The sequence below is a fragment of the Corynebacterium ciconiae DSM 44920 genome (assembly GCF_030440575.1).
Lineage (GTDB): Bacteria > Actinomycetota > Actinomycetes > Mycobacteriales > Mycobacteriaceae > Corynebacterium > Corynebacterium ciconiae.
The window spans coordinates 1-115343 of record NZ_CP047189.1; the positions used below are offsets into that span (position 1 = coordinate 1).

The following is a 115343-nucleotide window of genomic DNA, read 5'->3' on the forward strand; positions in this document are numbered from 1 at the left end:
GTGACAGAGCATTCTGGATCTCTCGCTCAGACCTGGCAGAACGTGATTAACGATCTGCTGGCTCTGTCTGAGCAACCCTCCTCTGGGATCGGACCAATCAGCGCCCGCCAGCGCGGGTTCCTCAGCCTCGTCACCCCAGTTGCCCTGGTGCCTGGCTATGCGGTTCTCGCCGCCCCTCACGCCATGGCCAAAAGCGTGATTGAGCAGGATCTGGGCACCGCGCTCACCTCTGTTCTCAGCGCCCACATGGGCCGCCCGACCGGTTTGGCTGTGAGCGTGAATCCCGAAGCCGTCATGCCTGAGGCCGCTGCGGACGCCCATCTTGAGCAGCCACAGGACCACACCGAGCATCCCGCTACCAGTGCCCAGCATGAGTCCAGTGGGATGCCGACGAGCCCCAGCTCAGAGCTCCTAGGCGGCGATAACGCGGCAGTGGTCCCGCCGCCAAGCACCCCGCAGCAGCTTCCCGGCACCACCTCCACTGAGAGCGAGAGCTCAGCGCCGCAGCAGTGGAAGGAGCAGGGCTGGAAGGATAAAAACTCGCAGGATAAGAGCTGGCAGGAAAGCCACGCCACCTACTCGGAGCAGCCGCATTATTCCGAGCAGCCCTACTCTGAGCGTCCACATCCTCAGCAGCAGCACCCTCAGCAGCAGCACCACGGACAGCGCCCTCAGCCTGGCCATTCCCCAGCGCAGCATCGCGATTCTCTGCCGCAGCACGGCCACGATGCCTCGGTGGGCTTTGGTCACCCGGCAAGTAACCAACAGGCTGCCGCCCCGCAGCGCTACACCAGGGAACAGCCAGCACCTAAGGCATCGTCGGAAGGTTCACTCAACCCGAAGTACACCTTCGATTCCTTTGTGATTGGCTCCTCCAATCGCTTCGCCCACGCCGCGGCCGTGGCGGTAGCGGAAACCCCAGCCAAGGCCTTCAATCCGCTTTTCATTTGGGGTGGATCAGGACTAGGTAAAACCCACCTGCTGCACGCAGCTGGGCTCTACTCCCAGGTTCTCCAACCCGGCCTGCGCGTGAAGTATGTCTCGAGTGAGGAATTCACCAATGATTACATCAACTCCGTGCGCGATGACCGCCAAGAGGCCTTTAAGCGGCGCTATCGCAACCTAGACATTCTTATGGTTGATGACATCCAGTTCCTCGAGGGCAAGGAAGGCACCCAGGAGGAGTTCTTCCACACTTTCAACGCCCTACACCAGGCGGACAAGCAGATCATTTTGTCCTCCGACCGGCCCCCAAAGGAGCTCACCACCCTCGAGGATCGGCTCCGCACCCGTTTTGCCGCGGGTCTGATCACCGATATTCAGCCCCCAGACCTGGAGACCCGCATCGCGATTTTGATGAAGAAGGCGCAGGATGATGGCACCCAGGTGCCGCGGGATGTGCTCGAACTTATTGCCAGCCGCTTCGAATCCTCCATCCGTGAGCTCGAGGGCGCGTTGATCAGGGTGGCAGCCTTTTCTTCACTGACCAACCAGCCGATCACCATCGATCACGCCGAGGTGGCGCTGCGTGACATCATGCCGGAGAACAAGCATGTAGAGATCACCAGCCACACCATCATCACCGCCACGGCTAACTACTTCGACATCTCGGTGGACGCCATCACCGGAACGAGCAAAACCCACGCGGTGGTGCACGCCCGCCAGTTGGCCATGTATCTCTGCCGCGAGCTCACTGCCCTGTCTCTGCCCAAGATCGGCGAGAAATTCGGCGGAAAGAACCACACCACCGTGATGTATGCCGAGCGCAAGATCAAAGATGAGATGCAGGAAAACCGCGATACCTATGATCAGATTCAGGAACTGACCCAGCTGATCAAAAACGGCTCCGCCTAGCGCGCACTCCTAGCAGCCGCGGATGCTTCGCCGGCGCAGCGCACTAGCGCCACTCGCGTGCCGCCGAGCCGTACCGACTCGCTCCCACCACACCTCTCACACGCCCGTGTCCACAGCGTTCATTGCTGTGCGCCACGGGCGTGTTCTCTATCTGCGGTGCTGGATAGAGCGTTGAGGTGGCGTCGAGAAGCGGGCGTAGGCCGAGCTATCCACAGAGTTATTCACAGTTGTGTAATTACAGTTTTGTAATTTATAGTCCCATCTCTAAAACCGCAGGTCGCAACCTGTGCATAAGTGGCACTTTTCTGTTGTTCGCGGCCGGCGGCACGGTGCATGGAGTGTGCACAACGAGCAGGGGTCGAAAGTTGTGCACAACCCCCTCTAGTTATGCACCGTTTATGCACAGGCGCGGACACATGGGCCAACGCCGGAGTGAGCTGGGCGGATAATGGAATTACACAGATTGCACAGCACTTACTGCTACTACCAAAGAAAGTTAGGGATTGATCTAAGAAGAAATAGGGGGTGTGGACGAGCGCCGCGATTCGTGTCATTCGCCTCCGCCACCGGGCCGCTGCATCCGGCCCGCCACGAGCGCTTCGCGAGTTGATGTTCCTGGGGAGGTGTCACACTCTGTGCGTACGGTGAGGCTGAGGATGAATCACATGATCTAAGGCGAGCCTGTCCCGGTTTATAGCGCGCAGTGATTCTTGTAGTCTGGGAGGGAAGAACAATTGTTACGCCGCCGATGAGCCTGTACCGCCTGTGCTCAGCGGCTGCTTGTGCTTGAAGGAGCCTCAGCTAAGCATGGAATCGCAGCCTGTGTCTTTCCGAGTGTCGAAAGATGACTTTTCCGCAGCCGTGGGCTGGGTCGCTCGTAGTTTGCCCACCAAGCCCACCCAGCCGGTACTGCGCGGCATGGTCATCACCGCCGATGATGATGGCCTCACCCTCGCCGGATTTGATTACGAAGTCTCTACCAAGGTCAGCATCTCTGCGGAGATCGACGAGCCCGGGCGCATCGCCGTTCCCGGCAAGCTGGTCGCCGATATTGTTAGTTCGCTGCCCAATAAGCCGATCGAGGTGCGCACCGATGAATCCAAGGCATATTTCCGCTGCGGTTCGTCCAGCTTCGAGCTTCCTTTGATCCCCTTGGATGATTATCCGGCGCTGCCGACGCTGCCGGAGGTCACCGGTCGGCTTAACCCTAGCCTGTTCAACGAGGCTGTCTCCCAGGTAGCCATCGCCGCTGGTAAAGATGACACTCTGCCGATGCTCACCGGCGTGCACATGAAGGTCGAGGGCAATCAGGTGGTGATGGCCGCAACCGACCGTTTCCGTCTTGCGGTGCGCCGCTTCGAGTGGGAGCCGGTGGCAGAGGATGTGGAAGCCGCCCTGCTGATCCCGGCAAAGACTCTGCAGGAAAACGCCCGCTCTATTGACCCCTCACTGAACGAGAACGTAGAAATCGCCGCTGGCACCGGGGACAAGGTGGGCGCCGATGGTCTCTTTGGCGTGCACACCCGCAATCGCCAAACCACCACCCGCATGCTCGACGCAGAGTTCCCGAACTACGATCCGCTGCTGCCGAAGGTGCACACCTCTTTGGCCACCGTCGCTATCGGCCCGCTTTTGGACGCGATCAAGCGCGTCTCCCTCGTGGCCGAGCGCAACGCCCAGATCCGCATGCACTTCTCGGAAGGACAGGTGGTTCTGGCTGCAGGCGCCACCGACTCCGGCCACGCCGAGGAGTCCCTGCCCTGTGACTACCAGGTGGCCGAGGGCTCGGAGGGGCAGGATTCCCTGCTGATTGCCTTTAACCCCTCGTATCTCAAGGAGGGGCTCAACGCGATGTCGGGCCAGCGCGTGGTCTTCGGATTCACCGCCCCGTCCCGCCCGGCGATTCTCATCCCCGAGCCGGAAGAGCCGGTCTCGGCCAATTCCGCCGGTGAGTTCCCCACCCCGGGGTCGGAATTCACCTATCTGCTTATGCCGGTCCGCCTGCCGGGCTAGTTTCTTCGCGTTGTACATTCGGCATCTCAGCCTGCGCGATTTTCGCTCCTGGCCGAGCCTTGAGATCGATCTCACCCCCGGGATCACGGTGTTTACCGGCCGCAATGGCCACGGAAAAACAAACATCGTGGAGGCGGCCGGCTATGTGGCGCATCTTGGATCGCACCGGGTGTCCTCGGACGCGCCGTTGGTGCGGGAGGGCGCGGCCGCCGCGAGGGCATCGGCCACGGTGGTCAATGACGGCCGCGAGCTGGCGGGGCATGTGTTGATCAAGGCCCGCGGTGGCAATCAGGCGGGCATTAATCGCACCAAGCTGAAGAGCACCCGCGAGCTGCTGGGGCTGCTCAAGACCGTGATGTTTGGCCCGGAGGATCTCGCATTGGTGCGCGGGGAACCGGCTGAGCGCCGCCAGTATCTGGATGCGATTATCGCCTCCCGTAAACCGCGGATCGCGGGCGTGAAGGCGGATTATGACAAGATCGTGCGGCAGCGCAATGCGCTGTTGAAGTCCCATTACGCCACGCTGCGCCGTGGTTATTCTTCCGATGAGGGGGCGGCTATTCTCGCCACGCTCGATTCTTGGGACATGCAGTTGGCGAGCTGCGGCGCGATCGTGTTGGAGGAGCGGTTGCGCACGATTGAGCAGCTTCAACCCTTGGTTACCGGCGCTTATAGCGGCTTGGCCCCGGAGTCGCGTCCGGCGTCGATTGCCTATGATTCCTCGCTCAATGACACTCTCGCAGACGTAGACGGTCCGCCGGATCGCGGGGTGCTGGAGGCTGCCCTCATGGCGCGGCTGGCCGCGGTGCGTAGCAGCGAGATCGAGCGCGGTATCACCCTCGCGGGTCCGCATCGCGATGACATCTCGCTCATGTTGGGCGGGCAACCTGCGAAGGGTTTTGCCTCGCACGGCGAGACGTGGTCGATGGCCTTGGCGCTGCGCTTGGCTGAGTTTCACCTGCACCGCGGCGATGGCACCGATCCGGTGCTGATCCTGGATGATGTGTTTGCCGAGCTCGATGCGCGCCGCCGCGCCCAGTTGGTGGGCCTGGCCCGCGATGCCGAGCAGGTGTTAATCACTGCGGCGGTGGGCGATGACCTGCCCGATAATCTCAATGAGCATATTGCTGCCCGCTACTTTGTGGAGGCCGTGAGCGATCCGGATGGTGCAGAGCACGCTCGCTTATCGACGCTCACCTCCATGCCGCTGGAGACCAGCGCCGCAAAGGAGGAGCCCACCACATGAGCGAACAACCACCAGCAACGGGCGAGGGGCCGGAGTCACAGCCTGAGGCGGACCTGGTTACCCGTTCTTTCAAGGCAGTACGTGCTGAGGCGAAGAAGCGGCGCTACTTTGTTCCGGATCTCTCGCGGCAGCGCCGCGATACCACCCGACGGTTGGATTCTGACCGGCTGGATTCCTCGGCGATGTTGCAGCGCATGGGGCTGGATAAATCCTCCTCCACTCCACGGTCGTGGCGTTTGCGGCGCGGTTCCACCACAGTGCTGCGTGCCACCGGCCCGGATGGTCGGGCATTGCGCACGGCGCGGAGTTTTTCCACCGTAGGTGAGGTGTTGTCGGAGGAGATCAAGGCCCGCGGTTGGGGCAAGGATCTCGCACACGGCTGGGTGCAGACGAATTGGCCCGAACTGGTCGGTCCGGTCATCGCCGGATACACCATGGTGGAGCGGGTAAAAGGCACGGTGGTGTATGTGCGGTGCAGCTCCACGCCGCAGGCGGTGAATCTACGCTCAATGCAGCGCATTATCTTGGCCAAAATCGCAGAGAAGGTAGGCACGAACGTGGTGACCGCCTTGAAGATCTACGGCCCAGAGGCACCGAGTTGGCGGCATGGCCGCTTGCATGTGAAGGGCCGTGGGCCTCGGGATACCTACGGATAGCGCCTCGGTGCACACGCCCCGCGGGCGTCTCGAGGAGGGGTAGAGCGCCCAGCCCGCTCTGTTTCTGCCTGAGAGCGAGTGAGGCGGCGGGCAAGTAGGGGGATAGCTCATCGGGGTGTGAAGGCGGTGATTGGGCCTGTAGGGGTGTAATATGGAGTGGTCTAATTCATCTGTTTCAAGGAGTTTGAGCAACTACCGTGGCTAGCACCGAACACAATTATGATGCCTCCTCGATTACCATCCTCGAAGGTCTTGAGGCAGTGCGTAAGCGCCCCGGCATGTACATCGGTTCCACCGGTGAACGCGGCCTCCACCACTTGGTGTGGGAGGTCGTAGATAACTCGGTCGATGAGGCCATGGCCGGCTATGCCACCAAGGTGAAGGTGACTCTCTTGGAGGACGGCGGCGTGGAGGTTGTCGACGACGGCCGTGGCATCCCCGTGGAGATGCACCCCTCGGGCGCACCGACCGTGCAGGTGGTCATGACCCAGCTGCACGCCGGCGGTAAGTTCGACTCGGAATCCTATGCGGTCTCCGGCGGTCTTCACGGTGTGGGTATCTCCGTGGTCAACGCGCTGTCTACCCGCGTTGAGGCGGACATTAAGCGTGACGGCAAGCACTGGTTGCAGAACTTCACCAACGCGATCCCAGAGGATCTGGTGGAGGGCGGCAACGCCCGCGGCAGCGGCACCACGGTGCGTTTCTGGCCGGATCCCGAGATCTTCGAAACCACCGAGTTCAAGTTCGACACCATTGCCCGCCGTCTGCAGGAAATGGCGTTTTTGAACAAGGGCCTGATGATCGAGCTGATCGATAAGCGCGTCTCTGAAGCGGAAGCTGAGCTGGATGCGCTTGCTGAGGCGGGCGAGGATGCCGCCGCTATCGACACCCCCTCCCTTGATGCTATCGATGAGCAGGAGGAGAACCTCGACGCGCTCGCTGAGGGCAGCGAAGAGAAGACCGGAAAGAAGAAGGATAAGGTCCGCGAGTTCTTCTATCCCGAGGGGTTGATCAACTACGTTGAGTACCTCAACGAGACCAAAACCCCGATCCACCCCACCATTATCGGCTTCGATGCGAAAACCGATGAGCACGAGGTGGAGATCGCGATGCAGTGGAACAAGGGCTTCAAGCAGTCCGTTCACACCTTCGCCAACACCATCAACACCATTGAGGGCGGCACCCACGAGGAGGGTTTCCGCGCCGCTTTGACGAGCTTGATGAATCGCTATGCGCAGTCGCATAAGCTGCTCAAGGAAAAAGACGGCAAGCTTACGGGTGAAGATTGCCGTGAGGGCCTCGCTGCCGTGATCTCTGTGCGGGTGGCCGATCCGCAATTCGAGGGACAGACCAAGACCAAGCTCGGTAATACCGAGGTGCGCTCCTTTGTGCAGAAGATGGTCAATGAGCATATCGCCGACTGGTTGGAGGCCAACCCCGCCGAGGCGAAGGTGATCATCAACAAGGCTTTGGCCTCGGCGCACGCCCGCCAGGCTGCCCGCCGTGCCCGCGATCTGGTGCGCCGGAAGTCCGCCACTGATCTGGGCGGTTTGCCCGGCAAGTTGGCTGATTGCCGTTCCAAGGATCCGGTGCGTTCCGAGCTCTACATTGTGGAGGGTGACTCCGCAGGTGGTTCCGCCAAGTCCGGCCGCGATTCGATGTTCCAGGCCATTTTGCCGCTGCGCGGCAAGATCCTGAACGTGGAGAAGGCCCGGCTGGATCGCGTGCTGAAGTCCAATGAGGTGCAGGCGATCATCACTGCGCTGGGCACGGGTATTCACGATGAATTCGACATCACCAAGCTGCGTTATCACAAGATCGTGCTCATGGCCGATGCCGATGTGGATGGTCAGCACATCGCCACGCTGTTGCTCACCTTGCTGTACCGCTTCATGCCGCAGCTGATCGAGGAGGGCCACGTATTCTTGGCCCAGCCGCCGCTGTACAAGCTGAAGTGGGGCAAGGGCCGGCCTGGATTCGCGTTTTCGGATGCTGAGCGCGATGAGCAGCTCGCCGAGGGCCTGGCTGAGGGCCGCAAGATCAACAAGGATGACGGCATTCAGCGCTATAAGGGCTTGGGCGAGATGAGCGCTAAGGAGCTGTGGGAGACCACCATGGATCCCGAAACTCGAATCCTGCGCCGCGTGGACGTGGGCGATGCCCAGGCCGCCGATGAGCTCTTCTCTGTGTTGATGGGCGACGATGTGCGTGCTCGCCGCAGCTTCATCACCCGTAACGCGAAGGACGTGCGCTTCCTGGATATCTAAATCCACCGGATATTACGCAACCACCCGCCCCTGCAGGATGCAGGCTGGCGGGTGGTTGTGTGTATTCTGCGCGAAGCTGGGATCAGGTGTGCAGTGTTTAGCTGGCGTGCTTGTGGATGATCTCGCCGGCGTCGAAGAGCGACTCGGTGATGAGTTTCTCGCTCTTGCCGCGCACGGAGGAGTAGACCTTCTTCAACGGTGCAGCCGAGGCCTTATCGGCGTTACGGTCCGCAACCGTCATGATGGAGGCAACAACCTCGTCGGAGTTCTCTTCCAGGTAGGCGCCGAAGCTGTGGCCCGCTCCAGGTTCTTGGAACTTCTGCCAGTAGGGGTCCAGCTCGTCGGCCATCTCGGGGAGCAGGCGGCGGGAGGCCTTGTTCACGATGTCGGAATCCACCTTCTTAGCGGTGGACAGGGCACCCTTGATGAGTTTGCCGGAGATGCCGCTTTGCTCCTCCACCTTCTTTTCCACCAGGGCGCTGAAGTCGGATACGACCGCAGCGGCGGTGGCATCGTCCTTGGTGAGCAGTTCGCGTAAATGTTGCATAACCCTCATCGTACGGGCTCTGAGCTGCAGATAAAGCAAAGTCCTTGTAGTTCCACATTTTTCGGCGCACCTGAGAAACGTGGAACTACAAGGACTGAGTTCGGCTGTTGTGACTCTTCCGCCACAGCGAAACAGACCACCTCAGCAGTCACATGCTTTCACTGCAATCACAACTGCAACAAAGCTTACATGAGCGTATGGCTGAGGCCAAGAGCGTCAAGGGGGCAGGTAGAACCGCGGCGCGTTGCTGAGAGCGCGTGAGAGGCGTTGGGGATAGGTGTGAGGCGGATCATAGTGGCGTCGATAAGCGCAAAAATGCCCCTCAATGGCGCTCAGTGCCACTCTGCGGGGTTGAGGAGAGTAGACTGGCGGGGATTGGATTCCTAGAACCCTAAGCCATAAGAGGTGACGCGCGTGAGCGACGACAATCAGGGCGGCGAGAGCTTATTCGACCGCATCGAACCCATCGATATCAATGAGGAGATGCAGTCGAGCTATATCGACTACGCCATGTCTGTCATTGTTGGTCGAGCGCTGCCGGAGGTGCGCGACGGTCTCAAGCCGGTGCACCGCCGTATTTTGTACTCGATGTTTGACTCGGGCTATCGCCCAGAGCGCGGCTATGTGAAGTCCGCGCGCCCGGTGGCCGACACCATGGGTCACTATCACCCCCACGGCGACTCCGCGATTTATGACACCCTGGTGCGTATGGCGCAGCCGTGGTCTATGCGCTATCCGCTGGTCGACGGCCAGGGTAACTTCGGTTCTCGCGGCAATGACGGCCCGGCCGCCATGCGTTATACCGAGTGTCGCCTGACTCCGCTGGCGATGGAGATGGTGCGTGATATCCGCGAAAACACCGTGGATTTCTCCCCGAACTATGACGGCAAGACGCTCGAGCCGGACATTCTGCCCTCGCGTGTGCCGAACCTGTTGATGAACGGCTCCGGCGGTATCGCCGTGGGTATGGCCACCAATATCCCGCCGCACAATCTCAACGAGCTCGCCGAGGCCATCTACTGGATCCTGGAAAACCCCGAGGCAGACGAGAAGTCTGCCCTCGAGGCCTGCATGGCGCGCGTGAAGGGACCCGATTTCCCGACCGCCGGGTTGATTGTGGGCGACGAAGGCATCAAGGATGCCTACACCACCGGCCGCGGCTCGATCCGCATGCGCGGTGTCACCAGCATCGAGGAACTGGGCAATCGCCAGATCATCGTGATCACCGAACTGCCCTATATGGTCAACCCGGACAACCTGGTCTCCTCCATTGCCGAGCAGGTCAAGCACGGCAAGCTCGCCGGCATTTCCAGCGTGGATGATGAGTCCTCGGATCGTGTGGGTCTGCGTATCGTGGTTACTCTCAAGCGCGATGCCGTGCCGCGAGTGGTGCTGAACAACCTCTTTAAGCACTCCCAGCTGCAAACCAGCTTCGGTGCGAACATGCTCTCCATCGTTGATGGCGTGCCGCGTACCCTGCGTCTGGACCAGATGCTCAAGCAGTATGTGAAGCACCAGATCGACGTGATCGTGCGCCGCACCCAGTACCGCCTCGACGAAGCCGAGAAGCGCGCCCACATTCTGCGTGGTCTGGTCAAGGCACTGGACATGCTCGACGAGGTCATTGCGCTCATTCGTCGTTCGCCCACCGTGGACGATGCCCGTTCCGGCCTGATGGCCCTGCTTGAGGTGGACGAGATCCAGGCCGATGCCATTTTGGCCATGCAGCTGCGCCGCCTGGCCGCCCTAGAGCGCCAGAAGATCGTGGACGAATTGGCAGAACTGCAGGCCCTCATCGAGGATCTGCAGGACATTCTCGCCTCGCCTGAGCGTCAGCGCAGCATCGTGCGCGAAGAGCTCGAAGAGATCGTGCGCAAGTATGGCGATGAGCGTCGTACCCAGATCGTGGCTGCCTCCGGTGACGTCACCGAAGAAGACCTCATCGCCCGGGAGAACGTGGTGGTCACCATCACCTCGACCGGCTACGCCAAGCGCACCAAGGTGGATGCCTATAAGTCGCAGCGCCGCGGCGGCAAGGGTGTGCGGGGTGCCGAGCTGAAGCAAGAGGACATTGTGCGTCACTTCTTCGTCTGCTCGACCCACGACTGGATCCTCTTCTTCACCAACTTCGGCCGTGTCTATCGCCTCAAGGCCTATGAGCTTCCCGAGGCCTCCCGTACCGCGCGCGGCCAGCACGTGGCCAACCTGCTGGAATTCCAGCCAGAGGAGACGATCGCGCAGATCATCCAGATCCAGACCTACGACGACGCCGATTATCTGGTGCTCGCCACCCAGCAGGGTCGGGTGAAGAAATCCAAGCTGCACGATTATGAGTCCAACCGTTCCGGCGGCCTGATCGCCATCAACCTCAACGATGATGACAAGCTCATCGGGGCCACGCTCTCTAATGGCGATGATGACATCTTGCTGGTCTCCGAGAAGGGCCAGTCCATCCGCTTCACCGCCGATGACGATGCCTTGCGCCCCATGGGTCGCGCCACCGCCGGTGTGAAGGGCATGCGCTTCCGCGATGATGACCAGCTGCTGTCTATGACCCGCGTGGACGACGGGCAGTTCCTGCTGGTGGCCACCTCGGGCGGCTATGGCAAGCGCACCCCCATGGAGGAATACCCCACTCAAAACCGTGGTGGTATCGGTGTGGTCACGCTCAAGCACACCCCGAAGCGCGGCAAGCTGATCAGCGCCCTGGCGGTGGACGAAGACGACCAGATCTTCGCCATCACCTCCGCCGGTGGTGTGATTCGCACCGAGGTGAACCAGATCCGACCGAGCTCTCGCTCTACTATGGGCGTACGCCTTGTGGATTTGGCTAAGGATGTGGAGGTGCTCGCCATCGACCGCAACGTGGAAGACGAGGGCGAGGAGAACGCCACCGCCGTGGCCACCGGCCAAGCTGAATCCCCCACCGCGGCACGGGCCCGCAAAACCGGCGAGAATGATGCCAGTGCGGATCCCATCCCTGGGGTGGAAGGCCTCAGTGGAAACGATGAGTCCGAGGAGAACTAATGAGTAGCCAGAGAGTCGCCGTGCGGCATATTTCTCCGCTGTCTGCTTTTAAGACAGCGCTGGCCCTATCGCTCACGGCACTGGCTGCCTGGATCATCTGCGTGATCGTGCTCTACATGGGACTCGACGCCGCAGGGGTGTGGGATAAGGCCAACGAAGTGATCGCCGGTGTGGGCGGCGAGCAGGTGTTGACCTTCGGCATCACCGTCTCGCTCGCGACATTGGTGGGGGCGATTATCGCCCTGATCGCTACCTTCCTCGCACCACTCGTCGCCATCATCTACAACGCGGTGGTGGACCTCTTCGGCGGCATCGTCATCACCGTCGACGACGCCGAGGACTAGACGCCGAGGACTGGAGTCCCAAGGATCCACACCGAGTTCCGGATTGCTCTGGCACCCTGAGGATTGACCCCATGACCCCATTGCCCGAGGCTGGCTGTGGCTAGCGTCGGGCGATGGCCACGTCTAGAGGGGCTGGGGTTGCTAGTACTCGGGTGGTGCTAGGTCGTGCTGAGTGGGTCTTGATGGCCCTAGGCGTGCTGTGCGCGCAGAGAATGCGGAGAGTGCAGGAGGCACTGGGCGCAGAGGGAGTGCAGCGTGTGGTTCTCGGCCCCTGAAAGCCACCATTTTTGAGTTCTCACCAGCGGATTTGGTGTTATATATCTTTCTGGGTAAAGTTCTTACTCGTTCCAAGGGCCTATAGCTCAGTCGGTTAGAGCGCATCGCTGATAACGATGAGGTCGCAAGTTCGATTCTTGCTAGGCCCACTACGAAACCCTAAGGTTTCGTCACTTTTGGGGCATTAGCTCAATTGGTAGAGCACCTGCTTTGCAAGCAGGAGGTCAGGAGTTCGATTCTCCTATGCTCCACAGTATTAATCCCAATCCGGTTCACGGGTTGGGATTTTTCTTATTCCCAGTTTAAGCGAAGACAAGATCCAGGCGAGGACAATCTGTCGAACCCGCGGTGTTTGCCCACCGCTGGCTCACCGGAGTCTGGTGTCGCCGCGAGTGTGCCCTCGCTGGGCCGCAGCTAGTGGCATAAGGGCCACTGCGCTGGGGTATTCTTAGGGCCATCGCGGTGAGGAGTGTGAGACTTGCGGCGATCGTTATTGTGACCCGCCGCGGCTCGGGGTAGCCGCTGAAGAACTCTCAAATGAAAGAGGATTGCCATGTCCCTGCATGAAATCTCCGAGCTGAATGAGGCCACCGCATACGATAGCGCCGGCGAGAAGCTGGGAGCGGTGGAGGAAGTCTTCGTCTGCGATGCCACCGGCCAGCCGAAGTTTGTGGAGGTCTCCCACGGCCTATTCGGCGTGAAGTCCGGAGTGGTGCCGCTGCTGGGCCACCGGCTCGAGGATGGCGATCTGCATGTGGCGTTTCCGAAGGAGCGCATCAATGGCGCCCCGGAATTCGATGGCGCCCACATCAGCCCCGAGCAGGAGGAGCGTCTGTACCGTCACTATGGTATCGAGGATGCCGAGACCAGCGAGACCTACTCCTAGCGAGGTCGAGCGGGATTATCCTTGGGGGCTATGAGCTTTCCCGCATGCGATGTTCTTGGCCAACCCACCCGCGTTTCGAGCCGCCCGGCCTCAGTGGCTGAGATTCGCGCCGCCGAACAGCCCCTCCTTGATGCCCAAAGCAGCCGAGATGAGCTAATGCGTAGCGCTGCATCGGCGGTAGCAGGTGTTGCGCAGTCGATGCTCGGCGGCCCTGAGGCGCTTATCGACGCCACCTCCCACCCCCACATCCTTGTGCTCGCGGGCGGTGGCGGCAATGGTGGTGATGGCCTTTACGCGGCCGCAATGCTGTTAGAGCAGGGCTGGACGCGGGTGAGTGTATATCGCCTGAGTTCCTCGGTGCACGAACCGGCGTGGCAGCGTTGTGTGGCCGCTGGGGGTGTGGTGGTGGACAACCTAGACGAGCTCGAGGCCGTGGATCTCGTGATCGATGCCATCACGGGCATCGGCGCACGCCCTGGACTTCGCCCCGATGCTGCCGAGGCAATGCGTCGCGTGCGTGGGGCGCAGGTGCTGGCGGTAGATATTCCCTCTGGTGTGGCCGCTGATAGTGGCCAGGAGGGCGAGGAGCATGTGCGTGCTGATGTGACGGTGAGCTTTGGGGCTCCGCGTATGGCGCATGCGCTTTCTGCGGCATGTGGGAGGGTACTCATTGCCGATATCGGGCTGGATTCTCCCGCCCAGCCTTCTCTGTCTGAGCTGATGACACACCACCAGCAGGGCCGTCGAGGTCGGCGAGTAGTGCGGGCGGTGCACGATCCTGAAGGTCTGTATCTCGAGGGATTCAAGGTGGTGGGCGAGCATTCAGGCATTGCGGATATTACCCCTGGGGCCGGAGATGATAAGTACTCCGGCGGGGTGGTGGGCATTGTTGCGGGATCCGAGCGCTATCTCGGCGCGGGCTTGTTGAGCACTACTGCGGCGGTGCGAGCTAGCAGCTCCATGGTGCGCTATGTGGGCGATGCCCGCCAGGCTGTGGTCGAGCGCCTGCCTGAGGTGGTGTGCCATCCTTCGTTGAGTGAGTGTGGGCGGGTGCAATGTGTGGTGGTGGGGCCTGGCCGCGGTACCGATGAAGCCGCCCTCCAAGAATTACTGACCGTACTATCAATGGATGTGCCGGTGGTGGTGGACGCTGATGCGATCACCCTGCTAGCCGGCTCGCAGCGAGCGCGGGAGATGCTGCAGCAACGCAGTGCGTACACGCTGCTTACCCCGCATGCAGGAGAGTTTCGTCGGCTGGCTGCGGCGCTCGAATCCGAGATCACCGACCTGGATGAGGATCGGGTGCACGCCTGCGAGGATATGGCAGCAGCCTTGGGGGTTGCGGTGCTGTGTAAGGGGCGAAGCACAATTATCGCCGATGCCAGCGCTACCACCATTGTGGATGCCGGATGCTCGTGGGCGGCCACGGCCGGCTCGGGAGATGTCTTGGCGGGAATAATCGGTGCTCACTTGGCGTGGGCGCATGCCACTCAAAGGGTGGCTGCCAGCGATGCGGTGGTTGCTGCCGTGCTGGTGCACGCGGTGGCGGCGGAGTTGGCGGCACAGACGCCCTATGGCACAGCGCCGACGAGCGCCACCATGATCGCCGAGGCTATCCCGGCGGCCACGGCGGCGCTCATTGCCCATGGGAGCAGCATCTAGCGGCTAGAGGCCTTCGAGCACACCCCGCTCATAGTGCAAGGGGGTGGTATCGAGATCGCTATCGCAGTCCTCGACACGAATGGTGAGAATGCGGTGATCGCCGCCGTCCAGCCACGCCTCCACGGTGCCGGAGAGATAGGAGGCCGCGCCTTCTACGAAGGGAATGCCATCGATGCGGCGGTGCTCAACCTCCTCGAATCGATCGGCGCCGTAGCGGGCGAAATGCAAGGCCACGTGGCTGTGTTCCGTGGCTAGAACGGAGATCCCTACCCGTGATCCGGGTGCTACGTGCTGGAGGGTCCGGGAGTTGTTGTCCACACACACCAGCACCATGGGCGGATCGAGTGACAGCGAGCAGAAGGCGGAGATGGTCATGGCATAGTCCGCGCCCTCATCGTGGGTGCTCAATACTGTCACCCCGGACGGGAAACTTCCCACGGCATCCTTCAAGGCGGCGATGGAGACACTGGTGGTCACACTCATGCTGCTCCTTCTTCCTTTTCGGCCTGGGCCAACTCCCAGCGCAGCTGCGCCTCGGAGGGGCTTTGGACGGGGATGAATGCAGCCTCCCGGAATCGCCTGGAGGCGGGTGAGCTCTTGGCATAGCCCGCGCCCCCGGCGACGCGCACTTCGATGCCGGCGGCGGTGGTGGCCACCTCTGCGGCGTCGAGGCGCAGCTGCAGCAGCTCAGTAGGTGCGATTGCTTTCCGGCCCACTCGCGCCGCAAGCTCCTCCTGGATGCGGATGAGCTCGTCGATCCGGCGGGCGGTTGCTTCCTGCTCGTATTCGAAGGTGGCGTGCACCCCGTGGAGGCGGGAGGTGGCCGCGGTGATGGAGGCTTGCGCCAGCCCTAAGCACTCGGAGATCTGCAGCAGCGCAAAGGTGGGGCGAATCCGGCGGGCAAAGCCCAGCAGATCGGTGGAGATCACAGCTTCGGAAGGGATGAACACATCGTTGAGGCTCAGGCCTGCCGAGGCGGTGGAATTGAGCCCGAGGAGTTCGAAGGGCTGGGCCAGTTCCACGCCGGGATCGGAGGCGCGGAGAGCGAAGATGAGGGCGGCGTCGTCAAGCGCAGCGCCGGTGACGATGATGGAGTCCTCGGCCAAGTTGGAGGCCCAAGCGATGCGGCCGGAGACGCTGTAGCCGCCGTCGACGGCCGTGGCGGACAGGTCAAGGTGACCACAGCCGGCGGCGGTTTTCATCACACTCGCCATGCCCGTTACCCCCGGGTTGGTGCCGCTGCGCAGTGCCTCGGCGAGCTCGCTCAAGTACGGCGTGGCCGTATCAGCCACAGAGATGTACTCGGCTGCCATGCGATGGGCCCAGCTGGCGAATGCCACGGACAGATCGCGTTCAGCAAGCGCGCGGATCACGCGGACCTGTTCCACATAGTTTCCGTCGGCATTGGTGGCCAGCCCGAGGCTTAGGGCGCCCTCTTCGGCGAGCAGGGGCAGAGCGTAGCGGGCCTGAGTGGCGCCGGTGTCTACGTCCTTGGCATTGGCGGCGATCGTCTCCAGCAGTTGCTCAGAGACTGCGGTGGTGGGGGTGGGGGCCAGTGCGATGCTCATGGTGTTAGACCAACTCCGAGGTCAGCTTGGCGGGACGGGTGTAGGTATTGACGACCGGCGACCAGGTAATGGCGTCCTTCTGGATCTGGTCGAGGGTCTCGCGATCGGCGTCGCCTTCGAGGTCCACCTTCACGCGCACATCGGATACGCCGGGGCGCTTGTCCTCGGAGAGATCGCCAACGCCCCAGGTGGGGGAGATGTCGATATCGCTGTCGATATCGATGGCGATCTTGGTCAGGGTCACGCCACGGTGGGTGGCAATGGCCTGAATACCCACAGAAATGCAGGCCGCAAGAGCCGCCTGAGCCACCTCGGTGGGGTTGGGGGCGGAGTTATCGCCGAGCAGCTGCGGCGGCTCCGAGACCAGTACCGGCTCGAGATCGCGCACCTGGGTGTAATTACGGAATTGCCCGTCTGCCTCGGTGTGGGTGCGGATCACCTTGCGGCCGCCCTCGGGATTATCAATATTCTTCTGTGCCAGCGACTCCAGCTTCTCCTTATCGATGGGCTGAATCGGCTCGCCAGCGGTGTGGTTCGGGGTGAGATCGGACATGATGAGTATCTCTTTCTTCTTTTTCTAGGGGACAACGGCGGGCACAGATCGTGCCCCTCGCTGCAGTGCGTTGTCCACCGTAGCAAAACATAGACCATTTAGTCTACGGATAAGGACTACTTAGTCTATAAATCTGCATACATGCAGGTAAATGACTCTTGTGTTGCGTCCTTTTAGGCTTATCGACGCCACCTCACACCGCAGTCACTGTCGTTTTTCGCGCGACTTAGGAGGGGTGGCCGGACGCTGACTAGACCGCTAGGTCTATCGCGCGGGCCGGAGATGAGCGGGGGAGGGCATGAAAAAACCGCCTCCCTGGAGGGGGAGGCGGTGAGTGCTCAAGCGGCGGATTAACCGCGGCTCGCTGCGCGCTACTTCTTGTCGGTGTCGCCGTACTTGGCTTCTACCTCGGCGGCGAGAATATCGTGCGCCTGGGTGGAGCTGGAGCGCTCATCGGCCCAGCTGTCCATCTCGGCGTCATTGTCGAACTCGCCAACACCGGGGGTATCCACGGTGGGATCGAGGGAATCGGCGACCTTTTCATCGAAGGGCTTCTCCGTGCCGCCGAGGTCCGCATCCTGGGGAGTCTCGGTGGAGTACACCAGCTTCGGTTCATCGCTGCTGTCGGTGGTGGCGAAATCCTCGACGCGCGGCGGGACGGTGCTGACCTTCTCATCCTCGCGGAAAAGGAAGTAGTACACGGCTGCGGCCACGGCGCTGAGCAGGGCAAGGACGGTGGCAATAATGCCGAACTTCTTAGAGCCGGAGGACTTCTTGTCCTTCTTGAACTTCTTTTTGGCGTCCTTAGCGGCCTTCTTGGCGTCCTTTTCGCGCTGCTTCGCCATCTTGCGCAGCTGCTTGCCGGACTTCTTGGCATTCTTCTCCGCTTCCTTGCGGAGATCACCGGTCTGAGCCTTGGCCTTCTCCAAACGCTTGGCGGCCTGCTTGCTAATAGCGGAGCCACGCTTGTTTAGATCCTTCACGCGGCCATCCACATCGGCATTATCCACGGCGTCAGCGGCGGAGTCATAGAGCTCTTGGCCCTTGTCTAACGCCGCCTGCGCTGCGTCTTGGAGGGCGTCATAAGCCTCGTCGGCCTTTTTCGCGCGATACTCATTCAACGCAATAAGGCCCTTTTTAGCGGTTTGCACTCCGCGCACGAGCAACATGGGATTCATCGTGGTGGTACACCTTCCTGTCTTAACTTTCTTTAATAGATAGTCCCATCCTAGGTGCAGTGACGGTGCACATGCCACGTTTTTTCTCTACGATGAGGGCTATGACTCAGAAGACCGCAACTGCCACGATGCACACTAATTACGGTGATATCGTTTTGGAACTCTTTGGCAACCACGCACCGGTCACCGTCGACAACTTCGTCGGCTTGGCCCAGGGCACCAAGGACTACCGCGCTAACAATGCCAATGGCACCTCCGAGGGCCCCTTCTACGATGGCGCCATCTTCCACCGTGTGATCGATGGCTTCATGATCCAGGGCGGTGACCCCACCGGTACCGGCCGTGGCGGCCCCGGCTACACCTTCGAAGACGAGTTCCACCCCGAGCTGCAGTTCGATCGCCCCTATCTGCTGGCTATGGCCAATGCAGGCCCCGGCACCAACGGCTCTCAGTTCTTCATCACTGTGGCGCCTACCCCGCACCTGAACAACCACCACACCATCTTCGGTGAGGTCACCGATGAGGACTCCAAGGCCGTGGTGGACAAGATCGCTAAGGTGCCTGCCTCCCGCTTCGATAACCGCCCGCACGATCCGGTGGTTATCGAATCGATCGAGATCCAGTAGCAGAGAACTCACTCGTACACAGCCCGAGGCGGCGGAGTGGCGCAGGTCAGCCATCCGCGGCTCGGGCGTGGAGATGTTCACTCTTTACTTATGACCCATCGCATCACGCGTGCGCGCACGGATGCGATGGGTCTTTTGCGTGTGAAAGAAATAATCCTATGAATTCCTCTACTCTCGCCCGCTGGTACCGCGAGGCGCCGGTCACTGTCATCCTCGTCGCGGTGAACTGTGCGTTCTACCTCATAACAGCCATCGAATCCCGCTCCCTGCAACACAATCTCGAAGGCTCCTCTTTAGGCGAAGCGCTCGTGTTCTTCCCGCCGCACGCGGCCTATATGGGGTTCACGGGCGTGTTCCCCGCAGTGGGGCACGCCTTTTTGCATGTGGGATTCGCCCATCTGCTCATGAACATGTTTCTGCTCTTTCTCATCGGACGCGAGATTGAGAGCTATGTGGGCAGCCGCCTGATGCTAGCCGCCTATATGTGCTCGGTGGTGGGCACCGCCGCGTGCCTAACCTGGGCGGCCCCGCTGGATTCCACTGCAGGCGCTTCAGGGGCGGTGTACGCGCTGATGGTGATCTTCATCGTGCTCTGCCACCGGACAGGCCGTGATGTGCGCGGTCCGGCCGTGCTGCTGGCGGTGAATGTGGTCTACACATTCATTGCAGTCAATGTATCGCTGTGGGGACACATCGGCGGCATCATCATGGGCTGTCTGCTCGCCTGGCCCTTGGTGTATGGCAGCGCGCGGCAACGTACCCCCATTGTGGGTCTTGTGTTGGGGGCCAGCCTGTGTGCTCTGCTTGTAGGCTTCGCCAAGATATCCACAAGCATCTTATGACAGGCTGAAGGATGACAGCGAGGACGCTATCCCCACCGACAGGCGGTTTATACCCAGTCGGTGGGGATAAGTGTTTTGGGCACTAAAGCATGTGGACTGTGCACACCAGCTGTGGACGTTGTGCATAATCTTCAGCGTGTAATTCACCTGTTTTCGAACGCATACGTGTTCGAAGTGATCACGTCTGACCTGTGTTTCGGCAGGTCGTTAGAAAATCATGTCCCTGTGTGCACAGCGTGTTCACGTAGTGCACAAAGTTATGCACAGGCTGTGGACAGCCAGTGAATTACAAGAATGTAACCAGATTCCACAGAGTTGTCCACAGTCTGTGCATAACTCCGCTGGTTTTTACACACACCTTTTATGCACAGCCGAACCTGTGCATAACCCTGTGCAATTGTGCATAACTGGGTGTCCACACGGGGGCAGTCCACAACGCGTGGTGCGTTCTTTCTTGGCCCGAGTACGTCAACGCCTCCCCCTGCTAGGTAGATGGGACGCGCCCTCGGCGCAGCGACTGGCTGCAGCGGCTGGCTGCAGCGGCTTGCTAAGGAAGTCCTGCTGCGCCCCTGAGTAGTTCGTGGGCATGAAAAAACCCGACTCCGGTGGGAGTCGGGTAGGTAGGTGAGCGGGCTGGGGGTAGCTAACGCCAGCCCATCGTCATCAGCAGGCCAATGATGAGCAGGCCGAAGCCAATGGCGAAGTTGATAGGGCCGAGATCGCGCATGAGGGCGATCTGAGGACCAGCCAGATAGTTCACCACCAGCCATGCCAGGCCGAGCAGGATCAGGCCAAACATCAAGATCTTGTACCACAGCGGGGTGCCGGAGGAGTTGATCTTGACGGGGGTGCGGCTAGCCGTCGACGTCGACACCGTGGTCGAGCTCTGCGTAACCTTTGCCTTCGGCATATCTAGCCTTTCTTCTCATTCACAGTTCTCGGGCTTGGGCCCGTGCACATCTCCTGCTCACCCTACCAGCGTGGATGGAGTTTCTGAACACCGCACTGGCTGAGATGCGCCGCCCGCCTCGCCTAGGACGAGCCGTGGGTCAGCGTGTGGCCTGAACCCCCGCCGTAGCCAATCACCGGCGGGGCGGATAGAGAAAACCCGCCCCAGCTGGCGGCTAGGGCGGGTTGGAGTGCTGGCGGTTAGGGCGCGAACTCCAGCAGGGAGAAGCGATAGATCCTTAGGACCACATCATCCTGGTCCCCAATGCTTTCCCCGGCGGCGGGCACCTGGGAGGCCACGGTGTTCTGCTTGGTCAGATCATCGGTGGGTTCCTGCTCCTGGCGCACCTGGGCTTGGGTGCCCTTCCAGCCGGCGGCGCGCAGGGCGGCCACAGCCTGGTTGACGTTCTTGCCGCGCAGATCCGGCACAGTCACCTGCTTTTTACCATTGGACACCCGCACGACTACCGTGGAGCCCTTGGGCGCCTCGGTGCCCTCACCGGCGATGGAAAGCACGGTTCCTTCGGGCTCTTCCGAGTCCACGAATTCCGGTTGCGGAATGAAACCAGCGGACTCAAGATTGCCCACAGCCTGGTCATACTTCATGCCCGTGAGCGAGGGGATGCGCACATTCTCCACACCGGTGGAGATGGTGATGCTCACCTCCGAGCCCTTGGACACAGCAGTGCCGGCGGGCGGCGACTGCTCAATGATCTCCCCGGCAGGGGCGGTGTCAGAGGCCTGCTCCCGCGGGGTGGAGTTGAGCTTCAGACCGGCTTTCTCCAGCTCCTTGTTAGCGGCCTCGGTGGTCTTGCCGGTGATTTGCGGTACCTCCACGATCTCCTTGCCGGAGGAGACCACCAGAGTCACAGTCGAGCCCTTGGGCAGGGTGGAGTCCGCGGAAGGATTGGTGCGCAGCGCCAAGCCACGGGCAACGTCCGGGCTGGGTTCCTCAGAACGAATCACCTCAAAACCGGCAGAGCGCAGCCGCTGGGTGGCGGCCTGCTCTTCGAGCCCGGCGATATTAGGAATGGACACTGAGCTCTCGGCAACGCGATCTTCGCGATTGCCAAAATAATCCACGGCAAAGGCCACACCGATACCCACCACCACGACGGCGAGAATAGAGGTCAGCCACACGCCCCAGCGGGAGGACTTCTTCGCGCGGCGCCCCTCCTGCTGACTTGGCGCGGCCGCCTGCTGGTGGGACGCGTACTGAGAGGTTGCTGGGTACTCGCCATCCGGCTGGTACTGCTGGGCACCCGCGGCGCCGGCTACGGCGGCGGAAATATCGCCAGCGGTGCCAATAACCGCGGTGTGGGCAGGGCCTTCGCCCTGCGGCTGGGAGTTTTCCAGCTTGGCTCCCACGGGACCCGAAAGGTGCATCTTGGCGGCGTGAGTGACAGCGTTACGCGCCACCAGCTCCAAGTCGGAGGAGAACTCCGCGGCCGACTGATAGCGATCACCCGGGTGCTTCGCCATGGCGGTAAGGATCACCGCATCAATATTGGTGGCGGTTGTAGGGGTGAGATCACCTGCGAACTCCGAGGGCGGAGTGGGTGTTTCATGCACATGTTGGTAGGCCACATCGAAGGGCGATTCGCCTTCAAAGGGCGGCCGGCCCGTGATGGCCTCGTAGAGAACACACCCTAAGGCGTAGACATCCGAACGCGCATCGGCATTGCGGCCGCGCGCCTGCTCAGGGGAGAGATACTGGGCGGTGCCTATGACGGCAGACGTTTGGGTCATCGCCGAGGTGGCGTCGTCAAGCGCCCGCGCAATACCGAAATCCATCACCTTCACCTGGCCAGTATTGGTGACCATGATGTTGGCGGGTTTGATATCGCGGTGAATGATGCCGGCGTCGTGGGAGGCCTGCAGCGCAGAGCACACCGGGATCATCACCCGGGCTGCCTCGGCTGGCGAGTAGGGCCCGCGGTCGCGGACGATACCGCGCAGCGTCGAGCCGTGCACCAATTCCATCACGATATACGGCACCGACACGCCATCAATCACCTGCTCGCCGGTGTCATACACCGCCACGATATTGGGGTGATTGAGCCGGGAGGAGTTTTGGGCCTCGCGGCGGAAACGCTCGCGGAAGTTCTCGTCCCGCGCCAGTTCCATGCGCAGCACCTTCAGCGCCACTTGGCGTCCCAAGAGCGTGTCGGTGGCGGAATACACGTCAGACATGCCGCCGTGCCCAATATTTTCTTTGGGTTCATAGCGGCCACCGAAACTGGTGTGCATCATTATTGTTCGCCTCCTTCGTCGTTCTCGGGGGTGCCGGCCGGCGGTGCGGGCTGCTCGGGGGCAGGCTCCTCCTGCGTCTCGCGGGGAGCGGGCTCGGTCGGCTCGGTGGTTTCTTCCTCAAAGCTTAGCGTTGGGCGCTCAGGGCGCTCGGAGCGCTCGGGGCGCTCTGGGGTGATCGTTTCAATCACCGTCTCCGTCACAGGAGGCAGTTCGCTTGTCGACGTCTCCTCGCTGCTCATGCTCGTCTCCGTCGGTTCGGGCGACCCCGTTGGCTGGGAAGTGAGATAGTACAGCAGGGCGGCCATTCCTCCGAGCAGCAGCACAAGCACAAACAGCCATGGCAAGAAGCTTTTCTTCTTGGCCGGCCGGCGGGCCTGCGGTTGCTGCGAGGTACGTGGCGCAGCCGGCAGCACCTGCGGGCGCGGCGGGGTCACCGCCGGGTTGACCGTGGTGGGCACGGTCGCGTTACCCAGTGCCGTCGTGGAGGAGCCCGGGTGATGCTGCGGGGCGCGACCAGCCACCGCCGCGGAGCGCGGCTGGGGCGGACGATTATGGAAGCGCACCGCGGAAATGGCGTGGGAAAGCTCATCGCCATCGGCGTAGCGGCGCTGCGGATCCTTGCGCAGGCAGATCCCGATCAGCTCGCGGATCTCGGGGGCGATGTCGCGCGGGAGTACCGGCGGGGCCTCATTGATGTGGGCGATGGCCACCGAAACCGTCGAATCGCCATTGAAGGGCCGGCGCCCAGCGAGCACCTCGTATCCGACCACGCCGAGGGAGTACACATCCGAGCAGGCGGTGACCTTGTGGCCTTGGGCCTGCTCCGGGGAGACATACTGGGCGGTGCCCACCACCATGCCGGTGCGGGTCAGCGGCACAGCCTCGGCGGCCTTGGCGATGCCGAAGTCGGTGATCTTCACCTGCCCGGACTCGGTGATGAGGATGTTGCCCGGCTTGATATCACGGTGCACCAGACCCATGCGGTGGATTACGGCCAGACCGTGGGCGGCCTGCTCCAGTACATCGAGGGCCTGTTCCTGATCGAGGGTGCCGCGGCGGCGAATCATATCGGCCAGCGACTCGCCGCGGACATATTCCATGACGATGAAGCAGAACACATTGCCCGCGGGGTCATCGGCCTCGCGGTAGTCGTAGGTGGCGACCACGTTGTCGGAGGCGATGTTCTCCGCTGCCTCTGCCTCGTTGCGGAAACGGGTGAGGAATTCCTCATTGTCCGAAAACTCGGGGCGCAGCACCTTGACGGCTACGTCGCGGCCGGTGTGGCTTTCGGTTGCTAGCCACACCGTGGACATGCCGCCGTGGCCGATGATGAACTGCAGCTGGTAATCATCGCCGATCAGCGCCTGCACACGGTCTAATCCGGTGGAGTCGTTACTCATAGTTACTTTCTCACTTCCGATCCGCGGCTAGGACTGTGTCCTGAGAACGGCATCGATCACGGCACGCCCGATGGGGGCAGATACCGATCCGCCGGTGGCGCCGGCGCCTTGGTTACCGCCGTTTTTCACCACCACGGCCACCGCTACGTCGGCGTCCTTGTCGGGGGCGAAAGCCACATACCAGGTGTGCGGGAAACTGGAGCGGGAATCCTCGCCGTGCTCGGCGGTACCCGTCTTGGAGGCGATCGTGCCGCGGCCACCCTTGGTGTTCTTCTCCGACTGGCGCATCAGTTCCTGCAACTTGGCAGCCACATCCTCGTCTAGGCCATCCTTGGCCTGCTTCGGCTTGTGCTTCGACAGTGTGGACAGATCCGAGCGCAGCACCTCATCCACCACATAGGGCTCCATGCGCTTACCGTTATTGGCCACGGTGGCGGCCATCACGGCGGCATCGAGCACTGTCATGGACACATCGGCCTGGCCGATGGAGGATACGCCGCGTCGAGCGGGATCGCTGAGATCACCGATGGAGCTGGGGGTCTCCGGCAACCCGAGATCGTAGGTCTCGCCGATACCGAAGGACTTGGCCGCATCGTTGAGGGCCTTATCGCCCACGTCCACACCCATCTGCACAAAGGCAGTGTTGCAGGACAGGGAGAAGGCCGTGGTCAACGACACCTGGCCGCCGCCGGCGCAGGGGCGCCCGCCATAGTTTTCCAAGGTGGAGGTGGAATTGGGCAGGGTGATCTGCGCCTCGCCGGTAAGCTGAGAGCCCGGCTCATAACCATTGCGCAGGCCCGCGGTGGAGGTGATGATCTTGAAGATCGACCCGGGCGGGAGAGTCTCTTGGGTGGCGTGGTTGAGCAGCGGGGCCGCCGGATCCGAGGTGAGCTGCTCCCAGGATTGTTCGGCGGAGTCGTTGGTGACTATCGAGTTGGGGTCGAAGCTGGGGGTCTGGGCCATGGCCAGCACCTCACCGGTGGAGGGCTTGAGGGCCACTACCGCGCCTTCGTAGCCATTGTTCAACAGCTGCTGATAGGCCACCTCTTGGGCCTCGGGGAGCAGGGTGAGCTTCAGCGAGGCGCCATCATGCTCCTTGCCGGTGAGGGTGTCCCACGTATTGGACACCAGCATGGAGGGGTCGGTGCCGTTGAGGACATCGTTGTAGCCCTGCTCCAGCCCAGCTGCACCGTACATATCCGAGAGATAGCCGCTCACTGGGGCGTAGGCCAACGGGTTGGTGGAAGGGTAGGAGCGATAGTAGAAGTCATCCTCGCCCTTGCTGGATTTGGCCAGCACCACACCGCCGGCGGAAATTTGGCCGCGCGGGGTGCTCTTCATTTCATAAAACTGGCGTTTGTTCAGCGGGTTTTGGGCGTATTCTTCCTCACGGAATCCCTGTACCACGGTGAGGTTGATGAGCAGCACCAACACCATCAGCAGCGCGATCATGGTGGTCGAGCGAATAGCTTTATTCATGGTGTCTCACCTACCTCCAATTCTTGTTGGTCGAATGCGTGGATGGGGACCGCCCGGGCGAGTGCTCGGTGCCGGCGATGGAAAAGTGCGAGGTCTGCTCCATGGCGGAGGGCTCCGCGGGGGCAGCGCTGCGCGCCTGCGGAGCGGGGTTCGTGCTCTGCTCCTCGGGCACCCGGGCCTGGTGAGAGATGCGGAGCAGGATGCCCAGCAGAATATAATTCGCCATGAGTGAAGACCCACCCTGGGACATAAACGGGGTGGTCAGACCCGTCATGGGCAGCATGGCGGAGATGCCGCCGACCACCACGAACAGCTGGATCAGGATGGTCATCGACAGCCCCGAGGCCACCAGTTTGCCGTAGGAGGACTTGGCCAGCATGGCGGTGTGCATGCCGCGCACCACGAAGAGGGTGAACAACACAAGCACTGCGGCGAGGCCGATGAAACCGAGTTCCTCGCCGATTCCGGCCAGAATAAAGTCCGACTCCGCCACCGGCACGGCTTGGGGATAGCCTTCGCCTAGCCCGGTGCCGGTAATGCCGCCCCAGGACATGCCGAAGAGCGCCTGGGAGAGCTGGAAGCCGGTGGTGTCATAGTTCGCCAGCGGATCCATGAAGTTGGCGACACGAGACTGGATCTTGTCGGAGATCTGGTAAATGCCCACTCCGCCGACTGCCACGAGGATCACACCGATCAGCAGCCACGAGATGCGGCCGCTGGCGAGATACATCATGAGCAACACGGTGGAGAAGAGCAGCAGCGCCGGGCCGAAATCGTTTTCGCCTGCCATGATCACCAGCGCGAGCGCCCAGACGAAGAAGATGGGCCCGAGATCACGCAGACGGGGCAGCTCGAGTCCGAGCACCCGGTAGCCGGCCACGTTGAACAGGGCGCGCTTATCCGCCAAGAGTTTGGCGAAGAACAGCAACAGCAAAATTTTGGAGAACTCGCCGGGCTGGAGAGTAAAAGGCCCAAGCGAGATCCAGATGCGGGCATCGGACTGGATGCCGGAGCCCTGCGGCCACACCATGGGTAGTGCCAGCAGGATGATGCCCACCACGCCCAAGAGATAGGAGTAGCGGGTAAGCACCATGTAGTCCTCCATGAGCACCAGCACGATGATCATGAGTACGACGGCGACCAGTGACCACATCACCTGGCGGGTGGCCATGTTGGTGTCCTTGGCCGCGTCGAGGCGAGAAATCATCACAAGACCCAGGCCGTTGAGGGCTGCCGCGACGGGCAGCAGAATCTGATCGGCGTGCGGGGCCTTCCACACGAGAGCTAGGTGGGCGATCATGAACACGCCAATGAATCCACCGCCCACCCAAAGCAGCTGGCTGCCGAGCTCATTGCCCAGCGAGATCTCGAGGCTGACCACAGCGGCCATCACAATGGCGGCGGCCACGATGAGCAGCCACATTTCGGTTCTTCGGATGGTGATTCTTTGCCACACAGACATCAGTTACTTCACCTCCCGGCAATTAGTTCCGGGCTTAGTGAGATCGCCGGCCTCGCCCTTCAGGCACACCGGCAGGGCATCATTGGCGAGACGCTGCAGCTGCTGCACCACCTCGTCATAGCTTCCCGACGGCAATCCCTCGACCGAGTTACGCGCGGCCTCGGGAAGAGCGTCCAAGGTGAACAACGAGCAGGTACGCGAAGGCTTCTCGGGATCAGTGAGCAGCAGATTGCCGGACTTGTCCAAGCAGGCCGCCTGGTGCGGCTCGTGGAAGGACTTTCCGAAGACATCAAGATTGACACCGTGCTGGATCTCGAGCCGATCGTTCTCGCCCGTGGTGAGGTAGTACTGCGAGTCCACGCTGCGCATGAACGCCCAGCCGCCCAAGATCACCGCGAGGATGAGAATAAGGGCGATGCTGATGGGGATCCAGCGAAACTTAGAAGAGGAGGACTCCTCGTTGTCCTCGTCGTGCTCGGCGGCGGTGTCCGAGGCTGGGGGGATATATTCCGGCTCGCTCTTGGCGGGCGGGGCTTCGTCCTTGTCCAGCAGCGAGGCTCGGGCCGCGGAGGTATCGACCCGCGGTTCCTCGGCGTTGGTGCTATTAAGGGCGCCAGCCACCATAGGGGTGACAGCCAGTTGCGAGGTGTCGGCCTCTTCGGCGTCCACCACATCGGCCACCACCACGGTGACGTTGTCGGGGCCGCCGCCCCGCAGCGCAAGATCGATGAGCTTGCGGGCGGCCTCGGCGGGGGAGCCGTGGCGCAGGGTGTCCTCGATGGTGTCGAAGGACACCGGATCGGACAGGCCGTCAGAGCACAGCAGGAGGCGGTCCTGGGGCTGGGCGTCGACAAGCTGCAAAGAAGGCTCCACCGGATGTCCAGTGTAGGCCTTGAGGATCAGGGAACGCTGCGGGTGAGTAGAGACGTCTTCCGGGGCGAGTTTACCCTCTTCTACCAGCGTTTGCACGAAGGTGTCGTCCACCGTGATCTGTTCCAACTGGCCGTCGCGGAGACGGTAACCGCGGGAATCGCCCACGTGCAGCATGGCGAAGGTGGCGCCATCGAACATCAGCGCAGTCAGCGTGGTGCCCATGCCCTCGGTCTGGGGGTTGGCGCGCACCTCGGCCGCGATGGAGCGGTTACCATCATCGGCCACCCCGCCCAGCAGCGCAAGCATGTCATTATCGCCCGGATCGGCGTCGAGCTTCTCCAGGTGAGTGATCATCAACTGCGAGGCGATCTCGCCGGCGGCATGGCCACCCATGCCATCAGCCAGGGCCAGCAGGTGAGGGCCGGCGTAGGCAGAGTCCTCATTGTTCTTACGCACGTGGCCGCGATCAGAGGCGGCCGCGAAATGTAGTCTCAGCATCAGGGCATCAGCCTCACGGTCGTGCGCCCGATCATCACTTCACTGTCGGTGGTGATCTTCTCGGGCTGGTCGATACGGTAGCCGCCCACGTGGGTGCCGTTACGGGAATCGAGATCCTCCACAAACCAATCATCGCCGCGGCGGAACAGCCGAGCGTGGCGGGAGGAGGCGAAGTCATCCTGGATCACAAAGGTGCAATCCTGGGAGCGGCCGACGGTAATCTCCTGCACCCCCATGAGGTCCATGCGGGAGCCGCGCATCGCGCCATCGACCACCACCAGCTGTGCCGGTGGCTGGGGACGCTTCCGCGGCGCGCCAGCGGGGGCAGCGGGGGAGGAAGAACGCTTGGACCAGAACCGGCCCGAGGACTGAGTGCCCGAGAGACGGTTGGTATCGCGGCGCATGGCGCGCAGCGCGAAGAAGATACACAGCCAGAGCAGCACAAGCAGGCCGATACGGAACACAAGTAAGATAACGGAGCTCATTGTTGTTCTTCAGGCCTCCTTTAAAGGCATTGTCAGTGTGCTGCGGAAACGGGTACTCATACCCGCCCGGCGTGCACGGGCGCCGGGTGTGCTTGTCCGGCTGATCGGGCCACGGGGCACAATCGGCAGCGGCCGGTGCTGCGAGGAGTGCGGCCGGACGGCACCACCTCATGATCACATTCTTCTATAAGAAGAAGCGATTGAGCTGATGGCTTCATCACACCTATTCACCCCCTACAAGCACCAACCATGCCGCCGGTGGGGGTTATTCCCGCTCATGGGCGGAAGCCACCCCCGCCCGAGCATGGGGCCCAAGCAGGTTTCCCACCCATTTTAGTATGCGTGGGCCTAATTATTAGTGATCCGCACTTCTATGTAGGAGTGGCCCACGGTGATCACATCACCGTCCGCGAGCAGCCAATTGTCCACTGGCACGTCATTCACGGTGGTGCCGTTAGTCGACTGCAAGTCTGTAATCACAGCATCTTGGCCATCCCAGGTGACTTCCGCGTGTTGGCGGGAGACGCCCGTATCGGGGAGGCGGAAGTCCGCGTCATTCGAGCGGCCAATGATATTGGAGCCATTCTGCACGAGGAAGGTGCGGGAGGATCCGTCCTGCAGCAGTAAGGAGACGGTGGGCTCCGCCGGGGCTGCCGGAGAAGCGGAATCGGCAGGGAGATTGGACGATGGTGTCTCGGTGTGGCTCGCGAATATTGTGGTTTCTGAGGCGTGTTCGCCCGAATCCTCTGCCGGCAGCGCGGCGGCCTTGGGCAGATCCGAGCGATGAGCAGCGCTCGTCGGGGTGGCCGCGCCGTAGGCGGCACCTGCTGAGGCTGCTGCACCGTGGGAGTTGTGGTGGTCGCTGTTCATATGTCCATTCGTCTCTGCTGGCTGGTGGTCCGCGGGCTCATGCTGGCGCGGAGTGGAACTGCTGGTGTGATCCTGCGGGCTATGCGCAGCCGGTTCGTCCGGGTCGTGAATCTCGTAGGACGATGGGGCGTGGGTAGCGATCGACTCGTCAAACTCCACGTCGGCTGCATCGTCTGGCATGCCGTAGAAACCGCTCTCATCCTCCGGGCGCTGAGCGCGCACACACGTGGACTTCAGCTGGCCGGTGCGCAGACCCTTAGCCTGCACAAGCTTGACGACGACTGGCCCCGCCGGCGACCAATTCTGATTGCGGAAATAGCGAGTCAGCCGGTCCGCGAAATCCCACGGCAGCTCGGGCGAGGTTTCCTGCAAGTTGGAGAAATCCTTCTTGCCCACCATCACCTCGAACTGGTTAGGGACTTCCACATAGCCCTCATAGGTTGTGACAGCCTCGTCCTCGGCGCACTGCTTGAGTGCCTCCTCGACTTCGGCAGCCACAATCTTGCCCCCGAAGACGAAGGCAAAGCTGTTATCGAGGCCGCGCTGCAGAGCGCTGTCCATCTTTGCGAATCTAGACCACACAGACATAGCGGATGCAGTGTCACCTTCCTTCTTATCTTCGGCGAGAATTCTCAGCAGTTCATCAGTATCGGCCGGCACTATCCGGCCCGGCCCATAGGGCCGATCCAAGGCTCAGAATGCTCACGTCACAGCCGCAGTGGCCACAACGTCAAACGCCCCTGCCCGCAAGTGCGATCATCGCGCGAGCAAGGACAGTTCTCATGCGCTCCCAGATATAAGAGGCATTCTTACACCTGAGCCGAAGTGTGGCCCCAGTATAGAGGCCATGGCCGCGACAATGAACTCCCACCAGCGAAAAACCGGCCGCGAGACCCTGAGCGACACCAAGGAATGAGTCTTCCACCTGCGGATTTGGGGATAGTGTAACAATCAGTGTAACTTAGGTTAAGTCTTCCACAGCACTGCTGGAAAGACGCCAGCTCGGGCGAGTGGCGGAATGGCAGACGCGCTGGCTTCAGGTGCCAGTGTCCTTTACGGACGTGGGGGTTCAAGTCCCCCTTCGCCCACAGATGTAGAGGTAGCGCGACATTGTTTCGGACAGTGTCGCGCTACTTTTCTATGCGGTAGGGGTGCCGCTGGTAGCGGGGGATCGCTTTGGTTTGGGAAAGGTGCGCGTTATCACTTGTACTGCCTGGCGATCGCGAGTGGGGCACCAGACAGTTCTGTGGGGAGGTAGAGCTACTAGTCGATGACTGAGCAACGACGTCTGTGTGCTGCTCCCTTTCGCCGCGCTGTATGGCGCTCAAGCTCAACACTCGCGCTTTAGCGTGTGACTTAATACTTGTACAAAACCTAGGAAGAAGGACTCTGGATTGAGTATTGTCAGGAGTTAAGTAGTTGTACGAACGAAAGGTGCGCCTTGTGAGTGTCGATCAGGCCGTTCAGAGTCTTGCCGCAAAGGTTCGCGAGCTTAAGCCGATCATCGAAACCGAGGAAGCGACGAAAACCGCTTTCATCATCCCCTTCATTAGTACAGTGCTGGGGTACGACGTGACTGATCCTCGCGAGGTGATCCCCGAGTATACAGCTGACGTGGGAGTAAAAAGGGGTGAGAAGGTCGATTTCGCAATCAAGTCGGGTGATGATTTTCGCTTCCTTATAGAGTGTAAAAAAATCGGGGAGCCACTTCGTCTCGATCACGCAAACCAGCTAGTTCGCTATTTTAATGTGACGGACACCGAGTTTGCCATTCTTACTAACGGTGAGGTGTACGAGTTTTATGCCCAGTTGGATGCGGTTAATCGTATGGATGAGAAGCCGTTTATGACTATCGATCTTTCTAATATCGATGCTCGCGTCTTTCCTCACCTAGAGATGTGTACCAAGACCAGATTTGATTCTGAGACGATCGCAGCAAGCGCAGAGCAGCTCAAGTATATTTCGGAGATTCGAAAAGTACTGTCTGCGCAATTCAAAGAACCTGACGCTGACTGGGTTAGGCTCATCTCCTCACGGGTTACATCGCGCCGGATGACCGCTCAAAATCTCGAGATTTTCACGAAGCTAGTGTCGACTGCCCAGTCACAGTTCCTCAAAGATGAAGCCAACAGGCGTCTCCGTTCAGCTCAAGATTTCGACGACGCACATGGGGAAGTCAGTGCTCCGGAAACTGCTACCGTCGTAGAAGAAGTTAGCGAAACCGCTACTTCGGATATTGTAACGACTGAAGAAGAGTTGCAGGCATTTGGAATTATTCGCGCGATCTGTTGTAGCGAAGTTCCAGTTTCTGATATTACCCTCCGAGATGCTAAGTCCTATTGTGCGATTCTGTACAAAGACAATAATAGGAAGCCAATTGCTCGGCTATTCTTTGACCGAAAAGTGCCTCGTATCGTGTTTTTTGATTCTGCACGCGAGCCGCACGTTTTCGATCTTTCCGGAGTGGATGAAATTTATAACTACTCGCAGATACTGCGCGAGCGCTGTATGGCGCTTCGTGACGAGTAGACGTACCCGCGTGGAATGCAAGCGCCCAGAAAGCTCTCTTTGTGGTCTCGTAGGCTCTTCGCTTCGTTGATCCCGCTCTGGAAAGTAGGACTCTAGCCAGGGTGGGTACTGGGTGGTACATCTAGATAATTCTCATCCTCCTGTTCGACCAGGGCTGGACGAAGAACCTGGTGCGAGGTCCAATGATTCACACGCTGATCCATCGAGCAGCCCTGCGGTACCCATCTAGATTGCTTGAGTTCTCATTCCTCCGTACTAGGAGTCACTAGAGCTCAGACGCGGAGGAAGGTGCTCATTTACGAGCTCAACGGTGGGGTGTTGGCCCGAAGCATGCGGACAGTGTTCGCCCATCGTCAGTTGAATCTGCCTGTTCTCTCGCTTTGACGTGATTCGATCTCCAGTGGCGTACACACAACCATATGGCTAGTAGCCATGTGCAGACCACTGTGACGAGGGTGCCTACGAAAGGTCAGTCAGCGTGAGGATATGACGAAGATAGGGACGGAAACAGATTGGCGATAAAGTGTAGGACACACGCGAGGAACCATCAAGGAAAGCAGAACCTGTTAACGAGCCCATATGCTGCCATTCCGGCGTACAGCGGATGATTAACCACACCGATGCCACGTATGAAAGTTGCCAAGACGGCGCCGGTGGTGTCGGACTCTAGGTTCTCGAGCGTCATCCGAGCAATAAATGCTGCGTCTTCGAACACAGTGAACCCCATTCCAACGGCAATACCAACAAACACGTAGTCGACTGCCCGAGTGGTCTGGGTGCAGTAGGTGCAGATGAGCACAACGCCAAGAATCTTCAGGGCCTCTTCATCCACGGGAGCAAAGCCCGCGGCGCTCACCCATTGCAGGTGCACTTTCGCGAGGATGTCGAAAAGCTGATTATTAAATAAAACGGCAGGCCCGGTGCACGCCGCACCCCACAGTAGACCGAACTGTGTTCCAGGGTGTTTACGCAGCCCGAGCACAGAGAGGAGGATCCACACCATGCCGTGGACAAGTGCAGCAATGAGACTCGCTGGTACGTAGGCTAAGCCGAGTTGGAAGTGAACGGTGCAAGCAAGGCTCACTGCGGTTAATAGAGGAAATAACAACTTCATCGCTGAACCTCCACGAGCTCCGCGTATGACCGCGATCTAGGGCCTTCAAAATAGAAAGAAACGATACGCTGACCTTCGAAGGCAGCGACAGTGATGGCGCCTGAGTCCTCGACACAAAAAAAATCGCACCGCTTCGATGAATAACCGGAGAGTTGCTCAGTTCCGTCGGGGAACTGAATGCCCGGTGCTGGCGTACAACTGCCACATCTGCGGCGCTCGAGCTAGGTGTAGACTGCGCTCGAATCGTTGAGCTATCACATGTCCAGCTTGGTGCGTCTGCGAGATAGTCAGGACTCCGCCCGCACTCCAATCCGGAGATGGCGAGGCGTTCGAACTCAACTGCGCTTATAGGGTTGTGAGGCAAGGGGATCGCTAGGTTGGCTAGAGTAATAGCTCCAAACCATGCGGTCGCGAGGGCTACAGTGATGAGCGTTTCTGCTGCATGATTAGTATGCTATGGCGCTACCACTGCGAAAAGATCAGCCCTAGGGATTATCTTTCCCTATTTTTGCAAAACTACTGTAAACAGACATGAACTATAAAAAATGGTTGAAGCAACGTAAACAGGCCAAGCGGGCCAATGCATCAAATGGTAATACTTGGCTGCGACGTGCCCTCCTAGTAATTTTTGTGTAGTGGTGGACCTTCTGAAGATAACTTAGTTTATCTCTCGGAGTGCCATTATGTCTGGAAACGATATTGATGATTACACCATTTTTCGCGTGAGCTTGGTGATAATTGTCAGTGCAATAACTTCAATACTGCTGCCGTGTGCGCTAAGTCATGTGCCGCGTGGATATAGCGTTTATGAGTACTATCCTGGTACTGTCTCGGCATTAGTCTGCTCCATCGTGATCTGTTTGACGGCAGGAACACACCAGATTTCTTTGTCTATATTCGTAGTATTAATTTCTCTAGTGTCTAGAGGTGGCTGGCGTTGGTCACTCACCGGCATTGGGGCTATGGTGATAAGTTTGGGGTACAAGTTCTATTCCCTGGACACGTTTGCGATCCTGTACCTTCCTTACTATGGGAATATTTTGTTGTGGGGATCTTTCATGCTATCCGGTGTAGTTATTGGTGTAGTTCGTAACAAGAGGAGAGAAAACAAGCGATCCTCGTGGCGCGTGCCGAGCTGAACAACGACACGATGCGCGCAGAAGTAGAGAAAGCTCGCCAGGATGAGCGTGACCGGATTGCACGAGACATGCACGATTCGTTGTCTCATAGCGGTTTATGCAGGTGGGCTATCGTATCGTAAAGATCTGAGCCAAGAACAAATAGCCGAGTCTTCTAACACCATTCAACGGGAAGCTGAAGCCTCCGTGCAAGACCTACGGCAGGTGCTACGGTCGCTGCGCTTTGATGACCGCATCGATCCCCGGGCGAGTACCGAAGATACACGTATCACGCGCCCGCGCGGCTGGCAGGAAGGTCGAGGTTGGTTATAACGGAGACTCGTCCGGTGCCTATTTTGATGAACTATCCACGATGGGAATGCATGTTGTGAGCCGCGTGGTGCAGGAGGGCCTGACCAACGCTCGCAAGCATGCCCCTGGTGAAAAGGTAGACATCGAGGTAGCCCTTGAGCGCGACATGGTACGGGTGACAATGCGCAATAAGAAGCTCGCTGTAGCCACAGAAAGCAGCGGTGGTCACGGCCTCGTGGGCTTGCGTGAACGCTGCCGGCTAACGGGCGGTTATCTCGAGATTCGTGACGATGAAGATTTTTCTTGGCACCTTTACTTGCCCTTGGAGAAACAATGATCTCTGTTGTGTTAGTAGACGATGAGCAAGCTCTGCGCCGTGGGATTCGGTTGATCCTGGAAGGTGCGGACGACATTGAGGTAGCCGGGGATATCGGCAATGGCAAAGACGGGGTTGGTATGGCGACTCGCTTGCGACCAGATGTGGTTCTCATGGACATACGGATGCCTGTCATGGATGGGATTCAAGCGACTCAGTTGTTGCAGAGCGCTCTACCATCGACACCAATCGTTATGCTTACTGCCTTTGACACTGACACGTTTATTCTCGATGCCCTCCACGCTGGGGCGATGGACTTCTTATTGAAAACTACGACCTCCGAAGCCCTAGTCGCATCTGTACGAGCCGTAGCTGCAGGCCAGAAACTTCTGAGTCCACAGGCGCTAGCTCATCTGTTGGCAATGAATACAAGGAAAAGCCAGGAAGTGTGTGGCATTGATGGCCTGAGCAGCCGGGAAAATGGCATAGCTCAGCTCGTCGCTCAAGGGCTCAACAACCAAGAGATAGCAGAACAACTCTACGTCTCAGTGGCCACGGTCAAGACGCACATCGGGCATATCCTCGACAAGATTGGTGGCACTAACCGTGTTCACATCGCCATCGCGATGCTAGAACGCACCTAGGTCCGTGTGATGTGACTTCCGCCTGCGCATGGGCTGCCCGCTTCAACGGCCATCGCCTCGAATGACCCCGAGCACTGTGGGGTGCTAAGACTGCTGCTTCTTCAGCGGAAAGCTGATGACGACAGTTGCGAGAATACTGCCGGAGTAGAGAATCCACATCCATGACGGTACTTCGCCGACGATGAAGAACAGTGCCAATCCGGCATAAAAAATGATGCTATCGCGAACGTAGGTGGACATGCTGGCTCCTTGTGTGCTTGTGGGATAGGGCCACGCCTCGCGCCACTGGCCACCATTGTTTTGGTTGTGTTCGCTGAGGCATCACCACTCATCGTCAACGACTTCTGCCCTGGTTGTGGAAGTAGTGGTCGGTGTTGAGCTGTGGCGCTGTCGGGGATGAGGAGGGCGTCGATAAGCACATGCTCCAACGTTTCCTGACACCTGTTCGGTGCTGCTAAGGGGGCGTTAAAAGAATGTTAAAGACTGCCCGCATGTCCGCTGCGGGCTTTTGAATGGGCTCATGGCCGATCTACTGATTGCGCTCACCACCGTGGTGAGCTTCGGACTTCTGTACCTCGTGTTGAAGGGAGCGGACAAGCTATGAGCTGGGAGCTTCTGAGCGGCGGCATCCTAGGTGTCTGCTGCTTTGTGTATGTGTTGGTGGCCCTGCTGCAACCGGAAAGGTTCTCATGAGCACATTAGGAGCAACATTCTTTGGCCTAGTCCCTGTAGTTACCGTTCTGCTCTGCTTGGCAGTACTAGTAGTGCCCTTCGGTAACTACATGGCGTGGGTGTTTCAAAGCCCGAAACACTGGAAGGTGGAAAAGGCTTTCTACCGGGTGATGGGTGTAGATGAATCTACGAGCCAACGGTGGAATAAGTACGCCTTGTCGGTGTTTACGTTCTCGCTGCTGTCCGTGCTGGCAGTGTATCTGCTGCAGCGCACCCAGCAGTGGCTGCCGTTGTCCTTCGGTATGGGTCCGGTGAAGGCGGACCAGGCGTGGAACACCGCTGTGTCCTTCACCACGAACACGAACTGGCAGTCGTATTCCGGTGAGCAGGCGATGACTCCGCTGACCCAGATGATGGGGCTAGGAGTGCAAAACTATCTCTCTGCCGCCGTGGGTATGTGCGTGGCGATTGCGCTGGTGCGCGGCTTGGCCGCGAAGGACGCGGATGGTCGCATCGGTAATTTTTGGGTGGACATGGTGCGCTGCGTGCTGCGCATCCTGTTACCTGCGGGGGCCGTGGCGGCGCTGTTATTGATGACTCAAGGCGTGATTCAGAACTTCAACGCCCCCGCCGTGGTGGATACCATCGCCGGTGGTCAGCAAACCATTCAGGGCGGTGCGGTGGCTACCCAAGAGGCGATCAAGGAGCTCGGCACCAATGGTGGTGGCTTCTTTAATGCCAACTCCTCGCACCCCTTCGAAAACCCCAACCAGATCACCAACATGCTGGAGATCTTCCTTATCCTTTTGATCCCGGTGTCGTTGACACGGACCTTCGGCACGATGGTGGGCGATACCCGCCAGGGGTGGGCAATCCTGGCTGCCATGGGTACGCTCTATGCCATCTCTCTTGCCGTGGTGACGACCTCTGAGCTGGGGATGCTCGGCCATAAGGACGGCTGGGCCTCGGCGCTGGCAGGGGGTGCGATGGAGGGCCGTGAATCCCGCTTCGGTGTGATTCCCTCGGCGTTCTTTGCGGTGTCTACCACCATGACTTCAACAGGCGCGGTGGATTCCTTCCACTCCACCTACACGCCGTTGGGCGGCGGCATGATCATGCTGAACATGCTGCTCGGTGAAATCTCGCCCGGTGGTGTGGGCGCCGGTTTGTACGGCATGTTGATCGTGGCCGTGCTGGCGGTGTTTATCGCCGGCCTCATGGTGGGGCGCACCCCGGAGTATCTGGGTAAACGCATCGGTGTCTCCGAGATGAAGGCCGTGTCGCTCTACATTCTCACCATGCCGATTCTGGTGCTCACCGGAGTGGGCGTCTCCGTGATGCTGCCGAAAACAATGGACTCGCTCTCCGAGGGCAACGTGCTGGCACATGGCTTCTCCGATGTGGTCTATGCCTTCACCTCGGGTGCCAATAACAACGGTTCGGCTTTTGCCGGATTCGGTGCCGATACCCCGTGGTTCAACATCACTATTGCTCTTGCGATGCTATTTGGTCGATTCATTCCGATCATCATGATTCTGGTGCTAGCTGGGCTCTTGGCCAGCCAGAAGCCAGTGCCGGTGACCGCGGGCACCTTGCCCACTCACCGTCCGCAATTCGTTGGGCTGATTGTGGGCGTCGCCATCATCGTGAGCGCCCTGACCTTCCTGCCCACCCTTGTTCTTGGCCCATTGACGGAGGCTCTAGCATGACAACCCCCACTGTGACTCAGTCGCGCCAGGACCACGAGTCCGCGCAGAAACAGCCCGCGAAGCCGCAGTCCACCTATGGCTTCTCACAGGTCATGGCTGCGCTGCCGCTGGCGCTGAAGAAGCTCGATCCGCGCCAAATGGTGAAAACCCCCGTGATGTTCTTGGTGGAACTCGGATCGGTGTTCACCTTGGTGCTCGCCATCGCGAACCCCTCGGTGTTTACCTGGTCGGTCACCATATGGCTCTTTTTCACCGTGCTCTTTGCCAACCTCTCCGAGGCGATCGCCGAGGGGCGTGGCAAGGCCCAAGCTGAGGCACTGCGCGCCACCAAGGTCTCCTCCATCGCGCAAAGGGTGAGCAACGTCGACGAGGCACTCGCAGGAGCCACTCCCATCACTGAAGAAGTGCCTGGGGATTCGCTACACCCTGGTGATGTGGTGTGCGTGTACGTGGAGCAGGTGATTCCTGGTGATGGTGACGTGATCTATGGAGCCGCCCTAGTGGATGAGTCGGCGGTGACCGGCGAATCCGCGCCGGTGATCCGTGAATCCGGTGGTGACCGGTGTGCAGTGACCGGCGGTACCAGGGTGCTCTCCGATGAGATCTTGGTGTCCATCACCTCCGAACCGGGTGAGACCTTCATTGACCGCATGATCGCGCTTGTGGAAGGCGCGGAGCGTAAGAAAACCCCCAATGAGCTGGCGCTGGGCATCGTGCTGAACGTGCTCACGCTCATCTTCCTAGCGGTGGTGTTGGCGCTTGCACCGATGGCCTCCTTCACTGGTGCTGAGCAAGACCCAGTGGTGCTGGTGGCGCTGCTGGTGTGCTTGATCCCTACCACTATCGGTGCGCTTCTCTCTGCCATCGGTATTGCAGGTATGGACCGATTGGTGCAGCGCAATGTGTTGGCCATGTCGGGTCGTGCTGTGGAGGCCGCGGGCGATGTGTCCACCCTGCTGCTGGATAAGACCGGCACGATCACGAAGGGTGATCGCCAGGCTGCCCGCTTCTTGCCGGTGCCCGGGGTGGAAAAGAAGGATCTGGCCACGGCCTGTCAGCTGTCCTCCCTCGCCGACGAGACCCCTGAGGGGCGTTCCATTGTGAAGCTCTCAGAAGAGCAGGTGGGCCAGATTGATGATGCCGTGTTCCGCCACGGCGAGTTCATCCCCTTCACCGCCCAGACCCGCATGTCGGGGATGAAGAACTCGGACGGTTCTCGGGTGCTTAAGGGAGCCGCCTCGGAGATGGTCAACCTCGTGCAGCGTTGTGCCGGGGAGGTGCCAGAGCAGACCGAGGAGTTGGTTAATGAGGTATCGAATGCAGGTGGTACCGCACTGGTCGTCATTGAAACTGGTCCCATCGAGACCGGCACCCCGAAAACCGGCACCACCGAAAACGCTGGAGTAGTGGATCTGCTGGGTGAGTGGGAAGGTATGCCCTCCTCGGCGAAGGTGCTGGGTGTGATTGATCTGAAGGACATCGTGAAAGACGGCATGGTGGAGCGCTTCCGCACCCTGCGCTCCATGGGCATCCGCACGGTGATGATCACCGGCGATAATGAGCTCACCGCCAGGGCCATCGCCAAGGAGGCTGGGGTGGATGACTATCTCGCCGAGGCCACCCCAGATGAGAAGCTGGCGCTGATTCGCCGCGAACAAGAAGGCGGCCGCATGGTGGCTATGACGGGTGATGGCACTAACGACGCCCCCGCCCTGGCTCAGGCCGATGTGGGCGTGGCGATGAATACCGGCACCATGGCCGCCAAGGAGGCCGGCAACATGGTGGATCTGGATTCCAACCCCACCAAGCTCATTGAGATCGTGGAGATCGGCAAGCAGCTGCTGATCACCCGCGGCGCGCTCACAACCTTCTCCATTGCCAACGACGTGGCCAAGTACTTTGCCATCATTCCCGCCATGTTCGTGCTGGCCATCCCCGGTATGGATGCGCTGAACATCATGCATCTGCACAGCCCGACTACCGCCATTTTGTCAGCGGTGATCTTCAACGCGCTCATCATTATTGCTCTCATCCCCTTGGCGTTGAAGGGCGTGCGTTACACCCCCTCGAGCGCCTCGGCGTTGCTGAGCAGGAACCTGCTGATCTTCGGGCTTGGCGGTGTGATCGCACCGTTTATCGGCATCAAGATCATCGATATCATCCTCACCCTGCTGGGCATGAGCTAAAGGAGTAACCGCCATGACATCGTTTATTCGTTCCCTCTCATCCTCCCTGCGTTTCCTCGTGCTCATGACCCTGGTGCTGGGATTGCTCTTGCCTTCAACGATGGTGCTGGTGGGCAAGGTGATGCCACAGCGTGCCGACGGTTCGCTGATCAGCAACGCCGAGGGCGAGATCGTAGGCTCTGCGCTGATTGGCCAGGAGTTTCCCGGTGATGAGTGGTTCCAGTCTCGGCCCTCGGCCTCGGACTATGACTTCCTCGATTCCGGCTCCACCAATCTGTCACCCACCTCGCCGGAATTGAAAGAGCAGATCACACAGCGCCAGCAGGAGATCGCCGAGCGCGAGGGCGTAGATATTAGCGCCATTCCTGCGAATGCGGTCACCGCCTCCGCCTCAGGCCTCGATCCCGATATTTCCCGCGCCTACGCCGATCTGCAGATCGACCGCGTGGCCGCCGCCCGAGGCATGGACCCAGAGCAGGTGCGCCAGCTGGTAGAGCACAACTCCCGCACCGAGCTGGGCGCCGGGGATGTGGTGAATGTGGTGCTGCTGAACCGCGATCTCGTGGACGCGGCAGCCTAGATCCTGCCGGCACGGCAGCCCCGCACGCCCGCACCTGCGCTAAGTCGCTGGGCCTGCCGGCCCTGCAGGGCCTTTCGTCCTAGTCGTCCCTGCCGGCTCTGCCGAGGCCGAAGAAAGCCGCCCCACACAGTGGGCCCCACAGCGGGCCACACGGGAATAGGGTGAGGGGCAGTAACCCCCAACGCAGCTCTTAAGGGCGCACCCAGCTGGGTGTGCCCTAAGGCGTGGAAAGGACATCCACCATGGAGGACTCCCAGGCAGCGACTAACGAGGCTAGGAACAGCCAAGCCTCGCACTCCCAGGCATCTACCGAGAGCGCAGAGCCAACCGCTGCGGCCCCGCGCACTAAGCGTGGCAGCCTGAAGGTGTATTTGGGGTGCGCGCCGGGTGTGGGAAAAACCTATGCGATGCTGCGCGAGGCTCACGATCTGCAGGAGCGTGGCCACATGGTGCTGGTGGGCTATGTGGAGCATCATGGTCGTGCCCGCACCGAGGCTCAGCTCGAGGGCCTTGAGGTGCTGCCGCGTAAAACCGTGCACTATCGCGGCTCTGCCTATGAGGACATGGATGTCGAGGCGATTATTCGGGCTCATCCCGAGGTGGTGTTGGTGGATGAGCTGGCGCACACGGTGGTGCTCGGGCAGCAGGAGCAGCAACCGGTGGATGCCCCGAAGCGCTGGCACGATGTGTATGAGCTTCTGGATGCGGGCATTGATGTGATCTCCACGGTGAATATTCAGCATCTGGAGTCGCTGAATGATGTGGTGTCGGCGGTTACGGGCACCCGCCAGCGCGAGACTGTGCCGGATCAGGTGTTGCGCGATGCCGACCAGGTAGAGCTGGTGGATCTTTCACCCGATGCGCTGCGCGTGCGGCTTGCCCGTGGCGAGATCTACGATGGGCGTCGTACCGAGGCGGCGCTGAGTAATTATTTCCGGCCCGGTAACCTCACCGCGCTGCGCGAGTTGTCGCTGCTCTGGCTGGCGGACAAGGTGGATGAGGGGTTGCAGCGCTATCGCTCGGAGCGCGATATTGATCAGTCTTGGCCCGCCAGAGAGCGCGTGGTGGTGGCGGCCTCGGATTCCCCGGAGGCGGAGCGGCTCATTCGCCGTGGCGCGCGGATCGCCGGCCGGAAGGCTGGGCGTGAGCTGATCGTGGTGCACATCGCCGAGGATGATGGCCTGCGTTCGTCTTCGGCCATGCGGCTGAAGAGTTTGCAGCGGGTGACGGAGGACCTCGATGGCGAGTGGCGGGTGCTGCTCGGCTCTGAGGTGGCGGAAACCTTATTGGCCTTCGCCCGGTCCGTTAATGCCACCCAGTTGGTGGTGGGGATGGGCCGCACGAGTCCTTTCTCCACCGCGGGTAGGCGTTCGCGCACCATTATTGAGGGCTCGGGCGGCATTGATGTGCACATCGTCTCCACCCAGCACAACACCACGCGGGCGCGGATGCGACGCTCGCTGCCGCGGCTAGCCACCTCCTTGTCTGGCCGACGCCAGGTGTTGGGCTGGGTGACGGCGCTGGCGCTACCGCCCTTAGCCACTGTGGTGATGACGAGCATGGGCCTGGGCACCGAGTACTTTGGCACGATCGTGCTGGCTTATCTGCTCTTTGTGGTGGTCTCCACTCTGCTGGGCGGTTTTGTGCCCGGCATGGTGTGCCTGATTATTGGTTCGCTGCTGGGAAACTGGTACTTCACGGAACCGGTGCACACGCTAAACATGGTGCGACCGGAAAATATCGCTGGCGTGGTGATTTATGTGCTTATCGCCGCAGCGGTGGCGTGGGTGGTGGAGCTGGCCGAGCGTCGCACCCGGCAGGCGCGGCGGAATGCCCACTTCGCGGCGATCCTCTCTGATCTTGCCTCGGGCGTGCTGCGCGATGGCGATAACCTGCATAAACTTCTGCAGCACCTGGGAGAAAACCTCGGGGTGGACCGCATCGATCTGCAGCGCGAGCAGCCCAGCGGGCACAAGTGGTTGAGCATTGAGCGCTGGGACGCACACGACTCACACGCCACCACCCAGACACCACCGGCGGGGGAGAAGTCCGTGGTGCAGGCCGGCCAGTCGCTGCGTTTGGTGTGTTATGGCCGCAGCCTAAGCAGTAGCGAGGAGGCGATCGTAGAGGCCCACGGTGCGCGCATCACAGCCATTGTGAATAAGCAGGAGATTGATGCTTTTCGACGCGCCACCGCTGCCCTCGAGGCCGGAAACCGGGTGGGTACCGCGGTGCTCACGGCGGTCTCGCACAATCTGCGTACCCCCTTGGCCGGGATCAAGGCGGCAGTCTCTTCGCTGAAGCTCACCGATATTGAGATCGACGATGCCACGCGGGATGACTTGATCGATGTGATCGATTCTTCGGCAGATCGGTTGAACACGGTGGTGGGTGATCTTTTGGACATGTCGCGTTTGAACTCCCATCGGTTGGAGCCCAGCGTGCGGCCGGTGTTCATCCCCGATGCCCTCTACTCGGCTAGGGCAGAGATCCCCGAGACGGCTCTGCCGGCCATCGAGGATGGCTCGGATATCCCGGCGGCGCGCCGCAGCGCCGAGGAGGCCATTGCTGTGGATGTGCCCGAGAACCTCCCGCCGGTGTTGGCCGATGAGGGGCTCTTGCAGCGCATTCTGGTGAATCTGATGAGCAATGGGCTGCGCCACGCTCCGGGCTCGGCGATCACGGTGGCGGCCTGTGTGGTGCAAGACTGCGTGGAGCTGCGGGTGGTGGATCACGGCCCAGGGATCCCGGAGGAGAAGAAGCGCGATCTCTTCCAGGCCTTCAGCTTGGTGGGCCGCTCGGGCGATGATGGCACCGGGCCCGGCTTGGGGCTGGGGCTGTCGGTGGCTTTTGGTTTCGCCGAAGCCATGGGCGGCTCCTTAGCAGTGGAGGACACCCCAGGTGATGGCGCTACCTTTGTGTTGACTCTCCCGAGCACCACCTTGAGCGCGTGGCGCGGTGGGAGTATGAAAACAACGCAGCAGCCGCTGCAGGTGAGCGAAAGCGGGGATAGTCGTGACTGAGCAGCAGCACATCGTGGTGGTGGAGGACGATCAGGCCTTGGGTCGGACCATCGCGATTAATCTCAAAGCCCGCGGCTACCGGGTGAGCTTGTGCACCTCGGCGCAACGCGCACTTCAGGTGGTGCAGACCGTGCAGCCTTCATGCATTCTCCTCGATCTGGGGCTGCCAGATGTGTCGGGTTTCGAAGTGTTGCGCACGATCCGCCAGTGGTCGGCGGTGCCCATCATCATCGTCTCGGCGCGGCACATGCAGGAGGGCAAGATCGAGGCCCTCGATGCCGGTGCTGATGATTACATCACCAAGCCCTTCGCCATTGGTGAGCTGCTGGCGCGCATTCGGGCCACGCTGCGCCGTGCCGCGCCCGTTGAGGCGGTGGGCCAGCCGGTGATCCACTCTGCCGATGGCCGGCTGGAGATGAACCTGGCGGATCGATCTTTACTGGTGGAGGGCCAGCCCACTCGGCTCACACCCACCCAGTGGGCGATCGTGGATGTGTTGTTGGCACACCGTGGCCGCCTGGTGAGCAAACTCGATTTGCTGCACGCGGTGTGGGGCGAGAACTACAACAAGGAGATGAACTATCTGCGGGTATATATCTCGCAGCTGCGGCAAAAGATTGAGCCGAATTCCGCCGAGCCGCGCTATATTCTCACCGAGCCCGGTGCTGGGTATCGCCTCATGCTGGACTAGGTGCCGCTACCGTGGGGTTATGACACGAGACGAGATCCTGATCGAGTTCATCAGCCGCGCGCACGACAGCCTCGACTCCCTCGGAGAGGTGGATGCCGCCACGGCCTCCCGCGCGCCGGGCGGACACCCCAATTCGCTGGCGTGGCTGTTATGGCACACCGGCAGAATGCTGGACATTCAATTGTCCGAGCTCAGTGGTCAGCCCCAGCTGTGGCACAGCCTTGAGCTGCCGCAGCAGCTCGGCCTGGGTGAGCTCGGCGAGGGAATGGGCTATGGCCATAGCGACCAGGAAGCCCGCGCCATCCAGCTGCGTAGTGCAGAGGATGTGCGCGGGCTAATCAGTTATGTGCACACCGTGCTCGATGATGTGCAGTGCTATGCGCTCTCGGGGGTGGACTTCGACGAGGTGATCGATACTAGCTTCACTCCGCCGGTCACCCGTGGGGTGCGGATCGTATCGCTTATCGACGATGCCATCCAGCACCTCGCCCAGGCCCACTACGCAGCGCGCATTGTTCGCTAGCGGGCCTCAACCTATGAGGCGAGGTGGGGCGGCCTAGCGGAAGTAGGCCGAGACCGCCGGTGCCACATGGGCGGCGTTATTGATGAGCACGCCGTGGCTGTAACCGGTGAGCGTAATCAGCTCACCACCCATGGCCTTCTTCATGCTGGGCGCACCGTGCGGGCCCACAGCGGAGTCCTTGGAGTAGCCCAGGTTCAGCGGCTTGTTCTTCAGCTTCTCGCCGCTGAGCGGGCGCGCCGGGGCGACAGGCTCAGGCCAGCCGAGGCAGTGCTGACCACTGCCGAGCTGGTCGCCGTTGAGATCGATGAAATCACCGCCGGTGAGAGCAGTTTCCCAGTAGGGAACGATGAGGCTCGGGTCTGGGGCGGTGGCGTTTTCATTGCAGATTACGGCGCGATCCACGTTTGCCATGGTTATCGCCTGCATCTGTATGGCCTCTTGCTCCTCGGCGGTGGGCTGTGCGGTGGCATCGCCGAGATCGAGTGACAGCGGGCCCGCGGGAGTGGAGGCGGCGGAGTCAGACAGCGCCTTAGCGAGCATCGGCCACGCCTGCTCGGAGTACATGGCCATGTTGATGGGGCCGACCGACTGGTTGAGATTCATGGCGGCGTTGAGATCGCCATTGGTCTTAATGACATCGCTGAAGGTGGCGCCGCGCCACTGCGCCCAGTCATAGAGATTGAGCAGCAACAAGGCGGTGTCTTCAATCTGCTCGTTGCCGGAGGAAGCGGTGGTGAGGGTATCGAGGGCTACGGAACCGGTGGCGCCGAGATCGCCGGCCTCGGCCTCGCGCGGCTTGAGGGCTGGGGTTACGCCCAGGTTGTCGCGTATCACGCGGTTGAAGCTTTGGTACACCTCGCGCGGTGTGCCGCCTAGGTGGTAGGTCTCGTTGTTGTCGGCCACCCAGCTGAAGAACGCAGAGATGGCCTCTTGGCGCACCGCTTTGCGGTTGGCGCCGAGGGCAAACCAGCGATCCTGCGGGGCCACGCTGGAATCCAGCAGGAATTTGTTGACCCGCTCGGGATACATGGTGGCGTAGGTGCTCATCAGCGGTCCGCCATAGGAGACACCGTAGAGGTTGAGCTGATCCTCGCCGAGGGCGATACGGGCGCGCTCAAGGTCGCGGGCGGTGTTATCCGTGGTGATGGTGCGGGCGTAGCCTGGCTGGGCTTTCTCGCAGTTAGCGAATGCGGCGCCGGGTAGTGCGATGGGCGGGGTATCTTCGCTGGCGCAGGTGAGAGGCGTGCCATAGGTGAGTCCGCGCGGCTCCACGGCGATGAGATCGTAGGCGGAGCGTACATCATCGGGCAGCTGCACCTTCTGGCTCATGCCGTCCTTGGGGGTGGTGTCGGCGAACATGCCGAGGGCATCGCCGCCGGGGCCACCCGGGTTACCGGCGATCACGCCCTTGCGCTCACCGGTGGCCGGCAGCTTGCTCATGGTGAGCTCGATGCTGCCGGCCGAGGGGTCGGAGTAGTCCTTAGGTACGGAGAAGGTGGCGCACACCGCCCGGTCTGCGACACCGCTGCCCGCGGGGCAGGGTCCCCACTCGAGCGGCTCCTGCGCGTGTGCCGTCGGGACGATCATCCCGCCGAACGCGAGGGGAGTGGTGACGCATGCAGTCAGTGCGGTTGAAAGCTTCTTCATGAAAACCGTCAGTCCCTTTCTTACTGGTTATCACACGATTCACGGGGAATCGCAGCTATTATCCGCAAGTCCTGCAGAAATGTATGTATACGCATAGTGTGGGCCCTAGCTTATAAGAGACTGAAGAAGGAGCGCGCACTATGGCCAACACTGATGGCGAGACCATCACCCCCTCCGAGTCAGAGGCGGAGGGAATTGGCGGCTATCGGGTATGTGCTTCCGCCGAGGAGGCGGTTGAGCGGCTCTGCGAGCTTTACGACGCCTCCACGCGGCTCGCCGAGCGTGTAATTGAGACAGCCATGTGGGCGGAATATGCCGATGTGCGCTATCCGCGGCTGGTGATCGATGTACACAGCTGGCGTCCTATCGATCGCGCTCAGCCCTTTGGCTATGTGGACGCCGCCGGCCGATATTGTGCCACCGTGTCTCGGCCGCGGGTGATGGGCCGCTACTTTGCCGAGATGATTGATCGTCTGGTCAGTAATTATCCCTGCACCATTCACGTCGGCTATTCCCGGGAGCAGATCCCGCCCGAATACATCGATGGCTTGGACCGCTCGGAGAAGTTGCAGCAGGCATTGCAGCTCGGAGTGCGGTTGCCGCGCCCCAGCCTCGACTTTGTGGACGATGGCATTATCGACGCCAAGTGGGACGTATTCCACCAGCAGGGCAATGATGAACGCCCGCTATTTCATTTCTCCCCGCAGCGCTTCGACATCGCCATCAAGCGCATCGAGCACTACACCGGCATCCCCATCGAGGGCGTGCAGAACTTCATCCTCTTCACCAACTACGCCATGCACACCCGCGAGTTCGTGGCCTATGCCGTACACGAGTTAGCGAGGGAGGGCTCCCGCTATACCGAGCTGTGGTTGCCTGATGGCACGCGGGTGTCGCGGGAGGAGGCGGCGCACATAAGCCTGGAGCAGCTCAATTTGGAGAGCCACTATCAGATGCCGCGCTATGACCTCATTGCACCCAATGACGATGGATTGACCATGGTCAATATTGGGGTGGGGCCGTCCAATGCGAAAACCGCCACCGATTGTCTGGCGGTGCTGCGCCCGGAGATGTGGGTGATGATCGGCCACTGCGCGGGCCTGGACGGCCGCATGCGCATCGGCGATCTTATTTTGGGCAATGCCTATGAGCGGCGCGATCACATTCTGGATGATCGCATCCCGCTATCAACCCCCATCCCGGCTGTGCCGGAGGTGCAGCGGGCGCTAGAGCATGCGGTGCGCGATATTTATGGTAAAGACAAGAACATGATGCGCACCGGCACGGTGCTCTCCACCGATGATCGCAACTGGGAATGGCACACCCCCACCACCCTGTGGGAAATGTTCCGCGGCTCCACGGCGGTGGCGGTGGACATGGAATCCTCGGCGCTGGCCACCAATGGCTATCGCTACCGCATCCCCTATGGCACGCTGCTGTCGGTGTCGGATCTGCCGCTGCACGCGGTGCCGAAGCTGCCCAGCGGGGCGCAGGCCTTCTATTCCTCCTCGAAGGAGGCGCACGTGATGTGTGCGGTGCGGGCCGTGGAATCCCTCGCCCAGGACAAAAGTCGGCTGCGCACAAGGAAGCTGCGGCGCACCATCGGCGAGGTGCCCTTCCGCTAGGCGTTGATCCGCGCCAGCAGGGCCACAAGCGCTTGGGCGGTGGCAGCCGGTTGCTCGTTCATCACCATGTGACCACAGCTAGGCAGCACCGTCACCTGCGCGTCGGGGTGCAGGGCGCGGAGCTGATCCAGCTGCTCAATGCCGAGCACCGCGTCCTCGGTACCCCACACCACACCCACGGGGATCCCATGGGTACGGCAGATGCGGGCACAGTGCCTAGCCGGTGCCATGCGCTGGGCGGCAGGTGTGCCCACGAGCGCGCGGGCGATGGCGGCAAAGGTGGTTGCCCGATCCTCATGCTGCGCCCAGCGCAGTGAGACTTCCCGCTGCCGAGCACTAATGGACGATGGCTCATGCACTGCTGCATTGTCTGCCGCGGCCACCACCCGCGGATGCGATAGCGCCATCGACCCTCGCCCCAGCACCGGCACGGCGGCGGCTGTGACTACTGGGGTGATCGAGCGAGAAAAGCCTGAGGGTGCCAGCAGTACTAATCCCGCACAGCGCGAAGGCTGGGCAGAGGCCATGCGTTGGACCAGTGCCCCACCCAGGGAATGCCCCACCAAGACCACCGGCCGGTCGGCACCAACAATCGCATCTACCGCCTCCCATAGCGCCTGCACCATCTGCGGCAGACTATGTTCGCCCCGCAGCGCTGGGGTGGCACCGAAGCCTGGAATGTCGAGGCTCAGAATTTCTAGGGCTGAGCCCTCAGAAGAGGAAGCGCTCAGCTGCTCGCTGAGGGAATCGAAATCCTCCAGGCCGCGGCCAATGCCGTGGATACACACCACTGCAAGGGAGTCTGCGGCCGGTATGTGGCGATAGCGCACCGAGCCGTGGGAGGTGCTCAGCATTGTGGGTTCGGGCAGCGGTGCTGCCGCGGCGGTTGTGCTGGCGGGTGCGTCCGCGCGGATGGCAACAGCAGGGGCAAAGGCCATGTCTGTGCTGGGGTCGGTGCGCCGAAAGTCCAGTACCTCGCGCAGATAATCGTTGCGGAGAGTCCACGGGTCGGTGTCGGTGACACTGGGGAATTGGGCGATACCACGTTCGACATAGCCGCTGTGGAGATCAATGATGCGTCTGCGTGGTCCCGCCGGCGGAGTAGTGGGGCAAAAGGCGCCGTGGCCGTGGCGCCGCAGAAAGGTGATCATGCGCGCGAGATAGCGGCCCACCAGCTCGGCGCGGAGGGTGAAGGAATCATTTACATAGCCGAGGGTGAAGGAGAAATTCGGTACCCCATCCAGGCACATGCCGCGCCAAGCGGTGGTCTCCTCAAGGGCTATGCGTGCACCATCGACCGATAGAGTGATGCCGCCGAGGGGCAGTAGTTGAAGTCCGGTGGCTTTGATCAGCACATCCGCCTCCACCGCAGTGCCGCCTGTGGTGTGAACGTGCTGGGTGCTGATGTGGTCGATGCTGTCGGTGAGCACGGTGATCTCGCCGCTGGCGATGGCGTGGAAGAGGTCCCCATCGGGTACTCGGCACACCCGCTGGCTCCAGAGAGGATAGCGGGCCTGATAGTGCGTGGCCTCCAGCTCATCGCCAATGATGGCCCGGCGGTGACGCGAGAGAGTGCGGTTAACGGTGTTCTCCGCGAAGTGGGAGGCCTTCAATGTGAGCGCCTGGGTGCCGATGGCTCGCCATCGATCCAGAGTGTCCACCACTCGCTGTGGCAATACTGACCGTGCGGGCCCTAAAGGATTGGTGTTGGGCATTACCGCGGTGTGATTGACGGTGCGTTGGATGAGCGTCACCTGCCGGGCGGTGGCGGCAAGTGCTGGGGCGAGGGTGACGGCCGTGGCGCCGGAGCCAACGATAGCCACCGCTGCGTCGCTGAGGTTCAGACCTTCTGGCCAGAACTGTGGATCTACGATTCTGCCGGCGAAATTCTCCTCTCCAGGCAGCACCGGCTGGTGGGAGTGGGCGTGGTCATAATAACCGGCGGCAGCGTGGAGGAAATGAGCACTGAGCTCGTGGCAGGTGCCGGTGTGTGCGTCCACATACTGCAGCTTCCAGCGCTGGGTGGAGCTGTCATAGTTGGCGGAGCGTACGTGGGCGCCGAAGTGCATGTGGGAGGTGAGATCGAAGCGCTCGGCGGTGTGACGCAGATAGGCGAGAATCTCCTCGCCAGTACCCAAGGGCCTGCTGCCGGTCCAAGAGGAAAAGGAGAAGCAGTAGCTATCGATATCGGAATCGCTGCGCAGTCCTGGATAGGAGAAGGTGTGCCACGTGCCGCCGAGATCATCCGCCGCATCGAGGATGATCCAGCTGAGTCCGGGGATCTGGGAGAGATAGTGGGCGGTGGCGATTCCGGAGATGCCGGCGCCGATGATGGCTACGTCTACATGGTGGGCGGACACGTCTAACCTGCTTTGTGCTCAGGGCCGATGAGGCGCTTGGAGGAGAAGATCGCGAGAGGATCACTCGCTATCTTAAACAGTGATCAATTCTGGGAGGGTGCGGAGGTTGCGAGGAATAGCTCACGTTGTAGGGGCTGTCTACCCTAGGGTGATGCCGCCCGTGGATCCTTCCGTGGAGTGCGGCGAGGGCCCGTGGGCAAGGGGCTGGGCGTTGGCGCTAGTGATCGGTGTTTTATGTGTCAAGTGTTTATGTGAATAAGAATTGAATTCGCAGTTTGTTAGGGCGAAGAAAAGTGGCTACTCCTCCAACAATACCCCCGTATGGGGGTGTTATGTAACGGTCACAGGCTCGCCACATTGACGGGGAAGTAATGAACTGGCAAAGTCTTTTTTAGCCGTTGAGGTAGACGGTTACCCGCCCGGCAGGCATGATCTTTTCGGAGGTCAGCGCGTGTTGTGGTGGAAATAGTGTAGTCCGTTGGGGTGGGTGCCCCGCGGATGAAATTAAAAGGATTCGGTGCTCGTTTTGAGGGAATGCGGGTACCGAATCCTTTTCTTTTGCTTAATGAAGCTTAGGAATAGCATTTGTATAAGAGAAATATGCTCAGCCTCTTCCTAGTCGGCTGCGGCGAAATGGCAATAGCTGCCGCGAGATGACATTGCCCGAGGGGATGGGGTTGTTGGGGCGAGGTGGCGTCGATAAGCGCGTGCAGTCTCCCACTAGACAGGGTGGTCTACGGTAGGCTGGTGGCCATGACTGACCGTATGAATGTGGAATCGTTCAACCTAGATCACACCAAGGTGGCCGCGCCCTATGTGCGCATCGCGGATCACAAGGAGCTTCCCGGCGGGGACGTGCTGATCAAATACGATGTGCGCTTTAGCCAGCCCAATAAGGGGCACCTCGAGATGCCCGCCATTCACTCGATTGAGCACCTCACCGCCGAGCACATGCGCAATCACACCGACAAGCTCATCGATTTCTCCCCCATGGGCTGCCAAACCGGGTTCTACGCCCTCATGCTTGGGGTGGAACCAGAAGAGTTTTATGGACTGCTCGAGCAGACCCTGCGCGATATTCTCGACGCCACCGAGGTGCCCGCCGCCAATGAAGTGCAGTGCGGATGGGGCGCCAACCACTCGCTGAATGATGCTCAGCAGGCCGTGCGCAGCTTCCTCGAGCACCGCTCCGAGTGGGAGACTGTAGACGCCTAGCAGCCGGCACGCCCGCGGATCTGGCTAGCATGAACACATGGCTACCATCATCCCCATCGGCGATAAGACCCCGCAGATTCACCCCACCGCTTGGGTGGCGCCCAATGCCACCCTCATCGGTGATGTGGTGATCGGCGAAGAGGCCAGCGTGTTCTATGGCTGCGTGCTGCGGGCGGATATTAATTCGCTCCGAGTGGGCGCTCGCAGCAATATCCAAGACAACTCGGTGCTGCACGTGGATCGCGATGCACCCTGCACCCTCGGCGAGGACGTGACGGTGGGGCACATGAGTCTCGTGCACGGCACCACCGTGGCCGATGCTTGCCTGATCGGCATGCACTCCACTCTGTTATCGGGATCCAGCGTGGGCACCGGCAGCCTTGTGGCGGCCGGTGCCGTGGTACTGGAGGGGCAAGAGATTCCCGCCGGCTCACTTGCCGCGGGAGTTCCGGCGAAAGTTCGGCGCCAGCTTGACGAAGGCGACCGCGAGCACTTCATCGCCCATGCCGGCCGCTACGTAGAAACGGCCCAACTTCAAGAAGCGCCCCTCTAAAGCTTTCTCGCCCCTGTGACCTCACACAGGTCGAAGCCCCCTGTCCGCGATGCGCTCGTGCGCTCAGCGGACAAGGGGCTGATGTATGGATGGGTGGGGTGCTAGAGCAGAAGAGCCGTGAGGAGCCTGGCGCCTGGGTGCTGGGACGCCATGCATCCTCGGGCTCTGTGCTCTAGGTGGTTTGGCGGCGGCGTCGCGTGCGGCGGCGGCGCGTGGTGGTGATCCGGCGCTTCGGGAAGAGCCGCTCGGAGATCAGCGTGGGGTCGGTGAACAACGGCCGCACGGCAATCGCCCGAGCCGCAGAGGTGTAGGTGCCCTGCAGGTTATCGCAGTAGACCACCTCGTGGCTGTGTCCGGCCTCGCGGAGAGCGGAGCGAACGATCTCGACTGCGCGCGGGTCGTGGGCGAAGGCGCAACCAGTGACAATCACGGTGGTTACATCCAGCCCAGCGGCCATAGTGCAGGCGATCGAGCCCAGCAGGCGGGCGCGTTCATCCAGCAAGCCGCGGGCAGCCTCGGCCCGCTCATCATCAGACTCGGCGAGCTCCACCATTCCGCACAGCGAGGCGGTCTTGATGCCACGGCGGCCTGCGGCAGCCAAGAAGCCACGGGTGGAGAGCACTTCGTGTGCATCGCAGCTGTGGATCTCATGGCCAGCGGAGGACTCGCAGGTGTCGAAACCGAGCAGTTCCGAATCCGGAAGCGGCAGGCGGGTGGCACCGGAGACGCCATGGGTGCTGGTCCAGGCCGCGCCGACGGTATCGCCCGCGGCGAGAACAGCCACCTGGTGCGGGGACTTGGTCTGTGCCAGACACGCGCCACGCTCCAGATACTGGGCCAGCACGGTGCCGGTGGCCAGATCCTCCACATCCACAGGGACCCCGAAGGCCTCGGTGAAGGGGTGCAGGATGTCCACATCGCGCCAATACCATTCGGCGTTGGTCACAGTCCCACGATCCACTCGGGCTGGGACCATGATGCCGATAGCGGCGAGCGGCAATGCGTGCTCGGCCACCAGGGTGCGAAGTTCGGCGATCATGGTGTCCACGAAGTGGGCGGGATTAGTGGTGGCAGGGTCCAGAGTGATGGTTTGATCCACCACCAGATCCGCGCGGGTGCCGTACAGCGCCACGTGGAATCCATGCGGATCGATGGCGATGGCGGCATGCAGCCACGGCGACGGAGACAGCTCGATCGGGATACGCGGACGGCCCGGGCCGCGAGGAACGATGAGGTCCGGGCGTTCACGCACCAGCCGCGATTCGATCAGCGTGGTCACCGCGCGGGTGATGGTCGGCTGACTGAGCTCGGCGGCTTCGATGAGGTCCTGACGGATCATCTGGGTGCCCTGTTGAAGGACGGATAGACAGCGGCTTAGAGGGGTATCCGCCGTATACACAAAGGTTTGACCTGCCAAGGGGGAAAGGACGCTGATGTCTTCCTTGACTGGTGTATGTGTTGCGGGGGATTTCATGCGAGTCATTCTATGCATAGGCTTCATAGACCACGAAAACGGCGATTGGTGTTTACAGTGTTCTCAGGTTCCTCTCATTTCGGTGTGCTGCGCTGGGACTTTAGGTTTCCACGGCAATATTTATAGTGACCTGCTACTGTGCGTGTGCACAGGTGTAATATTCCGTCATTTCGCTGGTGACTGAACTAACGCCCAAGCTACACATATGGGGGTAATGTCGGATGTCTCAGGGACCTATCAGGGCCATGAAGCCTTCCACATGAGATGACCGCTTAATAATTAGGAATTAACACTAGAGAGCTCGCTGTAACGACAGTGGAGTTCCGGCCCAGAGAACCTACTGCACATACATGTCGCATCCACAAATTCATCTCGATGGTGAGGGGGATGGGGGTACAGATGAAGGAAAGCTGAGATGCCCACTGAGGCACGAGCCGCATCGCTGCCACGGTGGGTCCGCCACGGGGCTGAGATATCGCTAAGTATGAGAACACGACGAGGGGCTCGTGGAAGGGCGGCACACGGGCCCACTCCAGCCGCTGTGTGATCGAGGGTGTGTGAAGCCTAACCACATGAAAACGATGGAACAGCGAAAGGGTGATTGGTGGATTCAGGATCCGCTGCCTCGAAGTAGAAACTAGCCCCCTGAGCGCACGAGCGCTGCTGGATAGGATTCACGCCCGCACAAAGAAAGCAGGCCTAGGACTAGGCGCCCCTTATCGCCCAGCGGCGTCCGCTGCGTGCGGGGAAGGGCGCGCTTGCGGTGACAATGCGTGGATCACCCGCGTGGTCTCCTGGCCGGGCCCGCGCAGCTCTCGTCGGTGCTGCTTAGTCTTGCCGTAGCCCTTCGCGAACGTGTGCCACGAGGGCGGGCAGTGCCTCCTGGGCGGTGGCGCGTATGAACACGTCCACCTGCGGGGTGAGCTCGGTGGTTTGGGGAGAGATTTCTACAAGCTTCGCGCCCATGTGTGCAGCGATGAGCGGCAGGGAGGCGGCGGGCTGGACAATGCCGGAGGTGCCCACGATCACCACGAGGTCGGCGGTGGCCATGCGTTCTTCTGCGGCTTGCCACTGCTTCTGGGGCAGCGGTTCGCCGAACCACACCACCCCGGGCCGAATGAGGTTGCCGCATAGCGAGCAGCTAGGCGGGCTCAGCCGCGGGCTGGGCGCACCGGGCAAGGTGGGAGTGCGGGCGGGTTTGCCGCACATGCAGCAGCGAAAGGCGAAGAGCGAGCCGTGCAGGTGGGTGGGGTTGCGGGAGTTGCCCCGCTCGTGCAGGTTGTCGATGTTTTGGGTGGTCACGTGCACATCTTGGAGTCGCTCCCATTCGCCGATCGCAAGATGCCCAGCGTGCGGGTAGGCGTTGCTCGCCAGCCGTGCCCGCCACAAATACCAGGCCCACATGGGCTCGGGGTCGCGTGCCCACGCATCGATAGAGGCCATGGCCTGCGGGTCCACATGGTCCCACAGGCCGGACTCGGCAGAGCGATACACCTCCAGCCCGGAGTCGGCGCTCATGCCCGCGCCGGTGAATACCTCGATGCGTTCGGAGTGAAGGGCGAGGTCTCCGGCGGTGGCGATGCTGCTGTGGTCTATAGCTTCCATGCTAGATAAGTCGGGCGATCTCTCCCGGCTCGGCGCTCAGCAGCAGTGGCAGGCGCTGCTGCTTCACATCCACCTTTTGATCAAGCTCAGCAATATAGCTGGCCTCCTGCTCGGCGCGGGCGGCGAGGAACGCGCCCTGGTCGGTGGGGGAGCAGCGGTTGATGTACACCCCACCCACATTCACGCCCAAGTGCTGCAGGGTGTGGTAGAGCTCGATGGATTCACTCACCGGCATTTTCTCGGGGAGAGTCACCAAGCCGAAGGAGGTGGTGGCTGGGTCTTGGATGACCTCGCGGAAGCGGTTGAATAGGTGCTTGCGGCGGGTGAGGATGCCGCGGATCTCGGCGTCGCGGCTGCGTTCTTTCTCCCCAGAGAAGCCGCGCACGATCTCGCCGAATTTTTCGGATTGTCCGCGCCGCTTGAGTAGCCCATCGGTCCACGCCCCGAGGAGCTCGGGCAGGGCGAGCAGCCGCGAGGTGTGCCCAGTGGGCGCGGTGTCAATGACGATGTGGCTGAAGGTTTCGCGGTGGTTGAGCACCACATCGGCGATCCGCTCGAGCAGGGCGGCCTCGTGGGTGCCGGGGGAGGTGCGCGCCAGGGTGAGATGTTTGCGCACCTCACCGTGGAGCCGCTCCGGCATCATGGTGCGCATGGTGTCTTCCACCTTGGCGATGTGGCTGTTGGCGGCCTCGGTGGGGTCCAGTTCCATCGCGGAGAGCGTGGATGTCAGCGCGGTCGGGGAATCGCTCAGGGTGGCGTCGAAAATGTGCCCAATATTGTGGGCTGGGTCGGTGGAAACAAGCAGGGTGGGCTGGGTGTCGCTGAGTCGCAGCGCGGTGGCAGCGGCGAGGGTGGTTTTACCCACCCCGCCTTTGCCGCCGAAGAAGATCACGGGGGTGTCTAGCAGCATTGGATGTGCTCCACGGGTGAGTGCTCCAGGCCCATGCGGGTGTGCCAGGCGTGGAAGTCCTCGTAGATGATGGGAAGAAGTTCGATGGTGTAGAAGCTGGCGGGGTTGTCGATGCCGAGGGCCTCGGACAGCACGAGCATCATGAAGAGGTCGTCTTCTTCCCGCTGGGCTTGGGCGAAAGTGGCGCGGTAGGGGGAGACATAAAACTCCTCCATGCCGCGGCCCACCTTCTTGATCGCGTCGAGAAACTGTGCGGGCCAGGCCATGGTGGATATCGCCTCGCTAGTTCCGGGCCGAGGAGGTGGCCAGCTCGGGGTAGTCCTCGGGGAAGGCCGCATCCGGTTCGCTGTGCTCGCGGGCGCGGCGCACCGCGGAGAGTGCCTCTACCGATACCCACAGGGCGCAGGCCAAGATGATGATGTCCAGGCTGGCGAGCAGCCAGTCGCCGGCGGCGAGGAACTTCTTCAGCTGCACCACCAGCGCCCACACGGACATCACGAGCACGAAGAGCAGCGGGATCACCACCGGCCAGATCGGTCGCGAGAGGCGGGCGAGCATCACGGCGAGGATGGACATCGACAGTGCCGCCATGAGCTGGTTGGTGGTGCCGAACAACGGCCAGATGAGCACGCCGCCGGAGCCATCGCCGCCAGTGGAGAAGGTGAGTGCCAGACCCACGGTGACAGCAATGATGGTGGCCCAGATTGCGGAGACTTTCGCACCAATGATGCCGCCGATTTCCTGTACCACGAAGCGCTGCAGGCGGATACCGGAGTCCATGGTGGTGGCGGCGAAGAGCACCGCCATGGTGGCGAGCACGGTGGCAGAGAGCGAGGTGGGCAAGCCGAGGCCTTCGTTAATGATGGAGCTGCCGCCCTGAACGAAAGCGCCCACTCCGCCGGCGTTGAACTCGGAGTAGATCTCCTCCCAGTCTGCGAGGCTGGCGAACCCAGCGGTCGTGGCCACGATCGCACCGAGGGCGAGCAGGCCTTCACCAACTGCGCCGAAGTAGCCGACGAAACGCTCATCGGTTTCCTTGTCGATCTGCTTGGAGCTGGTACCGGAGGCCACGGTGCCGTGGAAGCCGGAGATAGCGCCGCAGGCGATGGTGACAAACAGCAGCGGCACCATGGATGGGGTGCCCTCGGGCAGGTTGGTGTTCACCATCGGGGCGACCACGGTGGGGGTGGTGATCAGCGCGGATAGGTAGAGGATGCCGAGGCCGATGAATAGCTGCAGGCCGTTGATGTAGTCGCGTGGCTGCAGCAGCACCCACACCGGTAGCAGGGAAGCGATACCGCCGTAGATGAACAGCAGCAGAATCCACACTGCCTCGGGCGCGAGACCGAAGGTGGATTCGGGCAGGGTGATGGGGAAGCGATCGCCCAGGATGATCAGCCCGTAAAGGGCCGCGATGCCTACGAGCGACACCAGCGGCAGGTTCCACTTCAGCCGGTAGATGGCCTGGCCGATGAGCAGCGCCACGGCAAGTGCGCCCCAGGTGGGGATCACTGCGCTCGGGGTGGAGACGAGCAGGCCGGCGATCACCACGCCGAAGGCGGCAACCACCATGAGCAGCAGCAGGAAGATGACCACGAGGAAGAGGTTGCGGCCACGAGTACCGATGTATTTACCGGACAGGGTGCCAATGGATTGGCCCTTGTGTCGGGCGGAGGCCCACAGCACGCCGAAGTCGTGCATTCCGGCGATGAACACGGTGCCAAAGGTGACCCAGAGGAAGGCGGGCAGCCAGCCCCAGATCACGGCCACGGCAGGTCCCACGATGGGTGCCGCGCCCGCCACGGAGGTGAAGTGGTGGCCCCAGAGCACGTATTTGTTGGTGGGCACGAAATCCACGCCGTCTTCGAGGGCGTGGGCGGGGGTGGCGTAGTCCTTGTTCAGTTTGTACACCTGTGATGACAGGTAGCGGGAGTACAGGAGGTAGCCGGCGCCCATCATCGCTAAACCGATGAGGATGAGCCACAAAGAGTTCATTTCTTCACCCCTAGAGTGTGATCGCTGATATGAGTGTGCATCTTAGTGTGTCATATCACGTCACAGCTGGGGGCGGCGGGTGGTGCGAATTCGGGCGTCGTGGGCGGAGGCGATGCATGCTTATTTACGCCACCCTCCTCCGCTCCTACCCGCGACCTCTCAGTGGCAGCGGCCGGGTTTAGAGCACTCGCTGCAGCCAGCGCAGCACGCTGGGCAGCCAGCCGGCTAAAAAGAGCACGGTGATGAGACGGACGATCTGCATGGCGGCGACGATCTCCACGGCGCCGGTTTCCGAGCCCAAGGCCAGTGCGGTTTCGAGACCGCCGGGGTTGGTGGCGAGGAAAGCGTCGATATAGCTCATGCCCATCCACTGCGAGATCACCCACGCCAAGCCGGCGCAGCCGCCGATAAGCACCGCTATCAGTCCAAGTGTCAGGGGCAGCTGATGGGAAAAAGAGCGCAGCGCCGCCACCGAGAGCCCGCCGCCGGCCATCCAGCCAATGGAGACATAGGCGAAGTCGCGCGCCACATTCGGCAGGGCGAGGGAGTGCTCGGGGCCGAGTATGAGGGCGACGATTGCGGTGAGCAGCATCGGCCCGAGCATGGTGGCTGCGGGCATGTGCAGCAACTTTCCGAGCCGCCCGCCGAAGAGCACGATCACCACAACGGCCACGGCAGACAGCCAGGTAAAGGGCTGGGTGTGTTCCTCACTCGGCCTAGCCCCACCGCTGAGATGGGCCCAGGCCACCACCAGCGGCATGATGATAGACACACTCAGCAGCCGTAGATACTGGGTGAGGGTGACATAGCGGAAATCCGCCCCCAGATCCTTGGCCAGCAGCGGCATCACTGAGGCGCCGCCAGCGAAGAGGGACAGCACCCCTGTTTCTGGGGAGACCACCACGGTGGGGTCGTGCGGATCCACGCCGGCGCGCCGGGCTCGGCGCAGCGAGCCACGCCACAGCAGCCATCCACCGGCGAAGGCAAGCGCCACCGTGAACCCAGCGGACAGCAGCCCTGGGGCGATATAGCGCACCAGCTCACCGGCGGGGGTGCGCACCAAGGGCAGGGCGGCGATGATCGCGATGAAGGACTTGGCCAGGTTCGTCAGCCGCGGATCCACGATCAGTTCTTCGCCGTGCAGGATGGCCGAGCCGGCCGCGGCGATGATCGCGGCCAGGATCCAGGCGGCCGGCACATGAAGCGCACTCAGAATTAACCCGAGCGCGATAGAGAGCGGGACCACGATGGCCCACCGTTTCCACTGGGCACGCACAGAGCTCACCTCTCTTTGTTCGTCTCGGTTTTAGAATCAATCCTATGAGTCACGGATATGACAGCGACAAGCAGCGCTATCTCGCGCGCCTCAAGCGCATCGAAGGGCAAGTCCGTGGCATTCACCGCATGGTGGATGAGGATGAATACTGCATCGATGTGCTCACCCAGATTCAGGCAGCTCGCGCCGCGCTCGATAATGTGGCGCTTAAGCTTCTCGACGATCACCTCTCGCACTGTGTGGTCACGGCAGCAGCCCACGGCGGCCAGGAAGCCGAGGATAAAATCGCGGAGGTTTCGCGCGCCATTGCCCGATTAGTGAAGTAGGAGCCGCCCATGTTTTCACTCGGACTAGGAGGATGGCTCGTCCTGCTGGGTGGTGCTTTCGCCGCCGGCTGGATCGACGCAGTAATTGGTGGTGGCGGGCTAGTACTCATCCCCGTGATCATGGCGGTGTTGCCCCACGCCTCCCCCGTGGTGGCGCTGGCGACTAATAAGTTCGCGGCCTGTCTCGGCACCGGTTCAGCTGCCGTGTCTTTGTCGCGGAAGGTACAGGTGGAGCGGCGCCGGCTGGTGACCTATATTCCGATCGCGGCCGCCAGTTCGGGAGCGGGGGCGCTGATTGCTAGCTCGTTGTCTAAAGAGGTGCTGCGCCCGATCGTCATTGTGATGCTGGTGGTAGTGGGCGTGTTCGTGGTGTGCCGGCCGGACTTCGGCGAGCAGGCGCGGGAGCGCAGCAGTAGGCGTCGAGAAGCGGTGGTGCTCATCGCGGTCGGCGCGATCGCGCTCTACGACGGCGTGTTCGGGCCCGGCACCGGAACGTTTCTGATCATGGTGTTTACCGCCGTGCTGGGACGGAATTTCCTGCAGTCGGCGGTGCTGGCCAAGGTGGTGAACTGTGCCACCAACTTCGGCGCGCTGGTGGTATTCATTCTCGGCGGGCATGTGTGGTGGACCATGGGCATCGCGCTGGCGGTGATGAACGTGGCCGGGGCGCAGCTGGGGGCGCGCACCGTGATCGCAGGGGGCACAAAACTCATCCGGATTGCCTTGTTGACGCTGGTGGTAGTGATGTCCTGCTATCTCAGCTACACCCAGATCTTTGGGGAGCCGTTTTAACTGGCGGCAGGCGGGTGTGGCTTGCGGGCAATGAGCTCGCCGTGCGGCACCATGAAATAGGCGCCGGGTTGGCTGCCCCAGCTCCGGAACGCAGCGGCAATATCGTGTAATTCCTCCTCGCTCGCCCAGCCTTGGCGGAGAATCTGGGTGGCGAGTTGGGTGTTGCTGATGCGCTGCGCCCATGACTGGCACCACCAGGTGAGATCGTCGGGCGTGCTGAATGGCCAGATCGCTGCGCCTACGCGAGCGGGATGAATTCCTGCCTGCTCCGCCCAATACTTGAGCCGCACACCCGCGTCGGGATGACCGCCATTGTGGCGGGCAGCTAAAAGGTACAGCTCGCGCCAGCGCTCGAGGCGTGGATCGTGGGGATACCAGCTAAAGGCGGTGTAATCAGCATCGCGCGCGGCAACAATGCCCTGGGGGCGGGTGACTCGCCACATGTGCCGTAGTACGAGCACGGGGTCGGCCACGTGTTGCAGCACCTGGTGGGCATGAACAACATCGAAAGAGTGATCCGGAAAGGAAAGCTGGTGGGCGTCTTCTACCACCACCTCGACTGTGTTGATTCCACGCTGTTCGAGGGTGCGGCGTGTTAACTCAGCAGCAGTGTGGTCTCGTTCAACCGCCACTACCCGCCCGGGGGCCACCGCCTGGGCAAGATCAGCGGTGATGGTGCCGGCGCCGGATCCAATGTCCAACACATCCATGCCTGGGCGCAGCATGCCAAGCAGCGTTCCCGCGGAGTTCTGGGCCGTACGTTTGCTGTGTCCATCGATCACGGAGGCGTCATATCCGTGCGTGTAGGTGTGGTCACTCGGACAAGGGCTCGTCATGTCCCCCGATCCTATCGGCTTTGGGTGTCGCACATCTCGGGTGCGAGACGCTGGTGAGTGGGGCGAAATAGTAAAAATAGTAAAAGATAGTAAAGCGCATCTGAAGCCCTGCCTAGCATTCGAAAGCCTTGGCTTCAGACTCACTTTTTACTAGCGATGTCTTCTGTTGAGACTGTGTCACGAGCAGCGTTGCAATGACGAAAACGGATCCGAAGTAGTCGGTCCAGAGTGTCTGAGTGTGACGAGGCGGTTGCGCGTTGGAGCGGCGAGGGGTTGGCGGTCCTCGAGGAGGCGCCGAGGTTATGCTTAGCCGTAGGCGCGAGATAGTAAAAATAATAAAAATAGTAAAAGATAGTAAAGGGAGGCGTCATGAACCGCTCAGCTAACCCGTTCCGAGCCACGCTCGGATCGACACCGCCATACCTGGCGGGGCGGGCTTCGGAGCTGGCAGAATTTCGTTACGCACTCGAAGAAGGTCCTGGGGCGCATGAACGGGTCACTGTAGTGACTGGGTTACGAGGTGTGGGCAAGACGGTTCTGCTTAACGCCTACGAGGATGAAGCGAGGGAGCAGTCGTGGCACGTTATCTCTGAGACCGCGACGCGCGGGTTCACGCAGAGGCTCACTGATACCTTGTTTCGTTTAACAGAGGATCGGCACGACCAAGGTAGGAGAAAACTTACAGGCCTGAATATAGCCGCCTTGGGAGGCGTGCAGCTGTCGACTCCGACTGACTACTGTCCACAGCCGACTCTTCGAGAGGTGCTGACTCAGTATCTCGATATTCAGGAAAATATTGATAGAGCCTTGGACCAAAAGCCGGTCGGACTACTGATCACAGTGGACGAGCTGCACTACAATCGCACAGAAGAAATCACAGACTTCGGCGCCGTAATACAACATCTCGTGCGCGAAGACCGGCAGATTGCTGTTGCTATGGCGGGGATACCGCAATCCGTAAATCCTCTCTTAGCAGACGCTGGTGGAGACAACCCTGTGACATTTCTGCGCCGTGCAAACCGCGTAGATCTTGGTCTTATTGCCGATGATGATGTTCGCCGAGCGCTCAAAGAGCCAGTTGAAAATAGTGGTTGTCGTTTCACGCCGGAAGCATTGGAAAGTGCGGTGCAGGCGTGCGCAGGGTATCCCTTCATGATTCAGCTGGTTGGACAAGAGAGTTTCCGACACCGCGAGGGGGAAATGATCAGCGTGGCCTCTGTGGAATTGGGGGCAGCAAAGGCGAAGCGCAAGCTGGGTCAGCTGGTACACGAGGCATCGCTGCGCGACCTCTCAAACGTCGATCGCACATTCCTTGCAGCGATGGCCGCAGATGACGGCCCATCAAAAACAAGGGACATAGCCACTCGTATGGGCGTAGATGCGCAGTATGTGGGCACCTATCGTCGTCGGCTCATTGAGGCTGAGATGATCACGGCCGTGGGGCACGGGTTGGTGGATTTCGAACTGCCCTTCATGCGTTCCTACCTGCGTGATCACATGAGTGGTGGACGCTCTAGGAGACTAACGGCGTAGCTGGGCTGTGGTTTTTCGGGTGGCTGGTGCGGTGCGGGGATCCTCCGGCCAAGGATGCTTGGGGTAGCGCCCTCGCATGTCGGCGCGCACGTCTGCATAGGCGCCGTCCCAAAAGCGGGTGAGGTTATCGGTGATCGCCACGGGCCGGCCGGCAGGAGAGAGCAGCTCGAAACGGATGCGCGTGCCGAGTATCTCGGGGCTGTCTTCGAGGCCGAAGCACTCCTGGAGTTTTACTTGCACGCTGGGTTGTTCCTCGCTGTAGTCCACGGGGATTGATCGCCCCGAGGGCACGGCGATACTGGCGGGCACATCCTTATCAAAGTCCTGGGCCGCCGGCCAGGGCAGCAGGGCGGACAGCGCCTGGTGCATGTCGATCTCTGCCAATGGCATGCCCTCGGCGAGTCGCGGGTAGTGCATGCTCAACCAGACAGGGGCGGCGGCAATCAGTCCGGCGTCGCTGACATCTGGCCACGTCGTGTCGTGGGCGTGGTAGAAGGCCATGCGCTGGCGAAGCTGCAAAGCGGCGGCACTCCAGTGGAAATCGCGCAGCCCATCCCCCTCGAGAGCACGGGCGAGCGCTTCTTCTACCTCGTCTACGGGCACAGTGGTCGGGGTAGACGCCAGCTCGATTGCGCCGATGCGTCGGATCTTGCGGGCACTGAGCTTGCCGTGGCGCACCTGCACCGTGGTGGTGCTGGTAGGCGGATAGAGCTGATGTATCTCCTGTTCATCGACTATCGCGGCGCGACGAATAATAGGCAGAGCCTGCTGGTTGGTGCCGCGGCTCATCTCCGCTACCGCCAGCCACCGAGCGCCGCGCAGCTGCGCATCCATCAGCCGCGCCCTGGTGCCGGCGGTGGTGAGATAGATGTGCTGCTCGGCATCGACTAGGCGGGCCACCATATCCGGCAAGGCCAGTGCAATCACCCCGCCGGCAGATAACTGCTGCGCATCCCCGGTCTGCTTGGCGGAGGCAGCGGTGGCGATTCGGGTGAAACGACTGGTCTCTCGCGTCACCTGCGGCGAGTTGCTGGGGGTGCTGAGATCCGTGGAGCTGCCCACCGTGAGTTCGGCAAGCACCGGTGCGGCAGCTGTGCCCGCACTCAGTAGCGCATGGGCGCAGCGGGGATCGGCGGGAATGGTGGAGATCATCCGGCCGTGCTCGGTGATGGCTCCGCGTGCATCCACAGCATTGATGCCGCGCAGCACTTCCTCGGCGGCGGAGAGTGCGGCCGGCGGGGGAGTGTCGAGAAGCGGGAAGCCCTCGCCCCGGGGGCTGCCCCAGCTGGCCAAGGTGAGTGCCGCCTGGGTGAGATCCGAGGTAGCGATCTCTGGGGCGGGATAGGCGGGCGCGGCAGCATAACTACGCTGTTCGCACAGCCGAATCGCGGTACCTGGCCCGAGACGGCCGGCACGGCCGGCGCGCTGATCCATGGCCGAACGCGCGGCGGTGATGGTGATTAGACCCGTCATGGCGCGGAGATTATCGCGGCGCGGCACCCGCGCTAAGCCCGCATCCACCACGGTGTGTACCCCGGGCACGGTGAGAGAGGACTCCGCAATCGAGGTGGCCAGCACAATTCGCGGCTCTTTGCCACCGCGCACGATCGCCGCCTGGTCTTTCGCGCTCAGTCCGCCATGCAGCTGTGCATGCGGGCCGTGCAGCTGCTCGGCCACGCGCTCTATTTCCCGACGTCCCGGTAGGAAAACCAGGACCGAGCCGGCAGACTCGGCCAAAGCATCATCGGCCACCTGCGCCGTCCAGGACAGAAACTCGCGGGTCACACCCCGTTCGTCGAGGCGCGCCGGGCCGGGTTGGTAGCGGATGTCTACCTCGTGGAGGGCGGCGTCGACGTGATGGAGGGTGGCGTCGATAAGCGTGGCGAAGGCGCGGGCATCCACGGTGGCGGACATGGCGACAAGCTGGAGATCCTCGCGCAGCAGACGCAGCTCGGTGAGCATGCCGAGGGCGAGATCGGTATCGAGGTTGCGTTCGTGGACCTCGTCGAGGATCACGGCGGATATGCCGGCGAGTTCGGGGTCGCTGAGTAGCATGCGCACCAGCACGCCTGGGGTGACGAACTCGATGAGGCTGCCCGGCTCGCTTTGGCCGCGCACAGCGAAGCCGATGTCGCTATGCGGGCTGCGATGCAGCTGACGAAGGCGCTGTGCGGCGGCAATCACCGCCACTCGCCGCGGCGCGGTAACCAGCACCTTCCCAGGGATTGAGCGCTCGTAGAGCGCATTGGCCACAGCCGGCGGAATGAGGGTGGTTTTACCTGTACCAGGCGGGGCATGCACCACGGTGGCGCCGCGTTCGGCGAGACGCTGCTGGAACAGCGCGATATCGCGGGCGACCGGCAGGCCAGCGCCTATCGCGGCAAGATCACAGGGAAGGCTCATGGTGGAGAGGCTAGCGCTTGGTGATGGTGCGTCGATAGTCCATGGCGCGTACTGGTACCTCCGGCGGAAGTTGGGAGCGCTCCCACCGGTCTTCTCTGTCTGCGAGCTTATCGACGACACGAGCCGGAACCCCCAGCGCAAGGGAATCAGCGGGAACATCGGCGGTGACCACCGCACCTGCGCCGATCACCGACCGGGCCCCGATCCGCACCCCCGGAAGGACCGTGACGCCTGCTCCGATCCACACATCCTCTTCGATAGTGATGGGGTTGGCCTTTTCCCAGCCGTGGCGGCGCATCTCTACGTCATAGACCGGATGGTTGATGGTGATGAGGCGAACATCTGGGCCGATCATCGCGCCCTTTTCAATGTTCACGGGGGCAGAGTCCAAAATAGTGACCTTGGCGTTAATAAATACCTCGGGGCCAATGAAGGTATTACGCCCGTACTCGATATAGGCCGGTGCCACGATCGTGGCGGAACCGCCGAAAGCGCCCAGCCATTCCTCCGCGATCGCATGGGCCCGCTCAGTGTTTCGCTCCTCGTTGAAATCCCGCATCAGGGTCTGCGAGCGGCGATGTACCGCGTTGAGGGTCTCATTATCGATGGGTAGGTGCCATTCGCCCTTAGCCATCTACTCGAAGGTGGAATAGGTACCGACATCAAAACTCATGCCCACCCATTGTAGGCGCGCACGGGGGTAAGCGGTGACGGGGTATTCATCCAGCGTGTGGGCCAGTTAGAGGGCCATGGGGCGGAGGTGGCGGTGGGTGGTGTCCGGTGCTCTTTCTAGAGTGCAGGGCATGAACACCACCACTGCTTGCCCGAACGATACTGCCCACCCGGGAGCGTCTAGCCCAGAGGCTTCTGATACTTCATCGCCGCGTGCCCTCACCCCTGAGCAGCGCGGTCTGACCCAAGGCGAGGATGGCCGTTGGCGCATCCCTTGGGGTAATCAGACACCTGAACTGCGTGACTACTACGACACCGAATGGGCCCATCCCGTGCGGGATGAGCGCGGCCTCTACGAGCGGCTCGTGCTGGAGGGCTTCCAAGCTGGTTTATCCTGGCGCACTATCTTGCACAAACGCCCAGCGCTACGCGAGGCCTTCGCATACTTTGATCCCGATGAGGTGGCGCGGTGGGGCGAGGCGGAGATAGACAGGCTGCTGCAGAATCCCGAGATTATTAGAAACCGCGCCAAGATCACCGCGGCTATCTCCAATGCTCAGGTGCTGCTGCGCACGCGTGAGACCGCCTCCTTGCCCGATCTCATCGCCCGCTACCAGCAGCCATTGGGCAGTCGTTTTGCCCACGTGGACGAGATTCCCACCACCAGCGCTGAAGCTGAGCATCTAGCCCGCGAGCTCAAAAGCCTTGGGTATCGTTTTGTAGGGCCCACCACCTGCTACGCACTGATGCAGGCTGTCGGGCTGGTGGAAACACGAGTGGAGGGAGAATCACGATGCTGAACAAGAAACAGCTCACCATCGCCGGCGTCACCGGGGTACTCACCATGCCTGCGCAGCCACGCGAAACCCTTGTGGTGATGGCGCACTGTTTTGGCTGCTCCAAAGAAACCAAGATCTTGGTCAAGCTCGCCCGCTTCCTCGCCGACCAGGGCTACAGCTCGCTGCGCATGGACTTCTCCCGTCATCTCTACTCCACCTATATCGGCGAGCTCGAGGCAGTCACCCAGGCCATGCTCGGCCACGTGCCGGTTGGTGGGCACGACGGCGAGGCGGCAGCTGATGCCGGGGCGGCAGCAACGGCGCGGTTTTCGCGGGTGATTCTGCTCGGGCACTCGCTCGGCGGACTGGCCGTGCTGAGTGCTGCGGCACGAAGCCGCACTACCGGATTGGCGGCACACTTAAGCGGGGCTGTGGTGCTTTCCGCTCCTGCTACCGCGCATCACGTGGAGGCCGCAGCCGCTGATGTGCCTGATCTGGATCCCAGCTTGGTGGATGCTGCATTCCTCGAGGATGTCGCGGCCACTGCAGAGACTGAGTTCTCTGACTGCCAGCTACCAGTGCTCATTGTGCACCCCGAGGAGGATTCCGTGGTGGGCTTCGAGCATGGCCAACGCCTGCAGGAACTGTTGCCGCACAGCGAGCTTATTGTGGTGCCGCACTGTGCTGATCACATGTTTGTCTCCACCGCGGCCCGCACCGCCGCCGAGGAGGCTATCAAGCGGTGGCTGCCGCAGCGCGAAGGCGGTACGGCATAGCGAGAGTTACATGGATTAACGCGCAGCGGCCGGATAATTCAATAGTATTGGGCCAGAACACAATCCACCGGGCCACGTGATACGGCGGTCTGGGCAGACACGTTCTCCAGCGAAAGGCCGGCATCCATGATGAATAATCGAACGAGCCGAAGCACCACGATCCTCGCACTTCTTGCGAGCGCCACGCTCGCTGGGTGTTCCCTCCTAGGAGGCCCCGACGGCGAGGATTCCTCTTCCGATCATGCGTCCGATCATGCAGACAGCAGTGCCACCTCGCAGCACACTCCCAGCACGGTGACCTCGACCAGCACCGTAAAGGCGGACTCCAGCTCCAGCGAGAGCACCACGGACGTTGATGGCGATACCCCGCGGTGTTCGGGACACAGCGCCGAGCAGGCCCTACAGGAAAGTATTTCTCAAGTACGGCCCTGGGAGGGAGGTGTGCCGTGGAGCAGTGATTATCCCCAAACGGGAATGTTTGACGATTGCGCGGCACTATCGGCCATCGTGATCACCATCGAAGGCGCCACTGGCTCCTCGCCCTTTCACATTCTGCTCTATCACTACGGAGAGTATCTCGGCACCGCCACCTATGAGCCTTATGGCTTCTCGCCCACGGTGGACCGGGTAGACGATGCCACCCTGTCGGTGATCTATCACTGGCCTCGCCCGGGTGAAGGCACCGCAAATAGGACTGGCGAGTCGCACGCTGAGTTCCACTGGGATGAAGAAGCCCAGAAGGTGATCATGTCCGGCGAGCTGCCCCCGGACTAATACCACCCAAGGGTGCGGGGAATAGTTCAGGCCGCCCCCAGTGTCGGAGGGTTTTGCCATAATGGCCACTATGGCCGAGAACACACTGAATGAGAAGTATCCGAACCTGAACACGACGGGCCGCACCGCGGTAGTCACCGGGGCCTCCGCCGGTATCGGCGCCGCCTGCGCCCGAGCACTAGCCGCCGATGGTTGGACGGTGATCGTGGGGGCCCGCCGCCGCGAACAGCTTGCCGAGTTGGCAGAAGAGATCGGCGGCATCGCTATGCCTCTCGATGTCACCGACCAAGAGTCGGTGGATGCTTTCTGCTCCCAGATCTCCCGCTGCGACCTGCTGGTTAATAACGCCGGTGGCGCCAAGGGCCTTGACTCGGTGGAAGAGGGCGATATTGATGAATGGCAGTGGATGTATGACGTGAACGTGCTCGGCACACTCCGTCTCACCCAAGCACTCCTGCCGCTGCTGCGCTCCGCTCCAGAGGAGGCCGGGCAGATTATCAATATGAGCTCAGTGGCAGGGCACAACGTGTACGCCGGTGGCGGCGGCTATAACGCCGCGAAGTTCGGGGTGGCCGCCCTGACGCGGGCGCTGCGCATTGAAACCCGGGAAGAACCCATTCGCGTGGTGGAGGTCTGCCCGGGGCGAGTGAAAACAGACTTCTCTCTCAACCGCTTCCGCGGCGATCAGAACCAAGCGGAGGAGGTGTATGCCGACAAGCTCAACCTGACGGCCGAAGACATCGCCGAAACGGTGCGCTGGATCGCTGCTCTGCCGGCACACATGAATGTCGATCACATCACGCTGCGCCCGCGCGACCAGATCTAGAATTGCTTTCTGTTCAGTCCCAGGCTGCCACCACGTTGAGGGAGGAAAACCCCCATGTTCAGCTCCCTTATAAGCCTGTGCGCAGTCTGGATCGTTGCGCTTATATCCCCAGGCCCGGATGTGTTCCAGATTCTGCGCACAGCCTCCAGGCAGCGGCGCGCCGGGGTGCTGGTGGCCTTAGGTATCTGCCTTGGTAACACGGTGTGGATCCTCGCCTCCCTGGCCGGGCTCTCGGCGCTAGTGACCACCCACCCTGGGGTGCTGAATCTGCTGAAGCTGATCGGCGGCGGCTACCTGCTTTATCTCGGCATCACGGCCCTTTCTGGGGTGGTGGCCGCCTACAGGGCGTCGACACGCCGCACCGCAGCGGATAGCGCCGAGGTGGAAAAGACGGCCATCAGTGGATCCATCCCTGCGAGCACGGCGGCTCAGCTGCGGCTCGGGGTGGCCACCAACTTGTCGAATCCGAAGGCCATTTTGTTCTTCGGCGCGGTGTTTGCCCAATTTATCTCCGCGGAGAGCGGCGTGATGGAAAAGCTGCTCATCGTTGTGTGTCTCGAAGTGATCCAGCTGCTCTGGTTTGTGGGGGTGGCCGTGGCGGTGAGTACAGTCAGCGCCACGCTGCGCCGCTACTCGGCGGCCATCGATACGCTCAGTGGCACCTTCTTTGCTGGGTTCGGCTTATACATGTGCCTCTCGGGGGCGAAGGAGCTTCTCGGCCCTGTGCGGGCCCTGTCCTAGGCCCCGCTGCCGCGGGCGGTGGTAGCTACGCGTGTGGGCGGTGTGCCACGGTGGTGCTGCTCGCTGACTACACTGACACACGATGAACATCTCAGAACCAATTGATGTAGCGATTAGCACCGACACTATTAAGCTCGGGCAGTTTGTAAAGCTCGCCAACCTCCTCGACACCGGTGGTGCGGCCAAGTCCGCCATCGCTGAGGGCGAGGTGTATGTCAACGACGAGCAGGAAACTCGCCGCGGCAAGACACTGCGCCACGGGGATGTGGTGCGCGTCGGCGGGCTGCAGGCGCGGGTATCCACCTCGGATGAGGATGATGACTTCTTCGACGAAGCCACCGCGAATGATGATTTCGACCCCGAGAAGTGGAGGAACCTCTAAGCCATGCCAGCATTCATGGGCCAAGACGGCATGCCCTACTGGATTGATCTATCCACCTCGGAGCTGCGTAAGGCGCGCTATTTCTACTCCAAGGTGTGCGGCTGGGAGTACACCGAGTTGGCCTCCGGCTATCTGCTCGCCACTAAGAATGGCATGCCGGTGGCGGGGCTCGTGGCGAAGCCGGAGGACTCGCAGCAGCCCGATAGTTGGGTTACCTATTTCCTCGCCGAGGATATTGACCAGGTGGTTGCGCGCGTGCCTGAGCTCGGGGGCCGCTGCCTCACCGAGCCGCTGCCCACCAGCCAGGGCCGCATGGCGGTGATTGCCGACAGCTCTGGCGCGTTGTGCGGGGTGATCCAGCCGCAGGGCGAGGAGCGCTTTGTGGCTGCGGGGGAGCCGGGCACCAGTGTGTGGCATGAGCTGACGACTGTCACCAACCACGAGGAGACGCTTCACTTCTACGCGGAGCTATTCGGCTGGGATCTGCACACCGTTGAAAGCGACGCCGGCCAGAGCTACACCATGGCGCTGGCCGAGGGCGCGGCCTTTGCCGGCTTCTATGATGCGGCCGGCCAGTTCCCGCCCCAGGTGCCGAGCTTCTGGCAGTCCTTCCTGGGGGTGGAGGATCTGCGCCTGGCTGTCCAGCTGGTGGAGGATCTCGGAGGCGAGATTATCCGCCCGCCCATGAACTCCGATTTCGGCGCACTCGCCTTGGTGGCGGATTCCACCGGTGCGGTGGTCACCCTCGTGGAGGTGGATGAGCCCCGCGAAGAAGAATTCTTAGACGAGGCAGCTCCCTTGCACGATGTGGATGTGGAGCAGTTACGCAAGGACATGCAGAACTAGCTCGCTTATCGACGCCACCCCCAACCACATCCCATAAGCTCCAGCCGTTGCGAATGGTGCTGGCCAGTTAACGGCACAACTCCGCGGCATCCTCAATGAGTGCCCGGGCTTGGTGCGGGGTGGCCACAAAGTCTGCTGCGTAGTAGCAACGCGTGCTCGCAGTGATCTGCTCCGCCACCTGGGCGGCATCACTGAAGCTGGAGTGGCTGAACTGTTGGATCAGGGTGGGCGGCCACGTGTCGGCTGCCGCGCGCTCGATGGGCTCTGGGCCGCCGCTGAGCTGCGGATTACGCAGAATCAGCCCGTCGAGATCAGCGGCGATGGCGCTCAGAAGGGCGCAACCATAGCCATCGCCGAAACCAATAACCCGCGTCACCCCATCGAGCTGGCGGGCGGCGCTCAGCGCTTCGGCCACGGCGGTGCGGGCGGCTGTGGGGCTGGCCGGATAGAGCGGATAGTCCACATCCACCGCCTGCGCCCCGCTGAGCTGGGCGAGAGCGGCAACGAGCGGCTGCCAGTAGACATCTCGCATGGCGCCACCGCCAAAGAAGCCACTGCCGCCGTGGACGGCGATAATCACGGTTGTAGTTGGGGCGGGCGGGGTGATGAGCGTATGGTCGGCTAGGGTGCGCACATCCACCTGATCGGTCCACGCCACCTGCGGCATGCGGTGATCCACGGCCGTGCCGAGCTGCAGGATCGCGGCGTGGGTGGTGCGATCCACGATGTGGGAGACCCAGCGCTCGGCGTCGGCCGCCTCGGTGCGCCCGCCCTGCCACGGCGGGGTGAGATCAGGGGCGGGATAGTGCTCAGAGAAATACCAGAGCAGCTGCTCGATCTGTTCCTCGGCGGGCATCATCTCCACAGCATCGGCTGTGCTGGTGCTGTCGGACATAAGCAGCTCCCCTTATCGCTTCGTGGTGCGTCATTGCTACAGAGTCTAGCGATAGGGGAGGAGCCGCTGAGGTGGGCCCGTTTTACCAGATGCTCACGCGATCCTCGGGCTGGATGTAGAGCGGGGAGGAGGTGTCTACATCGAAAGCCTCGTAGAGCTCGGAGACATTGCCGGCGATGAGATTGCAGCGGAACTCGGCGGGGGAGTGCGGATCCACAGCCAGGTAGGTCTTCTGCAGCTCGGGGCGGATCTTGGTGCGCCACACCCGCGCCCAGGAGACGAAGAGGCGCTGCAGGCCGGTGAGTTCCACATCGAGCTCGGGGCGGGCGCCCTCGGTGTTCACGCGCAGCTTCTCGTCGGTATCGAAGGTCTTTCCTTGATCATCGAGCCAGCGGCGGTAGGCCACCACGGCGATGCCCAGTCCGCCGAGATCACCAATGTTTTCCCCGAGGGTGAACTCGCCATTGACCCCGGCGCTTTCCTCTTCCGACTCGGCGAGCACGGAGGGAACTTGGCCATCGAATTGCTGAACCAACTTGGCGGTCAGTTTTTCGAAGGCGGCGCGGTCCTCGGCGCTCCACCAATCGTTCAGGCTGCCCTGGCCGTCATAACGGGAGCCCTGATCATCAAAACCATGGCCGATCTCGTGGCCAATCACCGCGCCGATGGCGCCGAAGTTGGTGGCGGCGTCCGCCTCGGGGGAGTAGAAGGGTGGGCGCAGGATCGCGGCGGGGAAGGTGATGTCATTCTGCACCGGGTAGTAGAAGGCGTTGACCATCTGCGGCGGGCAGAACCACTCCTCGCGATCGGCGGGCTTGCCCACCTTGGCCACCTGGTAGTCGTGCTCGAAGGCGGTGGCAGCGCGGGCATTGGCCACCACGTCGGCACCGGCGGAAGAAACCTCAAAATCATAGGTGCGCCACGAGTCGGGGTAGCCAATCTTGGCCTTGAAGGTGCCGAGCTTCTCCAGGGCGCGCTCGCGGGTGGCGGGAGTCATCCACTCCAGCTGGCTGATGCGCTCTCGGTAGGCGCCCAGCAGATAGTCCACGAGGCGTTCCATCTCGGCCTTGTACTCCGGCGGGAAGTGTTCCTGCACGAAGAGCTGCCCGATCTCCTCGGAGACGGCCGAGTCGGCAAAGGACACCGCGCGTCGCCAGCGCGGCAACTGTTCAGTCGAGCCTTGGAGCACACCGTTGTAGAAGCGGAAGTTTTCTACCTCCAGCTCGGTGGGCAGCATGGAGGCAAAGCTAGACACCACGTGGCGGCTGGCCCAGAGGCGCAGATCCTCCACCGCGACCTCGTCGAGCAGGGAATCGATGAACTCGGGATAGTCCTTATTGCGCATCACCACGGTGGACTCGGGGCTGAGTCCGCTGGCCAGCAGGAACTCGCGGCTGAACTCGGGTAGCTCGGAGACGGCCACAGGGTTGTAGCTCTTTTGCGCGTCGCGGGAGGCCACCACATCGCGGTGCCCCGAGGCGATCCGAGTTTCGAGGGCCACAATGCGCTCGGCCGCGGCGGCCGCGGCATCGGCATCCACAATTCCGGCGAGCTCGAGCATGGTGGCTACGTGCTGCTCATAGGCGTCTCGTACAGCGGCGTGGGCATCCTCGCGGTAGTAGGCCTCATTCGGCAGGCCCAGACCGGACTGATCGGCCCATGCCACTACGTTTTCGCTGCCGGCATCCTTAGCCATATAGCAGCCAATCAACGAGGGCACACCCTCGCGGTAGAGCTGGCCGGCCGCCTGGGCGAAGCGGGTCTTATCCACCCCGGCCTCAGCGCCGGCGGTGGCGGGCTGGATGGCCTGCGAGATGGCGTCGATAAGCGGAGCGATGGGGGCGACCCCGGCCTGGTTGATGCCTTCGGTGTCCATGAAGGAGGAGTAGAGGGCGCTGGCGCGGGAGTCGCCACCTGCGATGAGGGCCCGGACATCATCCTCGGCGCGATCGCGAAGTTCGTGGAAGGCACCGTAGATGCCGCGGTCGGCGGGGATAGTGGTGGAATCGATCCATTCCCCGTTGACAAGGTCAAACAAATCGTGAAGTTTCATGGGCACCAGCGTAGCGAGAGCGTGTCCTACTGCCCACCTACACTGGTGGCTATGCACTATTCCTTGAAGCCGTCCGCCGGCGCAAAAAGCTGGTGGGCGTTGATGATTGCGGTCAGTGCGGTGCTGGCATTACCGCTGGCCATCGATGCCGCGATTCCCGAGCGCCTCAGTGTGGGCGCAAAACCGGTGGCGCTCACCGGTATGGATGACAGCTGGGAGATACCCGTTTATCTCGACCCCGCGGAGCAGCAGATGCAGCCGCAGTGCCCGGTCGATAGCTCTGACCCGTTGGTCTCTGCCTTCGACTGCCCCGGGGCGCGGATTGCCTCCACCGTCATTGAGAGCACGGATGATCCGGTGCTGGCCCTGCAGCGCATGGTGCGCGCCATACGCGTCACGGGTCTACCCACCGATGAGGGCGTGCTGGCGCTCGATGTGGACAGCGAAGAGATTAGCCGCGCTTTCGTGCTGGCCAGCGACAGCGGCTACGTGGCGATCTCGGGCGTGGGCGCCGGTGACCACGAGGGCAGCACCATGGTGGCGCTAGTATCCGGCGAGAACGCCCCCGAGGTGGCGGCCGCGGTGTTTGCCTCCCTCAGCGGCGAGGAACCGGCAGCGTTGGCCAAGAAGGGCGAGGTGGTCTACGGCGAGGACTTCCTGGAGGGTGACTATCCCCTCGCCCCGCATGTGGACTCCAATCAGCTGCAGCGCCAGCTCGAGGAGGAGGCCACCGCGCCGGCCTCGCACACGAAGACCACCAACGATGAGACAGTGCAGGCCCGCACGCGAGCAAAGGATGTGGCATGAGTTCGATGTTTAGGATCACCCTGATCGCCATGATCACCATCTGTGTCCCCATCGGCTTGCTGCTGGTGGGAGGCACTGCGGTGCTGTCTCCCCAGGGCTTTGGTGTGGGCATTCCCTGCGCCCTGCTCTATGCCGTGGTGATCATCACCCTGCTCAGCCGCACCCCGCTGTGGCCGTCTGATCGCACCGCCCCACAGCTCAAGCGCGGGCAGGTGCTGTGGTGGGCCGCCGCGGCAGTGAGCTGGGGTGCTTTCGCCTCCTTCGGTCTCACGATGATCTCGGGCGGGCCGATCATGTCCATCACCTCCAAGCTGGGCTGGAACGTGGTGGAAGCCTCCTTGGGCGGCGCCTACCCAGAGGAGATCTCCAAGGTGATGGGCGTGGTGCTCATCATCTTCGCCTTCCGTTTCCTCAACCGCCCCTGGCACGGCTTTATCACCGGCGCGCTCGTGGGGCTCGGCTTCGAGATCAATGAAAACCTGCTCTACGGCACCGTCGGCGCGCTGTACCACCCCTCCTCGGATCTATGGGGGTCGCTGCAGATGTGGGGCATGCGCACCCTCTTCGGCGTGGGGCTGCACGTGGTGCTCTCCGCGATCGCCGGCTGGGGCGTAGGCTATGCGCTTCTTGGTGGGCCGCAGGTTGCACGCCTGTCCACACCACGTCGTATCCTCATCGCCCTCGGCTGGCTGCTGGCTTCCTTCGCCGGCCACTTCTGGTGGAACCTGCAGTGGGGAAACACCGTGGCGATGGTGATCTCCATGGTGCTGGCCGGCTGCTATATCTATGGGCTGTTCATACTGCTTTTAGTGCGCCTGTGGAAGCAGGCCACGCGCGATTCAGGCTATGTACTCTGCGACAGCGCACCATTGGCACCCCCGCCTTTAACTCCCGTTTCGGTATAGATTAATTTTTCATTTATGAAAAAGATTCTGAGCTATGCCGCCCTGGCTGTCGCCGCAGCAGCCCTCGCGGCCTGCGGTGACTCCGGCGAGACCACGACGAGCACCGTCACTGAAACCACCTCCGTGAATGGAGAGACCTCTCAGGTAGAAACCGTCACCGAAACCGACAGCGCAGCACCCGCCACCCGCACCCCGGCCGGCGGCACCGCTCCCTGCGAGGTTCGCGCCTACTCCAATAACGCCGAGGACGATCTCCTCGACGACGACGTGGTGCGCGCCGGGGTGGATAAGCCTCGGGTGACCCAGCTGGTGAAGGAGCAGTGCGGCTCCGCCATCTTCGACGATGATCACTGGACCTACCGCGATGGCGCCATCGAAGTAGAGGTGTTGGAAGACGGCACCGTCGACGAGATCGACGTAGACCACTAGCGCCACGCCCTCGAGGCTGCGGCTACAATCCCCCTAACCCCCAGCGAGAACCACAGCTCAGTGCCTCTCGCTGGGGGTTATCTTTTGGCGAGGCGGCCTGCTGGGGTTTTCGTGGCGCGGCACTCGGACTCCAGGGCAACGCCTCGCTGTGGTGGCGAGCGGCGATCGGTGACCCCGCCCCGCGCTGCGGATTCTCCCCTAATCTGTAGCGTATGACTATCAACCAGATCGCTGATGAGTATGTACAAGCAAGTATTGCGCTTTCGCCTGAGTTCGCCACTGCCCTAGGGCTGGAGCAGAACCAGGATCGCTGGGGTGATTACTCCCCGGCCGGAGTGGAGGCCGAGGCCGATCTCGCGCGGGAGACCGTGCAGAAGCTGCGCAACACCGAGCCGGTGGATAGCGGCGAGTCCGTGACGAAGGCGGCGATGCTGGATCGGCTGGGCGTGGCCCTAGACCGCCACGAGCTGGGAGAGGAGTATCGGAATCTCAATAACATCGCCTCGCCGATTCAGACTGTGCGCGACACCCTCGCACAGATGGATACCTCCACGGCGGAGGGCAAGGCGAACCTCGCTCAGCGTATCGAGCGCATAGGTGAGGCCTACCGGGGCTATGCCCAAACCTTGGCCGAGGGCACCGCACAGGGACTGGTGCCGGCACGCCGACAGGTAGAGCGCGGTATCGAGCAGCTGCGGGCCATGGCCGCCGAGAACTCCCTGCTGGATGTCTATGGCGCCGAGGCTGAGGCCACTGCCGAGCAGGTGGCGGCTGGTAAACGCGCCGCCGCGGAGCTGGCCAGCTTCCTCGAGGAGACGATCGCGCCCTACGCCACCAGCACCGACGGGGTGGGCCGGGAGCGCTACGAGGTGGCCAGCCACCTATGGGTGGGTCACCGCATCGACCTAGACGACACCTACGAGTGGGGCCTAGAGGAGCTCGAGCGAATCATCGCCGAGCAGAAGACCTGCGCCGCCGAGCTCTATGGCGAGGGCACCAGCCCCGCCGAGGCCTTCGAACGGCTCAATGCGGATCCGGCCTATCAGCTGCACGGCGTGGAGGCCCTGCAGCAGTGGATGCAGGAGATCGCCGATGATGTCATCGTGAAGCTGAATGGCACCTATTTCGATATCCCCGAGCCGGTGCAGCGCATCGAATGCTGCATCGACAAGGCCGGCACCGGCGGCATCTTCTATACCGAGCCCTCGGCCGATTTCTCCCGTCCAGGCCGCATGTGGTGGTCCGTGCCGGAGGGCGAGGACACCTTCAATACCTGGCAGGAGCTCACCACCGTCTACCACGAGGGTGTTCCCGGCCATCACCTGCAACTGGGCCAGCAGGTGTACGAGGCCGAGCACCTCAACAGCTGGCGCCGCCAGATGGGCTTCAACTCCGGCCACGCAGAAGGCTGGGCGCTCTATGCCGAGCGCTTCATGGATGAGCTCGGCTTTTTGCCTGATGCCGGCTACCGCATGGGCATGCTCGATGGCCAGCGCCTCCGCGCGGCCCGCGTGGCACTCGACATCGGTGTGCACCTAGGTAAAACCAACCCAGACGGCGGCGCCTGGGATGCGGACTATGCCTGGCAGTTCATGAAGAACAATGTGGCCATGGCCGATGGCTTCCTCCGCTTCGAGGTGGACCGCTACCTGGGCTGGCCGGGCCAGGCGCCCTCCTATAAGGTGGGCCAGCGCCTGTGGGAGCAGCTGCGCGATGATTTCCTCAGCGCCCGCCCCGGCGAGCTCAAAGAGTTCCACCGCCTCGCCCTGCGCGAGGGCACGCTCCCCTTGGGCGTGCTGCGCGAGGTGGTCATGGCTCAGGCCTAAGCAGTGGGCGCTTGTCGACGTTGACCTGCGGTGTAGCGTCGACAAGCACAAAAGTGAGCTAGTCGGCTACCTTCACCACAAGCTTGCCGAAGTTGCCGCCGGTGAGCAGACCGATGAAGGCCTCCACGGCGTTGTCGAGGCCCTCCACCACATCTTCGCGGTAGGAGATAGAGCCATCGGCCACGCGCGGAGTCATCTCGGCGAGGAAGTCGCCCATCTGATCGGCGTATTCGGCTTGGATGAAGCCGCGAAGGGTGAGGGACTTCTTCAGCACGGTGCCCATGAGCTGGCCGGAACGATCAGGGCCGGCGGGCAGCTCGGTGGCGTTATAGCCAGAAACTAGGCCGCAGACGGGGACGCGGGCGTAGGTGTTGAGCCGCGGCAGCACCGCATCCCACACCTTGCCGCCGACGTTTTCGAAGTACACATCGATGCCATCGGGGGTGGCGGCGGCCAGCTGCTCGGCGAAGTCATCGGCGCGGTGATCGATCGCGGCATCAAAGCCCAGTTCCTTGAGGTAGGCCACCTTCTCCGGCCCGCCGGCGATCCCGACAGCACGGGCGCCGTGGAGCTGCGCGATTTGGCCCACCATGCTGCCCACCGGGCCGGTGGCGGCGGCCACCACCACGGTCTCTCCCTGCTTCGGGTGGCCGATATTGTTCATCCCGGCCCATGCGGTGAACCCGGGCATGCCCAGCACCCCTAGGGCCGTGGAGAGCGGCAGTGGCGTGGAGGTGTCCAACCGGCGCACGTGATCGGCCTGCACCACGGAGTGGCTCTGCCAGCCGCTGTAGCTAAGCACCACATCGCCGGCGGTGAAGCGCTCATCGCGGGAGTCAACCACGCGGGCAACGGTGGCGCCCACCATGGTCTCGCCAATGCCGATGGGATCGGCATAAGACTCTGCGTCGCTCATCCGGCCGCGCATATAGGGATCGAGGGATAGATACAGGGTCTGCAGCAGCAGCTGGCCATCGGCCAGCTCCGGCAGATCAGCGGTTTCGGTTCGGAAGTTCTCCTGGGTGGGCGCGCCATGCGGGCGCGAGGCCAGGACGATACGGGTGGTGGTTGTGGAAGTACTCATACTCCCGCACAACGCATACGTAACCGTATGTATTCCTAGAGCAGTTCCACCACCGCGTCGGCAGTAGCCTTCGCCGAGGTGGGATTCTGGCCTGTGACCAGGCGATCGTCCACCACCACATTCGAGGTAAACGGCAGGGTGTTCTTGGAGTAGTGCGCCCCGCGTCGGCGGGCCTCCTCCTCCACGTTATAGGGCACGAGAGAGTGCACCATGGCGGCCTTTTCTTCCGCCCAGGAAAAGCCGGTGATGTCTCGGCCCTCGATAAGCAAGGAGCCATCCTCAGTGGTGGTGTTGAGCAATCCGCAGTAGCCGTGGCACACCGCAGCCACCACACCACCACGGGCGGCGATGGCGCGGGTGAGCTCCTGCAGGCCCGTGCTCTCGGGGAAATCGAACATCACCCCGTGCCCGCCGGTGAAATAGATGGCGTCATAATCCTGAGGGTTAATCTCCTCAGGGGAGGCTGTCGTGCCCAGCAGCGCCATGCGCTCGGGGTTGGTGTACCAAGCCTTGGCGGACTCATCATAAAAAGGCGCCTTCAGCGATTGCGGCTCGATCGGGCAATAGCCGCCCTTGGGGCTGACGATGCGTTGCTCATAGCCCTGCTGCTCAAAACGATCCCACGCGTGGGTGAGCTCGGAAAGCCACAGGCCCGTGGCGCGCTCGGGCTTGGACTCGTAGCGATCGACGTTGGTGACAACATGCAGAATGCGGGTGCTCATCAGAGCCATCCTTTACTAGATAGGTAGTAGATCTATCAGCATCCAACGCGCCACTGTCGCTCAGAATTCCCCGTACCGGCCTGATGAAAGAACCGCGGCGGTCACAGCATGAACGCTGTCACCGCCGCGGTGGGTGCGAGGAGGGCACTTAGTTGCGGAAGGTCTGCATCTTCGACGGCTTCCACAGCCCAGATCGAGTGATGGTCTCGGTATCGATCTTGGCCTCCTTGGGTGCATCCCCCTCAGAGTTGGTGCGCAGGGAGTAGTACTGCAGGCTGCCCCAGTCGCGCTTCCAATCGTTCTTCAGATATCCAGGCGCCTCATAGGAGGTGTTCACTGCCTCCGCGGTGCCGAGGGCACCGCCGCCGGTGAAGTCCTGGAAGCCGGAGAGGGATTCCTTACCGGGCTTATCCGGGGAGACGCGGTAGCGCGGAATTTCGGTCACGCCGGCATAGTGATCAAAGCTGCGCTGATCCGGGAACTGCAGCGCCACCGGCCAGTCGAGCAGGCCGGGGGTGTCGCTGCCGATGAGATCATTCACCGATTCCAGTCGCGGCACGCGCGGCGGGGTGAAGGCCAACCAGTGCCCGGGGTAGAGGGAATCATCTTCGGCCTTGATGCGGATCACGTTGGCATCGCCGGGAAGATCATCCAGCGGCACGCGCAGGTTGCGCCAAATATCGTCGCGGAAGGCATCGATCGGCTCGTACTCGCCGAGCATCTTCACCGAACCGTCGGCATCGCGGTGGCCGTATTCCACCACCAGGGTTTCACCCTCGATGGAATCGCCGTTGACATCCTTGCGCTCGGTGGAGCCGGCCGCGGTGATCACCACGATCGGGGCATCCTCGCTGCGCTCAGCGGGCAGCGAGTACCAGTCACTCGTCACCGCTGCCGGAACCTGATCATTCTGGCGGTAGGAGCCGATCACCGGCACCTTCGCCGCATCCAGCCCGAAGGGCAGCTTGGCGTGGGAACCATTAGCGCCGGTCTTCTTGGTGAAACCGCCCTCCGTTCCCACCGGCTGGCCCACCACAGACTCCTGAATCTCAATGTTGGTTTGGGGGCCGTCGAGTGCCTCCTCGGCGCTTTCCGGCCAGGCGCGGTAGCCGGAAACATCCAGGCGCACCGGCAGGTTATTGGGGCCGAAGCCATAGGAGTTCTCGCCATTATCCAAGGAGTCCTTGAGCTTCGTGCCATCGGCGGGGGAGAGGAAGGAATCGTTAGTGTTCGTCTCGATCATCGCGTCATTCGCCAGCTGGCCGGTGGTGCCGCCGAGCTCGCGGACGTTGCCGGTACCGATGGAGTACTGCGGCCACTGCTTCAGGAAGCTCTTGGCAAAGGAGCCGTAGCTGATGACCAAAATGGCCACGCAGGCAATAGCAATGGGGGCGGCCAGAAGCTGGCCGGTACGCGAATGCGAGGCCGCGCTCTGGGCGCGCTTTTCCCGCTCTTCCTCGCGCCGGGCGGCGGCGATGGCCTCGTCCTTGGTGGCATTCTCTGCCAAGGCATCGGCCATGCGGGCCTGCTTGGCGTTTTCTTCCTCCTCGGCGGCGGAGACGTTTTGGGGCCTGCGCAGCGTTTCGAGGAAGGAAGCCAGCACCGCAATGCCGAACACCACCAGGGTGAACACGAGGGCCACGGTAGCGAACTCGATGCCGAAGATCTGCGGGGTCTTATCCCACCACGGCACCCCGAAGCTGGAGACATACCACCAGCCGTTGATGCCGGCTAGGCTCACCGCGCCCACCGCCATCACCGCGGCCACCAAGAAGAGGCGGGTGGAACGGGACTGGCGGGCGTAGTTGGCCAAGGAGACGGCCGCCACGGCGGCCACCGCGGCGCTGAGCCCAGCCCACACACCGAAGTGGTGGGTCCACTTGGTCGGGGTGAATGTCATGAAGAACATCGCGCCTGCGAACACCAACAGCAAACGGGTGATGGAGGCAGAGTTGGTGCCCGGCACGGTGGTGGAACGCAGCTTGCTGTAGAGCACCACCGCCAGGGCGAAGAAGGCCATGATCACCGGGAAGCGGCGGGCCACCGAGCCGTCCACGCTGCCGAGCAGCAGGGCGGCGTAGCGGCTGTATTCCTGATACCACGCCAGGGAGGGGCCCACGATGCCGCGCACGCGGGTGGATTCCAGCGCCGAGGCCAAGGACTGATCGCCAAAGACGGCCACGCACACGGCGGTGCCGGCGGCCAGGAAGGGGGCGATAATGGCCATCACGTTGAACACGGTGGGGCCGGAGCCCATGATCTTCAATCGAGCCACCAGGATCTTCACCAGGGCGGCGAGGCTAACGAGCAGTGCCGCCACGGCCATCAGGCCGGTGGGCCCAGCCGAGAGCGAAAACGCTGCGGCCAGCACCCCGAGCGCAGCGGGGAAAAGCCGGGCGGTGGCGATGGCGCGCTCGAAGCACACCCAGGTGACTACCACGCCGAGGGCGATAATGGGCTCGGGCCGCAGGCCGTTGTTGTAGGCCGTCCAGAATGCGAGGAACAGCAGGGCTGCGGACCAGCGAGCGATGCGTCGAGAAGCAACTGCCTCGCCGAGCCGCGGCAGCATGGACTTGGACACAAACAACCAGGTGAGAATGGCGGCCACTAGCTGGGGCAGGCGCATCCACATCGAGGCGGTGGACACCTGCGCCATCGCGGCCAAAAGATCGTAGTAGGGAGAGCCGAAGGGCGACTCCGGTACGCCGTACCAGCGGTAATAGTTGGCAATATAATCGGCGTGCTCGCTGGCGCGCGCCATGGTGAGGATGAAGCCATCATCGGAGGTATTGCCGCCGAAGACGTACCAGAAGGCGATACCGGCCAGCACCATCAGATCCGTGGCGCGCAGCTTCTTCCACTCCGAGGGAATCTGCACAAAGCCACGGCCATCGGCGCGATCGAGGCGATAGAGCGCGCCCAGAGACAGCACGGCCATCACCACGCCGCCGATCATGCACGCCAGCTTCAGCACGGTGGGCGAGGAGGTGAAGCGCGAGTTGATCTCCACCTGGGCGCTCAAGCCCTGATCCACCAAGTTCTGATAGTTCTCACTATTGTTATCGAGCTCGGTGTAGATGCCGCTGACCTGCGGGCGCTGATCCGAATCCACCTCGCCGAGGGTGGTGCCCTCCGCCTTCACGCTAGAGCCCTCGGCGCCGATGGAAATATCCAGCACCTCGCCGCGGAGGTCCTTCACCTCCTGCGGGTCCAGCCGCACCACGATCTCCTTCAAGGTGGAGACCACCAGATCACCATCGGTGCTGCGGACCATCAGGCCACGGTTAGCGGCCTCGGGGGAATCCTGCGGCAGGGTGGACAGCAGCAGGTTCTGCCCCTCGCGGAGATCATCCACCGCATCCACGGGCATATGCACATCCAGCTGCTCGGGGGCGTAGGAGATCAGCGGGGCGTTGACGGACTCAAGATCGCCCTGCGGCCAACTGAAGGAGGACTGCACCTGGTTGATCGGCATCAACGGGGTGAGCACAAAGAGCAGGAACCCCAGCAGGCCAGTGATCACAGAGAACGCCTTGAGCCCCGTGCGTGGGGGCTGAGCGTGATCGCTGCTGCCGAGGTTTTCTGCAGGGTCAGACGAAGCGAGGACAGGAGTGGACATAAGGGCCCATTGTACTTCCTCGGCCCTGCTGGCCTAGTTACGCGCGACCGGCCCCGGGATGGCCCCGTGACCGAAAGCGCAGCGCTCTAGCTGGGTGTGGCGGTGCGCACAACCACCACGAAAGGCCCGATCTGCTTCACCGTCCACGGCGCATCCTTGGCGGTGAACATCTCCGGGTTGAACCAGAGCGCCCGGAAACGGACATTCGGATTATTGGGGTAAATATCCTCCGAGATGTCGTGCTTCCACGCGCCCGCTGGGGTGTCCGTGGGCTGGCCGGTGCTGGGGGCAGAGGCCGATCCTCCCGCGCCACCCGAGCCCGAGCCGGTGGCCCCGGCCGCTGCGGCATCGCCGCTCGAGCCAGAGCCGGCGCCGGCGCCCGGGGCGGTGACATCAATGTCTTCCTCGGCTGGGGAACCATCGAGCTGCCCGCGGAAGACAAACGCATCCGGCATGCCAAAGGGCGAGGACTCCATGAGGGAGACGAAGGAATCGGGGGTCATCTCGGGATCGAAGGAGGCTTGGGCCCAATCCTCCATCTGCTCATTGCGCTTCTCAAACAGCCCCAGCGGGTTGGCATAGTGGGCGGTCATGCCCTGGAAGCCGTGGAAGGGATAGTAGGAGAGCAGATTGAACTCATCCGTAAGGATCTGGGTATCGCCGGCGGGCTTGCCCAGCTCATCGGTGATGTACTGGGTGATCTCACCGTAGTAGCGGGCCGCGTTCGGCGGGTTGGAATCGCCGCGCTCGCCATTGCCATCGGTGTCGGTGTAGGCAAAGTCCAGCCCGCGGGAGAGCTTGGTGGGGATCTCTTGGGCGTAGTACACGCCACTCGCGCCCAGCACGATCACCAGCAGCGCAGTAATGGAGCTCTTCAGCTTCTTCGAGATCATCCGCGGATACAGCTGATCCAGCCCCACCAGCCGCAGCTCCGCGATACCGAGCACACCGGCGGTGGCCAGCTGCAAGGTGATCAGCGTTTCGAGGCGGAAGCCCAGCAGGGTGTTGCCGGCCAGGGTGACGATCATAGAGGCCACCGACCAGCCGTAGTACACCACCAGCGACAGCCCGAGCGCCCGAATATCGCGATCGGCGGCGCGGATCACCAGATAGGCCACGCCGATCATGCACAGCACACCCACCAGCGAGAAGGAGAACATCGGCAGCGGGATCTCGGTGCCCTGGCGCGGCAGGTAGTGGGTGGCGGAGGACTCGGAGGTGGGCTCGCCACTGAGCACGGCGGCCAGATAGGGCCACCACACCAGCGCCGCCACCGCCAGCGAGCCCAGCCCGATGGTCACCAGCCGCAGCAGCGGCGCCATCGAGCGCGAGCTCACCACCGCGGTCACCAACGCCAGCAGCACCACCGACAGGGCGATCACGGCGGTAAACAGGGTGTACATCGAGGCCGAGGCGCCCAGGTAGATCACCAGCCCCAGCATGGACATCCGTGCCCCATCGAGGGCGCGCCGGGCCAGCACGGCCGCGGCGGGTGCGCCCATGGCGATGATGGCGGCATAGGGCTCGTGGGCGGCCACCACCAGGGTGATGGCGGTGGTGGTGAGCGCGATGGCGGTGGCCACCGGCAGGGAGCCGGTGATGCGCTGCCACACCGGCACGAGCACGCACCCCGCGGCGGCGAGGGTGATCAGCGACCACGGCTGGAAGGCCTCCCAGCCGGGCAGGTTGACGAGGTTAGCGAAGCGCCCGCCGAACCAGAACCAGCCCGCCGGGTAGAAGGGCGGGGTGTCGGCGTAGTTCATGTCCATCAGCCGCGCCGTGTCGGTCATGCGGGTGAGGAACTGGGTGCGGAAGCCCTGGTCCACGCTGGCGCCGTCGAGATAGAGACTGGTGGCCGAGAGCGGGATGCCGAGGGTGGAGACCACCAGCCCGGCGGGGCTGAGATAGCACAGGGCGATGGTGAGCCAGCGCCGGATCGGGGAGCGGGAGGTGGATTCCCCGTGCCGCCAGGCGTGCTCATCCTGCAGCCACAGGTACACGAAGGTGAGCACGGTGAGCAGCAGGATCACGGTGACGGCTGTGGAGGCCGCGCGCGAGACATAGGAGGTGCCGAAGGCGGGCAGGTTGGTGGTTTTGAGCACCAACCAGGCCGCGAAGGTGGCCACGGCCCCGGCCACGCCGGCGGCCAGCACCGAAAGCGCCGCCTTGCCTGGGGTGAGGGCATCTGGGGCGTAGGGGGCGAGGCCATCAGGTTCGGGGGTATCGCGGGCGTCGCGGGGAGCGCGCAGGGAGCCATCCGTGGCGGTGCTGGTACTCATGCATTTAGTGTGGCACACCCGCGCGCGGGGATAGAAAACATCCACGCTGCTCACTGATTGCTTCCCATGCTTATCGACGCCACCTCCCTGCCCACCCACCAGCAGCAAGAACAGCACCGGCGCCGGCAGCGCAGCGGAGAGGATCTCCGAGCAACGCAGCCGACGCCGGTGGGAAAACCGTCGCGGGGTTTAGGGCTTTAGAAGGGCAGCTTGCGGAAGATGGGCTTCGGCACGTGCTGCAGGATCATCATCACCGGCTGGAACAGCGGGTGAACCCAGATCACGTCCTTGTTGTTGTGCACGCCCTTGAACACGGCGGAGGCCACGTCTTCGCGGTTGACGGTGAGCGGGGCCTCGTCGAGCTCTTCGGTCATCTTGGTGCGCACCTGGCCGGGGCGGACCACGAGCACGTGGGCGCCGCTGTCGCGCAGGGCCTCGCCGAGCTGCTCGTAGAAAGCATCGAAGCCGGCCTTGGTGGCGCCGTAGACAAAGTTGGAGCGGCGCACCTTCACCCCGGCCACCGAGGACAGCGCCACGATGTGGCCGTGGCCCTGCTTCTTAAACTTCTGGCCCAGCAGGGTGCCCACGGACACGCCGCCGGTGAAGTTGATATTCGCGGCCTTGACGGCTTCTTCCTGGTTTTGCCACTGCTCCTCGTTATCGCCGAGGATGCCGAAGGCCACGATGGCCACATCCACATCGCCGGCGGAGAAGGCGAGATCAATCACCTCAGGGTGGGAGGCGGTATCGGTGGCGTCAAAGTCCAGCACCTCCACGGCGGAGGCGCCGGCCTTCTCCATCCGGGCGGTGGCTTCGGCGATGCGTGGGGAGTCCTCGCGGGCGGCGAGGGTGACCCTCGCGGGGCCTTCCTTGAGGAAGCGCTCGACAATGGCGAGTCCGATATCGGAGGTGCCGCCGAGCAGAAGAATGTTTTGGGCTTGGCCTACAGCGTTCAGCATGTGGGTTCCTTTCTTGCGCGTAGCGCTACTGTGACTGGCGTTAGCGCAGCTCGAGGCGGCGGCTCATGTCGGAGGCGAAGACACCGTGCGGGTCGATGGCGTTGCGGGTGGCCAGCCAGCCCTCCATGCCGGGATACATCTGGTGGAAGTTCTCGGCGGTGGTGCGGGACTCCTTGGCCAGATAGAGGCGGCCGCCGAATTCCATCACGCGGCGATCCAGATCATCCAAGAACTGGCCGAGGCCCTTCTTGATGGGGAAGTCCACGCACACATTCCAGCCAGGCATCGGGTAGGACAGCGGGGCCTTGTTGCCCTCGCCGAAGAGCTTGAACACATTGAGTGCCGAGTAGTGGCCGGAGGCCTGGATGTCCTTGACGATGGACTTGAACGGCTCCACTGCCTCGCGCGGCACCACAAACTGGTACTGCAGGAAGCCGCGCTTGCCGTAGCCACGGTTCCACTCGCCGATGAGATCCAGCGGCTGATAGAACTGGGTGAGGTTTTGCACCTGGTTCTTGTAGGTGCCGGACTTCAACCACCACAGCTCGCCGATGGCCACCATGGACATCTTGTTCATGGTGAAGCTGGGGAAAATATCGGGCACGGTCACCAGCTGCGGGGCGTTGAACTTCAGCGGATCCTTCGCCAGCTTGGGGTTGAGCTCCTCCAGCTGGGCGAGGGTGGCCAAGGAGCCGCGGGAGATAGCGGCGCGGCCGAGCTTCGGCTCCGGGGAGATGGCGTCGAACCATGCGGAAGAATAGGTGTAGTTCTTCTCGGATCCATCGGAGTGGAACTCGATGGTCTCGTCGAGGTTGCCGGTGAGATCGCCATCGGCAATGAAGTAGGCGGTCTCGGTGCGGGTCATCTTGATGCGGGCCCGCAGGATGATGCCGGTCAGTCCCATGCCGCCGACGGTGGCCCAGAACAGTTCGCCCTCGGGGTCATCGGCGGAGCCCTCCGGCTCGAGGTGCAGGATGCGGCCATCGGCCACCAGCAGCTCCATGGACACCACGTGGTCGCCGAAGGAGCCGGCGGAGTGGTGGTTCTTGCCGTGAATATCGGGGCCGATCGCGCCGCCGATGGTCACCTGGCGGGTTCCGGGCAGAACCGGCACCCACAGCCCATAGGGCAGGGCGGCCTTCATCAGCTGGTCGAGGGTGACACCGCCGTCCACGTCCACGATGGCGGTTTCGGTGTCGATGGAGTGGATGTGGTTCAGCGGAGTCATATCCACCACGAGGCCACCGGCGTTTTGGGCCGGATCGCCGTAGGAGCGGCCCATACCGCGGGCAACAATGCCGCGCTTGAGGTGGTTGGGCTTAGACTCGTTCTGCTCCGCCACGAGGGTGACGGCGCGGACGATCTCTTCCACATCGGGGGTGGACAGCACGTGAGCCGTGGTGGCGGCGGTGCGGCCCCAGCCGGTGAGGGTTGTGGCTTCTGTGTGCAGGGTTCCGTGGGCACCGTTCGAAGCAGCGGTGCTGGTCTTACCTTGTGTGCTCGTCATCGCTACACAAGGCTACCCCGCAGGGCCGCGATTGTGGGTTTGCATGCCCGTTTTGTTGAGTTGTTGTGAACAATCCAACATGCAGACGCCGCCGCACACCTGCGGGCCGCAAGCCTCTGGCTAGTCGCCCAGCTCCGGTAGGAGGGAGGAGGGCTCGCCGATGGTGGTAATGAGCAGCTCGTCGCGGGCGCGGGAGGCCGCCACGTAGAGCAGGGCCCGTTCGCGCTGGAGGCTGTCCTCGCGGTCGGCGTCGGGAAGCGGCTGGCGCCCGCCGCGGCGAGGAATGGTCTGCTCGGTGATGCCATCGAGGATCACGTGGGTAAATTCCATGCCCTTGGCGTTATGCATCGTCATCACCGATACCGGGGCTTCGAGGGTGGCGGCCCCAGAGCGCAGGGTGCTGGTGGTGATGCCGGCGGTTTTGAGATGGCTGTTGCGCATGAGCACTCGCTGGTTATCGCGGCACAGCACGCCGATATGGGTGGAGGGGCTGTTTTGCTTGGTCCATGCGGTGATAGCGCGCTCGATGGCGGCATCTTCTTCCTCGGGGGTGGCGGCGTGCACGATGCGCGGCAGCGGGCCGGTGCGCACCGAGCGGTAGCCGGTGAGGGTATCGTCCTCGCCGCTGGAATCCAGCCACTGCACCCCGTCCAAGATGGCGGAGGCGTAGTTCAGGTTCTGGGCAGTGGTGCGGTAGTTCAGGCGCAGCCGGCGGGTGGCGCCGCCGCGGGTATCAATACCGAAGCGGCTGAGCGGCAGCTGGTTGCCGTAGATGCGCTGGTGGGAGTCCTCGGCGAGGAAGATGTCATTGGGACCGGCCGCCACGCAGGCGCGGATGAAGCGCCAGTGGCCGGCGTGGAAATCTTGGCCCTCGTCCACCACCACGTGGTCGAAGAAGGGCTGCTGGCGCGATTCCAGAATATGGGCGGCCACCACAGCCAACGCCGGATAGGTGAGGCGCTTGTACTCGGAGCAGCGGCGGATGAAGGCCTGCACGATCGCCCACACGATCTTGCGTTCCTTCCTGCCGAGGGCGGTGCGCCGCCCGGTGCGGGAGATGCGCAGATAATCCTTCAGCTCGGTGATGGAGTGGGCGAGGATGATGTCGGTGAACTCATCGTTGAGGAAGTCGGGGTGCCGCTTGGCGGCCGGCAGGCCTTCACCGTTGAGCTCGGCGGCCAGCTCCCAGTTTTTGTGCACATCGCGAGCATCCATCGGCCGGGGCACGAAAGAGGTGCTGATGCCCAGGGTGGCCTGCAGGGCGGTGTCGAGCTCATCCTTGCGGGCGTTGGTGATGAAGTTGGAGATGGCGGAGTCGATCGCGTTGATCCACACCCCAGGGGTGCCGGGCATACTGGCCTCCGGGAAGGCGGGATCCAGCACGTTCATCTGGGCTTTGAGCTGGCGGGCGAGCTCCTTGGTGAAGGTGGTGAGAAAGATCCGCGGCACCGTGCCCTCTGTGGCGGCCTGCTCGTAGAGGAAGCGGGTGCGGTGCAACAGCACCACGGTTTTGCCGGTGCCGGCGCCACCCACGATGCGGGCGCTACCGCGGTGCTTGCCCTGCACGGCGCGCTGCTGGGAGGGGTGCAAGAAGGTGCGCCATTCGGCGAAGCTGCCCCGCTCCAGAATGTCTTTGAGATCATGCTCGGAAGGATCAATCCAGTAGCTGGAGCGCTGCAGGGAGTCGATGATCGCATCGTCGCTATCGGCATCATCGCTGCCGGGTTCGAGGCGCTGGAGTCCGAGATCCTCGATTACCTCGTCAATGCTCATTCCCGCCAGCAGGCCGAGGATGGCGTCGCGCTCGAACTCGGGCCGGTCCTCGAGCAGCTCATCGAGCACGGCTTCGGTGTCGGCGGCCTCGATGTCGGCGACGGTATCGGCAGATAGCCCCAGCTCGGTGATCAATTCTTCCGTGCTGATGCCGGCCTGGCGCAGGCTTTCACGTGGCGGGATCTGCGGCAGCTGGGCGGCGGTGCCCACGGGAGGTTCTGGTTGCTGCTCGTGGGCGGCGGCGAGCTGCTGCGCGGCGATTTCTGCGGCGCGCTGCTTGGCGCGGGATTCGATTTCCGCATCCAGATCCTGCGGGCGGGAGGTGGCTGGGCCGCCGCTATTATCGATCACCACCTCGCCATTGGTGGAGTTGATCTTCACGGTCACCGTCTGCGCATAAGCGATGGCTTCATCGTGATTATCCACGTGCAGCAGCATGAAAAGCCGCCCGTCCGAGCCCTCAAGTTCCACCAGCACCGCGCGGTATTGATCCGTCACCCGCCCGGTGCGCACCCGCGGATCGGCGGTGTTGTTCAGCGGCTTGATCCTGAGCGAGGGGTGGCTTGGGTCCTTTTTGAGCTTTTCAATAAAGTTCAGGATCTGCTTTTCCAGCCCGGGTATGGAACGGAAATTCTTGCCCACTAGCAGGGTGCTGCTCATCGTCTGTCACTCCATGTGTGTTGCCATTGCTTATCGACGCCCACTCGCGCCGCCGCAGCGGATCGGTGTGAAGAAAAGCTTAGTGAATCCCCGCTGACCCTAGGGCCGGTTTTTCATTACTTAGAGCCACCCCGCATCACGGGCCATTCGGGCCGCCTCGTAGCGGTTACCGGCGTTGGTTTTCGCAATGATGCTGGAGAGGTGATTGCGCACGGTGCCTGCGCTCATGTGCAGTGCGGCCGCGATGCTGCGGGTATCGGCGCCGCTGAGCGCCTGACGGGCCACCTCCACCTCCCTGGGAGTAAGCGGGGATTCCATGGCGCTTAAGGTATCGGCCATCATCTCAGGATCAATCACGGTCAGCCCATGATGTACTTGGCGTACTGCCTCTGCCAGCTGTTCCGGCGGGGTGTCTTTGACCAAAAAGCCGCGGGCGCCATGAGCGAGTGCCGTTTTCACATAGCCCGCCCGGCCGAAGGTGGTGACGATCACGCAGGCGCAGGGGGTGGCGGCGTGGCGATTGCGTTCTGTGATGGCTTTGGCGGCCTCGAGGCCACTCATGTCGGGCATCTCTATGTCTACGAGGGCGATGTCCACCGAGTGAGCGTCGATAAGCGGCACCACTTCGCTGCCGGAACCACACTGCGCTACCACCTCGATATCGCGCTCCAAATCCAACAGGGCCGCGAGGGCGCCGCGTACCAGGGCCTGATCATCGGCCAGCAGAACCCGGATCATGCTGCTCCTAACTGCACCGTGATGGTGGTGCCATCGTGATTCTCAATCTGCAGCTGCGCCCCGGCCGCTGTGGCGCGACGACGCATCCCGCGCAGACCATTGCCCTCGTGCGTACCCATACCGCACCCATTATCGTGCACCCGCATACACCGCGGGGTGAGGGTGATGTGACAATCGCTGGCGCCGGAGTGGCGAATGACATTGGTGATCGCCTCGCGCAGCACCCACGCAAACAGCGGTGGATCCTGCACCGGGGTGGTGTGCTCGATCGTGCACTGAATACCCGCGGTGGCCAGGGCATCGCGGGCGTGGGTGAGCTCGGTGGAGAGATCGCGGCCCAATTGATGATTCACCGCGGCGCGGACCTCTACGAGGCTGCGTTTACTCAACTCCGCCACCGCCTGCATTTCCTCCTTAGCCCGCAGCGGATCGTGATCCACATAGCGGGCAGCCACCTCGGCCTTGAGGTTAATCACCGTGAGCGAATGCCCCAGCAGATCGTGCACATCGGTGGCGAGCTTCTCCCGCTCCCGGGCTTGTTCCAATTCCTGGCGGATTCGGCGGGCTGCGAGCTCGCGATTATTCGCCACCCCGGCCACTGTGATCAACGCCGGCACCACGACGGTCAGACTCAGAATGCTCAGATCCGCCCCTGCGCTGAGCACGAGGATCGACGCCGCCGCGCAGAGAAGAGGCACCGCGCTCAGAGTGAAGCGCAGCGGCCGCGAAAAGGCGATAAAGGAGACAAAAAACGGCAGAAAACACACAACCCAGCTGCCCAGAGGGATGCTCGCGCAGGCAACAAGGATGCTTAATGCGGCGGCTGCCGCCCAAAAGCGAGCATCCGGCGACCACCCGCGCGGATAGTAGGTGTGCGCGCCAAAGTAGAAGCTATAGACGCCCGCGAAGGCGAGGATGCACAGCACCGCCCACACCTGTTCCGCTGTGGAGACACGAGGCGCAGTGTTCATCACCGGCACCGCCAAAAACGGCAGCCACAGACTGGCGAAAATACAGGTGAACACATCGAAGCCCTGCCAAGGCCTAGAGAATGTGCCGTGCACGGCTGAGGGGGTTGGTGCCACGGATGTGCTCGCCTCCTTGCCTTAGGCTAAACGCGCGACTTATCGCGGCGGTTCAGCAGCACCACGATCGTGCCGAACAGCAGCGCCCACGCCACAACATTGACTACAGCATAAGACAACGGATCGCTGATCATGCCCGGTGCATCAGCAATGGCCTGGGTGCCCTCGGACAAGGGATAGCGGGCCAATGCGCCGGCACCATAGGCAGGGGTGAGGCGCACAATCGGCATCATCGATTCCGGCAGGGGTGTGAAGAGATTACCGACAAAGGCCAACACCACCAACGAGGCCGAAGACACCGCCACCGACGTCGTGCTGCGCAGCACCATGGCCCAGGCCACGCCATAGAAGCCAAAAGGAATGGAAACAAGCACGCACAACACCCCAGAGAGCGCCCACGCGGCAGCCGGCATCTCTGCCCCGGTGAGTGCGCCAGTGATATACACCGCCACCACCGGCAGCAATGCACGCAGTGTCACCGGAGCGAGTTGAGCGGCGAAAAGCATACGCCCAGACAGTGGGGTGAGGGCGAGCTGCCGGTTCCAGCCGCTCAGCCCCTCCAACACCGTGGCCCCGGCGCCGCCGACTGCGCCCACCGCCCCAGCGTAGAAAGCTAGTCCGATCATCACGTAGGCGGTGATATTGCCGTCATGAAGCGGCTGATCCCCAAAGGGCTGGGCGGCGCCGAAGACCAAGAAGAAAAACACCGGCAGCGCTATGGAGAAGAAAAGCCCAGCTTTGTCTGTGAATACCCGAGAAAGATTCAAAGCCAAGAATGTCATGCGTGTTCTCCTTCAGAGGTGATAGCGAGGAAAGTATCGTCCAAGGATGCGGCAGTAATCTGCAGATTCTTCGCCGCGGTGTGGTTAAGCAGATAGCGGGCGAGAGCATCAGAATCAGTGGTGGACAACCGCCACGTGCCGCCCCCTCGATGCTCCACGCCGCCGAGAAGCTCGGCAGCGGGGGAGTGGCTTAACTCCTCGGGGGAGAAACTAGAAGGAAACTCCGCCTCGATGTGCTGTGCGCTGCCTAAATGTCTGATCTCGTCCACGCTGCCATCAGCCAGAATGCTGCCCTCAGTGAGCAACACGATGCGCTCGGCGAAGTTCTGCGCCTCCTCTAGGTAGTGAGTGGCGAAAAGGATAGTGGTGCCGTGGCTGGCTTGGGCGCGCATCGACTCCCAGAATTCGTGGCGAGCGGTGGGATCCATGCCGGCGGTGGGCTCATCAAGAATGAGGACACTCGGCTCGCCCAGCAGCGCTAAGGCGAAACGCAGCCGCTGCTTCTCGCCCCCAGATAAGGCCTGTACTTTACGGCGGCGCAGAGCGGTGAGATTCGCCCGCTCAAGCACCTCCTCCAGCGGGGCAGTGTGGGCAAAGGTACTGGCGATCAACCGCACCGTTTTCTCCACACTGAGATCAGGCAGCAGCCCGCCGGTTTGAAGCACCGCCCCAATCTGCGAGCGTTCCACCGCAGTTCGCGGCGAGGTGCCACAGATCTCTACCTCCCCAGAGGTGGGAGTGGTCAGCCCCAACAGCAGATCAATAAGCGTGCTCTTGCCCGCGCCATTGGGTCCGAGCAGGGCGATGATCTCGCCCGAGCCGATCTCGAGAGAGACATCCTTGAGCGCCTGAACCCCCGAGCGGCCCCCAAAAAACTTGCTGACATGCTTCACGCTCGCGCCCGTTTCGGCGCGCGTGGTGGTGGATGATGTGGAGTGCATGCCCCTCATCCAAGCGGAGAGGCGCCCCTAGGACGTAGGGAGATTGTCATCTCTTCACCATGAGGATTGTCATGGGTGATGGTCCGTGGCGGCGCCACTGGTGCGGCCAAGTACGGCCGCCACGAAGCCTCGGATTAATGGGGCGGGCTCAGCGGACGCCGCTGAGCGCCCCACATGCTTAGCGCGGCTGGGGCAGAAAATCCGCCACCGGCTGCGGCATCGGCACATACTCCGGCACCAGTGCCACCAGCGGATCGGTAACCGGCGGGGCGATATGACCCACCTGCTGATCCACCACCTGGCGCGCCGGGTAGTTCATCATCGGAATCCCCGCAGAGCCGAAGGGCGTGGGCAGAGCAGGCGGGGCCGGAATGTGGCCGCCGGGGGCGAAGGCCGACTGCACATCGTGGGTGAGCTGTGCGGCAGGGCCATGAGTGGCGGCGGCCACCGAGAAATCATGGCCGTAGCTGGCGGAGGCGTGGAAGGAACGGCGATCATCCGACCAGCCCCACTTGGTGCCGATGACTCCGGGCAGAGTGGAGGTGCCGAAATTCTGGGCGTAGCCATCGGCCGCCACCGGCGAGGCGGTGGCAAGGGCCACCAGCACGGGATCGGCTGGGTTCTGGCGCTTCTTCGCTTCCAGATACTTCACGCTATCCGCAGTGGAGGTAGTGGAGTTGCCCCAGTGGGCGGCGCCATGGGTATCACGCAAGCCATAGGCGGAGGCGGTGGCATTGATGGACTGCGGATACTTGGCATAGAGCTGGGAGGCGATGCGATCATCCGAGGTGCGCAGCATCTGGGTAGCCTGCGCCTTCTCCTCCGGGGTGCCGTGGGTGAAGACATAATCGGCGATGTACATCTTCACAATCGACAGCCCAGGCCTGGATTCGTGCTCGTTCGCTGTACCCGCGTGGAACCCGGTGAGGGTGTGCTCGAAAGAGATCTGGGTGCGCCCTGGGGCACTGATAGTGCCATTGGGATTGGTGCGCGGCACCGGCGCCGCCGCAGCCGAGGTGGCCAGTAGCGGGGCGGCTGCCGAGGCGATTACCGCCGTCGAGACAGCCGCCACAACGCGGCGGGATACGCGGGGAAGACGAGAGGGAGCGCGGTGAGATCCAGTCATGCTGTTCAGTATATGGCTTCAGGGCTGTGCGCTGGAAGTAAAGGTAATATTTGCCTTCCCCACGCTGGGGTCGTGGCCCCTGGATGGCTGGGGGTTGAGCGAGACGGTGGCACAACCTGTGCCGGATGCCTCCGTCGTGGCAGGTCAACCACCCCAGATTAAGCCGCTGGGGCTCTGCCTCCTGCTTTGTCCCTAGCGCCTGCGGCGCCCCAGTGGTTGTTCCCGGCGCCCTCGGCGTTCGGCCACCACTGCGCTCTGGTGTGGCCTTTAGGGAAGCTCTGGCGGATCCGGTAGCTCTCCTTTGTAAGAGATATGATCGCCATCCCAGTAGTAGACAACCGATTTGGTGTGGCTGTACATGAAAGCTAGTGGATCTCCTGATTCTCGGAAGGCTTTGCTGTCCACAAAAGATACTTCAACGCCGTTGGGATCCTCTTTGGCATTCGCGACTGTTAAGCGGTTGTCACCCGCGAATTGCTGGAATGAACCCTTGTGAAAAAGCGCAACCATAAGGTAGGAGCGCACATTTTCATCGTCTAGCAGGATGTACGACACATCCTTATCTGGGTCGTACGCGGAGCTATCAGAGATAAACAAACCGTCAGAGTCCATCGCTTTCCGTGCCTCGGCTAGGGCGATGTCTTCGGCTTCCGACCTCGAGGCACCAGTAGAGCTCTCAGAGCTACTCGACTGCGGCGCGTTGTTATCGGCCGAGTCGTCTGGGGTGACGGTCGTCGTTGTTGTTTTGGTAATGGTGGTGGTTGGAGTCTCAGTAGCCGACGGGGCTGCTGCGGTGTCATCGTCGTTGCACGCTGTCAGTCCAGCAATGCAGAGCCCAGCGGCAAGGGCTATCGCCGAGGCCTTCGTGGCCTTTGAGTAGGCGGTGCGGGTACCCATGTAGATTCACCTTCACTAGATAGTCGCAGGAAAGAAGCTAACTGCCCACCACGCCGTGGACGTGGATGGTCTGATCACAGCCCGATTCGACTTCAATACCCGGGTGGCAGCGGCTTGGGAATCCCGCCAGTCGGTGGAACACTCCCTACGCTGTGAAGGGCAATTCCTTGGGCACATGGCGTGGTTGGTGAGCTAGGGCTGATGCGACGGTTGGCGGTGCCAACGGCGCGCTCGTGCACGCTGCTTAAGCCCTCGATGCTGCGTCATTGTTTTCTAACGTTACTCACTCACAGGGCAGGAAGAAGGCGTTTTAAGCAACGTAATGAGAGTGATGTGCGAAAGCGGTGTGGGCCGGGCTTACCCAGCGTCATAGTGTCCGCATTTCTGTGCCTCGATACTGGCGAGATGTCCAGCTCGGCGGTTTGTCGGCTTCGTGGCGGGGAGCCCTTGACGCACACGAATCCGGCCCTAGTCACTTACCTACATAGGAGACTAGGGCCGGTTATGTGGTGCTCATGGTTCTGTGATCGGCGCGTGTGAAACACTGTCCGCGTCGTGCACCTGCTCTGGCAGGCGCCAGTGAAAACTCGCGGCCTGGCGCGAAGAATGGCCAGAGGCTAGGCGATGAACATGAAGGAGAAGATCACGTTCAACACCGTAGCGGCGATCATGGGCACGCTGGTGCGCTTTACCAGTTTCATCGGGGAGGCATTGATTGCCCCAGAGACAATGAGCACGGCGGCATTCACCGGAGAGATCTGGCGCATCGAGTTGGATGTTCCCCAGATGGCGGTGAGCATCTGCGGGGCGTGGATCGAGGTGTCCTTGGCGAAGGCGGGAACCACCTCGGCGAAGGCGAAATAGGGTGCGGTGCCGGAGCCGGTCAGGGTGGCCATTGCCGCGGTGGCGAGCACAAACACCAAGACGATGAGCACCGAGGCGCCCGAAGAACCCTCGGCAGCGGAGATAAGCATATCGATCACGCCCATCTGCGTGATGCCTTCAACGAAGACAGCGGCGGCCACCAGCAGTGCCACCACGCCGCCGGCGCCTTCACCCATTCCTTTGAAGAAACTGGCCGCGGCATCGATCGCCTCGGGCACATTGCGGTGACGTGCGGATTCGATAATGAGCGCAATCACCAACGACACCACGGTCACCGGCAGGATGCCCGCCTCGAAGGGCAGCACTCCAGCGCGGTTGAGAATCGCAGAGACCACGATGAGCACTAGCGGCATGAGTGGGAGCAACGCATAGTAGAAGGGCAGGTTGGCGGCGCGGCGGATGGCTTCCTGAATGTGGGCATCGTCCGTGCGGTCGGTGGGCATCTCATCATCGGCGGAGTCGTGCCCTACTCCTTCCGCACCTGCGGAGGGGGCGTGTGCAGCTGTGCGTGCATCCACGATGTCGCAGCGCCGCTGCCACCACATGTGCACGAAAGCGGTGATCAACAGGGCGGGAATGGTGGATCGAGCCACCGAGCCATAGACGAACTCGGTAACAGACATCTCGCTCAACGCGGCACCCTGGATTAGCCCGGCCTCGAGTGGGGTGGGAACGATGGTGGAAGAGGTAACCACAATGGCACCCACCGTCAGCGGGGTCAGCCCAGCGGCGATCAGTGCCGGCAACAGGGTGGCTACCAGCAGCAGTGAGAGCGCAGAGGCGGAGGGGATCACCAAAGAGAGCAGGTTGCCGATGAGAAATCCTAGCGGCACCAGCCAGTAGGAGCCCTTGAAGCGGCGCAAAGGAGTGGATAAGGCAACCACGGTTTTCGCATCCGCACCGATATGGCGCATGTAGGAGACGAAACCAAAAAGCACCATGATGGCCATGCCGATACCGGAGAATCGGCTCTTAAACAGTTCTTCGATCACCAGCAGCTGGTCATAGAAGGAGTTGCCCGTGGCGTCGATCTCTGTAGTGCGCAGATCCGCGCGCCCAAGCAGCGCGGAGAACATCAGCAGTGCGACACCCACACAGAAAATAGCCGCGGCGGCGTGAACCTTTTTGTAGATCAGATACACCACTGCGGCGATGGCTAACAGCGCAAGCAGGAGGTAGAGCATGGGTGAGGCCTTCCTCGGTCGGTGGCCCACGCCGCATCATCACACCCGTGCGAACATGGGCCGAGGTGGTCGATGTGTACTTGTGGCAGCACAGCCCTAGGGAGACCCTAAGGCCGATTGCACTGTAATTTTATGCCACCGCCTGTGTGCCATATACACCTGCCTTGCGTGGCGACGCCACCTCCCACACCTCAACCTCATGGTGCCCGTAATCCTCTGGTTGAGACATGGGCTGAACCTTCGAATGGAAAATCAGTCCCACCACAACAATTGGGGCGCTGAATCTGCGGTAGTAGCCTGAAAGGCAGGATCTCATCTGCGAGACATGCAGATGAACCAGCCCCGCCGCAGCCCCATGCAGAGATGTGTGGGGCTGACGTGCGTCTTCCACGCTATCGAGGCAATAGTCGATAGTGACAATCCGATCTGCTGGGAGAGCCGAGAGCTGGCTCGGTCCAGCAGGACTGGCTGCCACTATGCCGCCTAAGCGTTAGCTTTCTTCGATCAACCTCCCGAAGACCTCGGGCAGCGGTCCGTCTTCGCTGAGTTCGTTGGTGGCGACGGCGAGCACGTGCTCGGGAAGCTCATCGTCCGCGTAGTGCAGTATCAGCTTGTGCTCTTCTCCTTCAAGTCCCCATTCGGCAATGGTGGGGGTACCTCCTATCTCGTCACCGAGGTTATCGGGAAAGCGCACACCGGCACGATGGAGGATCTGCAAAGCGGTGAGCACTTCCTCCTCGTCTTCGAATTCCTCAAAGGCCGCCGCCCATTCGGCACTGACCACTTGGTCAGTGGAGGCCGCAGAGCGCGGAGGTTCTCCAGATACTCCAGCAGCGGCGACTGAGCCGGCCCCATCAGTATTGCCAATATCGCCCACGCCGCTAACGCCGGCCGATACGCCGGCCGGTACGCCAGCCCTACCAGCGTCGCCTGGCACTTCACCCGGTCCACCAGCAGCCCTACCGGCTCCGGCAACACCACCTCCGGCAGCACTAGCTCCGGCAACACCAGCCGCCGCGGCCTCCACTGCAGAGAACCCGCTGCTGTCGATGACATCGATGAACAGGTTCTTGGGATCGAGGTAGCTGAGATTGGAGATGGTCAAGAACCGGTTCCAGCTCTCGCGATCCGAGCCCTCTTTATCTGGGGTGAAGTAGATCTGCACGCGCTTGTCCAGCTGCCGGATGTCGATGGCAGAGCCGAGGAAGTCCGCTCCGCGCATGCTCGCAGAGGCGGCGATGTGCATTCCTGCGGCGTGCCCGAGTTTGTCCCAGTGCTCGGTGGGGTGGTGCAGAATTTCCAGCAGCTGCGTCATGGGGTCTCGAAGCAGCAGTTCGTGACTGGAGTCTTGCATCTTGAGGGCGGCGTTTACGCTGCCGCGTAGCTGGCTGACAAACCAGCGGGGCGTCTCGCTGGAGCCGGTGGTGCGGGTACTACGCCGCGCTTCGAGGTCGCGGTAGGTGATGGACCATGGGTTCACTCCTAGGCGCGCTAGTTTGGTGCGCTTGGCAAAGTCCCCGGCTACGCGGTTGTGTAGATCGCTGGCGTGATACTGGTAGCCGTCCAGGTAGGCGGCGATGTGATGCACGTTGGCGCGGTCGGTTTGGAAGTAGAAATCGGGGATGGTCTCTCCCAGATTCTTCTGTTCCTCCATCGTCCACTGGTGCGAAGAGTTCGGGAAGTTGATGGTCCAGCGGGCGTAGTTGCCCACTGTTTGCTCCTGCACGCTGGCGCCTTTGGCTTTGAGGTCCGCGCGCAGCTGTTCGAGGAACATCACCTCGAGTGCAGAGCGGCTGTCCGGCTCAGGTTCTTCTTCGGTGAGGCGGCTATCCCACACGTTCTCCTCGAGCAAAGGATCGGCCGTGTTCTCGGGGTGGAGATCATCCAACAGGATCTTGGTGATGGCAGCCAGCGCGGATTCCCGCGAGGTGCGGTCTACATCGCTGCCGGCGCTAAAGGGCAGTAGGCATTCTGGGCAGGCCTGGCGCTGGTCGTTCTGGCAGGGGCAGGCCTTGAGTTTTTCGTAGGCCTTCACCAGCAGGCGGCGAATGTCCTCCGAGGAGGTGAATTGCGATAGGTAGCCGGTGCCGCCCGGGATGGTGTCGTGGAGCAGCAGCATGGGGCTGACCTTGCCGTGGGTGCTGGCCTTTACCGGCGCCACATCGAGGTGGTCTGGGTTGCCGCCTAGTGCCAGTTTGAAGCCCATGCGGATCGCCGCGATGAGACTCGGGGTGGAGTGTGCATCGGCGGCGGCGATGCTCGGAGGCAGGTGCATAAGCACGCCTTGGGTGGTGAGGGTGCGCCCGAGTGCGAAGGCGATGGTGTCTTCCTCCACGGCATTGCGCAGCGAGCACCATGGTTTGTGGTCTTGCCAGCGGTTCGCCCCGGCCTCGGAGTCTTTGTGCCCGCATTCGCGGCACACGCGAAACATGGGGGTTTCCACATCGCTGCCGCAGAGGGATTGGCGCATTCCGCCTTGGCCGCGGCCGAGGTTGAGCCAGCGCATCTCTACCGATGGCAGGTAGCGAATACCGAAGCCGGTGCCGCGAAGGAACCAGCCCTCGCCGTAGCCGCCTGGGGGCACCACCATGGATAGGGCGCGTTCGAAGCGGACGGAGGCGCGGTCGTCTCTGGCGTCGGTGATCGCGGAACGCGAGTAGTCCACCTGCGCGTATACGCGGGTCATTTCCACCACGTTGATTACTTGGGCCGCGTCGGCGAAGCGGGTGTCGCCGCAGTGCGGGCAGGGCAGCGCATCCGATTCGGGGGTTTCGACTCGCGAGTAGGAGCAGCTGGGACACAGCCGCCACTGTTGCACGGCGGCGTTGTCTGGGCCGAGCTCCACTGAGTCGACGGTGGCGGCGATGCCTTGGACGTAGAAGGTGGCGTCGGGGGCCAGCTCGAAAAGCGCGGAGGAGATACCGCGGGAGTATTCGCGGGCGCTGGTTTCGATTTCTCCGGTGTCGGCGTCGGTGCGGGAGATGGCGAGGTGGAACTCCACGGATTCGTCCAGCAGGGTGAAGTTCGGCAACAGGCCGGCGCGCTCGAGCACGGCGATCCAGTATTCGTCTTTGAACTCGGAGTCCAGCTGGGTGCTGATGAATTTCCACGCCGCTCTGGTGTGGCGCAGTTGCAGCTCGGTTTCTTCATCGGCGCTGTTGCTTTCAGCTACGCGGCTAAGTTCTTCGAGGGTGGCGTGCACGGCTCGTTTGCGCTCGAGCAGCATGCTGCGGTGCGCGTGCCATTTCTCGCGGCTGGCGCGCAGGGTAGGTACCGCGTGGGTAGTGGCCCATGTGCGTAGTTCCTCGTGCACGGCTGCTGGTGCGAAGTCTCCGACGCTGGCGAGGAAGTTATCCAGTAGGGGATCGATGCCCTCCTCGATGCGGTCGATGAGGGCGGCTACCACGGATCCGTCGAAGTCGTCTGCGCTGTAGCCGAATACCGATTGCGCGCGCGTGGCGGTCACGCCCACTTCTGCGAAGTCCATGGTGTCGAGCACATAGGCAATAAATTGCCGGTGCAGAATCTCCCGGGCGGACAGGAAGGCCGCCGGCGGCTGCACGATTCCATTAATGGTGCTTAATGGGCGCTCGAGGCGGGCTAGGGCTTTGCCGCGTCCGCGCAGTACTGCAATGACGAGCGAGTTGCCGCTCAAGCGCCCCGCACGTCCCACGCGCTGCACATAGGAGGCCACCGAGTCCGGCAGGGAGGCGAGCATCACGGTGGAAAGATCACCAATATCGATACCCATCTCCAGGGTGGGAGTAGCCACCAGCACGTTCGGCGCATCGGGTTTTTGCTTGTCGACAGGTGCCTTAAACTGCTCCTCGATCTCTAGGCGGTCTGCTGTTTCGAGCAGGCCGGTGTGCTCCCGGCTGATCACCGTGCGGGAATCCCTGGAGCTGTACAGGCTGCGGTAGTAGTTGTGCGGGTTGGCCACTGTCTCGAAGTGGCCTTCGCAGCCGAGCGAGTGGCACCGGGTGTGGGCGAGGAGTTCACGGCCGTGGGCGTCTACGCCGAAGCGGCGGTGACACACCGAGCATTCGAGAATCTCGGGGTGTGCCTCGTGGGCCACGCGGATGCGGGAGGGCTCGAGATAGTAGATCGTGGCGGCAGTAGCGGATTCGAGGCTGCCCAGCACACCCGCTTTGGCTAGCAGCGCGCAGAGCGTGGTCACCGCGTGGGCGGCGCGGCGGGTATCGATGCGAAGGTGGGAGGCACTCCACCGGGCGAACCATCCGCGCTCTTCCGATAGCGGCAGCACGGAATTTCCGCTTTTGGCGCCGGCGAGTTTCTTCCCTGCGCGTGGAAAGTGCGGGGCGCCGCCCTTGGGGAAGCGTGGCACACCCTGCGCTGCGGCTTCGCGGCGGTAGAGCATGTAGGTGTTGCAGTCGTTTTTGAGATAGGACCGCAGCAGCTCGGTGTAGATGCCGCCGCTGAGGCGGATATATTCCAGCACACCCCGCGCCCACGCCAGTTCGGAGCCTGCACCGCTGAGTCGATCGCCGCTGCTGGGGTCTTGGTTGATGAACGCCGGCATTTGCTCATTGGCAAAAGCGCTGTGCAATGCTTCTTTCGCAATGGGCTCCAGCACCGCATCGTCTACGTCCACGCCCACAGACACCGTGCCGGTGGAGACCAAGGAGCGCGGCAGGTCGGCGCGATCGCCGAACTCTAGGGCCACATCCAGCTCGAGTACCTTGGCCAGCCGCTTGGTGGCTGCGCTGCGCTGGCGGGAGGGATAGGTGTTGTCCCAGAAGGGTACGAAGCGTTTGTTCTCCGCGACCCACGGCGGCAGTAGCTCGAAGCGGGCGCGGGCGGGAACCTCGTCCGCATCGGCAGAGTCAATGAGCTGCTTGGGGAGGGTATCCAGGGTGGTCGTGCCGGTGATCACGGAGTTGGTGCGGCCACGGAAGGCGAAGGTGCGCGCCCGCGATTGCATGAACCCAGCACGGTGCGCGGCATCTTGCACGGAGTCGGTAAACACTAGGGATTTTTTCTCTGCGGTGTTCACATCGTCCATGCCGAACAGGTTGGACACCGCCACAGAGAGCAGGGTGGCCACCGAGGATCCGAGGAAGCGGATGGAGTCCCGCTCCCCGCAGGAGGGGCAGGTGTCCTGCCGGGCGAGCTCGTCAATGTCCTCGCCGCCGTAGGTGAGTACAGGCACCACGCCGCCGAAGTCCAGGTGCTCTTGATCCGGTTCGCTCACGCTTAGTTGCGCATTGGGCAGATCCAGCCAGGCGAGGATGGAGTGGTCCTCGGCCGCGCGATTGTGGCCGGAGTAGATCTCGCTGGAGGCGGCGATCAGTGGGCGCATGAGAGCGGGTTTGCGCACCGCCTGTCCGCGGATGGTTTTCGGGTTGGTGTCAATGAACTCCTCCCCGGGCTGCATGCTGGCCATCCAGCCGGAGCGTCCGCAGTTGCGGCAATAGCAGGCCGGCAGCCAATTGCCCTCGGTGGTGCCATTATCGGACCAGCGAAACATCTCCGCCCCAGAGGGGTTGAGCTCTACCGCGCGGTCGATGCGGGAGACTTCCCGCACCCATAGATGCGTTTCCACACCGGGAAACTTCTTGCCGTGCCAGCCGTGCTGTGCGCCGAATTCGGCGCGCAGGTGCGCGATCTCGGTGAGGGTGTGGGCAATAAAGGTGGCGGCATCCTCGCCGAGCTGGCGCAGGGTTGTGGCATCAAATAGTTGCGCATCCAGCGAGGTTTCTCCGCGCTCGAAGGAATCCTTCAGCGCCACGGGACGGCTGGTGGCCCGCAACACCTGCAGGATCCACTCATTGCGCGAGGCCGCCGCCACCGCCTGCTCCACTGTGGAGTCGGCAGAAATACCCAGCAGGTGCTCGCTGAGTACGCGGTGCACGATGTGGTCGTGTTCCACATGCTCACCAGCGTCGGCGAGGGCGTCTTCGATCGCGCGTTTCATCTCCTGCATCGCTGGAGCCGCAGGCGCGGGCGTGGCCGCGGCATCGACTCCGGTGAACTCTGTGATGCTGTGTTGCCACTGCTCTATGGTTTGCACGGTTTCGCGCACCACCGCATCGGCGCCTAGCTGCTCGCCGAAGATGGTGTGGGCGAAGGTGAGCATCTCTGTGGGCTCGGCGTCTTTATCGCCCAGCGTCGCCGAGGTCGCCACCGGCGTGATCCGCCCCAGTGGCCGCGCCTTCTCCTCCGCGTTTAAATACCCTTCCGGCTGCAGCGCTTTGATCTTCAAGCCCATGCGGCGCAGCAGCAGCGCCACATCGGTGCCCTGGGCGCCGTCATAGGTGTGGAACTCGTCCAGAACCACATAGTTCAGGCTGGTGGCGGACATCGACCACAGCAGCTGATCCTCATCGCGCAGCAGCAGCTGATCCAGCATCTTGTAGTTCGTCAGCAGGATCTCCGGCGGGGATTGCCGCATCGTGTCCCGATCAGTGATCAGCCCCGCCTCGCTCACCTTCCGCCGCCGCGACTCGCTCGCCTCACCGGTATAAATACCGGCACGAATCCCACTCAGCGCCGGATCGCTCGTGATCAGCTCCGCCAAACGCGCCGCCTGGTCATTAGCCAGCGCATTCATCGGATACAGGATCAGCGCCTTCAGCCCCAGCTGTCCTTGCGTGCGCCGGCAGTGATCCAGAATCGGGTACAAAAACGACTCCGTCTTACCCGAACCAGTACCCGTCACCACCAGAGTGGGATCGGGGCGGCGCTCCACGCCATCGCTTATCGACGCCAACCTCCTAAACGCCTCAGCCTGATGCCGATAGGGAAGAAACCCCTCAGGCAACCAGCTCAACACGCCCTTCCAGTCCTGTGCCGGGGCATAAGGCAAACGGGTGCGCACATAGGGCCCGTGGAACATGCCCTCCTCAGGATCGGTGAGGAACTCCTTCAGCCCCTCGGCGGTGATGGGATCCGCCAGAGAGAAACTGGTGGCCAAGTACTCACTCAAGCCGCCAACAATATGGCCCGAGGCGTGGGTGGGGATGAGACTGGACATGGCGAGCTACAACTCCTTAGAAAAAGCCTCATAGGCGGCCCGCAGATCAGCTTCACGATCCAGCGAGGCAAAGGGATACTCGAAGGTATAGGACACCTCAGACTGCGGGTGCGTCCACGTGCGCTCAGCAGCGCTGAGCTCCGCGCCGAAAGCAAGCTTCTCGTGCAGCTTCACAATCTCCTTCGGCACCTTACGGCCATGGGCATCGAAGAGATCCTGCTCATCATAACGGCGCATCACCGGGAACTGGGTGCGATAAATCATGCACAACTCATCCGCACTCACCCCCAAAGACAACGCCACAATCGCATCAATCTCGTTCTGCGCATGCCAGCGCTGCTTCGCATTCCGCAGCGGAGTGTTTGAGGTCCACTCCTCACCCGTAATCTGCTCCCACAACGGCGCATAAGCACGAGTAAGGCAGTTCAACTCCAAATAGCGGCGAGCAGCGATAGGCCAGAGAGCGTTCTCGTGGCCGAGAGGGAGGGAACTGAAGCTGTCTGCGCCAATATGCCCCATCCCTGTTGATCGTATGAAGAAATCCACAAGAAACGCACTGCCAAAAGCAGCAGAGATCAGCGATCGCTGACCTGTGAGTGGGCCAGCTGAAGTGACGGTATGAACGTGGGTGGAGCCTGGAGGAATGAGCGCCGGATACAGTGTTCTGAAACCAGTGGTCGCCGCCATATTGCGCCAGCTCACGCGAAAGCTGCCGTTAATGGGCTTTTGCTCCGTATCCCAACACCCGTAGGCAGAGTCGTAATCTTCCTTCCCGCGGTTGGGCAAATAGGCCGTGGCAGGAATGAAGTCCTCCGGCATGGCCTCGAGATCCACCTCGGACCAGTCTTGGTTGTGCTTCATCGTGGGATTGGGCTGCTTAATCATGGGCGTGGACACACCAAGGTGCGGCCCCTGCAGAATTACATCCGACCACGAGTCTGCATGCTGCCATGAGCTATCGAAATAGCCCTTCTTTTTATCGATTGATTCGTCCCAGCCTCGGGAGAATTGCAATCCAAGAGAAGCGATACGCGGCGCTGCCGCGAGTTTCTCAAGCACTGCGGCGGCCTCGGTGTTCACCGTATAGACCATGCGGGTCTCAAGCAGGGGAGTAGCGGGATCCTCGAGGACGGACTTCCACACCTCGAGGGTGTCTTTATCTACTGTGGCGATGCGGTCGCGGTGAGGACGCAGATCCCAGTTGTCGCTATCATCCTTAAAACCTGGAAGCTCGCCACTGCCATCGTGTTTGAAAGAGTCGCTCACGCTCTTGGGGTGGTAGAGAGAGTTGGCAGAGAGAAAGTGAGGATCCTCCTGAGGGGATGAATACACGTGGATGCCATACCGGACGAGATCGTGGACATCGAAGAGCATTAGAGAGTTGATGAATTGCCAGTGACGGCGCAAGCGCCGATAGGCCCCAGCACGCAGGGGCGCTGCCTTCTTTTCGGTGAAGTGGGATTCGGGGTGGATCAGGGAGATCACGCCATCATTGCTGGCATTGGCCCAGGTACGTTCCATGAAGCCTCGGTAAAGATCTGGCTGCTGCTTAGCCAAGTGGGGATAGCGGGTGATATCGCCTAGAACCTCGGCGGTCACCACGGTCTCGCCCAATCCGCGGGCGAGCGTTGCTAGCACAGCAGGCTGCTCGATGAGTTCCTCGCGGCGCTGCTTCTTCGCTGCCTGCGTGGGTTTATGCGCAAGCTTGAACCACGGATCGTGCTCGGACAAGAGGGCATCAAAGTCGGTACGGGGCCGCACCCACGGCGGGTTGCCGATCTGGAAGTCGAAGCCGCCTTCGGCCATCACAGCGGCGAAGTCGAGGTCCCAGTGGAAGAAGTTCTGCTCGGAGCTCACCCGCTCGACGGTGGCAAGCCACGGGTGGGCTTCCATGAGGGCCTCGTGCTTCATGGCGCCGGAGGCTTTGAACTCGAGGTCTTCGATAAAGTCCAGATCCTCCCAGTCCATGGAAAAGCCGAAGCCTTCGGCCTGCTTTTCGCCGGAGGTGAAGGCATCGTTGGCGGTGCCCAGAGCGTCGATAAGCATGCTCAGCCACTCCTCGCGGCTGGGCAGGGACTCTGTTTCATTCAAGGGCCAGAACCACAGCGCGTTCCATGCGTTCATGATCAGTCGGAGGCGCTGGTAGGAGCCATTGAGATTGCCGAAGAGTTCGCGTTCGATCTGTTCGCGGCTGATCACACTGGAGCTGTGCTGCTCCGGCTGGCCCCACACAGTGATGGCGCGCCGGGCCTGCTGTTCGGCGATGCGCAGGCGCACTAGGGCGAAGCGCCACAGCACCTCCACGCGCTCACTAAGCTCGTGCAGTTGCTTTGCCTGCTTCTTGGTGAAGCCCTTCTGCACGGACTTTCGCCACGCCTTCATGGCCTTGACCTGCTCGGGGGCCATGGCCTTGAGATCCTTGGATTCGCTGGCGGCACCCCAGCCAAGGGCGGGCACAAGGAAGTGGTGCACCCTAGAACCGAGTGCCGGATCCGAGGTCTGGGAAGCGATGGATGCAGAAACGGATTCCACGCTGTGATGGGTGGGAAGCTCCGAAAGGTAGCTCTTGGTGGTGAGGGTGTCTGTCGGCACCGTGGAGCGGGTGGCGCCAATGAGCGAGTTGCCGTGGCGCAGGTGCAGGCCGAACCAGGGGGCCTTCAGATCGGCGGTCATGGTGTTAAGCCAGAGGGAGATCTCGGCGAGCTCCACCGCGGTGCGGTTGAGGTCCACTCCATACACCTGGTGCAGGGCGATGGAGGCCTTCACTTTCTGCAGTTCCTCGGTGAGGGACTCGGCGGGGATCTGCTCACTGAGCTCCTCCTGCTTGAGGCTGATGTAGAGCTCCGCGAGCTGGTTTACCGCCTCCACGGCGAAGGCGCCCGAGCCCATGGCGGGCTCGCAGATACTCAAGCTCAATACATCATCGGCGCAGTTGATGCGTCCAGAACTACGAAGCTCTTCGATGGCTTGGCCCACAGTGAACTCGGTGATCACCGGCGGGGAATAAAAGGATGCCGAGCGCTCCCTGTCTCGCGAAGACTGGCGGTAGACAAAAGAGCCGGCGCGGTGGCGTCGATTGCGGGTGCGGGTGCCGGAGACATCATTGATCTGCTCCTGGACGAAGCTGTCCTTGGGCAGGGTAGAGGCCAGAGACTCGGGCACCACCCACGATCCCTTCGAAGGATCGCCATGGGGTGCGACCTCCAGCAGCTCCTGATCGGCGATGAAGCCGGTGTAGGACATCAGGCCCTCATACACCTGGCCGAGTTGGGTGACACCCAAGGTGGCGTAGGAGACGAAACCACGCTCACGGCCCGCAGTTTCACGGGTGAGCAACAGGTTCTGCAGCACTATGTGCAGGGCGGCGTTAGAGAGCTTGACCCGAGAGATGTAGGCGGTGGCGTCCGGCTTGAACAGATCCGCGGCGAGATTTCTGAAGTGAAGGCCCTCGGCGCCCGCTGTGGCGTCGAAAAGCGGCGCAGAGGAATCGAGGGGATCGTGGCCCTGATCCACCAAAGAGAAGAGCAGATCGAGGCTGTCGTAGAGGTAGGTGCCGCGGGCGGCGCGCTCGGTAGGCGGCTCTACGAGGATCTGGTCGCGCAAGTTCGACAGACCATAGCCTTCGTCATACTCAGGCACCCCAGTGGGCAGGATCTGCAGCTCGGGGGAGGCCTCGGCGAAGAGGAGGAAGAGAATGCGGTAGAGGTAGCGCAGAGACTGCTTGGCCAGCTCATTGCCGTCGAGATCCATGGGCAGGCGCTGCTCGCGGTGACGATCCAGCACATCATTGCCGATGACCTCGATGGATTCCTTGATGGCCTGGCGGAGGCTCTCGCTCACCCGCACGGCGTGTTCACGGGACTGGGTGAGAGTCTCGAGCCACCAGGTGGTGCAATCGGGGGCGCAGGTGATGTTTTCCCACGCCAATGCGGCACAGACCTGCTGCAGCTCGCCCTTGTTCTTGGTGTTATTGCGCTCGGCGGCAAGCGCCACATCCACACCGAAATACCGACCGAGCGGCCACGAATCGCGCTCGGCGAGGATCACCCAGGAGCCGGCGATCAGCACGATGAAGGCGGGCTGCTCCTCGCTGAGGAACAGCTCCGTCACCAGCTTGGTGGCCGTCCACTCCACTTCAGTGCCGTCTAGGCGCGGGGCGATAAGCGGGGTGGCCTCTACGAGCTGATCGATATGGGTGATCGGGGAGATGCGGACGATGGCGGCCTTGTGCTGGAGGCAACCGGTAAACGCCAAGGTGCCTGCGCTGGTGGGCACCTCGAGTTCCGCGGGGTGCGGATAGCCGAACGCGGACTCGATGGCTGTAGCTGCCGCCTCCACTGTGGAGGAGCTAGCCGGATCGATGGTCGAGAGCGCCGTTTGCAGCTCATTGCGCTGCGCGCTCAGCCGGCCCCACGGGGAGGTGGCGGTAGCCGATTCTTTATCAGCGGCCTTCCACGCCTTGACGGCAGCCTCGGCGCGCCGGCCAAAGGAATCGCCCTTGGTTTCGTCATTAGTGAGGTAGTAATCGCTGATCCACTCATCAACATTGGCGATGGAATCGAAAGAAGCCATGGGTGTGTGTCCTCGTTATGCGCTGGGGGAGACAGAAGGAATGATGACAGCCAAAGGGCGAATGAGAGAACGCTGCGGGCGCGTAGCCTTTAGGATCTCTTCCTGCTGCTTGACCACAGCAAGCGATCGCCCCGCCCGGCCAGAGACATGGGCGGCGGCGCTTTCCCACTCGGCGGCCCGCTTCGACCACGCATCCACCCGCTGGGTGGTCTCAGCCGAACCGGCTGCCCGGATGGCATCCACATGCGTCTCGGCGGCATCGAGCGCCGCGCGAATCAGGCGGTTGGTCTCCGGCGGGATGGTGAGCGAACCGGTGGAAATAGCCTGCTCATTCAAACCGATCTCCCGCAACGTGGCGATGGGATCAGTGATCGTTTCCACTACAGCCCCAGGCAGGCCTTCGGGCACATCCAGGCCGAACTGGCCGGGCGTGCCTAACAGGAAGGAGCGGGTGACCACCTGGCCGCGAGAGCTCGTCAGCGTGGCCATCAACAGCACCGTGAGCTGATCCACCGCCCCGGTAAAGGCCGGAATTTCCGACTTAGACATCGAGGACAAAGCGCGATCCGCCGCCCAATCAGACACCGGATGCAGCGGGCCCAAAAAGTGCGCCTTCGGCCACGTCTTGGCATCACGCTCACGGGCGGCCTGCAGCTGCGACTCGCCGCGAGGCGTAGAGGTGGCCAGCATCAGCCGCTTCTTCACCTGGCGATACTCCACATAGTCCTGGGGCAACAGATCGAAACGGCGCTGCAGATCCCGCGGGGGAGTGAGCTCCATCGTGTCATTATCGTGCAGCTCCATCGCCACCCCGCCGCGCGCTGGGGATTCCGAGGCGACATCGTGGAAGGCCTCGGCGAGGGCCTGAACAAGATAATCCTGCTCGCTGTCGAACAAACTACGAGAGGTAGACGACGCCTGCGGCTTCTCTGGCTCCTCCTCGAGCATCAGTGTGCCGCTATTGATCATGGCCCAGAGATCATCCACGGCCGTGGTGTCCGCTGCGGAGTCTGGGGTGCTAGCGGCGGGGGTGTGGCTGTGGCTGGGGGTGTTGGTGCTGGCGTCGTTTGTGTTGGTGCCGTTGTGCGCGGCGGTGTGGCGCTCTGCGTGGTGGGTGGCGCGCTCGCGGGCGTCGCGCACGACCTCCTCCGCAGTGCGGATCGTGGAATCGAGATCACGGCGACCTCGCAGAATATCGCGGACACTATCTTCCTCGCCGCGGATGGAGTGCTTCCCCATCAGCAGGGAGGCATCGCCTAGGAATTGGTGGGCGGCGTGCTCACGCTCCACGAGCTTTTCCAGCACGTGGGTTTCGCCAATACCCTCCTCTGGATCCAGCAGCAGGGTAGCGATCTGCGGCGGGTTGGTTTGGCCATAGCGATCAATACGGCCATTGCGCTGCTGGATACGAATCAAGGACCACGGGATGTCATAGTGCACCAAGTGGTGGCACTGGCTGTGTAGGTTCACACCCTCACTGGCCACATCGCCTGTGACGAGCACCCGCACCGCGGAATCGGCGCGCTTGAACTCATCGATCAGCTCCATCTGCTCCACATCAGACATGCCGCCATGCATGACCCTTACCGCGCCCTTGCCCAGCTTGAGATCCTTAGTCAGGTTCTCTTCCAAGAAGTGCAGGGTGGCCACCCGCTCAGAGAAGATCACCACTCGCTGAGACGAGCCCTTCTTAATGTCCACCTCGTTGGCGAGATAGTCCACCAAGTGGAAGTACTTGTTGGAGTTATCAGGGGTGACGCGCTCGGCCAGCTCCCGCAGGTGCTGCAAGGACTGGACCTGGGTGGCGGCGTTCGTGTCCGCGGTGGGGCTCTGGGTGTTGGTGAGTGTGCGGATGCGATTATCGATGGTCTCAAGCAGCGCCGCAGGGGAGGAGAGATAGGCTTTCACGAGAGTCCAGGGGAAGAGGTCACCAGCTAACTTGGTGCTCACCCACGTTTCGTTGAGCTCGCGGGCCACGGCGTTTTCATCCTCCGAGGCCTCGATGAGGATATTGGTGGGTTCCTCACGGATTGCCCACTTATCGCCGACTACGGAGGCAACCTCCGTGGAATTGCGGTGGCGGCGAATAATGAGGTCATTGGCCGCGGCCTCATCGATCTCCCCGCTGGGGCTCACCGATAAAGGATCCAGCAGGCGGAGGATCTCCTTGAAGGAATCTGGGTCACCATTGTGCGGGGTGGCCGAGGCGAGAATCAGCGCGTCCGTGCGCGGCGCGAGGGTGCGCACCAGCCGGTTATTGTGGGTGCCGGCATTAGTGGCGTTGTGGATCTCATCCACAATCACGATGTCCCAGTTCACCTTCTCCAGCTGGGCGAGATACTTCGGGGACTTCAACGTGTCCATCGAGACAATCACGCGCGGGAAATACGTGAAGGGATTCTTACTGGCCGGCAGCTTCTGGCGCACCTTCTGGATACCAACAGAATCAAGACGTACCAGCGGGATAGCGAAACGTGTCCACAGCTCCTGCTGGAACTGCTCCAGCACATGCTTCGGGGTGACCACCAGAATGCGCTCCCCGCGGCCACGGCGAATCAACTCGGCGGCGATCATTCCGATTTCGAGGGTCTTGCCTAAGCCGACGGCGTCGGCAAGCAATATGCGAGGCTGCACCCGGTCAGGGTCGAGCGCCTTGCGCACCGCGGCTAGCTGATAATCAAGCGGATCGGCCAGCATGCGGGTGGCTACATCCAGCTCCTGCTGGCGCAGCGGCACCGGGGTTTGGCGCATCGTGGACTCCAGCCACAGCTTCGAATGCCGAAAATGCGGGGAGTTATCCGGCACGGGGGTGACCGCTGCGGGGTCGAAGATACGGACATCGTCGAGGGCTGTGAAGAAGGTAGCGGTGGAATCGCGCACATAGTCGCTTAAGCCCCGGACCTTGATGCGGAAGCCATCGGTGGAGCGGGCCACGTGTGTGACAAGCCAAGACTCATTGCGCACCTCCACGGTGACACCGGGCGCCAGCTGGTCGAAATAGCTGAGGTCACGAGGCTCTGCCTGAGGCGATGGCCCCGATGTGGGCGAGAAGCCGGACGGTGTGCTGGGGGCCGCGGTGGAGGGCTGAGTCATAGTTTCTCAAGTTTAATTACTCAGCGTTCAGGGCGGGCCCATTTCCCTAGGCGCGTTCGGGTTTGGAACCGAGAGGCCCAAGGTCCAGGCGGCGCAGCGCAGGATCGCGGGAGTACTGATGGAACCTGTTACCTCTTTGGGTAGATCATCCACTGGAGTAGGTAGACGAGAAACATCGGAATGCCACAGAGCAATGCGAGAGTGTAGAACATTCGGATCCGCCGCGCGGGGAGACCATAGACCTCAGCCACACCGGCGCAGACGCCCGCTATCTGCTTGTTGCGGTCGGTGCGATACCACTTAGCGTGAGAAAACATCATTACTGCCTTCGTATCGGATGCGGCTGTGGTGTGAGGGGAGTGTGGATTGTTGTGCGCTCGCGGTCACTGCTGATGCCCTGCAGAAAACCCATAAGCGCAGCCTACAGTGCGTGAGCATCTTCACCCTACGGAACCGTAGCTTTTGGGTGGGAGGGGACTACACTGGGGTTCATGAGCAAATACGGCAAGAAAAACGTTGGTGAAGAAGACCGCAAGGTTCGTTATGGGGTCGCCGGTGCCTTGGCTCTCGCCGGCCTCGCTGTGAAGGGGAAGGGGGCCAAGGTTGGTCTGCTCGGTGCCGCTGCTGGCATCGGTGCTACCGCCTACGCGGGCAGCTGCCCGATCTACAGTTTCCTCGGCGTCAACTCCGCTGCCTAGCCCGCGGTAGTTGCGTCGCACACCCTGCGCGGCCCCACCTAAACGCCTCTCGCTTCGAGTGTGGACCTTAACCTATAGGTCCATCAGTGAGCGGATCTCCTCCGGGAGTTCCTCTTGGGAGGTGATGGTGGGGCCGTGGTAGCTGCGCAGGATCTCATACACCCGCCCACGCTCAGCGCTGTCGAGCAGGGGGAGCTCCTCGGCCATGAGGCGAGTCATAAACCCATCGAGCGGCAGATTCGTTCGCTCTGCCGCGATGTAGGTCTCCGTCTTCGGATCGACGGGCTTATTCCTTTTAAACAGATCAAAAAGCGCCATGGCTTCCATCGTAGAGCGCGCGCTTGTCGGCGACTAAGCTAAATCACCATGACATCTCCCCAGCCCCACGACACCCCCGTGCTCACCTACACCCTCGACGACACCCTGGTGGGGCGGATCGCCCCCGCCGTGGCCACCGCCGTGTCCGTGGCCCTGCCGGAGTATGTGCCGTGCCGGCTCACCCGCGGGCTGCTGAACGCAGCCATGTTCACCGGTGCTTTCGGGGTGAGCGTGTGGGCCACTACCCAGGATGACAACCCCGATAATGACCCCGAGGTGGCCCTGGCTAATATCCGCGCCAAGCTCGACGCCGCCGACGACACCCCCGTCGATAGCCCGCGCGGGTTCTGGACCAAGGCAGCGCTCGTCGGCGCCGGCACCTGGGCTGCAGTAAAGGCCCAGAGCGCGCTTATCGACGCCTCCTCGAAGGCACTCAGCGCCGCCGGCGTATCCAAGCCCCGCACTCTCATTGGCCTCGGGCTGGGCGCGGCAGTCTACGCCCTCGGCGAGGCCACCCAGCGCGCCGAACTCGCCGCCAAGAAAGAGAAGTAGCCCGCCATGCTCGCAGTCACCGACCGCCCCGATGAGCCCCACCGCGTGATCTGGCACGTAGACGATGATCTCGAGACTGCCACCGGGGTGACCTCCGGGGCATGGATCCTTGGCGGCGACTACCCCGTGGGCCTTGAGCGCGAGCAGGACCTGCTGCAGGTCGATGCCGTGCTGGATTCCCGCGAGGCGATCACCGCCATCGCCGAGCGCATGCGTTCTGCCGCCGAGGAGCTCAAAGCCTCCACCAAGAACCTGCGCCTGCCTGCAGTGACAGACCCGGACTGGGCCTCCTATGAGGAGGCCTTCAGCGGCGAGCCCATCGCCCAAGAGTGTTGGGTGCGGGTGCGTGCCGTGGTGGATCTCATCGGTATCTGGCACGGGATG

General features: G+C 62.1%; 89 protein-coding genes and 3 tRNA genes (1 of these 92 running past the window's edge). 45 read left to right on the plus strand and 47 right to left on the minus strand.

All coding sequences use genetic code 11. The features are described from left to right. From dnaA to gyrB, 5 genes are all read left to right on the plus strand, one after another. Entirely contained in the window at positions 1-1854 is a 1854-nt protein-coding gene (dnaA, locus tag CCICO_RS00005; RefSeq protein ID WP_018018390.1) for a chromosomal replication initiator protein DnaA, read from the plus strand. 807 nt (positions 1855-2661) lie between these two features. Continuing rightward, on the plus strand, positions 2662-3867 hold the full coding sequence (dnaN, locus tag CCICO_RS00010) for a DNA polymerase III subunit beta (RefSeq protein ID WP_018018391.1): 1206 nt from the start codon (positions 2662-2664) through the stop codon (positions 3865-3867). A gap of 10 nt (positions 3868-3877) precedes the next feature. After that, positions 3878-5113, plus strand: coding sequence for a DNA replication/repair protein RecF (recF, locus tag CCICO_RS00015; RefSeq protein ID WP_018018392.1), 1236 nt, complete (start codon positions 3878-3880; stop codon positions 5111-5113). Next, complete coding sequence (locus CCICO_RS00020; protein WP_018018393.1) at positions 5110-5769, plus strand: DciA family protein; 660 nt, start codon at positions 5110-5112, stop codon at positions 5767-5769. The genes recF and CCICO_RS00020 overlap by 4 nt, the downstream gene beginning before the upstream one ends. A gap of 197 nt (positions 5770-5966) precedes the next feature. Continuing rightward, the gene (gyrB, locus tag CCICO_RS00025; protein WP_018018394.1) at positions 5967-8036 is read left to right on the plus strand and encodes a DNA topoisomerase (ATP-hydrolyzing) subunit B; all 2070 of its coding nucleotides are present in this window, start codon (positions 5967-5969) and stop codon (positions 8034-8036) included. Positions 8037-8133: 97 nt separating this feature from the next. Here gyrB and CCICO_RS00030 read toward each other — a convergent pair whose 3' ends face one another. Next, positions 8134-8583 carry a DUF6918 family protein gene (locus CCICO_RS00030; RefSeq protein ID WP_018018395.1) on the minus strand — a complete coding sequence of 150 codons (450 nt, stop codon included), beginning with the start codon at positions 8581-8583 and terminating at the stop codon, positions 8134-8136. A gap of 414 nt (positions 8584-8997) precedes the next feature. Here CCICO_RS00030 and gyrA point away from each other — a divergent pair, with 414 nt between their 5' ends. From gyrA to CCICO_RS00060, 6 genes are all read left to right on the plus strand, one after another. Next, positions 8998-11610 (plus strand): DNA gyrase subunit A, encoded by a 2613-nt coding sequence (gyrA, locus tag CCICO_RS00035; protein ID WP_018018396.1) that lies wholly within the window; start codon positions 8998-9000, stop codon positions 11608-11610. Further along, positions 11610-11954 (plus strand): DUF3566 domain-containing protein, encoded by a 345-nt coding sequence (locus CCICO_RS00040; protein ID WP_018018397.1) that lies wholly within the window; start codon positions 11610-11612, stop codon positions 11952-11954. Before gyrA ends, CCICO_RS00040 begins: the two co-directional genes overlap by 1 nt. Positions 11955-12305: 351 nt before the next feature. Then, a tRNA-Ile gene (locus CCICO_RS00045) sits at positions 12306-12379 on the plus strand. A gap of 29 nt (positions 12380-12408) precedes the next feature. Beyond that, positions 12409-12481 (plus strand) — tRNA-Ala (locus CCICO_RS00050). 302 nt (positions 12482-12783) lie between these two features. Next, a complete protein-coding gene (locus CCICO_RS00055) occupies positions 12784-13116 on the plus strand; it encodes a PRC-barrel domain-containing protein (RefSeq protein ID WP_018018398.1) in 333 nt (110 codons plus the stop codon). Positions 13117-13146: 30 nt separating this feature from the next. Further along, complete coding sequence (locus CCICO_RS00060) at positions 13147-14778, plus strand: NAD(P)H-hydrate dehydratase (RefSeq protein ID WP_018018399.1); 1632 nt, start codon at positions 13147-13149, stop codon at positions 14776-14778. 3 nt (positions 14779-14781) lie between these two features. Here the strand turns inward: CCICO_RS00060 and CCICO_RS00065 are convergent, their stop codons facing one another. The 4 genes from CCICO_RS00065 to CCICO_RS00080 form a co-directional block, all read right to left on the minus strand. Next, positions 14782-15261: a flavin reductase family protein gene (locus CCICO_RS00065; protein WP_018018400.1), complete on the minus strand. Its 480-nt coding sequence runs from the start codon at positions 15259-15261 to the stop codon at positions 14782-14784. Next, positions 15258-16346 (minus strand): acyl-CoA dehydrogenase family protein, encoded by a 1089-nt coding sequence (locus CCICO_RS00070; RefSeq protein ID WP_018018401.1) that lies wholly within the window; start codon positions 16344-16346, stop codon positions 15258-15260. The genes CCICO_RS00065 and CCICO_RS00070 overlap by 4 nt, the downstream gene beginning before the upstream one ends. A gap of 4 nt (positions 16347-16350) precedes the next feature. Beyond that, positions 16351-16899 (minus strand): OsmC family protein, encoded by a 549-nt coding sequence (locus CCICO_RS00075; RefSeq protein WP_018018402.1) that lies wholly within the window; start codon positions 16897-16899, stop codon positions 16351-16353. 371 nt (positions 16900-17270) lie between these two features. Continuing rightward, positions 17271-18077, minus strand: coding sequence for a hypothetical protein (locus tag CCICO_RS00080; RefSeq protein WP_018018403.1), 807 nt, complete (start codon positions 18075-18077; stop codon positions 17271-17273). 92 nt (positions 18078-18169) lie between these two features. Between CCICO_RS00080 and CCICO_RS00085 the strand changes: the two genes are divergently transcribed. Both CCICO_RS00085 and CCICO_RS00090 read left to right on the plus strand, forming a co-directional pair. Then, complete coding sequence (locus CCICO_RS00085; protein WP_026161225.1) at positions 18170-18703, plus strand: peptidylprolyl isomerase; 534 nt, start codon at positions 18170-18172, stop codon at positions 18701-18703. A gap of 158 nt (positions 18704-18861) precedes the next feature. Further along, entirely contained in the window at positions 18862-19545 is a 684-nt protein-coding gene (locus tag CCICO_RS00090; protein ID WP_018018405.1) for a rhomboid family intramembrane serine protease, read from the plus strand. Positions 19546-20188: 643 nt separating this feature from the next. Here the strand turns inward: CCICO_RS00090 and crgA are convergent. The 8 genes from crgA to CCICO_RS00130 all read right to left on the minus strand — a co-directional run bounded on the left by crgA (position 20189) and on the right by CCICO_RS00130 (position 30374). Next, entirely contained in the window at positions 20189-20455 is a 267-nt protein-coding gene (gene crgA, locus CCICO_RS00095; RefSeq protein ID WP_018018406.1) for a cell division protein CrgA, read from the minus strand. A gap of 239 nt (positions 20456-20694) precedes the next feature. Next, positions 20695-22743 carry a Stk1 family PASTA domain-containing Ser/Thr kinase gene (pknB, locus tag CCICO_RS00100; protein ID WP_026161226.1) on the minus strand — a complete coding sequence of 683 codons (2049 nt, stop codon included), beginning with the start codon at positions 22741-22743 and terminating at the stop codon, positions 20695-20697. A 2-nt stretch (positions 22744-22745) separates the two neighbouring features. Further along, complete coding sequence (locus CCICO_RS00105) at positions 22746-24146, minus strand: serine/threonine-protein kinase (protein WP_018018408.1); 1401 nt, start codon at positions 24144-24146, stop codon at positions 22746-22748. A 27-nt stretch (positions 24147-24173) separates the two neighbouring features. Then, entirely contained in the window at positions 24174-25625 is a 1452-nt protein-coding gene (locus tag CCICO_RS00110) for a penicillin-binding transpeptidase domain-containing protein (protein ID WP_018018409.1), read from the minus strand. Positions 25626-25635: 10 nt separating this feature from the next. Beyond that, positions 25636-27087: an FtsW/RodA/SpoVE family cell cycle protein gene (locus CCICO_RS00115; RefSeq protein WP_083878206.1), complete on the minus strand. Its 1452-nt coding sequence runs from the start codon at positions 27085-27087 to the stop codon at positions 25636-25638. Between the two features lie 3 nt (positions 27088-27090). Then, on the minus strand, positions 27091-28458 hold the full coding sequence (locus CCICO_RS00120; RefSeq protein ID WP_018018411.1) for a PP2C family protein-serine/threonine phosphatase: 1368 nt from the start codon (positions 28456-28458) through the stop codon (positions 27091-27093). Next, positions 28458-28943, minus strand: coding sequence for an FHA domain-containing protein FhaB/FipA (locus tag CCICO_RS00125; RefSeq protein WP_018018412.1), 486 nt, complete (start codon positions 28941-28943; stop codon positions 28458-28460). Before CCICO_RS00125 ends, CCICO_RS00120 begins: the two co-directional genes overlap by 1 nt. A 348-nt stretch (positions 28944-29291) precedes the next feature. Continuing rightward, positions 29292-30374: an FHA domain-containing protein gene (locus tag CCICO_RS00130; protein WP_244263957.1), complete on the minus strand. Its 1083-nt coding sequence runs from the start codon at positions 30372-30374 to the stop codon at positions 29292-29294. A 443-nt stretch (positions 30375-30817) separates the two neighbouring features. On the opposite strand from CCICO_RS00130, the gene CCICO_RS00135 reads away from it, so the two are divergent. Together CCICO_RS00135 and CCICO_RS00140 are read left to right on the plus strand one after the other, a co-directional pair. Then, a tRNA-Leu gene (locus CCICO_RS00135) sits at positions 30818-30901 on the plus strand. 355 nt (positions 30902-31256) lie between these two features. After that, complete coding sequence (locus tag CCICO_RS00140) at positions 31257-32342, plus strand: type I restriction enzyme HsdR N-terminal domain-containing protein (protein ID WP_018018414.1); 1086 nt, start codon at positions 31257-31259, stop codon at positions 32340-32342. Positions 32343-32889: 547 nt separating this feature from the next. On the opposite strand, the gene CCICO_RS00145 is transcribed toward CCICO_RS00140, so the two are convergent. Continuing rightward, positions 32890-33456 carry a PrsW family glutamic-type intramembrane protease gene (locus CCICO_RS00145; protein WP_018018415.1) on the minus strand — a complete coding sequence of 189 codons (567 nt, stop codon included), beginning with the start codon at positions 33454-33456 and terminating at the stop codon, positions 32890-32892. A 1150-nt stretch (positions 33457-34606) separates the two neighbouring features. On the opposite strand from CCICO_RS00145, the gene CCICO_RS11360 reads away from it, so the two are divergent. The 3 genes from CCICO_RS11360 to CCICO_RS00155 all read left to right on the plus strand — a co-directional run bounded on the left by CCICO_RS11360 (position 34607) and on the right by CCICO_RS00155 (position 35846). Next, entirely contained in the window at positions 34607-34717 is a 111-nt protein-coding gene (locus tag CCICO_RS11360) for a histidine kinase (protein ID WP_363324763.1), read from the plus strand. A 230-nt stretch (positions 34718-34947) separates the two neighbouring features. Further along, the gene (locus tag CCICO_RS00150; protein WP_156809771.1) at positions 34948-35223 is read left to right on the plus strand and encodes a sensor histidine kinase; all 276 of its coding nucleotides are present in this window, start codon (positions 34948-34950) and stop codon (positions 35221-35223) included. Next, positions 35220-35846 (plus strand): response regulator, encoded by a 627-nt coding sequence (locus CCICO_RS00155; protein WP_018018417.1) that lies wholly within the window; start codon positions 35220-35222, stop codon positions 35844-35846. The genes CCICO_RS00150 and CCICO_RS00155 overlap by 4 nt, the downstream gene beginning before the upstream one ends. An 84-nt stretch (positions 35847-35930) precedes the next feature. Here CCICO_RS00155 and CCICO_RS00160 read toward each other — a convergent pair whose 3' ends face one another. Then, a complete protein-coding gene (locus tag CCICO_RS00160) occupies positions 35931-36086 on the minus strand; it encodes a hypothetical protein (RefSeq protein WP_018018418.1) in 156 nt (51 codons plus the stop codon). Between the two features lie 360 nt (positions 36087-36446). Here CCICO_RS00160 and CCICO_RS11365 point away from each other — a divergent pair, with 360 nt between their 5' ends. The 7 genes from CCICO_RS11365 (at position 36447) to CCICO_RS00190 (ending at position 45230) form a co-directional block, all read left to right on the plus strand. Further along, a complete protein-coding gene (locus tag CCICO_RS11365; protein ID WP_083878207.1) occupies positions 36447-36539 on the plus strand; it encodes a potassium-transporting ATPase subunit F in 93 nt (30 codons plus the stop codon). Then, on the plus strand, positions 36536-38227 hold the full coding sequence (gene kdpA / locus CCICO_RS00165; protein WP_026161228.1) for a potassium-transporting ATPase subunit KdpA: 1692 nt from the start codon (positions 36536-36538) through the stop codon (positions 38225-38227). The genes CCICO_RS11365 and kdpA overlap by 4 nt, the downstream gene beginning before the upstream one ends. Then, complete coding sequence (gene kdpB, locus CCICO_RS00170; protein WP_018018420.1) at positions 38224-40413, plus strand: potassium-transporting ATPase subunit KdpB; 2190 nt, start codon at positions 38224-38226, stop codon at positions 40411-40413. Before kdpA ends, kdpB begins: the two co-directional genes overlap by 4 nt. A gap of 13 nt (positions 40414-40426) precedes the next feature. Next, positions 40427-40993, plus strand: coding sequence for a potassium-transporting ATPase subunit C (locus tag CCICO_RS00175; RefSeq protein WP_018018421.1), 567 nt, complete (start codon positions 40427-40429; stop codon positions 40991-40993). A gap of 242 nt (positions 40994-41235) precedes the next feature. Further along, positions 41236-44016, plus strand: coding sequence for a sensor histidine kinase (locus CCICO_RS00180; RefSeq protein WP_018018422.1), 2781 nt, complete (start codon positions 41236-41238; stop codon positions 44014-44016). Continuing rightward, positions 44009-44707 (plus strand): response regulator, encoded by a 699-nt coding sequence (locus CCICO_RS00185; protein WP_018018423.1) that lies wholly within the window; start codon positions 44009-44011, stop codon positions 44705-44707. Before CCICO_RS00180 ends, CCICO_RS00185 begins: the two co-directional genes overlap by 8 nt. 19 nt (positions 44708-44726) lie before the next feature. Beyond that, on the plus strand, positions 44727-45230 hold the full coding sequence (locus CCICO_RS00190) for a DinB family protein (RefSeq protein ID WP_018018424.1): 504 nt from the start codon (positions 44727-44729) through the stop codon (positions 45228-45230). A gap of 33 nt (positions 45231-45263) precedes the next feature. Here CCICO_RS00190 and CCICO_RS00195 read toward each other — a convergent pair whose 3' ends face one another. Then, positions 45264-46877: an alpha/beta fold hydrolase gene (locus tag CCICO_RS00195; protein WP_018018425.1), complete on the minus strand. Its 1614-nt coding sequence runs from the start codon at positions 46875-46877 to the stop codon at positions 45264-45266. 140 nt (positions 46878-47017) lie between these two features. On the opposite strand from CCICO_RS00195, the gene amn reads away from it, so the two are divergent. Then, entirely contained in the window at positions 47018-48502 is a 1485-nt protein-coding gene (gene amn / locus CCICO_RS00200) for an AMP nucleosidase (protein WP_018018426.1), read from the plus strand. On the opposite strand, the gene CCICO_RS00205 is transcribed toward amn, so the two are convergent. Continuing rightward, positions 48499-50862, minus strand: coding sequence for an alpha/beta fold hydrolase (locus CCICO_RS00205; RefSeq protein ID WP_018018427.1), 2364 nt, complete (start codon positions 50860-50862; stop codon positions 48499-48501). The genes amn and CCICO_RS00205 overlap by 4 nt on opposite strands. A gap of 753 nt (positions 50863-51615) precedes the next feature. On the opposite strand from CCICO_RS00205, the gene CCICO_RS00210 reads away from it, so the two are divergent. Together CCICO_RS00210 and CCICO_RS00215 are read left to right on the plus strand one after the other, a co-directional pair. Further along, on the plus strand, positions 51616-52077 hold the full coding sequence (locus CCICO_RS00210) for an S-ribosylhomocysteine lyase (protein WP_018018428.1): 462 nt from the start codon (positions 51616-51618) through the stop codon (positions 52075-52077). 37 nt (positions 52078-52114) lie between these two features. Further along, positions 52115-52630 (plus strand): gamma carbonic anhydrase family protein, encoded by a 516-nt coding sequence (locus CCICO_RS00215; protein WP_018018429.1) that lies wholly within the window; start codon positions 52115-52117, stop codon positions 52628-52630. A gap of 172 nt (positions 52631-52802) precedes the next feature. Here the strand turns inward: CCICO_RS00215 and CCICO_RS00220 are convergent, their stop codons facing one another. From CCICO_RS00220 to CCICO_RS00245, 6 genes are all read right to left on the minus strand, one after another. Next, on the minus strand, positions 52803-54104 hold the full coding sequence (locus CCICO_RS00220) for an acetate and sugar kinases/Hsc70/actin family protein (RefSeq protein WP_167540122.1): 1302 nt from the start codon (positions 54102-54104) through the stop codon (positions 52803-52805). Positions 54105-54932: 828 nt separating this feature from the next. Next, the gene (locus tag CCICO_RS00225) at positions 54933-55700 is read right to left on the minus strand and encodes an NAD-dependent deacylase (RefSeq protein WP_026161231.1); all 768 of its coding nucleotides are present in this window, start codon (positions 55698-55700) and stop codon (positions 54933-54935) included. 10 nt (positions 55701-55710) lie between these two features. Beyond that, positions 55711-56619, minus strand: a complete 909-nt coding sequence (locus tag CCICO_RS00230) for an ArsA family ATPase (RefSeq protein ID WP_018018432.1) — start codon at positions 56617-56619, stop codon at positions 55711-55713. Further along, entirely contained in the window at positions 56610-56885 is a 276-nt protein-coding gene (locus CCICO_RS00235) for a cory-CC-star protein (RefSeq protein WP_018018433.1), read from the minus strand. Before CCICO_RS00235 ends, CCICO_RS00230 begins: the two co-directional genes overlap by 10 nt. A 16-nt stretch (positions 56886-56901) precedes the next feature. Beyond that, the gene (locus CCICO_RS00240) at positions 56902-58614 is read right to left on the minus strand and encodes a carbon starvation CstA family protein (RefSeq protein ID WP_018018434.1); all 1713 of its coding nucleotides are present in this window, start codon (positions 58612-58614) and stop codon (positions 56902-56904) included. A gap of 178 nt (positions 58615-58792) precedes the next feature. Continuing rightward, positions 58793-59899, minus strand: coding sequence for an AbrB family transcriptional regulator (locus CCICO_RS00245; RefSeq protein WP_018018435.1), 1107 nt, complete (start codon positions 59897-59899; stop codon positions 58793-58795). Positions 59900-59934: 35 nt separating this feature from the next. Here CCICO_RS00245 and CCICO_RS00250 point away from each other — a divergent pair, with 35 nt between their 5' ends. Further along, entirely contained in the window at positions 59935-60216 is a 282-nt protein-coding gene (locus CCICO_RS00250; protein WP_018018436.1) for a metal-sensitive transcriptional regulator, read from the plus strand. Positions 60217-60225: 9 nt separating this feature from the next. After that, positions 60226-61008: a TSUP family transporter gene (locus tag CCICO_RS00255; RefSeq protein WP_018018437.1), complete on the plus strand. Its 783-nt coding sequence runs from the start codon at positions 60226-60228 to the stop codon at positions 61006-61008. On the opposite strand, the gene CCICO_RS00260 is transcribed toward CCICO_RS00255, so the two are convergent. Next, positions 61005-61844: a class I SAM-dependent methyltransferase gene (locus tag CCICO_RS00260; protein ID WP_018018438.1), complete on the minus strand. Its 840-nt coding sequence runs from the start codon at positions 61842-61844 to the stop codon at positions 61005-61007. The two genes, CCICO_RS00255 and CCICO_RS00260, sit on opposite strands and share 4 nt — an antisense overlap. A gap of 369 nt (positions 61845-62213) precedes the next feature. Between CCICO_RS00260 and CCICO_RS00265 the strand changes: the two genes are divergently transcribed. Beyond that, entirely contained in the window at positions 62214-63377 is a 1164-nt protein-coding gene (locus CCICO_RS00265) for an ATP-binding protein (protein WP_026161232.1), read from the plus strand. Here CCICO_RS00265 and hrpB read toward each other — a convergent pair. Together hrpB and CCICO_RS00275 are read right to left on the minus strand one after the other, a co-directional pair. Then, positions 63366-65780 (minus strand): ATP-dependent helicase HrpB, encoded by a 2415-nt coding sequence (gene hrpB, locus CCICO_RS00270; RefSeq protein ID WP_018018440.1) that lies wholly within the window; start codon positions 65778-65780, stop codon positions 63366-63368. The genes CCICO_RS00265 and hrpB overlap by 12 nt on opposite strands. Positions 65781-65790: 10 nt before the next feature. Continuing rightward, the gene (locus tag CCICO_RS00275) at positions 65791-66414 is read right to left on the minus strand and encodes a sugar O-acetyltransferase (protein ID WP_018018441.1); all 624 of its coding nucleotides are present in this window, start codon (positions 66412-66414) and stop codon (positions 65791-65793) included. Positions 66415-66583: 169 nt separating this feature from the next. On the opposite strand from CCICO_RS00275, the gene CCICO_RS00280 reads away from it, so the two are divergent. From CCICO_RS00280 to CCICO_RS00310, 7 genes are all read left to right on the plus strand, one after another. Continuing rightward, positions 66584-67252: a DNA-3-methyladenine glycosylase I gene (locus CCICO_RS00280; protein ID WP_018018442.1), complete on the plus strand. Its 669-nt coding sequence runs from the start codon at positions 66584-66586 to the stop codon at positions 67250-67252. Beyond that, a complete protein-coding gene (locus CCICO_RS00285; RefSeq protein WP_018018443.1) occupies positions 67246-68007 on the plus strand; it encodes an alpha/beta hydrolase in 762 nt (253 codons plus the stop codon). Before CCICO_RS00280 ends, CCICO_RS00285 begins: the two co-directional genes overlap by 7 nt. 126 nt (positions 68008-68133) lie before the next feature. Then, the gene (locus CCICO_RS00290) at positions 68134-68781 is read left to right on the plus strand and encodes an LppP/LprE family lipoprotein (protein ID WP_244263958.1); all 648 of its coding nucleotides are present in this window, start codon (positions 68134-68136) and stop codon (positions 68779-68781) included. 61 nt (positions 68782-68842) lie between these two features. Further along, positions 68843-69607 (plus strand): SDR family oxidoreductase, encoded by a 765-nt coding sequence (locus CCICO_RS00295; RefSeq protein WP_018018447.1) that lies wholly within the window; start codon positions 68843-68845, stop codon positions 69605-69607. Between the two features lie 54 nt (positions 69608-69661). Beyond that, positions 69662-70348, plus strand: a complete 687-nt coding sequence (locus CCICO_RS00300) for a LysE family translocator (protein WP_018018448.1) — start codon at positions 69662-69664, stop codon at positions 70346-70348. An 82-nt stretch (positions 70349-70430) separates the two neighbouring features. Continuing rightward, the gene (locus CCICO_RS00305; RefSeq protein ID WP_018018449.1) at positions 70431-70730 is read left to right on the plus strand and encodes an RNA-binding S4 domain-containing protein; all 300 of its coding nucleotides are present in this window, start codon (positions 70431-70433) and stop codon (positions 70728-70730) included. A gap of 3 nt (positions 70731-70733) precedes the next feature. Next, a complete protein-coding gene (locus CCICO_RS00310; protein ID WP_018018450.1) occupies positions 70734-71576 on the plus strand; it encodes a VOC family protein in 843 nt (280 codons plus the stop codon). 67 nt (positions 71577-71643) lie between these two features. On the opposite strand, the gene CCICO_RS00315 is transcribed toward CCICO_RS00310, so the two are convergent. Both CCICO_RS00315 and CCICO_RS00320 read right to left on the minus strand, forming a co-directional pair. After that, positions 71644-72471 (minus strand): alpha/beta hydrolase, encoded by an 828-nt coding sequence (locus CCICO_RS00315; RefSeq protein ID WP_018018451.1) that lies wholly within the window; start codon positions 72469-72471, stop codon positions 71644-71646. A gap of 82 nt (positions 72472-72553) precedes the next feature. Beyond that, positions 72554-74524 (minus strand): M13 family metallopeptidase, encoded by a 1971-nt coding sequence (locus CCICO_RS00320; protein ID WP_018018452.1) that lies wholly within the window; start codon positions 74522-74524, stop codon positions 72554-72556. Between the two features lie 51 nt (positions 74525-74575). Here CCICO_RS00320 and CCICO_RS00325 point away from each other — a divergent pair, with 51 nt between their 5' ends. From CCICO_RS00325 to CCICO_RS00340, 4 genes are all read left to right on the plus strand, one after another. Continuing rightward, entirely contained in the window at positions 74576-75331 is a 756-nt protein-coding gene (locus tag CCICO_RS00325; protein ID WP_156809774.1) for a hypothetical protein, read from the plus strand. After that, positions 75328-76236: a PrsW family intramembrane metalloprotease gene (locus CCICO_RS00330; protein WP_018018454.1), complete on the plus strand. Its 909-nt coding sequence runs from the start codon at positions 75328-75330 to the stop codon at positions 76234-76236. The genes CCICO_RS00325 and CCICO_RS00330 overlap by 4 nt, the downstream gene beginning before the upstream one ends. Before the next feature lie 15 nt (positions 76237-76251). Further along, positions 76252-76665, plus strand: a complete 414-nt coding sequence (locus CCICO_RS00335) for a hypothetical protein (protein WP_018018455.1) — start codon at positions 76252-76254, stop codon at positions 76663-76665. 212 nt (positions 76666-76877) lie between these two features. Beyond that, a complete protein-coding gene (locus CCICO_RS00340) occupies positions 76878-78491 on the plus strand; it encodes a DUF885 domain-containing protein (RefSeq protein ID WP_018018456.1) in 1614 nt (537 codons plus the stop codon). A gap of 58 nt (positions 78492-78549) precedes the next feature. Here CCICO_RS00340 and curA read toward each other — a convergent pair whose 3' ends face one another. The 18 genes from curA to CCICO_RS00430 all read right to left on the minus strand — a co-directional run bounded on the left by curA (position 78550) and on the right by CCICO_RS00430 (position 113711). Then, positions 78550-79575, minus strand: coding sequence for an NADPH-dependent curcumin/dihydrocurcumin reductase (curA, locus tag CCICO_RS00345; RefSeq protein WP_018018457.1), 1026 nt, complete (start codon positions 79573-79575; stop codon positions 78550-78552). Positions 79576-79610: 35 nt separating this feature from the next. Then, entirely contained in the window at positions 79611-80297 is a 687-nt protein-coding gene (locus CCICO_RS00350) for a type 1 glutamine amidotransferase domain-containing protein (RefSeq protein ID WP_018018458.1), read from the minus strand. 148 nt (positions 80298-80445) lie between these two features. Beyond that, a complete protein-coding gene (locus tag CCICO_RS00355) occupies positions 80446-83916 on the minus strand; it encodes an arabinosyltransferase domain-containing protein (protein WP_040357147.1) in 3471 nt (1156 codons plus the stop codon). A gap of 86 nt (positions 83917-84002) precedes the next feature. Beyond that, on the minus strand, positions 84003-86195 hold the full coding sequence (locus tag CCICO_RS00360) for an arabinofuranosyltransferase (RefSeq protein ID WP_156809775.1): 2193 nt from the start codon (positions 86193-86195) through the stop codon (positions 84003-84005). Between the two features lie 197 nt (positions 86196-86392). Then, positions 86393-87154, minus strand: coding sequence for a decaprenylphospho-beta-D-erythro-pentofuranosid-2-ulose 2-reductase (gene dprE2, locus CCICO_RS00365; RefSeq protein WP_018018462.1), 762 nt, complete (start codon positions 87152-87154; stop codon positions 86393-86395). A gap of 40 nt (positions 87155-87194) precedes the next feature. Next, positions 87195-88661 carry a decaprenylphosphoryl-beta-D-ribose oxidase gene (gene dprE1 / locus CCICO_RS00370; protein ID WP_018018463.1) on the minus strand — a complete coding sequence of 489 codons (1467 nt, stop codon included), beginning with the start codon at positions 88659-88661 and terminating at the stop codon, positions 87195-87197. Between the two features lie 120 nt (positions 88662-88781). Further along, on the minus strand, positions 88782-91094 hold the full coding sequence (locus CCICO_RS00375) for a 3'-5' exonuclease (protein WP_018018464.1): 2313 nt from the start codon (positions 91092-91094) through the stop codon (positions 88782-88784). 120 nt (positions 91095-91214) lie between these two features. After that, positions 91215-91832 (minus strand): response regulator transcription factor, encoded by a 618-nt coding sequence (locus CCICO_RS00380; protein WP_018018465.1) that lies wholly within the window; start codon positions 91830-91832, stop codon positions 91215-91217. Continuing rightward, complete coding sequence (locus CCICO_RS00385; RefSeq protein ID WP_156809776.1) at positions 91829-92917, minus strand: sensor histidine kinase; 1089 nt, start codon at positions 92915-92917, stop codon at positions 91829-91831. The genes CCICO_RS00380 and CCICO_RS00385 overlap by 4 nt, the downstream gene beginning before the upstream one ends. 26 nt (positions 92918-92943) lie before the next feature. After that, positions 92944-93699, minus strand: coding sequence for a hypothetical protein (locus tag CCICO_RS00390; protein WP_018018467.1), 756 nt, complete (start codon positions 93697-93699; stop codon positions 92944-92946). Then, positions 93696-94640, minus strand: coding sequence for an ABC transporter ATP-binding protein (locus CCICO_RS00395; protein WP_018018468.1), 945 nt, complete (start codon positions 94638-94640; stop codon positions 93696-93698). The genes CCICO_RS00390 and CCICO_RS00395 overlap by 4 nt, the downstream gene beginning before the upstream one ends. A gap of 178 nt (positions 94641-94818) precedes the next feature. Continuing rightward, a complete protein-coding gene (locus CCICO_RS00400) occupies positions 94819-95766 on the minus strand; it encodes a hypothetical protein (protein ID WP_018018469.1) in 948 nt (315 codons plus the stop codon). Positions 95767-96033: 267 nt separating this feature from the next. Continuing rightward, positions 96034-96663 (minus strand): hypothetical protein, encoded by a 630-nt coding sequence (locus CCICO_RS00405; protein WP_018018470.1) that lies wholly within the window; start codon positions 96661-96663, stop codon positions 96034-96036. 617 nt (positions 96664-97280) lie between these two features. After that, entirely contained in the window at positions 97281-98732 is a 1452-nt protein-coding gene (gene dcuC, locus CCICO_RS00410) for a C4-dicarboxylate transporter DcuC (protein ID WP_018018472.1), read from the minus strand. A gap of 490 nt (positions 98733-99222) precedes the next feature. Beyond that, a complete protein-coding gene (locus CCICO_RS00415) occupies positions 99223-105726 on the minus strand; it encodes a DEAD/DEAH box helicase (RefSeq protein WP_018018473.1) in 6504 nt (2167 codons plus the stop codon). 6 nt (positions 105727-105732) lie between these two features. Next, positions 105733-110298 carry an Eco57I restriction-modification methylase domain-containing protein gene (locus CCICO_RS00420; RefSeq protein ID WP_018018474.1) on the minus strand — a complete coding sequence of 1522 codons (4566 nt, stop codon included), beginning with the start codon at positions 110296-110298 and terminating at the stop codon, positions 105733-105735. A 15-nt stretch (positions 110299-110313) separates the two neighbouring features. After that, the gene (locus CCICO_RS00425) at positions 110314-113391 is read right to left on the minus strand and encodes a DEAD/DEAH box helicase (RefSeq protein ID WP_018018475.1); all 3078 of its coding nucleotides are present in this window, start codon (positions 113389-113391) and stop codon (positions 110314-110316) included. 128 nt (positions 113392-113519) lie between these two features. Beyond that, complete coding sequence (locus CCICO_RS00430) at positions 113520-113711, minus strand: PspC domain-containing protein (RefSeq protein WP_018018476.1); 192 nt, start codon at positions 113709-113711, stop codon at positions 113520-113522. Positions 113712-113882: 171 nt separating this feature from the next. Here CCICO_RS00430 and CCICO_RS00435 point away from each other — a divergent pair, with 171 nt between their 5' ends. Further along, positions 113883-114089 (plus strand): YgaP-like transmembrane domain, encoded by a 207-nt coding sequence (locus tag CCICO_RS00435; RefSeq protein ID WP_018018477.1) that lies wholly within the window; start codon positions 113883-113885, stop codon positions 114087-114089. 72 nt (positions 114090-114161) lie between these two features. Here CCICO_RS00435 and CCICO_RS00440 read toward each other — a convergent pair whose 3' ends face one another. Then, complete coding sequence (locus tag CCICO_RS00440; RefSeq protein ID WP_018018478.1) at positions 114162-114407, minus strand: hypothetical protein; 246 nt, start codon at positions 114405-114407, stop codon at positions 114162-114164. Between the two features lie 48 nt (positions 114408-114455). On the opposite strand from CCICO_RS00440, the gene CCICO_RS00445 reads away from it, so the two are divergent. Both CCICO_RS00445 and CCICO_RS00450 read left to right on the plus strand, forming a co-directional pair. After that, entirely contained in the window at positions 114456-114959 is a 504-nt protein-coding gene (locus CCICO_RS00445; RefSeq protein ID WP_018018479.1) for a hypothetical protein, read from the plus strand. Between the two features lie 6 nt (positions 114960-114965). Beyond that, positions 114966-115343, plus strand: partial view of a hypothetical protein gene (locus CCICO_RS00450; RefSeq protein WP_018018480.1) — the 5' portion only. It continues 72 nt past the right edge of the window; 378 of the gene's 450 nt are visible here — the first part of the coding sequence; the start codon lies at positions 114966-114968; the stop codon falls past the right edge of the window.

Coding starts and splice junctions, on each gene's coding strand:
- CCICO_RS00070 (WP_018018401.1), bottom strand. CDS start 16,346: ATGAGCATCGCACTGGCCCCCACCCCCACCACCGCAGTCTCTGAGCAA.
- CCICO_RS00415 (WP_018018473.1), bottom strand. CDS start 105,726: ATGTCCAGTCTCATCCCCACCCACGCCTCGGGCCATATTGTTGGCGGC.
- CCICO_RS00090 (WP_018018405.1), top strand. CDS start 18,862: ATGAATTCCTCTACTCTCGCCCGCTGGTACCGCGAGGCGCCGGTCACT.
- CCICO_RS00040 (WP_018018397.1), top strand. CDS start 11,610: ATGAGTAGCCAGAGAGTCGCCGTGCGGCATATTTCTCCGCTGTCTGCT.
- pknB (WP_026161226.1), bottom strand. CDS start 22,743: ATGCACACCAGTTTCGGTGGCCGCTATGAACCCAAAGAAAATATTGGG.
- CCICO_RS00310 (WP_018018450.1), top strand. CDS start 70,734: ATGCCAGCATTCATGGGCCAAGACGGCATGCCCTACTGGATTGATCTA.
- CCICO_RS00075 (WP_018018402.1), bottom strand. CDS start 16,899: ATGTCCGATCTCACCCCGAACCACACCGCTGGCGAGCCGATTCAGCCC.
- dcuC (WP_018018472.1), bottom strand. CDS start 98,732: ATGCTCTACCTCCTGCTTGCGCTGTTAGCCATCGCCGCAGTGGTGTAT.
- CCICO_RS00110 (WP_018018409.1), bottom strand. CDS start 25,625: ATGAATAAAGCTATTCGCTCGACCACCATGATCGCGCTGCTGATGGTG.
- CCICO_RS00430 (WP_018018476.1), bottom strand. CDS start 113,711: ATGATGTTTTCTCACGCTAAGTGGTATCGCACCGACCGCAACAAGCAG.
- CCICO_RS00440 (WP_018018478.1), bottom strand. CDS start 114,407: ATGGCGCTTTTTGATCTGTTTAAAAGGAATAAGCCCGTCGATCCGAAG.
- CCICO_RS00400 (WP_018018469.1), bottom strand. CDS start 95,766: ATGACTGGATCTCACCGCGCTCCCTCTCGTCTTCCCCGCGTATCCCGC.
- CCICO_RS00295 (WP_018018447.1), top strand. CDS start 68,843: ATGGCCACTATGGCCGAGAACACACTGAATGAGAAGTATCCGAACCTG.
- CCICO_RS00240 (WP_018018434.1), bottom strand. CDS start 58,614: ATGAACTCTTTGTGGCTCATCCTCATCGGTTTAGCGATGATGGGCGCC.
- CCICO_RS00355 (WP_040357147.1), bottom strand. CDS start 83,916: ATGTCCACTCCTGTCCTCGCTTCGTCTGACCCTGCAGAAAACCTCGGC.
- CCICO_RS00125 (WP_018018412.1), bottom strand. CDS start 28,943: ATGAGCTCCGTTATCTTACTTGTGTTCCGTATCGGCCTGCTTGTGCTG.
- CCICO_RS00375 (WP_018018464.1), bottom strand. CDS start 91,094: ATGAGCAGCACCCTGCTAGTGGGCAAGAATTTCCGTTCCATACCCGGG.
- CCICO_RS00285 (WP_018018443.1), top strand. CDS start 67,246: ATGCTGAACAAGAAACAGCTCACCATCGCCGGCGTCACCGGGGTACTC.
- CCICO_RS00020 (WP_018018393.1), top strand. CDS start 5,110: ATGAGCGAACAACCACCAGCAACGGGCGAGGGGCCGGAGTCACAGCCT.
- CCICO_RS00065 (WP_018018400.1), bottom strand. CDS start 15,261: ATGAGTGTGACCACCAGTGTCTCCATCGCCGCCTTGAAGGATGCCGTG.
- CCICO_RS00360 (WP_156809775.1), bottom strand. CDS start 86,195: ATGAGTACCAGCACCGCCACGGATGGCTCCCTGCGCGCTCCCCGCGAC.
- CCICO_RS00395 (WP_018018468.1), bottom strand. CDS start 94,640: ATGCACTCCACATCATCCACCACCACGCGCGCCGAAACGGGCGCGAGC.
- CCICO_RS00175 (WP_018018421.1), top strand. CDS start 40,427: ATGACATCGTTTATTCGTTCCCTCTCATCCTCCCTGCGTTTCCTCGTG.
- CCICO_RS00315 (WP_018018451.1), bottom strand. CDS start 72,471: ATGTCCGACAGCACCAGCACAGCCGATGCTGTGGAGATGATGCCCGCC.
- crgA (WP_018018406.1), bottom strand. CDS start 20,455: ATGCCGAAGGCAAAGGTTACGCAGAGCTCGACCACGGTGTCGACGTCG.
- CCICO_RS00180 (WP_018018422.1), top strand. CDS start 41,236: ATGGAGGACTCCCAGGCAGCGACTAACGAGGCTAGGAACAGCCAAGCC.
- CCICO_RS00390 (WP_018018467.1), bottom strand. CDS start 93,699: ATGACATTCTTGGCTTTGAATCTTTCTCGGGTATTCACAGACAAAGCT.
- CCICO_RS00330 (WP_018018454.1), top strand. CDS start 75,328: ATGAGTTCGATGTTTAGGATCACCCTGATCGCCATGATCACCATCTGT.
- kdpB (WP_018018420.1), top strand. CDS start 38,224: ATGACAACCCCCACTGTGACTCAGTCGCGCCAGGACCACGAGTCCGCG.
- CCICO_RS00380 (WP_018018465.1), bottom strand. CDS start 91,832: ATGATCCGGGTTCTGCTGGCCGATGATCAGGCCCTGGTACGCGGCGCC.
- CCICO_RS00085 (WP_026161225.1), top strand. CDS start 18,170: ATGAGGGCTATGACTCAGAAGACCGCAACTGCCACGATGCACACTAAT.
- CCICO_RS00265 (WP_026161232.1), top strand. CDS start 62,214: ATGAACCGCTCAGCTAACCCGTTCCGAGCCACGCTCGGATCGACACCG.
- CCICO_RS00210 (WP_018018428.1), top strand. CDS start 51,616: ATGACTGACCGTATGAATGTGGAATCGTTCAACCTAGATCACACCAAG.
- CCICO_RS00435 (WP_018018477.1), top strand. CDS start 113,883: ATGAGCAAATACGGCAAGAAAAACGTTGGTGAAGAAGACCGCAAGGTT.
- CCICO_RS00220 (WP_167540122.1), bottom strand. CDS start 54,104: ATGAAATCCCCCGCAACACATACACCAGTCAAGGAAGACATCAGCGTC.
- CCICO_RS00155 (WP_018018417.1), top strand. CDS start 35,220: ATGATCTCTGTTGTGTTAGTAGACGATGAGCAAGCTCTGCGCCGTGGG.
- CCICO_RS00335 (WP_018018455.1), top strand. CDS start 76,252: ATGAAAAAGATTCTGAGCTATGCCGCCCTGGCTGTCGCCGCAGCAGCC.
- CCICO_RS00195 (WP_018018425.1), bottom strand. CDS start 46,877: ATGAAGAAGCTTTCAACCGCACTGACTGCATGCGTCACCACTCCCCTC.
- CCICO_RS00405 (WP_018018470.1), bottom strand. CDS start 96,663: ATGGGTACCCGCACCGCCTACTCAAAGGCCACGAAGGCCTCGGCGATA.
- CCICO_RS00215 (WP_018018429.1), top strand. CDS start 52,115: ATGGCTACCATCATCCCCATCGGCGATAAGACCCCGCAGATTCACCCC.
- CCICO_RS00060 (WP_018018399.1), top strand. CDS start 13,147: ATGAGCTTTCCCGCATGCGATGTTCTTGGCCAACCCACCCGCGTTTCG.
- kdpA (WP_026161228.1), top strand. CDS start 36,536: ATGAGCACATTAGGAGCAACATTCTTTGGCCTAGTCCCTGTAGTTACC.
- CCICO_RS00160 (WP_018018418.1), bottom strand. CDS start 36,086: ATGTCCACCTACGTTCGCGATAGCATCATTTTTTATGCCGGATTGGCA.
- CCICO_RS00105 (WP_018018408.1), bottom strand. CDS start 24,146: ATGAGTAACGACTCCACCGGATTAGACCGTGTGCAGGCGCTGATCGGC.
- dprE1 (WP_018018463.1), bottom strand. CDS start 88,661: ATGACGAGCACACAAGGTAAGACCAGCACCGCTGCTTCGAACGGTGCC.
- CCICO_RS00320 (WP_018018452.1), bottom strand. CDS start 74,524: ATGAAACTTCACGATTTGTTTGACCTTGTCAACGGGGAATGGATCGAT.
- CCICO_RS00190 (WP_018018424.1), top strand. CDS start 44,727: ATGACACGAGACGAGATCCTGATCGAGTTCATCAGCCGCGCGCACGAC.
- CCICO_RS11360 (WP_363324763.1), top strand. CDS start 34,607: ATGCGCGCAGAAGTAGAGAAAGCTCGCCAGGATGAGCGTGACCGGATT.
- CCICO_RS00445 (WP_018018479.1), top strand. CDS start 114,456: ATGACATCTCCCCAGCCCCACGACACCCCCGTGCTCACCTACACCCTC.
- CCICO_RS00150 (WP_156809771.1), top strand. CDS start 34,948: ATGGGAATGCATGTTGTGAGCCGCGTGGTGCAGGAGGGCCTGACCAAC.
- CCICO_RS00120 (WP_018018411.1), bottom strand. CDS start 28,458: ATGCTGAGACTACATTTCGCGGCCGCCTCTGATCGCGGCCACGTGCGT.
- CCICO_RS00340 (WP_018018456.1), top strand. CDS start 76,878: ATGACTATCAACCAGATCGCTGATGAGTATGTACAAGCAAGTATTGCG.
- CCICO_RS00420 (WP_018018474.1), bottom strand. CDS start 110,298: ATGGCTTCTTTCGATTCCATCGCCAATGTTGATGAGTGGATCAGCGAT.
- CCICO_RS00305 (WP_018018449.1), top strand. CDS start 70,431: ATGAACATCTCAGAACCAATTGATGTAGCGATTAGCACCGACACTATT.
- CCICO_RS00250 (WP_018018436.1), top strand. CDS start 59,935: ATGAGTCACGGATATGACAGCGACAAGCAGCGCTATCTCGCGCGCCTC.
- CCICO_RS00145 (WP_018018415.1), bottom strand. CDS start 33,456: ATGAAGTTGTTATTTCCTCTATTAACCGCAGTGAGCCTTGCTTGCACC.
- CCICO_RS00130 (WP_244263957.1), bottom strand. CDS start 30,374: ATGGACAGCGCTCTGCAGCGCGGCCTCGATAACAGCTTTGCCTTCGTC.
- CCICO_RS00425 (WP_018018475.1), bottom strand. CDS start 113,391: ATGACTCAGCCCTCCACCGCGGCCCCCAGCACACCGTCCGGCTTCTCG.
- CCICO_RS00275 (WP_018018441.1), bottom strand. CDS start 66,414: ATGGCTAAGGGCGAATGGCACCTACCCATCGATAATGAGACCCTCAAC.
- amn (WP_018018426.1), top strand. CDS start 47,018: ATGGCCAACACTGATGGCGAGACCATCACCCCCTCCGAGTCAGAGGCG.
- CCICO_RS00325 (WP_156809774.1), top strand. CDS start 74,576: ATGCACTATTCCTTGAAGCCGTCCGCCGGCGCAAAAAGCTGGTGGGCG.
- CCICO_RS00055 (WP_018018398.1), top strand. CDS start 12,784: ATGTCCCTGCATGAAATCTCCGAGCTGAATGAGGCCACCGCATACGAT.
- CCICO_RS00260 (WP_018018438.1), bottom strand. CDS start 61,844: ATGACGAGCCCTTGTCCGAGTGACCACACCTACACGCACGGATATGAC.
- hrpB (WP_018018440.1), bottom strand. CDS start 65,780: ATGAGCCTTCCCTGTGATCTTGCCGCGATAGGCGCTGGCCTGCCGGTC.
- CCICO_RS00080 (WP_018018403.1), bottom strand. CDS start 18,077: ATGAATCCCATGTTGCTCGTGCGCGGAGTGCAAACCGCTAAAAAGGGC.
- CCICO_RS00030 (WP_018018395.1), bottom strand. CDS start 8,583: ATGCAACATTTACGCGAACTGCTCACCAAGGACGATGCCACCGCCGCT.
- CCICO_RS00290 (WP_244263958.1), top strand. CDS start 68,134: ATGATGAATAATCGAACGAGCCGAAGCACCACGATCCTCGCACTTCTT.
- CCICO_RS00350 (WP_018018458.1), bottom strand. CDS start 80,297: ATGAGCACCCGCATTCTGCATGTTGTCACCAACGTCGATCGCTACGAG.
- CCICO_RS00280 (WP_018018442.1), top strand. CDS start 66,584: ATGAACACCACCACTGCTTGCCCGAACGATACTGCCCACCCGGGAGCG.
- CCICO_RS00230 (WP_018018432.1), bottom strand. CDS start 56,619: ATGCTGCTAGACACCCCCGTGATCTTCTTCGGCGGCAAAGGCGGGGTG.
- dprE2 (WP_018018462.1), bottom strand. CDS start 87,154: ATGCTGAACGCTGTAGGCCAAGCCCAAAACATTCTTCTGCTCGGCGGC.
- dnaN (WP_018018391.1), top strand. CDS start 2,662: ATGGAATCGCAGCCTGTGTCTTTCCGAGTGTCGAAAGATGACTTTTCC.
- CCICO_RS11365 (WP_083878207.1), top strand. CDS start 36,447: ATGAGCTGGGAGCTTCTGAGCGGCGGCATCCTAGGTGTCTGCTGCTTT.
- curA (WP_018018457.1), bottom strand. CDS start 79,575: ATGAGTACTTCCACAACCACCACCCGTATCGTCCTGGCCTCGCGCCCG.
- CCICO_RS00115 (WP_083878206.1), bottom strand. CDS start 27,087: ATGTCTGTGTGGCAAAGAATCACCATCCGAAGAACCGAAATGTGGCTG.
- CCICO_RS00235 (WP_018018433.1), bottom strand. CDS start 56,885: ATGGCCTGGCCCGCACAGTTTCTCGACGCGATCAAGAAGGTGGGCCGC.
- CCICO_RS00300 (WP_018018448.1), top strand. CDS start 69,662: ATGTTCAGCTCCCTTATAAGCCTGTGCGCAGTCTGGATCGTTGCGCTT.
- CCICO_RS00255 (WP_018018437.1), top strand. CDS start 60,226: ATGTTTTCACTCGGACTAGGAGGATGGCTCGTCCTGCTGGGTGGTGCT.